This window comes from Paenibacillus sp. J22R67 (assembly GCF_059692175.1).
In genome coordinates this window covers 749729-865071 of record NZ_JCAUAX010000004.1, presented here as the reverse complement: position 1 = coordinate 865071, position 115343 = coordinate 749729, and the positions used below count along the sequence as shown (strand labels likewise).

The 115343-nt window shown below is 46.0% G+C and carries 97 protein-coding genes, 1 pseudogene and 1 riboswitch (2 of these 99 running past the window's edge); of the genes and pseudogenes, 24 read left to right on the top strand and 74 right to left on the bottom strand.

Features of this window, described 5'->3' with window-relative positions:
• The 7 genes from AC58VC_RS19955 to AC58VC_RS19925 form a co-directional block, all read right to left on the bottom strand.
• A protein-coding gene (locus AC58VC_RS19955) for a DUF4430 domain-containing protein (protein WP_497370568.1) crosses the window boundary here: on the bottom strand, positions 1 to 2195 show its 5' end (the start). 3907 nt of this gene lie to the left of the window's left edge; only the first 2195 of its 6102 coding nucleotides appear in the window; it begins with the start codon at positions 2193 to 2195; the stop codon falls past the left edge of the window.
• Between the two features lie 168 nt (positions 2196 to 2363).
• Positions 2364 to 2563, bottom strand: a riboswitch (cobalamin riboswitch).
• A gap of 26 nt (positions 2564 to 2589) precedes the next feature.
• Positions 2590 to 3135: an NUDIX domain-containing protein gene (locus tag AC58VC_RS19950; RefSeq protein ID WP_497370567.1), complete on the bottom strand. Its 546-nt coding sequence runs from the start codon at positions 3133 to 3135 to the stop codon at positions 2590 to 2592.
• A gap of 82 nt (positions 3136 to 3217) precedes the next feature.
• Complete coding sequence (glyA, locus tag AC58VC_RS19945; RefSeq protein WP_497370566.1) at positions 3218 to 4465, bottom strand: serine hydroxymethyltransferase; 1248 nt, start codon at positions 4463 to 4465, stop codon at positions 3218 to 3220.
• Between the two features lie 959 nt (positions 4466 to 5424).
• Positions 5425 to 6636: a GTP-binding protein gene (locus AC58VC_RS19940; protein WP_497370565.1), complete on the bottom strand. Its 1212-nt coding sequence runs from the start codon at positions 6634 to 6636 to the stop codon at positions 5425 to 5427.
• A gap of 9 nt (positions 6637 to 6645) precedes the next feature.
• Entirely contained in the window at positions 6646 to 7605 is a 960-nt protein-coding gene (locus tag AC58VC_RS19935) for a metal ABC transporter substrate-binding protein (protein ID WP_497370564.1), read from the bottom strand.
• Between the two features lie 39 nt (positions 7606 to 7644).
• Positions 7645 to 8532 carry a metal ABC transporter permease gene (locus tag AC58VC_RS19930; protein WP_497370563.1) on the bottom strand — a complete coding sequence of 296 codons (888 nt, stop codon included), beginning with the start codon at positions 8530 to 8532 and terminating at the stop codon, positions 7645 to 7647.
• Positions 8478 to 9185 carry a metal ABC transporter ATP-binding protein gene (locus AC58VC_RS19925; protein ID WP_497370562.1) on the bottom strand — a complete coding sequence of 236 codons (708 nt, stop codon included), beginning with the start codon at positions 9183 to 9185 and terminating at the stop codon, positions 8478 to 8480. The genes AC58VC_RS19930 and AC58VC_RS19925 overlap by 55 nt, the downstream gene beginning before the upstream one ends.
• 283 nt (positions 9186 to 9468) lie before the next feature.
• On the opposite strand from AC58VC_RS19925, the gene AC58VC_RS19920 reads away from it, so the two are divergent.
• Genes AC58VC_RS19920 through AC58VC_RS19910 form a run of 3 tightly spaced genes read left to right on the top strand, consistent with a single transcriptional unit; the run spans position 9469 to position 12500 of the window.
• Complete coding sequence (locus AC58VC_RS19920) at positions 9469 to 10488, top strand: CobW family GTP-binding protein (RefSeq protein ID WP_497370561.1); 1020 nt, start codon at positions 9469 to 9471, stop codon at positions 10486 to 10488.
• A 19-nt stretch (positions 10489 to 10507) separates the two neighbouring features.
• On the top strand, positions 10508 to 11521 hold the full coding sequence (locus AC58VC_RS19915) for a permease (protein ID WP_497370560.1): 1014 nt from the start codon (positions 10508 to 10510) through the stop codon (positions 11519 to 11521).
• Positions 11522 to 11546: 25 nt separating this feature from the next.
• On the top strand, positions 11547 to 12500 hold the full coding sequence (locus AC58VC_RS19910; RefSeq protein ID WP_497370559.1) for a TIGR03943 family putative permease subunit: 954 nt from the start codon (positions 11547 to 11549) through the stop codon (positions 12498 to 12500).
• Between the two features lie 758 nt (positions 12501 to 13258).
• On the opposite strand, the gene AC58VC_RS19905 is transcribed toward AC58VC_RS19910, so the two are convergent.
• The 5 genes from AC58VC_RS19905 to AC58VC_RS19885 all read right to left on the bottom strand — a co-directional run bounded on the left by AC58VC_RS19905 (position 13259) and on the right by AC58VC_RS19885 (position 20485).
• Positions 13259 to 14644: a sulfatase family protein gene (locus AC58VC_RS19905; RefSeq protein WP_497370558.1), complete on the bottom strand. Its 1386-nt coding sequence runs from the start codon at positions 14642 to 14644 to the stop codon at positions 13259 to 13261.
• Between the two features lie 48 nt (positions 14645 to 14692).
• Positions 14693 to 15640 carry an ABC transporter permease gene (locus AC58VC_RS19900; protein WP_497370557.1) on the bottom strand — a complete coding sequence of 316 codons (948 nt, stop codon included), beginning with the start codon at positions 15638 to 15640 and terminating at the stop codon, positions 14693 to 14695.
• Positions 15637 to 17889, bottom strand: a complete 2253-nt coding sequence (locus AC58VC_RS19895) for a helix-turn-helix domain-containing protein (protein ID WP_497370556.1) — start codon at positions 17887 to 17889, stop codon at positions 15637 to 15639. The genes AC58VC_RS19900 and AC58VC_RS19895 overlap by 4 nt, the downstream gene beginning before the upstream one ends.
• A gap of 89 nt (positions 17890 to 17978) precedes the next feature.
• Positions 17979 to 19559: a type 2 periplasmic-binding domain-containing protein gene (locus AC58VC_RS19890; protein ID WP_497370555.1), complete on the bottom strand. Its 1581-nt coding sequence runs from the start codon at positions 19557 to 19559 to the stop codon at positions 17979 to 17981.
• A 68-nt stretch (positions 19560 to 19627) separates the two neighbouring features.
• Complete coding sequence (locus AC58VC_RS19885) at positions 19628 to 20485, bottom strand: carbohydrate ABC transporter permease (protein WP_497370554.1); 858 nt, start codon at positions 20483 to 20485, stop codon at positions 19628 to 19630.
• A gap of 304 nt (positions 20486 to 20789) precedes the next feature.
• Here AC58VC_RS19885 and AC58VC_RS19880 point away from each other — a divergent pair, with 304 nt between their 5' ends.
• A complete protein-coding gene (locus tag AC58VC_RS19880; RefSeq protein WP_497370553.1) occupies positions 20790 to 20948 on the top strand; it encodes a hypothetical protein in 159 nt (52 codons plus the stop codon).
• 180 nt (positions 20949 to 21128) lie between these two features.
• On the opposite strand, the gene AC58VC_RS19875 is transcribed toward AC58VC_RS19880, so the two are convergent.
• The 19 genes from AC58VC_RS19875 to AC58VC_RS19785 form a co-directional block, all read right to left on the bottom strand.
• The gene (locus AC58VC_RS19875) at positions 21129 to 24620 is read right to left on the bottom strand and encodes a glycoside hydrolase family 2 TIM barrel-domain containing protein (RefSeq protein WP_497370552.1); all 3492 of its coding nucleotides are present in this window, start codon (positions 24618 to 24620) and stop codon (positions 21129 to 21131) included.
• A gap of 61 nt (positions 24621 to 24681) precedes the next feature.
• Complete coding sequence (locus AC58VC_RS19870) at positions 24682 to 26760, bottom strand: alpha-glucuronidase family glycosyl hydrolase (protein WP_497370551.1); 2079 nt, start codon at positions 26758 to 26760, stop codon at positions 24682 to 24684.
• Between the two features lie 73 nt (positions 26761 to 26833).
• Complete coding sequence (locus AC58VC_RS19865) at positions 26834 to 27712, bottom strand: carbohydrate ABC transporter permease (protein WP_497370550.1); 879 nt, start codon at positions 27710 to 27712, stop codon at positions 26834 to 26836.
• 13 nt (positions 27713 to 27725) lie between these two features.
• Positions 27726 to 28628, bottom strand: a complete 903-nt coding sequence (locus tag AC58VC_RS19860) for an ABC transporter permease (protein WP_497370549.1) — start codon at positions 28626 to 28628, stop codon at positions 27726 to 27728.
• Between the two features lie 89 nt (positions 28629 to 28717).
• Complete coding sequence (locus AC58VC_RS19855) at positions 28718 to 30307, bottom strand: extracellular solute-binding protein (protein WP_497370548.1); 1590 nt, start codon at positions 30305 to 30307, stop codon at positions 28718 to 28720.
• A 178-nt stretch (positions 30308 to 30485) separates the two neighbouring features.
• Positions 30486 to 32735, bottom strand: a complete 2250-nt coding sequence (locus tag AC58VC_RS19850) for an AraC family transcriptional regulator (protein ID WP_497370547.1) — start codon at positions 32733 to 32735, stop codon at positions 30486 to 30488.
• A gap of 238 nt (positions 32736 to 32973) precedes the next feature.
• Positions 32974 to 35181, bottom strand: a complete 2208-nt coding sequence (locus AC58VC_RS19845; RefSeq protein WP_497370546.1) for a glycoside hydrolase family 88/105 protein — start codon at positions 35179 to 35181, stop codon at positions 32974 to 32976.
• An 11-nt stretch (positions 35182 to 35192) separates the two neighbouring features.
• The gene (locus AC58VC_RS19840) at positions 35193 to 36461 is read right to left on the bottom strand and encodes an FG-GAP-like repeat-containing protein (protein WP_497370545.1); all 1269 of its coding nucleotides are present in this window, start codon (positions 36459 to 36461) and stop codon (positions 35193 to 35195) included.
• 44 nt (positions 36462 to 36505) lie between these two features.
• Positions 36506 to 39091 (bottom strand): exo-rhamnogalacturonan lyase family protein, encoded by a 2586-nt coding sequence (locus tag AC58VC_RS19835; RefSeq protein WP_497370544.1) that lies wholly within the window; start codon positions 39089 to 39091, stop codon positions 36506 to 36508.
• A 133-nt stretch (positions 39092 to 39224) separates the two neighbouring features.
• On the bottom strand, positions 39225 to 41567 hold the full coding sequence (locus tag AC58VC_RS19830; RefSeq protein ID WP_497370543.1) for a helix-turn-helix domain-containing protein: 2343 nt from the start codon (positions 41565 to 41567) through the stop codon (positions 39225 to 39227).
• 334 nt (positions 41568 to 41901) lie between these two features.
• Positions 41902 to 43485, bottom strand: coding sequence for an extracellular solute-binding protein (locus AC58VC_RS19825; protein ID WP_497370542.1), 1584 nt, complete (start codon positions 43483 to 43485; stop codon positions 41902 to 41904).
• A 90-nt stretch (positions 43486 to 43575) separates the two neighbouring features.
• Positions 43576 to 44460, bottom strand: coding sequence for a carbohydrate ABC transporter permease (locus AC58VC_RS19820; protein ID WP_497370541.1), 885 nt, complete (start codon positions 44458 to 44460; stop codon positions 43576 to 43578).
• Positions 44461 to 44479: 19 nt separating this feature from the next.
• A complete protein-coding gene (locus AC58VC_RS19815) occupies positions 44480 to 45454 on the bottom strand; it encodes an ABC transporter permease (protein WP_497370540.1) in 975 nt (324 codons plus the stop codon).
• 123 nt (positions 45455 to 45577) lie between these two features.
• The gene (locus AC58VC_RS19810) at positions 45578 to 45844 is read right to left on the bottom strand and encodes a hypothetical protein (protein WP_497370539.1); all 267 of its coding nucleotides are present in this window, start codon (positions 45842 to 45844) and stop codon (positions 45578 to 45580) included.
• 412 nt (positions 45845 to 46256) lie between these two features.
• Positions 46257 to 46934, bottom strand: coding sequence for a GntR family transcriptional regulator (locus tag AC58VC_RS19805; protein ID WP_497370538.1), 678 nt, complete (start codon positions 46932 to 46934; stop codon positions 46257 to 46259).
• Between the two features lie 37 nt (positions 46935 to 46971).
• The gene (locus tag AC58VC_RS19800; protein ID WP_497370537.1) at positions 46972 to 48591 is read right to left on the bottom strand and encodes a response regulator transcription factor; all 1620 of its coding nucleotides are present in this window, start codon (positions 48589 to 48591) and stop codon (positions 46972 to 46974) included.
• Positions 48592 to 48684: 93 nt separating this feature from the next.
• The gene (locus AC58VC_RS19795) at positions 48685 to 50451 is read right to left on the bottom strand and encodes a cache domain-containing sensor histidine kinase (protein WP_497370536.1); all 1767 of its coding nucleotides are present in this window, start codon (positions 50449 to 50451) and stop codon (positions 48685 to 48687) included.
• A 71-nt stretch (positions 50452 to 50522) separates the two neighbouring features.
• Entirely contained in the window at positions 50523 to 51209 is a 687-nt protein-coding gene (locus tag AC58VC_RS19790) for a GntR family transcriptional regulator (RefSeq protein ID WP_161411158.1), read from the bottom strand.
• Positions 51210 to 51285: 76 nt separating this feature from the next.
• Positions 51286 to 52578, bottom strand: coding sequence for an ABC transporter substrate-binding protein (locus AC58VC_RS19785; RefSeq protein ID WP_497370535.1), 1293 nt, complete (start codon positions 52576 to 52578; stop codon positions 51286 to 51288).
• Positions 52579 to 52764: 186 nt separating this feature from the next.
• Here AC58VC_RS19785 and AC58VC_RS19780 point away from each other — a divergent pair, with 186 nt between their 5' ends.
• Complete coding sequence (locus tag AC58VC_RS19780) at positions 52765 to 54288, top strand: extracellular solute-binding protein (RefSeq protein ID WP_497370534.1); 1524 nt, start codon at positions 52765 to 52767, stop codon at positions 54286 to 54288.
• A gap of 62 nt (positions 54289 to 54350) precedes the next feature.
• On the opposite strand, the gene AC58VC_RS19775 is transcribed toward AC58VC_RS19780, so the two are convergent.
• From AC58VC_RS19775 to AC58VC_RS19740, 8 genes are all read right to left on the bottom strand, one after another.
• Positions 54351 to 55961 carry an extracellular solute-binding protein gene (locus AC58VC_RS19775; protein ID WP_497370533.1) on the bottom strand — a complete coding sequence of 537 codons (1611 nt, stop codon included), beginning with the start codon at positions 55959 to 55961 and terminating at the stop codon, positions 54351 to 54353.
• Positions 55962 to 56048: 87 nt separating this feature from the next.
• The gene (locus AC58VC_RS19770; protein ID WP_497370532.1) at positions 56049 to 56921 is read right to left on the bottom strand and encodes a carbohydrate ABC transporter permease; all 873 of its coding nucleotides are present in this window, start codon (positions 56919 to 56921) and stop codon (positions 56049 to 56051) included.
• Positions 56922 to 56932: 11 nt separating this feature from the next.
• Positions 56933 to 57823 carry an ABC transporter permease gene (locus AC58VC_RS19765; RefSeq protein WP_497370605.1) on the bottom strand — a complete coding sequence of 297 codons (891 nt, stop codon included), beginning with the start codon at positions 57821 to 57823 and terminating at the stop codon, positions 56933 to 56935.
• Between the two features lie 265 nt (positions 57824 to 58088).
• Positions 58089 to 59135, bottom strand: coding sequence for an S-layer homology domain-containing protein (locus AC58VC_RS19760; RefSeq protein ID WP_497370531.1), 1047 nt, complete (start codon positions 59133 to 59135; stop codon positions 58089 to 58091).
• 70 nt (positions 59136 to 59205) lie between these two features.
• The gene (locus tag AC58VC_RS19755) at positions 59206 to 62538 is read right to left on the bottom strand and encodes a glucuronyl esterase domain-containing protein (RefSeq protein WP_497370530.1); all 3333 of its coding nucleotides are present in this window, start codon (positions 62536 to 62538) and stop codon (positions 59206 to 59208) included.
• Between the two features lie 138 nt (positions 62539 to 62676).
• Positions 62677 to 62838 (bottom strand): hypothetical protein, encoded by a 162-nt coding sequence (locus AC58VC_RS19750; protein WP_497370529.1) that lies wholly within the window; start codon positions 62836 to 62838, stop codon positions 62677 to 62679.
• A gap of 241 nt (positions 62839 to 63079) precedes the next feature.
• Positions 63080 to 64750, bottom strand: a complete 1671-nt coding sequence (locus tag AC58VC_RS19745) for a GMC oxidoreductase (RefSeq protein ID WP_497370528.1) — start codon at positions 64748 to 64750, stop codon at positions 63080 to 63082.
• 68 nt (positions 64751 to 64818) lie between these two features.
• A complete protein-coding gene (locus tag AC58VC_RS19740; RefSeq protein WP_497370604.1) occupies positions 64819 to 65538 on the bottom strand; it encodes a ThuA domain-containing protein in 720 nt (239 codons plus the stop codon).
• A gap of 132 nt (positions 65539 to 65670) precedes the next feature.
• Between AC58VC_RS19740 and AC58VC_RS19735 the strand changes: the two genes are divergently transcribed.
• From AC58VC_RS19735 to AC58VC_RS19720, 4 genes are all read left to right on the top strand, one after another.
• Positions 65671 to 67329, top strand: a complete 1659-nt coding sequence (locus AC58VC_RS19735; protein ID WP_497370527.1) for a GMC oxidoreductase — start codon at positions 65671 to 65673, stop codon at positions 67327 to 67329.
• Positions 67330 to 67512: 183 nt separating this feature from the next.
• Positions 67513 to 69066 (top strand): spore germination protein, encoded by a 1554-nt coding sequence (locus AC58VC_RS19730; protein WP_497370526.1) that lies wholly within the window; start codon positions 67513 to 67515, stop codon positions 69064 to 69066.
• Positions 69067 to 69095: 29 nt separating this feature from the next.
• On the top strand, positions 69096 to 70247 hold the full coding sequence (locus AC58VC_RS19725; protein WP_497370525.1) for a Ger(x)C family spore germination protein: 1152 nt from the start codon (positions 69096 to 69098) through the stop codon (positions 70245 to 70247).
• 306 nt (positions 70248 to 70553) lie between these two features.
• Positions 70554 to 71672: a GerAB/ArcD/ProY family transporter gene (locus AC58VC_RS19720; protein ID WP_497370524.1), complete on the top strand. Its 1119-nt coding sequence runs from the start codon at positions 70554 to 70556 to the stop codon at positions 71670 to 71672.
• A gap of 137 nt (positions 71673 to 71809) precedes the next feature.
• On the opposite strand, the gene AC58VC_RS19715 is transcribed toward AC58VC_RS19720, so the two are convergent.
• The 7 genes from AC58VC_RS19715 to AC58VC_RS19685 all read right to left on the bottom strand — a co-directional run bounded on the left by AC58VC_RS19715 (position 71810) and on the right by AC58VC_RS19685 (position 80817).
• Entirely contained in the window at positions 71810 to 73792 is a 1983-nt protein-coding gene (locus AC58VC_RS19715; RefSeq protein ID WP_497370523.1) for a YjhG/YagF family D-xylonate dehydratase, read from the bottom strand.
• 39 nt (positions 73793 to 73831) lie between these two features.
• The gene (gucD, locus tag AC58VC_RS19710) at positions 73832 to 75301 is read right to left on the bottom strand and encodes an alpha-ketoglutaric semialdehyde dehydrogenase GucD (protein WP_497370522.1); all 1470 of its coding nucleotides are present in this window, start codon (positions 75299 to 75301) and stop codon (positions 73832 to 73834) included.
• Positions 75302 to 75342: 41 nt separating this feature from the next.
• Entirely contained in the window at positions 75343 to 76224 is an 882-nt protein-coding gene (locus AC58VC_RS19705; RefSeq protein ID WP_497370521.1) for a fumarylacetoacetate hydrolase family protein, read from the bottom strand.
• Between the two features lie 86 nt (positions 76225 to 76310).
• Positions 76311 to 77075 (bottom strand): IclR family transcriptional regulator, encoded by a 765-nt coding sequence (locus AC58VC_RS19700; protein ID WP_497370520.1) that lies wholly within the window; start codon positions 77073 to 77075, stop codon positions 76311 to 76313.
• An 81-nt stretch (positions 77076 to 77156) separates the two neighbouring features.
• Positions 77157 to 78410, bottom strand: coding sequence for an FAD-binding protein (locus AC58VC_RS19695; protein ID WP_497370519.1), 1254 nt, complete (start codon positions 78408 to 78410; stop codon positions 77157 to 77159).
• Positions 78411 to 78477: 67 nt separating this feature from the next.
• On the bottom strand, positions 78478 to 79107 hold the full coding sequence (locus AC58VC_RS19690) for a LysE family translocator (protein ID WP_497370518.1): 630 nt from the start codon (positions 79105 to 79107) through the stop codon (positions 78478 to 78480).
• A gap of 1131 nt (positions 79108 to 80238) precedes the next feature.
• The gene (locus AC58VC_RS19685; protein ID WP_497370517.1) at positions 80239 to 80817 is read right to left on the bottom strand and encodes a TetR family transcriptional regulator; all 579 of its coding nucleotides are present in this window, start codon (positions 80815 to 80817) and stop codon (positions 80239 to 80241) included.
• 146 nt (positions 80818 to 80963) lie between these two features.
• Between AC58VC_RS19685 and AC58VC_RS19680 the strand changes: the two genes are divergently transcribed.
• On the top strand, positions 80964 to 81734 hold the full coding sequence (locus AC58VC_RS19680) for an SDR family NAD(P)-dependent oxidoreductase (protein WP_497370516.1): 771 nt from the start codon (positions 80964 to 80966) through the stop codon (positions 81732 to 81734).
• Between the two features lie 75 nt (positions 81735 to 81809).
• On the opposite strand, the gene AC58VC_RS19675 is transcribed toward AC58VC_RS19680, so the two are convergent.
• The 4 genes from AC58VC_RS19675 to AC58VC_RS19660 all read right to left on the bottom strand — a co-directional run bounded on the left by AC58VC_RS19675 (position 81810) and on the right by AC58VC_RS19660 (position 84934).
• Positions 81810 to 82322, bottom strand: a complete 513-nt coding sequence (locus tag AC58VC_RS19675; RefSeq protein ID WP_497370515.1) for an SRPBCC family protein — start codon at positions 82320 to 82322, stop codon at positions 81810 to 81812.
• A gap of 56 nt (positions 82323 to 82378) precedes the next feature.
• Positions 82379 to 82702 (bottom strand): ArsR/SmtB family transcription factor, encoded by a 324-nt coding sequence (locus tag AC58VC_RS19670; protein WP_497370603.1) that lies wholly within the window; start codon positions 82700 to 82702, stop codon positions 82379 to 82381.
• Between the two features lie 198 nt (positions 82703 to 82900).
• Positions 82901 to 84067 (bottom strand): benzoate/H(+) symporter BenE family transporter, encoded by a 1167-nt coding sequence (locus tag AC58VC_RS19665; RefSeq protein WP_497370514.1) that lies wholly within the window; start codon positions 84065 to 84067, stop codon positions 82901 to 82903.
• A 63-nt stretch (positions 84068 to 84130) separates the two neighbouring features.
• Entirely contained in the window at positions 84131 to 84934 is an 804-nt protein-coding gene (locus AC58VC_RS19660; protein WP_497370513.1) for a uroporphyrinogen-III synthase, read from the bottom strand.
• A 192-nt stretch (positions 84935 to 85126) separates the two neighbouring features.
• Here AC58VC_RS19660 and AC58VC_RS19655 point away from each other — a divergent pair, with 192 nt between their 5' ends.
• The 4 genes and pseudogenes from AC58VC_RS19655 to AC58VC_RS19640 all read left to right on the top strand — a co-directional run bounded on the left by AC58VC_RS19655 (position 85127) and on the right by AC58VC_RS19640 (position 87675).
• Positions 85127 to 85921 (top strand): spore germination protein, encoded by a 795-nt coding sequence (locus AC58VC_RS19655; protein WP_497370512.1) that lies wholly within the window; start codon positions 85127 to 85129, stop codon positions 85919 to 85921.
• 22 nt (positions 85922 to 85943) lie between these two features.
• Positions 85944 to 86504, top strand: coding sequence for a GerAB/ArcD/ProY family transporter (locus AC58VC_RS19650; protein ID WP_497370511.1), 561 nt, complete (start codon positions 85944 to 85946; stop codon positions 86502 to 86504).
• Positions 86491 to 87138, top strand: coding sequence for a Ger(x)C family spore germination protein (locus tag AC58VC_RS19645; protein ID WP_497370510.1), 648 nt, complete (start codon positions 86491 to 86493; stop codon positions 87136 to 87138). The genes AC58VC_RS19650 and AC58VC_RS19645 overlap by 14 nt, the downstream gene beginning before the upstream one ends.
• A pseudogene (locus AC58VC_RS19640) lies at positions 87059 to 87675 on the top strand (Ger(x)C family spore germination C-terminal domain-containing protein). Before AC58VC_RS19645 ends, AC58VC_RS19640 begins: the two are co-directional and overlap by 80 nt.
• A gap of 16 nt (positions 87676 to 87691) precedes the next feature.
• On the opposite strand, the gene AC58VC_RS19635 reads toward AC58VC_RS19640, so the two are convergent.
• Positions 87692 to 88261 (bottom strand): DJ-1/PfpI family protein, encoded by a 570-nt coding sequence (locus AC58VC_RS19635; RefSeq protein WP_497370509.1) that lies wholly within the window; start codon positions 88259 to 88261, stop codon positions 87692 to 87694.
• Positions 88262 to 88362: 101 nt separating this feature from the next.
• Here AC58VC_RS19635 and AC58VC_RS19630 point away from each other — a divergent pair, with 101 nt between their 5' ends.
• Both AC58VC_RS19630 and AC58VC_RS19625 read left to right on the top strand, forming a co-directional pair.
• A complete protein-coding gene (locus AC58VC_RS19630; RefSeq protein ID WP_497370508.1) occupies positions 88363 to 89163 on the top strand; it encodes a class I SAM-dependent methyltransferase in 801 nt (266 codons plus the stop codon).
• A gap of 182 nt (positions 89164 to 89345) precedes the next feature.
• Positions 89346 to 89966: a cysteine hydrolase family protein gene (locus tag AC58VC_RS19625; RefSeq protein ID WP_497370507.1), complete on the top strand. Its 621-nt coding sequence runs from the start codon at positions 89346 to 89348 to the stop codon at positions 89964 to 89966.
• A 233-nt stretch (positions 89967 to 90199) separates the two neighbouring features.
• Here the strand turns inward: AC58VC_RS19625 and AC58VC_RS19620 are convergent, their stop codons facing one another.
• Entirely contained in the window at positions 90200 to 90373 is a 174-nt protein-coding gene (locus tag AC58VC_RS19620) for a hypothetical protein (RefSeq protein ID WP_497370506.1), read from the bottom strand.
• A gap of 173 nt (positions 90374 to 90546) precedes the next feature.
• Between AC58VC_RS19620 and AC58VC_RS19615 the strand changes: the two genes are divergently transcribed.
• The 3 genes from AC58VC_RS19615 (at position 90547) to AC58VC_RS19605 (ending at position 93337) form a co-directional block, all read left to right on the top strand.
• The gene (locus AC58VC_RS19615) at positions 90547 to 91611 is read left to right on the top strand and encodes an LLM class flavin-dependent oxidoreductase (RefSeq protein WP_497370505.1); all 1065 of its coding nucleotides are present in this window, start codon (positions 90547 to 90549) and stop codon (positions 91609 to 91611) included.
• Positions 91612 to 91800: 189 nt separating this feature from the next.
• Entirely contained in the window at positions 91801 to 92118 is a 318-nt protein-coding gene (locus tag AC58VC_RS19610; RefSeq protein WP_497370602.1) for an ArsR/SmtB family transcription factor, read from the top strand.
• A gap of 106 nt (positions 92119 to 92224) precedes the next feature.
• Positions 92225 to 93337: an NADH:flavin oxidoreductase gene (locus AC58VC_RS19605; protein WP_497370504.1), complete on the top strand. Its 1113-nt coding sequence runs from the start codon at positions 92225 to 92227 to the stop codon at positions 93335 to 93337.
• A gap of 277 nt (positions 93338 to 93614) precedes the next feature.
• On the opposite strand, the gene AC58VC_RS19600 is transcribed toward AC58VC_RS19605, so the two are convergent.
• The 8 genes from AC58VC_RS19600 to AC58VC_RS19565 form a co-directional block, all read right to left on the bottom strand.
• Positions 93615 to 94427, bottom strand: coding sequence for an arylamine N-acetyltransferase family protein (locus AC58VC_RS19600; RefSeq protein ID WP_497370503.1), 813 nt, complete (start codon positions 94425 to 94427; stop codon positions 93615 to 93617).
• A gap of 76 nt (positions 94428 to 94503) precedes the next feature.
• Complete coding sequence (locus AC58VC_RS19595) at positions 94504 to 95322, bottom strand: inositol monophosphatase family protein (protein ID WP_497370502.1); 819 nt, start codon at positions 95320 to 95322, stop codon at positions 94504 to 94506.
• Positions 95323 to 95355: 33 nt separating this feature from the next.
• Positions 95356 to 95799, bottom strand: coding sequence for a DMT family transporter (locus AC58VC_RS19590; RefSeq protein ID WP_497370501.1), 444 nt, complete (start codon positions 95797 to 95799; stop codon positions 95356 to 95358).
• Between the two features lie 18 nt (positions 95800 to 95817).
• The gene (locus AC58VC_RS19585) at positions 95818 to 96759 is read right to left on the bottom strand and encodes a ComEC/Rec2 family competence protein (protein ID WP_497370500.1); all 942 of its coding nucleotides are present in this window, start codon (positions 96757 to 96759) and stop codon (positions 95818 to 95820) included.
• Between the two features lie 19 nt (positions 96760 to 96778).
• On the bottom strand, positions 96779 to 97876 hold the full coding sequence (locus tag AC58VC_RS19580) for an ABC transporter ATP-binding protein (protein WP_497370499.1): 1098 nt from the start codon (positions 97874 to 97876) through the stop codon (positions 96779 to 96781).
• A gap of 12 nt (positions 97877 to 97888) precedes the next feature.
• On the bottom strand, positions 97889 to 99547 hold the full coding sequence (locus tag AC58VC_RS19575) for an ABC transporter permease (protein WP_497370498.1): 1659 nt from the start codon (positions 99545 to 99547) through the stop codon (positions 97889 to 97891).
• Positions 99548 to 99623: 76 nt separating this feature from the next.
• The gene (locus AC58VC_RS19570; protein ID WP_497370497.1) at positions 99624 to 100736 is read right to left on the bottom strand and encodes an ABC transporter substrate-binding protein; all 1113 of its coding nucleotides are present in this window, start codon (positions 100734 to 100736) and stop codon (positions 99624 to 99626) included.
• Positions 100737 to 100802: 66 nt separating this feature from the next.
• Positions 100803 to 102137, bottom strand: coding sequence for a hypothetical protein (locus AC58VC_RS19565; RefSeq protein WP_497370496.1), 1335 nt, complete (start codon positions 102135 to 102137; stop codon positions 100803 to 100805).
• Between the two features lie 327 nt (positions 102138 to 102464).
• Between AC58VC_RS19565 and AC58VC_RS19560 the strand changes: the two genes are divergently transcribed.
• Positions 102465 to 103166: a GntR family transcriptional regulator gene (locus AC58VC_RS19560; RefSeq protein ID WP_497370495.1), complete on the top strand. Its 702-nt coding sequence runs from the start codon at positions 102465 to 102467 to the stop codon at positions 103164 to 103166.
• 57 nt (positions 103167 to 103223) lie between these two features.
• Here the strand turns inward: AC58VC_RS19560 and AC58VC_RS19555 are convergent, their stop codons facing one another.
• Positions 103224 to 103523: an iron-sulfur cluster assembly accessory protein gene (locus AC58VC_RS19555; RefSeq protein WP_497370494.1), complete on the bottom strand. Its 300-nt coding sequence runs from the start codon at positions 103521 to 103523 to the stop codon at positions 103224 to 103226.
• Between the two features lie 142 nt (positions 103524 to 103665).
• Here AC58VC_RS19555 and AC58VC_RS19550 point away from each other — a divergent pair, with 142 nt between their 5' ends.
• From AC58VC_RS19550 to AC58VC_RS19535, 4 genes are all read left to right on the top strand, one after another.
• Positions 103666 to 103890 (top strand): hypothetical protein, encoded by a 225-nt coding sequence (locus tag AC58VC_RS19550; RefSeq protein WP_497370493.1) that lies wholly within the window; start codon positions 103666 to 103668, stop codon positions 103888 to 103890.
• 196 nt (positions 103891 to 104086) lie between these two features.
• The gene (locus tag AC58VC_RS19545) at positions 104087 to 104350 is read left to right on the top strand and encodes a hypothetical protein (RefSeq protein ID WP_497370492.1); all 264 of its coding nucleotides are present in this window, start codon (positions 104087 to 104089) and stop codon (positions 104348 to 104350) included.
• Positions 104351 to 104594: 244 nt separating this feature from the next.
• Entirely contained in the window at positions 104595 to 104786 is a 192-nt protein-coding gene (locus AC58VC_RS19540) for a hypothetical protein (protein WP_497370607.1), read from the top strand.
• Positions 104752 to 104970: a hypothetical protein gene (locus tag AC58VC_RS19535; protein WP_497370601.1), complete on the top strand. Its 219-nt coding sequence runs from the start codon at positions 104752 to 104754 to the stop codon at positions 104968 to 104970. The genes AC58VC_RS19540 and AC58VC_RS19535 overlap by 35 nt, the downstream gene beginning before the upstream one ends.
• Positions 104971 to 105217: 247 nt before the next feature.
• Here the strand turns inward: AC58VC_RS19535 and AC58VC_RS19530 are convergent, their stop codons facing one another.
• From AC58VC_RS19530 to AC58VC_RS19470, 13 genes are all read right to left on the bottom strand, one after another.
• Positions 105218 to 105427, bottom strand: a complete 210-nt coding sequence (locus tag AC58VC_RS19530; protein ID WP_497370491.1) for an alpha/beta-type small acid-soluble spore protein — start codon at positions 105425 to 105427, stop codon at positions 105218 to 105220.
• Positions 105428 to 105482: 55 nt separating this feature from the next.
• Positions 105483 to 106019: a hypothetical protein gene (locus tag AC58VC_RS19525; RefSeq protein WP_497370490.1), complete on the bottom strand. Its 537-nt coding sequence runs from the start codon at positions 106017 to 106019 to the stop codon at positions 105483 to 105485.
• 121 nt (positions 106020 to 106140) lie between these two features.
• Complete coding sequence (locus AC58VC_RS19520; protein ID WP_497370489.1) at positions 106141 to 106299, bottom strand: DUF3934 domain-containing protein; 159 nt, start codon at positions 106297 to 106299, stop codon at positions 106141 to 106143.
• Positions 106300 to 106360: 61 nt separating this feature from the next.
• Positions 106361 to 107278 carry a DMT family transporter gene (locus AC58VC_RS19515; RefSeq protein ID WP_497370488.1) on the bottom strand — a complete coding sequence of 306 codons (918 nt, stop codon included), beginning with the start codon at positions 107276 to 107278 and terminating at the stop codon, positions 106361 to 106363.
• Positions 107275 to 107982, bottom strand: a complete 708-nt coding sequence (locus AC58VC_RS19510; RefSeq protein WP_497370487.1) for an ABC transporter ATP-binding protein — start codon at positions 107980 to 107982, stop codon at positions 107275 to 107277. Before AC58VC_RS19510 ends, AC58VC_RS19515 begins: the two co-directional genes overlap by 4 nt.
• Positions 107982 to 108764, bottom strand: coding sequence for an ABC transporter ATP-binding protein (locus tag AC58VC_RS19505; protein ID WP_497370486.1), 783 nt, complete (start codon positions 108762 to 108764; stop codon positions 107982 to 107984). Before AC58VC_RS19505 ends, AC58VC_RS19510 begins: the two co-directional genes overlap by 1 nt.
• Entirely contained in the window at positions 108761 to 110047 is a 1287-nt protein-coding gene (locus AC58VC_RS19500; protein WP_497370485.1) for a branched-chain amino acid ABC transporter permease, read from the bottom strand. Before AC58VC_RS19500 ends, AC58VC_RS19505 begins: the two co-directional genes overlap by 4 nt.
• Before the next feature lie 10 nt (positions 110048 to 110057).
• Positions 110058 to 111044 carry a branched-chain amino acid ABC transporter permease gene (locus AC58VC_RS19495; RefSeq protein WP_497370484.1) on the bottom strand — a complete coding sequence of 329 codons (987 nt, stop codon included), beginning with the start codon at positions 111042 to 111044 and terminating at the stop codon, positions 110058 to 110060.
• 93 nt (positions 111045 to 111137) lie between these two features.
• Positions 111138 to 112352, bottom strand: coding sequence for a branched-chain amino acid ABC transporter substrate-binding protein (locus AC58VC_RS19490; RefSeq protein ID WP_497370483.1), 1215 nt, complete (start codon positions 112350 to 112352; stop codon positions 111138 to 111140).
• Positions 112353 to 112758: 406 nt separating this feature from the next.
• Positions 112759 to 112926 (bottom strand): hypothetical protein, encoded by a 168-nt coding sequence (locus tag AC58VC_RS19485; protein ID WP_497370482.1) that lies wholly within the window; start codon positions 112924 to 112926, stop codon positions 112759 to 112761.
• A 239-nt stretch (positions 112927 to 113165) separates the two neighbouring features.
• A complete protein-coding gene (locus AC58VC_RS19480) occupies positions 113166 to 114101 on the bottom strand; it encodes a C40 family peptidase (RefSeq protein ID WP_497370481.1) in 936 nt (311 codons plus the stop codon).
• Positions 114102 to 114115: 14 nt separating this feature from the next.
• A complete protein-coding gene (locus tag AC58VC_RS19475; RefSeq protein WP_497370480.1) occupies positions 114116 to 115219 on the bottom strand; it encodes a dipeptide epimerase in 1104 nt (367 codons plus the stop codon).
• A gap of 12 nt (positions 115220 to 115231) precedes the next feature.
• Positions 115232 to 115343, bottom strand: partial view of a S66 peptidase family protein gene (locus AC58VC_RS19470; protein ID WP_497370479.1) — the 3' end only. It continues 821 nt past the right edge of the window; 112 of the gene's 933 nt are visible here — the last part of the coding sequence; its start codon lies off the right edge, out of view; it ends in the stop codon at positions 115232 to 115234.

The window sequence follows — 115343 nt, the reverse complement described above, 5'->3', positions numbered from 1 at the left end:
GCAGCAAGTCCGCCAACGGTTGAGATATACGCGCCGTTTTCATTGATATAGGAAATGCCTGCTTCAGTTAATACCTTTTCAATCACATACGCAGCCGTATGACCTGATTCAATATTTACCGTTGTTTTCGGTAAAGTGACGCTTTTACCAGCAGCAGCACTAATACCGTTCAAGGTTAACGAAACAGCAATCGTCTGTGGATCTACTGTTGTCGTGACTAAGTTTTGAAATGCTGTATTTATTTTTACTAATGCACTATCAGCATGATATTGAATAGCACTGGTATTTGCGGAAACTGCTTTTGCGAGTGTTAAGCTGTTTTGCAGTATTAGCCAGCTTGCATCTGTATAGTTGCCCTGTTGTAACGCATCAAGCTCAGCTATTTTTGCATTCAGTGCCGTTTTATTGGCGGTTGTTGTTATATCTTGGTCATAGTCATCTGTGTAAACAAGTGAAATGACGTCACTGCTTTTTAATTTGTAATCCGCGATGCCAACAAGGGCAAATTGACCATTGACCAAGTACATCCAGCCACTTTTGGAACCGCCATCACCTGTGTCCAAATCGCCTATTTTCGTAATGTAATTCCCTTTTTCATTAACAAACGTGAGCTTTTTTTCATCTAATACTTTCTTAATTGCATATGCAGCTGTTGCTCCCTCTGCAACAACGGTATCTGTTTTAGCTAAGTTAACGATTTTTCCAGCTGTTGCGCTGAAACCATTTACGGTGACTGAAACCGTAATTGTAGGAGGAGCATTATTTTGCAGTCCTTGTACGGCTGCTAGTAAATTAGCTAACGTGACGTCAACCTGATCCTGGATTGCCGTACTGTTGGCAGACACTTCTTTGGCTGCTGCCAAACTATTTTGCAGCGCTTGCCAGCTTGTGTCTGAATAATTACCTTTTGTCATGCTCTCGACATCAGCAATCGAGGCATTCAACGCCGTTTTATTGGCCTCTTTTATAATACTCAAGTAGTAAATCTTAGGGGTGTTTATACCTTCCTGTGCAATAACTCTAACGATTTTAGCCTTATTGGCGCTCAGTGTAATTTCTTTATCAATTAATGTACCTGAGGTACCGCTTTTATTATTGACGAAAATTTGGCTTGCAGTGCCATTAGCCGTAATCTTAATTTTATCCGCATTGATTCGGATATCCTCATAGACATAAACACCAGAAGTAACGGTAACTTGCTTCGTAGCGTCTGCATCAACACCTGACAGTACGATGCTTGAGAGATCTGGAGTTTCATAAACAGCGTCATTAACGGTAACCTTCTGCAATGAAGTAACTTCGGCACCTATTTCCCCAAAGACGCCACCGTCTATTTGAACCGCATTATAAACCTTAACAAAGCTGATATTCGTTAAGTTGACAGGCTTACCAACACTGTCAACAGCCCAGCTAATATCAATAGGATCGCCTTTAACTGGTGATGTTAAATAGGGATTGGCAGGAACATCATAGGGAGCGCTGCCGTTCGCATGCGTATCGGGATAACCGAAGGCGTTATTCCGAACGGCAATTTTCACGCCGCTGTAGGTATACGATTGGTTGTTAAAATCGGATGGGGCATTTGGGTAATTTTCAGGTATCGGATAATAGGCATGTTTATGAGACCCATTTGTTTTTACATTCCCACTGCCTCCCTGATTATCAACCCATGGCACATTAACACCATCAGGGCTCGTAAATGCCGGCTCGGGATTCGTATAGGTAACCCTATAATCCCAAATCGTGCTGTCTTCATAATGCTCTGATCCAGCAATATAAAACCAAGGTCCCGGATTACCTGTCCCGTCATCCTGTGCTACGGCTACACCAGCAGGTTCTTCGTTTCCAGCAAAGGCGTTTCCGAACACGGTGAAGTCCACACCGTACGGATTTTTGGGGCTGTTCTGGATCGGCTCATCGAATTTGTAGACGATGCTTCCTCCAAATGCACCTAGGGACACGCCCGTGGAACCTGGCGTGTTCGTCCATTTCGAGTTAACATCTCCCGTTGCGCCCCAACCAGCTTCGTTGGTGAATTGTCCTGGCGCTGGCAACCATTCGCGGATTGAGCTAGTTCCTGTTGTACTGGCAAGTGCTTGACTGCTCGGTCCTGCCAAAACGCCTAGTGAAGAAAATAAAAGAATAAAAGACATAAAAAGTGCAATAAACGGTTTTGAAGCATAACGATGAATCATCTTTGTCATTCCTCTTTCCTACCAAATTTGGACAACAGCGCAAAAAAGCCACCCTAAAAAACTAGGGTGGCTGTACATCCATAAGCACGCACAATAACATGTGGTAATAGTAAGAATTATGCCGTGGCATAATCTATTGTTGCTAATTCCCACCCCCAAAGAATTAGTAACATACTATAAATAAAGGCAGGTCTCCTGGCTCATGCGTCATCGCTTCTCTTTCGCCTTCCCAATCTCGTGAACAAGTCAGTGGCATATGAAAGAGTTACTCGGCAATTACAGTGGTGGGACCGCGTCGGCTTTTACCGAACTTCCCTTTTAAGCAAACATCCAAATCGTATGCTTGCACCCTTATTTAGCATATTATATTTTGTCATCGCTAATGTTATATCGTTTATTTCGTTTTGTCTACTTCATAATTTATTTCATAACATTCGGGGTAAGCCATGTAACTATCACTAATAAACCGATGATCCTGAATCCATTCAGAAACAATCATATAGACATTGTCTTTCAAGTAGGGACTAAATGTGTCGTCGTTCATAATCTCAATTTGTTGCGGAATAGCATCTACTAACATGATATCATTCGTTTCAAATCCACTCGGGAGCGTGCTAAGAACGCTGACTGTGGAAATATAAATATTTTTCACAAATACGAGATGGTCATTTTCAAAAATTAGATATTGTCCAACTTCCTCGATCGCGTCGAGCTCTCCTCCAGCCTCTTCCCGCATCTCCCTTCGGACCGTTTGAAGAACAGCCTCGCCTTTCTCTCTCTTCCCCCCAGGCAACTCCCACCCCCGGTAGTTATGTCTAACGAGAACCATTTTACCTTGATAGAAAGCAAAAATCAGGACACAATTCGGTTCTTCAATGAGACATTCCCTTGACAATATGATCTTTTGATTCAGCAAAGCACCTGGAAATTCATACTTCACTATGCCCACCAACTTTTTCGTCTAATATAAAAAAAGTATTTGATCCAAAGATCAAATACTTGGCCCAGATGTAAATCTAAATTTAGTAGTTCAACCCTGGATATAATGGGAATTGCGCTGTCAAATCGCTTACCAACCCGCGTACTTTGTTATGCACACCTTCGTCCGTTGGGTTTTTCAAAGTTAACGCCACAATTTTGGCAATTTTTTTCATAGCTTCTTGATCCATGCCACGGGCGGTAACTGCTGGCGTTCCGATCCGAACTCCGCTTGTAATCATCGGCTTAGCTGGATCGAAAGGAATCGCGCTTTTGTTCACCGTTACGCCTACTTCATCCAGTAAATGTTCCGCCTCTTTACCGGTAATATTGAGACTGCGCAAGTCGATCAGCATCAGGTGATTATCTGTTCCTCCAGAAACAAGATTGACACCTTCTGCCAGTAGTTCTTCTGATAACGTTTTGGCGTTAAGAACAACATTTTGAGCATACGTTTTAAAATCCGGTTGGAGTGCTTCGCCAAAAGCAACGGCTTTAGCGGCAATGATATGCATCAAAGGCCCGCCTTGCGTCCCGGGGAACACCGCTTTATCAATCGCTGCAGCCCAAGGCTTGCGGCACAGAATCATACCGCCGCGGGGTCCGCGAAGCGTTTTATGCGTAGTTGTTGTTACAAAGTGGGCGTGTGGAACTGGGCTAGGATGTAACCCTGCCGCAACTAACCCGGCAATATGGGCCATGTCCACAAAGAACAATGCTCCTACATCATTAGCAATCGAACCTAATGCTTCAAAATCAATAATGCGAGGATATGCGCTGGCACCAGCCACGATCATACGAGGCTTATGCTTGAATGCCAATTTGCGAACCTCGTTGTAATCAATAAACCCATCGCTTTCTCTAACTCCATAAGGTATAAAGTTATATAATATTCCGGAAGCATTAACAGGACTGCCGTGAGTTAAGTGACCGCCATGCGCCAAGTTCATACCAAGAACTGTATCTCCAGGTTTCAGAGCAGCTAAATATACCGCCAAATTGGCTTGTGCGCCGGAATGCGGCTGCACGTTGGCATGCTCTGCGCCAAATATTTCTTTTGCACGATCACGCGCGATATCCTCAACGATATCTACATACTCACAGCCGCCGTAGTATCGTTTCCCCGGATAACCTTCTGCGTATTTATTCGTCAAAACCGTTCCCATCGCTTGCAACACAGCTTCGCTGACGAAGTTTTCAGAAGCGATTAACTCAATTTTGTCACGTTGACGGCCAATCTCCAGATTCATAGCCTCAACAATTTTAGGGTCTTGTTTGCGTAATTGTTCCACAGTAAATTGCTCCTTAGCATCATATTCTACAATTTGTTATAAAAAAGATATCATAGAGCTGTGGCTATAGAGTAACTGGATTTAACTATATCTAGATATAGCTAATGGCTATATCTACGGTAGATTTGGGTAAACGCGATAACCAGTCAAACATTAGTTCTAACTCCAGATTTGCGCTTGTGTATTCACTCAAGGGAACTGGAGTCTTCTATTCCGAGGAAAACGAACTGTTTCCTCTCCGAGCGGAACTACAGGCTCTTATTTGTCCTCCACATTGCATATTCAGGAAGAAATTAGAAATATAGCGGAACGTAGTTCCCCATACACGTGGAATTGTGCCTTTTCAGAGAAATAGAGGATTATAGATCCCTCCCAAACACCTGTTTAGAAAAACCTAGCCTGCAGCTAGATCTTTGTCTAAACGCTAGTTCACTTTTCATTATGTCCTGTGTTTTATTTCTCTTACTCACTTTACTTACTACTTCACTTACTACTTCACTTACTACTTCACTTCCCCTTTACCATTACCCTACTTCTACTTCTACTTCTACTTCTACTTCTACTTCTACTTCTACTTCTACTTCTACCCCTACCCCTCCCCCTACCCCTACCCATACTCTACTTCTCTTACTAATTTACTTTTTATTTCTCTTTCCACACTATCCTGCTCTTATATGTCTGCACACTACCATACCTCTCTACTCCCCCCAGCGTCCTTCCAGCTCTCATTGGATGAAATCCAATGAGATCGCCGTGTAGACAAGTTAATTCTTCTTTTCGTTGGATGAAATCCAACAAGGGCGGCTAAAATGGCGCTGAACCCCCACAAAATTCATCTATAGGTTGGATTTTGTCCAATGAGTTTGACATTTAAGCGTCAAAAATCGCCTGTTCGTTGGAATTCATCCAATGAGCTTGACTCTCCTCAGGCGGAGCACCCTCATCTTCCATTCTGCTGCCTAAGCATCCACGAATTCCATCATGGCATTCGGCAGATGATCCTCAAATTGACGCCAATCGAAGAGCATCTCGTCATCTGTCAACAAGCAAGCATCCAGCGAAGCTGTAATGTCTGCCCGATTCATCTCTATCCCAATGAATGCGACCTTATTCATGCGATCCCCGTAAGTGGCATCCCATTGCGGGATCTGGTCATCTTCCTCTTCGAGGATAGCTTCTCTTTCCTCTGCAGGAAGCGCAGCTATCCAATACCCTGCGGGTCCGAACCGTACAGAGGGACCTGATTGGCTCAGATTTTGAGCATGATCGTTCCGGGTAGCCAGCCACATAATTCCCTTGGCTCTCACGATCTCGGCAGGCCAGTCCTCCATCCAGCTCATTAGCCGCGAAGGCTCGAAAGGTCGAACTCTTTGGTACACAAAAGATGAAATACCATATTCTTCGGTTTCGGGTGTATGCTTTTCCTTCGCCAGCTCCTTCATCCAGCCAGCGGATGTGCTAGCTTCATCAAAATCAAAGAGGTGTGTATTCAGAATGTCCGCTGGCGTCACCTGTCCATGAATAGAGCGAATAAACTTGGCTTTTGGCTGCAGCGTACGAAGAACGCCTTCCAGCTCATTCAGCTCCTCTTCCTCCAGCATGTCGCATTTATTCATAATAAGCACATCGCAGAATTCGATTTGATCGATCAGAAGATCCACCACTTCTCTTGTATCGTCATCCCCGACAGCTTGACTTCGTTCAAGCAGAGTTTCACCTGAGGAAAAGTCGGTCCAGAAACGATATGCATCTACAACAGTCACCATGCTATCCAACCGACAAAACTGGGAAAGATCTATGCCCTGCTCCTCATCGATGTAGGTGAAAGTTTGGGCTACTGGCAGGGGTTCGCCGACACCGGTTGACTCGATCAGGATATAGTCGAATGTATTCATTTTGGCAAGCCGCTCCACTTCCCTCAGTAAATCATCCCGCAACGTGCAGCAGATGCAGCCATTGGACATTTCAACCAGACTCTCATTCGTCCGAGACAGCCCGCTGCCCTCACGAATAAGCCCAGCGTCTATATTAACTTCGCTTAAATCATTGACAATAACGGCAACTTTCAAGCCATCCCGATTATGTAAAACGTGGTTTAACAGCGTGGTTTTACCTGCTCCCAAGTACCCGCTCAAAACCGTAACTGGTATTTTATGATCCGACATATTCATTCTCCTTTATTAGTCATTCAAAGCTTTCTTCAGTGCTTCCAAGTTCTTAGTCATGATCGCGATGTAATCCAAATTTTGCTTTTTATCTTCATCCGTCAAACCTTCTAGCGGATTAAGCACATCCGTTTTCGCATTGATTTCTTTGGAAATCGTTTGGGCCACTTTCGGATCAACTAATGTTTCAAAGAATATCGTCTTTACTTGATTTTTTTTAGAAAAATCGATGATATCAGCCATTTTAGCCGGTGAAGGCTCTTCTTCCGGTGAGAGTCCAGCGATTGGCACTTGAGTCAATCCATATTCTTTGGCCAGATAACCGAATGCGGCATGCTGAGTCACGAAATCTTTCTGTTTCACCTTGCTCAGCCCCGTTCGGAAGGACTCATCTAAGGCTTTGAGCTTTGCGATAAAAGCATCGGCATTTTTCCGATAATCCGCTGTGTGTGCAGGATCAGCTTGAGTCAGACCAGCCACAATGGACTCCACTTCTTTTTGAGCGAGAGCAGGACTTAACCAAACATGCGGATCCAGTATTTTACCATCAGCAGCCTCTTTGTGGTCTTCATCTTTATGGTCTTCTTTGTGATCCTCTTCTTCTTCCAGTAATCCTTCCATCAATTCGATGCCTCGGCTAGCTTCAACTACGACACGCTTCTGATTGTCTGCACTCGCAAGCGCTTGTTCAGCCCAGCCTTCCACAATTCCGTTGAAAACAAACACATCCGCATTGCTCACTTTTTTCATATCTTTGGCGCTGGGCTCCCAATCGTGCGGCTCGCTACCCGCGGGTATCAAAGCGATAACGTCTGCATACTCTCCAGCTACTTGCTTGGTGAATTCATACATCGGATAAAAAGTGGTAACTACGTTTAGCTTACCGGTGGTCGAGGACTGAGCTGCGCAGCCTGATAAAATAAGTGTGGATACAGCGGTGAATACGAGTGATTTGGCCATCCATGATTTTTTCATTGTCGATTATTCCTCCAAATAGGTGTGAAATGATAATGATTAAGCAGACTCATGCGATGATGGAAGCAGAGTGCTGAATGCCGTTTGTTCGGCTTGAAGCTCTTTTTGATTACTGGCTTTGCTGAACCTTACGATCAACTTTTTGATGCTTAAACCAGCTATTAAGACGATTAATAAAAGAATCGCAATGGTTCCACCTGGTGGTGTGCTAAACTCATAGGAAGCCGTAAGACCTGAAAAAACACCAACCAAGCCGATTCCCATGGCGATAAAAAGTGACGAAACAAAGCTAGGCGCGATACGGATAGCTAGCGCTGCGGGAAGAATAATTAGCGCGGATACAAGGAGCACGCCAACAATAGGCATTGCAGCGGCTACGATCATGCCCGTTAAAACACTAAAGCCAAGTGAAATCCATCTGACTGGCAGTCCATTCGTTTTCGCTGTATCTTCATCGAACGTAATTTGATACAACGGCCGGCGAAATACGAAGAAGAAGAGGCCGCCTATGAAGGCAACGATGAACATGAACAGCAGCTCTATTTCATTGACGGCAACGACGGATCCGAATAAATAGGCGGAAAAACCTTTGTTGATACTAGGATTAAGGCTCATGATGATGACAGCGGAAGACAAGCCGCCAACCATGATGATTGCAACAGAAATCTCACTATAGGATTTATAGGACCTTCTCACATATTCCACTGCGATTGCCCCCAGAGTTGCCACCACAAATCCGGATAACGTAGGGTTGATGTGCAGATAAGCTCCTCCTGCTACTCCCGCCAAGGAGACATGCGAGAGCATATCCGCCATGAGTGCTTGCCTTCGAAGCATCAGATAAACGCCAAGAACTGATCCTATTATTGCTATCAACCCACCGGCACAAAATGCCCGCTGCATGAAGTCGTAGTGCAGCATTTCCATCCGCCATCCTCCTTTCTTTCCAGTTCAATGATTCGATTGAGGTACGGGGCTGCTTCGTCAAGACTATGCGTCACCATGATAACTGTGCGTCCGTGAACTTTGACTTGGTGGTGCATAAGTTCATAGAACCCGAACCGACTATCGTGATCCATCCCCGTCGTAGGTTCATCCAGCACAAGCATATCCGGCTCTTGCGCGAGCGCTCTGGCGATGCAGATCCGCTGTTTCTGTCCGCCAGAAAGCTCCCCTATTTTGCGCTTCCGCAAATCCCACATGCCTACCTGGCGCAGCGCCATCTCCGTCAAACGGTCATCTTCTTTCAGAAGCTTCCTGAACCAAGAGCCGCTTGCGTATCTGCCTGAACGGACAAATTCAAGGATTGTGCTGGGAAATCCGCTATTGAATGCTGAGATTTGTTGCGATACATAACCGACTCTCAGCCTCCTGCCCTCTTCATTCGCAGAGGATAAGAACACCTTCCCCTTCCATGGCTCAAGCAAACCCAACATGAGCTTAAGCAAGGTTGACTTCGCTGCGCCATTCGGACCTGTAACTGCAACAAATTCACCTGATTGAATCTCAACATTAGCATCTTGTATGCAGGGAATATCGTTATATCCGAACTCCACCTCTTTCAAAGAAGCCACTAACATACGTACAATCCTCCCTACCTGTAAAAATTACGAATAATCATTAATAAAAAAAGCAGAATCTGCTTATACATGTAATAGTGAAGGTCACCCGATCGATAAATCGTAATTATTACTATTACAACGACAAATATAGCTTGTTAAAAAGACGTTGTCAACAACGAAATCAACAGTTGCCTATCTTCTACCCATTCATTTTAAAAGCTTATCTTGCAGCTATCCCTTATTTGTACTACAATCTAATTCGTAAACATTACTTTTAAGAAAAGAGAAAAGGAGCCCTCTTATGAATAAAGTACCCGTGATCATACTGAGTGGATTTCTAGGCAGCGGTAAAACGACTTTGCTCCTGCGCATGCTCCGAGAAGCTGCCGACTTTCGCCTCATGCCAGCCGTACTTATGAATGAATTAGGGAAACAAGATGTCGATGGTCATCTGCTGCTGGATGCTTCTCCAGACCTCCCACTGACCAAACTGCTTGATGGCTGCATCTGCTGCAGCAAAAAAAGTGATATTCAAGATTCGCTTAAACAACTATTAACACGTAAGCCGGATGTTATTCTCATCGAATTGACTGGTGTCGCTAACCCGGAAGAAATTGTAGATGCCTTGACAGAGCCTGCACTGCTGCCCCATGTAAAACTTCACAAAGTGATCACGGTGCTCGACACCGAAAATGTGCTTGAATACAACAGCATTTTTGCATCCGATCGCGAGCTCGTCCATACGCTTAGGAGACAGATCGAGGTTGCCGACCTTCTTCTATTGAATAAAATCGATCTCATCTCAGACAAGCAACTGAAGTCTATCGAGAAAACCGTTCGTAAATTCAATCATCAGGCCTTGTTACTGCCTACAACATTCAGTCAACTGGATTTAGACATCATTTTCGGCAGCCTCCCGTCCAGACAATCACAGCCCCCAACTGCACCTAAATTGAATAAAAGCTTACACATGCGCGCCGTAAAAGCTTTCAAAGAACCGAGTGCGGCTTCTAAACACACCACTTCCTTTTCACGTGTTCAAACATTTACCTTCTCGATTGAACATGATGTTGTGATCACTCAAAGCCTTGTGGAGCATTATTTGGGGAAATGGGGAAAATCGCTTCTTCGCGCCAAAGGATATTTACGAATTGGCACCAAACGTGAAGCTTATCTTCTGCAATTTGCAGGCAAACGCACGAATTGGCAGCCGACCGCTTACCAAGGAGTGTCTTATCTTGTTCTCATAGGGCTTGATTTGGATGTGCAATTGCTTGAGGATGACTGGAATAAGCGGCTGATTGACTCTCCAACCAATTAACATGAAGGAGCCTTTTCTAATGCCGAACACCGTATTTAAAGCGAGCATGCACCTCTTGACTGCCCTTATCTTCGTCCTCCTTGTCCTCATCTTTTGGAACCAGGATGTATCCCTGCCGGATGTCCTGCAAACGGAGCAAATACAAGCATTTAAGACTATTTTTATTAGTATCCTATTAGAAGCGATCCCTTTCATTGTGGTAGGCGTATTGCTCTCATCGCTGCTACAAACGTTTGTTTCTGAACAAACCATCCGCCGTTTTATACCAAAGAACCCTTTCCTCGGCATTTTGTTTGCCTGTTTGCTAGGTACCCTTTTCCCCATGTGCGAATGCGGTATGATTCCTGTCGTACGAAGGCTTATTCTCAAAGGAATGCCTATTTACATAGCCGTTGTTTTCATCTTAACGGGCCCCATTATTAATCCCATTGTTTTTGCAGCCACATTCATGGCATTCCGAAATCACCCTGCTATGGCGTATTCCCGTATAGGACTAGCTTTTGCTGCCGCTGTTATCATCGGACTGTTCCTCTATCGTTTTATCAAAAGCAATCCACTTCGCAATAGCCGCGCTAACTTCTCGAATCAAGTTGACTGGGAGGGGCATCAGCATCAAGGGGGAGGTTTTGTTAGCAAAGTAAACACCTTTTTCGTACATGCTTCTGATGAGTTTTTCGAAATGGGCAAATATCTGGTTTTTGGTTCCCTGCTTACTGCTTTGATTCAAATCTATATGCAGCGCGAAAGCCTGCTTGCGATTGGTCAGGGTCCGATCAGCTCCCATGTGTTTATGATGGGTTTTGCCTACATCCTTTCTCTATGCTCGACCTCGGACGCCTTCGTCGCTTCATCTTTTCAGACTTCGTTTACGCCTGGATCTCTGCTGACCTTCCTGGTCTTTGGTCCCATGCTGGATTTCAAAAGCACGCTCATGCTGCTTTCCGTCTTTAAATCTAAATTTGTACTCCTGCTCGCAATATTGATTGTCATTACGGTTCTCAGCTGCTCGCTGCTCGCCCAACATCTCTTATAAATTTGGCTTTCAAGGAGGAATAAAGTTGACTCAAGCTCGCTTAATCAGTTTCCATTATTTCTTGCGCACCTTGATTTTGTTGGGATTTTCAAGCTATATTGTGGTTCTTTCCAAATCAGACGCCCTTACGTATTACATTGCGCCGCGAATGATGATTTATGTGAAAGCTGCTTCCGTTATTTTATATATCGTTGCCTGCTTTCAAGGGTACATGGCCTTACGCGCCTACTGGGGAAGGCCTGTCACATGTGAATGTGAGCAGCCCGTTTCCCGCTCCGTTTTGCGCAATACTCTGGCCTACGGACTGCTGATTTTGCCGCTATTAATAGGCTTTGCGCTTCCAGATACTGCCTTGAGCAGTACGATGGTTGCTGCCAAAGGGATGAATCTCTCCGCTTCCAAATCGAGTCTTCCAACGACGACAGTGACAATAACACCATCAGCGACGGCTCCAGCCCCCACAATAACTCCAGCCACTTCCAACACAGAGGTGCCAGCTCCCCCAAACACGGATGCGGACTTACAGCAATTATTTCATGCTGATAATGAGTGGGACGAAGATTTTTCCAAAATCGGCATGATCCTTTATAAAAAGGAGACCATCGTCGTTAAACCGGAGATTTACATGGAGATCCTCTCCACGATCGACTTATTCAAAGCTAATTTTATCGGAAAAAAAATCGAGCTCACCGGCTTCGTATATCGTGAAGACAATATGGCTAGCCATCAATTTGTCGTTGGCCGCTTTGCGGTTAGCTGTTGCTCTGCGGATGCGACTCCCTACGGTGTTATGATTGACTTCCCCACTGCCGCGACTTACCCCAAGGACATGTGGGTCAAGGTCACCGGTACTGTTCAAAATGGCAGCTACAATAGCAACGATATTTTCGTCATCAAAGCCACGCAAATTGATAAAATTACTGCGCCGAGCTCACCGTATATTTATCCTAACTTTGAACCGTTGAAGGAGCTTCAATGAAGGATGAGGGATGATGCACGTCTCCCCCACCCGGCAGAAATAAGGAACCACAGCTCCCCAACTAAGACGGATACTTTGATTGAACTGTGCATGTAGGCGGGGCGGGAGATGTTGTGGCAGGTGCCGCGGGATTGGATAGGGGAGTGGCGACTTATGTCTGGCGCCATACAAATCCTGCAAAAGGTGCAGCAAATTTGGAGGAAGTCACAGATTTGGACTCATTTCCTGCATAAAGTGCAGCTAAATGGGTGATTTCTGCTTATGTTGGGTAAAAGGCAATGAATGACATGTACTTTTTACATGTTAATCTCTAGAAACGGCAGAGGTGAGATCATTTTGTTGTACTTTTTGCAGTTTGTGCGGTTGGATGGGACACCTTTGGCGCGAGCGAGACTCTCACGACGGAGTTAAGCTTGTTTTGCGACGTTAACTTCTACCGGGAGCTCATTTCTCACAGTTAGCGGTGAAGAACAACGTTACAGCGGCACTTTGACCGGGTCTTTAGCTCCCATATTGACGTCAAAAAAAGAAGCTGGATCATCGATCCATGCTTCTTTTTTCTTGCGTTTTATGTGAAAGGAGAATTTAACCATGCTGCAGGCAATACTTCATTCAATTTTAAGTTCCAATTTGGATATCATTTTTCTAAGCGAACATTATCCGGTAAACAGGTTCTCTATCTTTTTCGTTTTTCACGCAATAAATAATAGTATGTCCCGAAAAAAAAAATATATACATGTGCCGAATATTTTATTTATTTATAGCGGCACTCTCATTTCCGCAACCGATATGCGCCTCTGCTCAAGCTTTCTAGCTTTTGCAGGACGTATCACCGGCTCCTCTTCACCTGCTTCAATGATGCGAGCAATGAGCCGCTCTCTCAGTTCAGCCGTAATGCTTGCATAACTTTCCACGCCAATTAGATTGCTAAGCTCATGCGGATCCGCATGCAGATCATATAAGAACTGCTCTTCATAGACATCAGAGGCAGCATCCTGCCAAGCATGCTTGCCCGGCGCATGGACGCTATATTTCCATCGATTTGTCCGTATAGCTCGACCTACTTCGGATTCACTAATTTGTATAAAAGCTTCCTTCGGCCAATCTACGCTTTTCTTCTGCGCCAAAGGCAAGATGGATCGCCCCTGCATGCTTTCAGGCACAGAAATGCCAGCTGCATCTAGCAGTGTAGGCGGCAGATCCAATAAGCTAACTAACTCTTGAATTCTACCTCCTGCTTGGAAGCCTGGCCCCATCAAAGCCGTTGGAACCCGAATCGAGCTATCATGGCAAGAACGTTTATATTCGGAATTACGCGTCTTGAAATGACAACCATGATCGGATGTAAATAGCACGATCGTATTGTCTAGCAATTGTAGGCTCCGCAATGCATCAACCAGACGACCCAATGCCTCATCCAACCGCTTAACCATCCCGTAGTAACCCCCTAAGTGCTGATGGGCAGTTCCACCGAGAGCTGCAAGATCTGGCGGCATCCAACGTCCGCTATATTGATCCTCATACCCGATTGGAGCTGGATAATTGTCAAGATGATTTTGGTGATGAGGCTCAATATAAGACAGGAATAGGAAAAACGGATCATCCGACTTCTCCTGACGGTTCCGCTTCTGCTCCTTATGTACAAATTGGATAGCTGCATCCGTTAAAGCATCGGCTCGATAACCTGGCAGGTTAACCGGTTCATTCTCATTATTGTACATGACTGTATCGTACGCGTCCGAGGAAAATTCCAACACATTAGAGGCTAACCAATGCTCGTAGCCACCCCTCTGATCCTCAGGCACAGGCTCTGTATTAGCCAAATGCCATTTGCCAATATACCCTGTTCGGTAGCCAGATTCACGAAAATAGTGGGCTAATGTCTTGCTTTCCGCAGGCAGCGGAATACCGTTGCGATAACATCCCGTAGAGGTTGCGTACCTTCCGGTTTGCAGGCAGGATCGCGCTGGTCCGCACACGGGTTGGCATGTGATTGAATGATACACGTGTGTACCCTCGACCGCCATCCGGTCGAAATTCGGGGTAAGCCCGAGCGGATTGCCATGCACCCCTGTGGTATCCCATCTTTGCTGATCGGTAAAAAATACGATAACATTCGGACGCACTGCTCCCTTTTCTCCCATAAACATCCCATCTCCTTCATCTTATCTATGAATAGAATTCTATACCAACTACCATAATCCTTGATCGCTGAATCGGCGTGCCAGCCAGTTGGTGAACAGGAGCAGCAGTAAACCCGCCAAGGACTGAAACAATCCTGCAGCAGTAGCAATCGAGAATCGTCCCAAACTCAAACCTACCCGATAGACATACGTATCCAAAATATCTGCAACGTGAAGCACGACATCGTTAGATAAAATAAAGACCTGATCGAAACCGGCCGACAATATTTGTCCTGTTCGGAGTATCAGCATAATAACGATGGTCCCCGATATCGCCGGAAGCGTCACGTGCCTGATTAATCGGAACCGATTGGCTCCATCCATACGTGCCGCCTCATACATCTCTGGATTAATGCCTGCGATTGCCGCCAAATAAATGACAGTTCCCCAACCGACTTCCTTCCAAATATGCGACACTACGAGCAGCGAGCGGAACGATTCCGGCTTCATAAGCGGCGAACTGCTGAACCCTAGCCATGCAAGCAAACCCGTTCCCGGTGACAGGATGGCAAACAATATGCCTCCAAGAACAATCCAAGATAAAAAGTGCGGGAAATACAAAATACTTTGAATGATTCTTTTAAACCTGCGATTGATGACCTCATTCAGTAAAATAGCTAGTGCAATTGGTGCAGGAAAACCGAAGATTAGCTTATAAAAGCTTATGAGTAACGTATTGTACAGCGCATTCCAGAAATCCCCTGTTGACCATAGAATCCGAAACCATTTCAGCCCCACCCAAGGGCTGCCTATAACCCCTTGCGTTAGTTTATAGTCCTTAAAGGCAATGATAACGCCGCCCATCGGGATATACTTGAATACGATAAAATAAATAAGACCTGGCAACAGCAGCGCGTAATAATATCTATATTTCAGCAGCTTTCGAATAAAAGAGCTTGATGGCGCTGCTTTGGCGCGTAATACCGAAGGCTTTGAATGGCTGGCTTGGCTGCTCATATGGTACCTCCCTTGTCTAACCGCAGCTTGCGATATTCACCTGGTGTGATTTTTTCCCATTTTTTGAAAAATCGGATGAAGCTCTGCACATCGTGATAGCCGATCTGACCGCATATTTCCTGTAAGGAATATTTGCAATTCCCTTCGAATAACAGCTCCTTGCTTTTATCAATGCGCAGCCGAGTTAAGTAATCAAGCGGTGCTTTCCCTGTCTCCGCACGGAACATTCGGCTTAAGTAGCTGGAGCTGACACCGACATGATCGGCAATATCAGCGATAGATTCGATCCGGTCATAGTAAGTCTGCATATAGACAATGGCTTTACTGATGTAAGCATTGCTCATCTTATTATCCTGAAACTGTTCGAGCAGGTTCATAATATCGGAGATATACCCGTAGAAAAGCTCCTTCACTTGACCAATATGCTGGCATTCACTAACCGATTGGAACCTTAAATGAACTTTATCGAGCGAATAACCATCCTCATACAGCTCTTGCACGATAGCTCCCATCATCAACGTGATGGTGTCTTGAACTTCATCTCGCGAATAGGATTTCCCTAACATATAGCGGTCGAACAATTCGTCGAGGGACAACTTAGCGGACTCTCGGTCTACCGCCTTCAGACGCCGCAGCAGCTCCTTCTGAATGGCCAGCGGATAGCTCCATTTTCTGGCATCTGCCGAATCCTCGAAAAAGACGCAATCTGTTTGGTACGTCCAAGCTGTATTGTGCAGCGCGCGTTTGGCCTCGTGGTACGACTTGTTCAAACCGTTCATAGCCGAATAAATGCCCCCGAAGGCAATTTGCAAGGTGATTCCAAACTCCTCCAATCCGATCCGGTTCACTGTCTGACAGCAGGCATCCAATTCCAGCTTCAGCTGGGTCATGTAAGTAGCCACTGGCACATTCAAAATAAACCCGAACTGATGGTTTTCAAGTATGGTGCCCACAGCAAAAAGTCGCTTCCGCAACTCATTCTCAATAGTGCTGAACAGCATCAATCGAATCTCGTTGTAATCTTCCTGATCCTCCAATGGCTGCATGTCGGCTCGAACAATGAACGCTGCATAATAAGCATGCGGGAAAACGATACCGAGATGCTGAAGCCGATTAGCCATCACCGAAGTTTCGAATACGCGATTGGTTAAAATGTCATAGATCAACCGGAAACGGATGATCGGTTTACTCTGCTCCAGCGTTTGTTTGATGTAGCGGTTTTCTGAAACAAGCTCCCTGATCGCTTCGGCAACCAGCTGGCTTTCATCTTTTTTCACCATATTCCCCGGGTATTGAGCTTGCTGCTCTACATAGTCCCTCACCATGTTCTTCCAGGGCCGAGTGAAGCGAATACTATATAGGCATGCAAGCGCTATACTGATAAGCAGGATGACTGCCGCAACTTGAGTTGCAGCATGCACCTTGCTTTTCCATGCAAGTTGGTAAACCGAATAGGGAATACGTTCGGCAACCAGCCACGGATTTGTGTCAGATCTAGCATAGCTGAGGAAATAAGTCTCATCTTCCCCCTGTATTTTCACCATCCCTGAGGAACCTGATAGTGAATGTCCATCATTCATAGAACGTAAAGCCGTCGTGAATCCTCTACTTCTGGCATTACTTTCTGAAAGAACGACGTAACTATCGCTGTCCATGATCATCATCTTACTGCTATCGACATTCGCATAACGAAACAAGGCATCGAAGAATGCTTGACGCTTCACGTTCAGAATGAGCTCACCTAACGGTTCTTTAGCAGTCAATGGAACTAGTCTATGAAAAGTTAGCAGTTCAACTGGCTCCGAAGGCGACGTATCCTGCAGGCTGCGCACCTGATAACCCTTGCTGCTACTCACTTGAAAGTCTGTAGTAACGATTTGCTTATCAAAGAATTGATCCAACGCATAGAGACCTTCATTCGTAGTCAAAATGCGATTGTTAAGGCGAAAATACAAATAAATAGAATACAACAGATTGTTGGAAGTAACTTCATCTTTCAGCTGATTCTTTAATAGCCCATATTGCAAAATGGAATACGGAAAGGGATTCGTTAATGCTTCATTAACCCCGGGCTTAAGAGAAATTTGCAAGGACAGCTGCTCGATATTCTCAATTAATGATTCCGCATGTTTCATCATCCCCGAAATCTCGCCCTGAGACGATCGTGCAAGCTCGGATTTGATATCGTGAGATACAATCATCAGGTACGACGAACCGACCGCCAAAACGAGGATCACTATGATAGTCATATAAGAGATAAGCATTTTATTAAACATAGACAGTCCCCTCTTTCTTACTCAAGCATGATTCGATTCGTCGTCCTATGGCTATTTGAACCTTATTTGGCTTTCTTCCATTCGGCATTTACCTGCTTCTCGATTTCCTGCCCGCCCTCTTGATAATACCGTTTGACTAGTTCATCCCATTTATCGACGGACCATGCACCGGTGACAATTTTGGCAAAATACTCATCCCAAAGCTTCTTTATATCCGGATAATCGTTCATTGCCTGAACGCTCTTCCAGAACTCGTTGTGAACCAGATTTTGAGGATCGTTGGAAACCGTCATTGCCGCTGTCGCTTCATCTGTTAACCAACGGCGGTCTACGACTTGCAGGAAGCGAATCGGATTCGAATACCCTTTCTTATACAGCTCGGAATAATTAGGGACAAGCAGCTTAATTTTGTTTTTGTCTTTATCGAATTGATAATCCTCATTCTCAATCCCGTAAGTGACGAGGTCAAAGCCTGGTCCTGCCGACCAGTTGATTAACTCGATCAGCTTCTCGGGATTCTTCGCTTTGGCTGATATCGCCCGGATATCGCTATATGCTGGCGAATTCTCAGCAGCTCCCTTTTTCCCGTTGGCACCAGCTGGCGGTGTAAGGAAGGAAAGCTTGGCCGTCGCAACCGTCTTCTTCAAAGCGCTGTAGTTTGCTCCCGTTGGATCTGCATCAAACGCCGTTCCCTCGAAGATGCCAGCTTTGGAATTAATGATCTTTTCGTTCATTTGTTTCGCTTCCATTATGGGGAACTCCGGATCGATGATGCCTTCTTTATACCAGCTCTGTAACAAAGCAAGCGCTTGCTTCGTCTCCGGCAATACCATTCCCTGCTTCAGCTGTCCGTCGCGCTGCTGCCAGAACGTTGGAACGACACCGAAAGCGCCGAATACCGTGCTGAAATAATTACCATTTGCTCCTGCCCCCAGAAGCTTGTTAGTCGTAATGCCAAATGTATCCTTTTTTCCATTCCCATCTGGATCATTGAACGTGAATGCCTTGAGTACATCATGAAGCTCCTCCACGGTAGTCGGAGTTTTCAGCTTGAGAGCATCCAGCCAATCCTGGCGTATCAGCAGCCCGTTCACATTAGGTCCATTGAAGGTCTCTGGACGGTACCCCGGCGGCAAGCCGTACAGTTTACCCTTATATTTCAGAATCTCCAAATCTTCAGGCTTCAGAAACTTCGTGACATTAGGCGCATTCTTTAACAAGTCGTCCAGCGGCAGAATCAAGCCTTCATCCGTCAATCTGTTTAATGTCAGTAGATCAGGCACACTAAAGTAATCCGGCAGGTCCCCGGAAGAAGCAAGCAGGTTAAGCTTGGTCTTATACTCCTCACCAGAGGCCATTGAAATATTGTAATCAATGCCTTTGATTCCTGCTTGATCAAGCGCAGCCAATACCTTTTGCTTCGCTGGCCCGCCATCTGCTGGGTATTCAGGTGCTTGAAAGTTGCGAAAAATCTTAAATGTGACCTTGGCGGAGTCACTGCCGGAAGCCTTATTTGGCTGAGCTCCTGTACTAGGAGCGCTTGATGCACCAGCATTCTCGGACTCGGGGTTACTGCTGCACGCAGCTGTAAGGCTAGCTGCAATCGTCAAGATTAGAATCGATTTATATGTACGAAATGACATGGTATTTATTCCCCCTATTCAATCTTATTCAAGGCTAGTCAACAATAATATCAAGTCCGAAGCAGATCTTACGCTTTCACCGAACCGATCAGAGTCCCCTGTACAAAATACTTCTGTAAAAATGGATAGACAATAAGAATCGGAAGCACCGCCATGATCGTTGTCGCTGCAATCACCGATTCCGTCGATGACCCCGTGCTTTCCCCCGTCATTTGGGCAATTGTCTGTCCGTTGATAATATCCCGAAGGAGCACGGGAAGTACGTACTTGCTTTTGTCATTCAGGTAATAAAGCGCCTGCAAATAGTTGTTCCAGTAACCAACTGCCTCCCACAATGCAATTGTAGCGAGTACTGGTTTAGAGAGCGGAAGAATCACACTGCCAAAAATACGAATGGCATGAGCCCCATCCATGGTCGCCGATTCATCCAATTCTCGGGGAAGCGTTCGAAAAAAGCTCATCATAACGATCACGTTGTACGCCGATATAGCCGTCGGCAGAATCAATGACCATAACGAGTTGATCAGTCCGACACTTTTTACCAGTAAATAGGTAGGAATAATCCCACCACTAAACAGCATCGTGAACAAAATAAGCAGAACGAACACTTTTTTGCCGGGTAAATCTTGTTTAATAAGTGGAAAAGCGGTTGCCGCCGTCAAAAATACGCCGATCAATGTGCCAACCAAGGTAATAAATAAACTGTTTCCGTACGCAAGCCATAAATACCGGGAATGTAAAATGTTGACGTAAGCATCCGTAGTAAAGTCTTTCGGCCACAAAAATAGGCCGCCTTTCATCGCCTCTTCCATGCCGCTGAAGGACACTGCCACTTCCCGCCACATGGGATAAAGAGTGACTAGGGTCAACACGCTCAAAAAAATGATATTGAAAATCGAAAATAGGTTGCCTCCTTTTGGACTCATCTGCTAACTCTCCTTCATCAAGCTCTATTGTCACTCGGTTAATTCCGACTAATTTAATTATGTATAAAACGGGTGTGTGAATATATAATTAGTTTCTGAACTAATGATTAAAATTTGAATTCATCGCTTGGAAAGCTTGTACTATCAAGGGTTTTTCAAAAGTTTAATAATCGAGAAATCCCACAGTGAATGATAAAACAAATACACGATTTCACCTAAAAATAAAATTAATCTTACCATTTAACTCGGAATTGATCAACGGATTTCACCTAATGGCCTGAGCGGAGCTGCAGTTGTAATACGCGTGGGTGAAGTGAGTCAAGCTGGATGCGGGGCGATGCTGATTTTTATGGAAATGGCAAATCCTGCAGAAAGTACAGCAAATTCGTTTGGAATCATCGGTTTTGATACAAACCTTGTAAAAAGTACATCAAAACTAGCGACTTATGCCTACTTCGTGTAAAAAGCACTAAATTACATGTACTTTTTACATGTTTATCTCTAATAGCGGCAAAAACGAGATCATTTGCTGCACTTTTTGCAACTTGTCTGATTGGTGGGCACAAATCTACCAGTTATCCACCAAAAGAAGAAAAAAACACGCCAACGCAGGCGTGTTTTTCGTTTCCTATATTTTGTATACTTAACGCTCAAACCGGAACCAACCAAAATCAAATTGGGAACCCGGAAGGAAGATGAACGTTACTTTGCGAATGCCAGTGACCTTTTCCAATTCATAAACCCGCTCCTCGTACCCCTCAGACAACGTGAAATCCACGAGCCGAGTACTTTCCCCTTTCTGATCTCTGTTCTGATCTACGCTTTGATCACCAATCTGATCCCCACTCTTTTCTCCGTCTTGATCCGCAAACCGGATTTGAATCGTGTTTTTATCAATCGGTGATCGCCCGAACACAACCAGCCTCTTTGCACCATCACTCCCAAAATCCATGTGTTCATATTCCAAGGAAACGTTATTGCCTATCCCCTCTACACCCGCTTCTGTCATTTCAAAGGTATCCCCATAGATGCGGTCGCAGTCAACCGCGAGGTTATTCTCATAAGCTCTGTTACTTTGCTCGAAAGTGAACCCCTTAATGTGTACTTTCTGGCGAAGAACAAAGCAGATCGACGTAATTCCGCGTAGTTTTTTGGACAAACGATAGGTTTCTTCTTGATACGTATTCCATTTGGATGGTTTTTGGTAAATGACATCTGCCAGTAAGGAGCTTCCTTTCTCTTCGGGCATGCCTTCCCAAATTTGCATAGCGTATTCTTCACTGCTCAAGGCGAATATAGGCATAGTGATCGTATCGGAACCGTGGTTGCCAAAGTCAATCTGGTGAAACCCTACTTGCGTTTCGCCATCCCTGCTCGTAGCTACTCCTCGCTCATTCCCGTTGCCTACATCCCCCTTACTATAATCATATAGACCAGCGGATATAAAACCATAAGGGTCCAGATAAGCTGTCCCTAGACCAGCAATTTTAAATTCCAATTGGGATATAATTTTGGTCTTGTCACTGCCATTCTTGCTCGTGCAGCGAAGACGGAACTCGCCATCACCAAGCGCAGTGATCTTCGCTTCTGGACCATTAGCTTCCACCCTCGCGATATTAGATATGATCCCAGCAGCATCCACTACACTCCATTCTACTTCCTGATAAGAAGTATCTGCAGGGTGCAATTTAGCCCTTACTCTCATCTCTTTGTTCGTTTCATTCAACTGTTGTCCATCTTCGCTAATGATTTCTATTTTACGAAGGGGAATTTCCTGGCTGCTTCCCAGGACACACGGCAGCTCTTGATTCCGGGTATTTGCGGAAACGCCAACAACTGTCGCCTTTTCTGCTGGCAAAGACTCAAATTCTATAGATGAAGGACCATCCAAGCCCTCAGATCGTACCTCAACCTGAATCTTTCCAGGCTCTGTTGTTGCTCCAATGATAGCCATCAACTTACCGCTAAACAGCCTTCTACTAAGTCCCTTATAGGGATCATAATCGGTGCTATCTCCGTTATCTAGACCAAGAAGCCGGCCTGCTCCCGTCACTTGAACATGCACGCGATTATTGGCATTTTCTACAGGATGCCCTTCCTCATCTTCCATGCCGATTTCCAGAAAAATGAGATCCGTACCACCCGCTAGAAGCGTTTCTTTATCCGCCGTCAAACGGACTTTTTTCGCATCTCTGAACGATTGGCGACTATCGGTAGCAATGATATTACCCAGTTCATCATAAGCGATCGCCTTCAGTTCCCCTTCTTGATAAGGGAGCTTCCACCAGCCGACGAGCTGTGTACCCTGTTTATGATCAATGTCATAGCTGCCTACTTGAATGCCATTAAACTGCAGTTCAATCCTCGGCGCATTGGAACAGACCCTGACATCAATCACCTGACCCTCATTGAAATCCCAATATGGGGAAATATGAACCATCGGTTTTACTTTATAATCCGTCCATGCTGCCTGATAAATGTAATAGGAATCTTTTTTGAAGGTTGCCGTATCGATTTGCCCGAAATAGGAATTTTTCGTATGATACGGCGTCGGTTCACCGATATAATCAAACCCCGTCCATATAAACTGGCCAAGCGAAAACGGTGCGTCTCTCTCAGCAATGATGCAAGCTTCCGCAGATTTGGCCCCCCAACTTGTCGGACTGTTTCCAAGCGCGGAGCATTGCTCATCATCATCGGCAAGAATGGATCTCTCGAACGGGAAATGATAGATCCCCCGGCTTTGTACGACTGAAGATGTCTCGCTTCCATAGATAATCCAATCCTCGTGCGCCTCATGATGCTTGTGATAATACTTTTCTGCATAATTATATCCTGCGACCTTGACTAGATCGGCACATTTCTGAGCATTCTCCCATGGCATATAGTTAGAGCCAATCGTCACCCTTGCGTTTCCTTTAGGATCAAACTGCTCGACGTAGTCCATCAGTATCTTGGTTATCTCTTGTCCTCGCTCATCCGCATGGGTATCATAGATCTCATTGCCGATACTCCACATCAGCAAGCTCGGATGATTCCGGTCCCTCATCACCCAGCTTCTCACATCAGCGAATGCCCATTCCTTAAAAAATCGGGCATAATCAAACTTGGTTTTGGGTCTTTCCCACATATCGAAAGCTTCCGTAATGACTAGCATGCCCATCTCATCTGCAAGGTCCATGAAGTCTGAAGCCGGCATATTATGGGCGGTCCGAATCGCGTTGACACCCATTTCTTTCAGGATATCCAGCCTTCTCTTCATCGCTGTTTTATGAAATGCGGCCCCTAAAGCCCCTAAATCATGGTGCTCGCAAACCCCATTTAATTTGATCTTATGCCCATTCAAATGAATGCCCTCATTGGCGTCCATAACAATGGTTCGAAATCCTAGATTCTGCGAAATAATCTCGATTTCACGCTTCGAAGAGACCAGCTCTAATCTGGTAATCAGCTTGTAGAGATTCGGAAGATCCGTACTCCATAGCTCAGGATTCTGAACAAATAGTTGCTGCTGATTAAGGATAACTACACTGCCTGCGACAGCCATCTCCGCAGCAGTTACAGAAGCAATTATTTGATCGCCTAACAGGATCGAATGCGAAATCAACACGTCTTCGGTTAGGCTTACTTCTGTATCGACTTCAACCTGCCAGCCTTCATCCGTCTTCTTCGTTGAGACGTAGATACCATTTGTAGCAATATGAGTATGCTCTCTGGTCTTGAGCCACACATTGCGATAAATGCCCGCACCCGAATACCATCTGCTGTTCGGGCTTTGATGGACAACTTTCACAACAATTTCATTCTCCCCTAGGATGACAGCATTTGTAATCTCATGTTCGAAGGAAGAATACCCATACTTCCACTCCCCTACAAACTGCCCATTCACATAGACGCAAGAATCCATATACACACCATCAAAATGAAGTAAAAGCTGCTTATGCTGATCTTCTTCGATCAAATGAAAGGTCTTACAATACCAACCGATACTGTTTTCATACAGATCTAGCGTGTTATAAATAAGCCAGTCATGGGGAAGATCAACAGGCTCGAACGCGAGACCCGTGCAATCTGACATTTCCAAGCTGCTTTTCGCAAATTCCCATCCGTCGTTAAAGAGCGTCTGTCTATTCACGCGCTTAAGCCTCCTCTATAAAAAGGGCTGTCGAAATCAATCGGCAGCCTTCTTGTCCTAGTTAATAAATCTTTCGATGATGTTCATCCTTAATGCCACTTTTTCTATAGAAATACGTGTTGATGGCATCCCGCCATTCTTTGGCATGTTCAGCCTGATCAAGAAGTCGACGGCGCACCCTTTCATGGCGCAAGGTATCAATTTTAGCCGCTAGGGAATCCCACTTGTTAAGAAGATCTCCCGCTTGCTCGGCACCTTCGAAATGGGTGTCATATATATGCTGAATTACTGTTTTACCTGATTTCAGCCTGTGGGTATAAGGAACGTGGTGGAAAAATAAGAGCAGTTCGTCCGGACAGCTATCAAGTGATTCGTAGACATCCGATTGTGGCGAGTGATATTGCGCCGAATAGCCTGTTCCGCTAGATAAAGTGCGATCTACACCTATCCCATTACAATCAGCAAAATGATAAGTCCCCCACTTGGCATATTCATAACCATCCACATTAGGTCCATAGTGATGATTAGGATTCACCATCCAACCTACACCAAGCGGAGCCGTGTAACTTTCGTAGATGTCACGCGAGTCCATCAACATCCTTAATAAGGTAGCTTCCACTTCCGAATCACAGCAGAATGTCATCTGTATCCATTCTCTTGCAATATCTTCCGCCGAGAGGAATGGATTCCACGCCAATCGGCCAAATCCGAACAAATTGGCCTGAGCCAAGTCATGGCCCGTCCAATTGCTATCGTTGCCGATATTCGATACAGCCGCCATTCCGCCAAGCGGTCTTTTGAATAAGCTTCCGCTTGCCGTACTAGCTACCCATGATCCTTCTCCAAGGGCATAAGTGTCATAATCAAGCACCTCTTTCCATTGGGGCACTAGGTAGCATAAATGGCGCTGTTGTCCCGTGTATTCCTGGGTAATTTGCAACTCCAACACTTGGTTCGTTCGTGTTAGACCTCCGAATAGGGGAGACACGGGTTCCCTCACTTGGAAATCCATCGGGCCATTCTTGATCTGGAGAATCACATTATCTTTAAATTCACCATCCAGCGGCATGAAGTGATCATAGGCTGCTTTGGCCCTATCTGTTGAACGATCACGCCAATCTTGCAGGCAGTTGTAGACAAAACACCGCCATATGACGGTCCCGCCATAAGGTCCAATCGCCTCCGCCAGCATATTGGCACCGTCCGCATGATTGCGGCCATATGTAAATGGACCTGGTCTGAATTCCGAGTCCGCCTTCACAAGGAAACCGCCAAAATCAGGGATCTGACTATAAATTTCCTCCGCTCTGGCGCGCCACCATTTGGCAACATCCAGGTCGAGTGGATCTGCTGTCGTTAAACCACCAATCTCAATCGGGCTTGCGAAGTTAATGCTTAAATAAAGACGAATGCCATACGCTCTAAATACTTCCGCCATTCGCTTCACATCCGTCAATCCCTGATTCGTGATCAGCTTGGTCTCCCATTGATGAACATTCACATTGTTTATTGAGATAGCGTTCATACCAACCGAAGCAAGAAGCCTTGCGTAATCCCGAACCCGGGTTACATCTTCGACAATGCGGTTATTTTCGTAAAATATCGATTTCCCCGCATAACCCCGCTCAATCGAGCCGTCCATATTGTCCCACTGATTGATCATGCGCAGCCCATTCCGCGGAATTTCTTGAATGACTAGACCTTCAAGTTCCTTACGGGTCTGCAGCAGCTTCAGAAAGTGAAAAACCGCATAGAGCGCCCCGCGTTCCGTGAACCCAGCTAACGCCAGGTAACGTCCTTGTTCATCGGTGCCTGAAAGGATGGCATAGCCATCACTGTCACTTGCGCCATGATTGCTCCAAGCAAGCGCTTGATCAATAAGCGGTGAACTTCCTGCAACTCCGAGTACAATCCTCCCCAAGTGATTGCTAGTCGAGTCGTGCCAATCACTTGGCTGCACGCCTAACATGGCTTGCAGACCTGTAATAAGTTCTTGCTTCGCTGTTTGCAAACATTCAGATTGACCTGTTACACTTAGCATAGAACACCAGTTCGAGTAGATCTGCTTTACTTTCTCATCTTCTATGGATTCATAGCGCAGCCAACCTGTGTAGCCTTTATCCCGTATGGGTTCGTTCACGCTTGAACCTCCTATCTGTTCTATTTTTACATCAAGCCTCGTGTCACTCCTATACTTGCCGCTCCCTGACCGATCAGCCTTTCAAAGCACCAACCATAACCCCTTTTACAAAATACTTTTGCAAAAAAGGATACAAAACTAAGATAGGAAGCGTCGTAACGATAATCGCTGCATACTTAAGCGTTTCGGAAACACTCTGACTCTGTGTAAGTGTCGTCGTGCCAATCATATTGGCGCTGTCATTCTCTAATAAAATGTTCCTGACCACCAATTGAACCGGGAATAAACTCTGATCACGCAAGAAGATCATGGCATTGAACCAACTGTTCCAGTGCCCTACCCCATAGTACAGAATCATCACGGCCACAACTGGCATGGATAATGGAAGGAAAATGCGAAACAAGATGGTGAAGTGACCAGCTCCGTCCAGGAAGGCCGACTCCTCAAGTTCTTTCGGCAAAGCCTGAAAATACGTTCGCATAATGATTAGATTAAAGGTACTGATAGCTGACGGCAGAATTAACGCCCATAAGGTATTGGTTAGCCCATAAGACTTTACGATCAAATAGAAAGGAATGAGTCCGCCTTGAAAAAACATCGTAAATACAATGAAAAACATGATTGGCTTGCTTAGCTTCACATCATCCCGGGATAGCACATAAGCACCGAGCGAAGTTAAAGTTAGATTAATCGCCAACCCAACGAACAGCACGAAGAACGTATTTTTAAAAGCATGAAGAAAGGTTGTATTACTAAAGACGGCTTTGTAGCCATCGAGCGAGAAGCCTTGCGGCCACAGCAAGATGCCATCGAACGAGATCAGCCTGTTGCCATCACTCAAAGAGGAGAACAAAATATATAGCAATGGGTATAACGTGGCTAAAATTAATACCACCATAATCAAACTATTGACAGCATCAAAGACTCTTTCTCCAAAAGTCGGTCGGTTCATCGTCGTTTCCTCCTTACCACAAGCTGTTCTGACTGACCCTCTTACTGAGATAATTAGCCAGCAGAAGAATGATGAAATTGATAACGGAATTGAATAAGCCTACTGCCGTACTAAAGCCATAGTTAAATTCCAGGATCCCCTTCCGATACACGAAAGTGGATATGACATCCGCGGTATCGTAAATGCTCGCGCTGTACAACAGAATGATCTTCTCAAAACCAACGTTCATTAGATTACCTAACGCAAGAATGAGCATGATCATAACCGTAGGAAGGATACCCGGCAGCGTAATATGCCAGATTTGACGAAACTTCGTAGCGCCGTCGATCTTGGCTGCTTCGTACTGCTGCTGATCGATACCAGATATCGCTGCAAGATAAATGATGGTTCCCCAGCCAATCTGCTGCCAGATTTCACTGATAACATAGATGGGACGAAACGACTCCGGCTGCTGCAGGAAGGCTGCCCGCTCGCCGCCGAAAAAGGCGATCACGTCATTAACTAAACCGTCTGATAGCGTAAAATACCGAATGATGCCCGCAACTACGACCAGCGTAATAAAATGGGGCATGTACGTAATCGTTTGCGTAATGCGGCGAAATATCGGACTCTTTAATTCATTTAAGAGTAAAGCAAGAATAATTGGCGCCGGAAATCCGAAAAGCAGATTGCTCATGCTGAGCAAAATGGTATTTTTGATTACACGAAAAAAATAAATACTGGAAAAGAAATCCTTGAAATTCTTGAAGCCCACCCAATCGCTCCCCAGGATTCCCTTGGCAGGCACAAATTGTTTAAAGGCAATGATTGCGCCATACATCGGCGCATACTGAAAAGCAATGTAATAGATGATGACGGGGAGTATCATGATATAAAGCCACTTATTGCGTATCAAATCTCTTCTTAAGCTGGTCATCGCTCCACCTTCCTTCGTATAACCCCTAATCGGCTTCGAACAAAGGACCGCAGCTGCTTAGCAGCTGCGGTCCCCAGCCTCGGTTTTCCTTATCGCTTCATATATCGTTCATAAGCCGCTTGTTGAATCTTAAGCGCGCGTTCAATTCCCATACTCTTCATTTGTTGAACATACTTGTCATAAGCGTCGATCGGCTCAGCTCCAAGAATAATTTTCAATTCCGCCTCTTTCACTAGCGCATTAATATCGTTCATGATGCTGGACATTTCATCAGCTTCTGCCGCAGTCGGAGTTACCGGTGGCAGCAAATGGCTCGCATGATTCGTATTTTTCCAAATATCAATCGCATCTGTCGTTTGTGTATATTTCGCTGGCAAATTGTTATCCTGCTGGATCATTGGGAAGTTTGTGCCATGTCCATATTGCAGCATAACCTGGTCACTGCCCAGACCTTGCGGATTTTTGACGACCATATCGGTATACACAGGTTTGCCATCCTTCAACTCATAGGTAACTCCTTCAATACCGAAAGTATTCAGCATGCTTCCTTCTTTGGAGTAGGCGTAATCCAACCAACGCATAGCCGCTTCAATGTTCTTGGTTTTGGCTGAAATGGCTGCGGAACTCGTGCCTGCATAGGCATTGTCCAACTGGCCGAATTCAGGCTTAGTCCCTTTCGTTAGCGTCGGGTACGGCGCAGCCACATAGTTCGCCTTAGGATCTGTAGCTTGTACAGTCGAATTGTACTTCTCGATATAGAACTGCCAGCCGAACGTGGCCCCACTCACTTGGGATGTCATCTTCTTATCGACTGTCGCTGCATCGATCGACGCAAAGTCTTTATCAATGAGCCCTTCTTTGTACCATTTACTCATTGTTTTGAGATACTCTTTGTACTCCGGTTCCAAGTAACCGTAGACGACTTTGCCGTCTTTTACATAATAGTTGCCCATGACGCCGTACGCGCCTGCGAAGCCCCCGGTACGCTCACCTAGGAATATCGTACGGAAAGTCACCGGTGCTGTGGCATTCTTTTTCTCCTTAAATGCCTTCAGAGCTGTATACCACTCATCGATTGTTTCAGGAACAGCGAGCCCTAGCTCGTCAAGCCAATCTTTGCGGATAATAGGTCCCCCATACACACGACCAGCCTCCGAACGGATAAATGGGAATGCGTAGTAGGTGCCGTTATCTGTTTTGATCATTTTATCGATCTCTGGATTGTCCTGCAGCGTTTTCTTCAGATTAGGCGCGTATTTGTCGATGTAATCGTTAAGCTTCAATATATAACCTTGCTCTACTGCTTTCTCCGGACCACCCGGATATTGCAGCCATGTATTAAGGAAGATGTCCGGCAGCTCCCCGGATGCAAGCTGCAGACTGAACTTCTGATCCGTCATCGGCGTGCCGCCCAAATGCTTAATGGCGATACCCGTTCGCTTCTGATATTCATCATCAATCGGCATTTTCTCAGGAATGCCGCCGAGCGTTTCCGTCATGAACGTAAGCTGTGTACTCCCCGGCATCGGGTAAGAGAAGTTTGCATTGCTGCTTGTATTCGCTGCTGTCGAAGGCGCAGCCTCATTGCTCTGGCCTCCCGTACAACCCGCCACGAGCAGCGCGGACCCTACTATAAGAGCTACGGAACTGCGCAGCTTGCCTTTGCTTATTGATTTCATTAACAATATCCCCCTCATCAAATGGAAAGTAAAAGTAACTTGATCTGCCGCTTTCCCAATGTAATCGACCTGCCCTTCACCGACAATGTTCAATTTCGCAACTCGATTGACAGTATGAAAAAAAGACGATCGTCAATTTGACTACAATCGTCTTTTTGGTTATTCACAGCTAAATGTGCTAGGGCAAACTTTTGTATCGTCCTGGCGTGATGCCTTCATATTTTTTGAACACCCGAATAAACGCGCTGCTACTGGTGAACCCGACCTTCAGCGCTGTCTCATCAATAGAAGCTCCCTCGTCCAAGAGAAGCTTGGCCTCTCCAATCCTAATCTGGCTAATATAGTCATGGAGACCTTGTCCTGCATGCGTCTTGAATACTTTGGACACATATTGAGGCGTGATGCCAAAGTGCGCCCCAATCATGGAGACACTTAAATTATCATCCGTAAAATTGGATTTTACGTATTCTTCAACCTGATTGCCAATACCCATATTGCTCACAAGAGAGATCCTAGTCTGAACACGTTCGCAGACGAGAGTAACAATCTCTAGCAGCTCTCGCCGGAATTCAGCGCGAGTGGAACAGCTCAGCAATCGTTTGACTGGGCGCCGCTCTTCCCAAATAGCCGATTTACTCGTTTCTAAAGGGATGGTCTTCATCATCGTACTCGCCAGATCAATCATCGCACACTTAATCATTTCAATGGAGGATTGCCTGCTGAAAATACCTTCGATCAGCTCATCGAGCAGTTCGGTAGCCTTAGGCAAGTCTCCGACCTTGATCACATTAATCAAAATCAGCTCATCATTCATGGAATAATAATAATCCGTTTCCTCTTGTTTAACATTCCCATACCAAATAAATCCATTCTCATTGAGCAGCAGGCTGTATTCTCTAGCTTCAAGGGCTTGCAAGAAACCTTGGTGAATTCCTTTGAGGCCATCCTGCCGTTCACTTCCTGCCACAGCAAAGATCAACCCGTAACGCTGCTCGATAAATTCCAACGCTTCCGAGAGCGCTTGCTCAACGTCCTCTTTCCAAGAGTTTGCATGCAGCGGATTAATGTTCACGATTGCCCCCAGCATACCGTCCAAGTCAGTAAAATGAATCAGATGCCGGCGACGAATCAAATCCATCACGATATTAGAAACAATAAAATGTGATAACTCAAGCGAAGTTTTTCTGCTATCTTGGGCTAACTCCATATGGAACAACAGTACCGTGAACTGCTCTGATGTCCATTGTAGCCGATAGATTTCCGCCGCTTCTTCTACAGATAATGACTCCTCCATATGTCCCTTTAACAACCGTGACAAGTAGTAACCCTGGAGAACTCGAAATTGCTGGTGCTGCTGATTATTCATATCGTCCCGCTCTCGCAAAGTCGCAAGTACGCTCTCCCGGATGAAGGCATATTCATCTTTGTCGCCTTCACTTTCCTTTTTGAAGCGAGAAAATACATGGACCAGTTCACGGACGGGACCGTAATTTTTTCGGGCAAAATACGAGATCACACCAGCTCCGATCAGACAGCAAATCAACAGTCCTATCAAGTTCAAATTGCGAATCTCTCTTGCTCGTTCCCAGAATACTTCAGAAGGAAATACACTCACATATCGCCATGCCGTGGTATCTGATTCAACAATTGTCGTCATGCTGTCGGAGCCTTGTAAGGATTGAAAGTACGATTTCGGTACGGTTTCTCCATTGCGATTTTGAAAAAGAATCTCATCATGCTGATCGACAATAAAAATTCGGCCCCTATTCACCCAATCAACGTTTTCCAGCAAATGCTGGATGTTGTTTCTGTTAATTGGCATCATTAACATCCCGGATTGTGTTCTCTCAACCTTGTTCGTTAAGGATTCCATAAAGACAACCGTTTCTCCCGGCCTGTCCGACTCCGTGATCGGCATCCATTGATATTTCTTCTGGTTTTGTTCCCGCACGCTTGCCAACCACGTGTCATAGGTCATTTGAGGAGACTGATGCGTCATTTCATAGAACAATTTGGAATCTGCATACGTTTCATTGGTTAATACTTTATCCAGTTTGGACGAGTAAATATAAATGCCACTAATAAAATCGTTAATAGACTTGTATTTGCTGAGTTCCTGTCCCGTTTGGTAGATATGGAAAGCATTCTCCGATTCTGTAGCCTCATCAAGCTGCAAATATTTCTTGATATCCGGTTGAATGGTGAGTTGAGCAGCCAGTTTCTCCGTTTGTTTCAACTCATTATCAACAATGAATTTAACTTGATTCAGCATGGCATTACTGGCACGACGAATTTCATATTCAATAATTTGTGTTGTTTGCAAATAGACGATCGCACTTACAATCAAAGGAATAATCATAATTACGGCATAGGAGATGATCCACTTAAACGCTACACTATTGCTAAATTTCATAAAGTTTCGTACCATATCCGACGCTCCTCATATGAACACTTCCTGTCCTCTTGCTGTCTTTCATTATATAGGATCATTCGGTCAATTCAATCAAACCATTCTAGAATTGGATCTACAATTTCGCAACTATCGGAATCTACAATATGAATCTGATCAGCAATTTGTAATCTTGCGGGTTCTAACGGGCATTTGCCACGGTATACAAATAGAGGCTGTCCCACGGTCATTGGATGACTTTTGGGACAGCCTTATCTTAGTTGCTGCAATCCGATAGATGCTTTCTTAGCTTCATCGTTTCAATACCCGCTAACAACACAATACCGATTCCATGCGTATCGTTCAGCTGCCAAGACAGCTGATCCTTATAATACAGCTTGTTGAATGAATACCCCGAGCCTCGGCATACGCCGTATACATTTCCGTTTTTGTCGATCGCATATCGCGTTAAGCCATCCCAACCATGCAGCACAGCCTCCACATAAGGAGCTGTCTCCTCCAGCCAGCCGAAACGGACGCCTCTGGCGAAAGCGTAGATGAACATCGATGTGCAAGATGCCTCCGCATACGATTCCGGATCTGTCAGCACTTGATGCCATAAGCCCTGCATCCCCTGTAAGCGCCTGTACCCTTGGCACAACTCACGGAAAAATGCCAATAACTCCGGGCGTTCAGGATGCTCGTTAGGCATGATGGCCAGCAGTTCGGTTAACGAAAACAGCACCCAGCCATTGCCTCGGCCCCAAGGCACGCCATTTCCTTTGCTGAATTTAAAATCGAATACATGATGCATGATGCCTTGCTCGGGAATAAACATCAGCTTTTTATACCGCAGAAACTGTTTCGCTGCATCATCCAGATACGCAGTATCACCTGTAAGCTCGTAGTACTTACTGAGAAACGGCGTGCTCATATATAAATCATCGCACCAGACTGTATCCTTCATGAAATCGGTCGTCCCCCGCGTTCGGTACAACGTCCCATCCTCAAGTCGGCTTTGTTCCTGCGTAATGTAATGGGCTATGTGTTCGGCTGCCGCCTCTGCGCCATCCAGCGCTCGAAGTTTGCCTGCCTCTAGCATCGCTGCACCGAAGGAGCCGCAATCATCCAAGCTGTCGATCAGCGTTAATTGATGATTCACGCCCGGCGAGCCGTATTGCGCCTGATCCCAACGGCTGTAAACGAACAAGGAGGTGCATTGTTCGATGTGATCTGCGGCGTAATTCGTGTAATGCGGATCCCCTAACTCCTGACCTGTTCGCAAGATGCCATAGAGTGTCACCCCAAGCGGATAGTTCCATTTTCCGTAAATGGCATTCTCCAGATAAGGCCGTACCCAAGCTCCAGGCAAATCGGCGCGCCAGAATGTGCGCTCATCTTCTGAGCCAAGCGGTGCATCCATGCGAGTAATTGTGGCTGGGTTAGGAGCATTATCAACCGAGAAAGGTCCTGCGTACAACCATCCATCGGGTAGTCCTTCAACAGGAAAAGGCGGGATTCGCTTCACAGGAGTGGCTTCTTCAGCACTCTCGCGTTCGATTTCTAGGTTAACACCCCAAATCGGAGCCTCGCAAGTAGAACGGACAACGAGATCGTGGACACCAAACGGAATCGAAAGTGTCATCTCAAGCGGACCATCCGCCCGCTGCTCAAGCCTCTCAAACACGGGAGTGCCGTTTAAGTACACAGTCAGCCGCCCCTGATAGTCACCTGTAAACCTGACCCTTTGCACGCTCGGGTTTCTGTTCTCCAGCTTCGTCCACGCACAGGCGATCAGCCCTGGCTTTGCGCCGTAGATGCGGCTGAAGCATCCGCTGCTCAATTCCTGTGGTGTCCACGCCGTTCGTGGATACCACTTATCTACAGCCGAGCTTTCCCAATCCTCCCCTGCACCAGGCATGACTTCCCATGCGGCCGATTGTGGGCTGCTGTAAACCCAACCCTCTTGACCGTCCCGGTCAGCTAAGGGGGCAAGCATATGCATCGGGAAACCTTTGATGCTTCCAGTTCCGAACTTGCCGCCACAGCCCGTTACCGCTGCCACGAATTCCAGAACGATGTGATTCCAGCCTTTGCTCAGTTTGGCACGGAAATAGCTGCTTCGCTCCGGAAACACATCGTCATTCAGGTTCGACGCGAATTGCTGCGTCCCGTTCACCATAATGCGTACAGGACAATAGCAGCTTACGCTGAACGGATGCTCGATCTCCCCATCGCTCCAAAGCTTCCCCCAGACGTAGACAAATTGTCCATCCTCCAGTTCAGGCCATCTCTGCGCAAGATCCATTTCGTAGCGGTAATCCGCTCCGCGACGGAAGCCTTCCGCCGAGTAGATCCGATAAACCGGCGGATGCTTAGGGTTAGCGCCGATGAATCTTCCAGCGATTGTCGCTAGTATATGTTCGTCAGACTTGGCTTTTCCAGCGATTGATTCGGTTGGTTGAAAATAGGGGCTCATCTTCATGTCTTCCTCCATTAGATTGGGATCTCGCCACCGGGGTACAATGTGGAGCTGGACAACCGTTTCGGCTGAGGCAGCGGTACTCCGGAAGGCTTCTCGGTCACATCATGAGGCTGACTCGCATAAATCGCAATCGTCTCGTTATTAAAGATAATGACCTGCTCGCTCCCGCTGCCGAACAAATCGGCATGCACCACATAGCCTTCAAGTGGAAAAGAAACAACCGCGCTCATATGGCCGTCATATAAGGTTGGGAAAACACCACCACCACGGCGATAAGCGAGAATGTAATCCGCTGCGCCCTTCTCCCAACCGCGGAGAGGTTCAATGATGGTCAGCCAGCCGTCTGTTTGGCGGTCTTCCTTCCAGATCTCTCGCCCCTCACTATCCAAAAGGAAAAGCGCGTCTTTGCCTTTCAAACCCTTGCCATCATCCTCGCGCACGAGACGATCGAGGCCTGCGATCTGAAGTCCCGGCAAGTCGCTGCGGAATCGACCGAGCGCGATATGCTGGGACTCGATCGAGCCTTCGTAACGCCAGAGCTCCTGGCCATGGCGATCATACATGACCGTGACACTGCCGCCGATCACAAGCTCCGGCTCCCCATCTCCGTTCACATCGCCAACCCAAATACAGTCTGCGTGATCGTCCAAATCCCGGCAGCTCCAGAGCAGCTGGCCATCATGGTCAAGCAGGTCATAACCAGCCATGACTTCATCAAGCCCGTCACCGTCGAAATCGTAAACCCAAGGAAAATGCCCTGGATTGCCTTCATGTTTCCAAAGGAGATTAAACGCGCGATCGAGCGCCCACAGGGTGTGATAGCGATCTTTCAGGATGATATCTCCCGCTGCACAGCCGCCCGTCAAATTCGCTACGATAATACAATCATGAGCGTGCTCGCTAGGTAACTCATGAGAAGCTTTTACCTGCCCATTTTGCCCATCCAAAATCAAGAATCGATTGTCCATCACGCATAGAACCTCTAAACGTCCATCACCGTCAATATCTGCAATTTGCGCAGGATAATCCGACCCTTGGCTTCCCGCTCCGGAATCCGGCTTGCCAGTCTGCCAAAGTAGATTGCCCTCCAAATCGAATGCAGTCAAGCACTGTACTTGATGGGGAATGTATCTGACATCCTGACGGTTGTCAGGGTGCACCAAGAGCACCTCCATCCTGCCGTCTCCATTCAGATCGCCGAGCAGCATTTTGCAGCGGGGACCCGCCGCCTGAATATCTATTTTCGCAATGAGATGCGGTTCCTTCAACGTTTGTTGCATCCAATATCCCTCCATATGTAAACTCTTTATCAAGGCGCCAAGACCTACATATTCGCGTATTCCGGAATGAACTCCAAAGCGATAATGGTGTTGAGTGACCATTGCGCCGCCTCATTCGTATTCATCCAATCGATCTCCTTGAGGTCGTTCACGTGTGTGACATGCGAAGCATCTTTTTGCAAATCGACACGGGCGAATGGGTTGCTCAATAGAATGGACCAGCATGCGCGCGCTGTTTCTTGATCTTGCTTATAGTAGGCGCCAAAAGCCACGATCGCTGCACTCAGAACAGGGTGTTCGAAGTGCTTGGTGCTGATCTCCCCATTCGTCAGGAGGTCCTTCTCTTCTTGCGATTTGTTATAGTAAACACCAAAATCGGCTAGCATTTCTTCCCACTTCGGATCCTTCAGCATGCCGGCGAGCTCGAACCATACTTGTGGGCCACCCATACAAATGGCCAAATGACGGTCCCAGTTATCATCGCCAAGCGGCGTTAGCACACCTGTTTTCGGATCATACCCATAAGTAGGCCCGGAGATCAGTCCGTAGTTTGCTTCTTTGATGCAATCGATCCCTACGATTATTTTGTCCCTGTAAAATGTATCCTCATAACGTTCCCAACGGGTCATCCAGTTGGAGCTGAAGGCCGCCCAATCCGGTCCTACACGGACATGAGTCGGGTGCTCATCCTTCGGAAAGTAGGCTCGCATTGGGTCCAAATTCACAGTCGTGAAATCCGAATCCTTCACTTCATCCATCATATCTCCGATCCGCTCGTCAACCGTCAAATAATAGTAGTAACGATGAAGGCCTGCCATGGCAATGCGAGCTTCCTTGCAGCCACAGCCCCAATGCACGACATTATGCCTTGAACCAAGACCCGCATATTCCCCGAAATGGTACACATCGACTTCGCTCGTGTGCCGAGTCATCGCCTCCGCCATGCGGAAGATATCCCCCCGGCCTGAGCGTAAAAACATGATCCACAGCCACATATTTGGCGCTAACTCCGTATTTTGCCAAGCACATCCGCCTAGATCGTAGTTCCATACATGTCTAACGGGGTCATAACTATGCATGTAATCGCCATAGTCCCAGAACCCGTACCATTTGCGCTGCTCCACCTCGTCCTGGTAAAACGCAATAATGCCGTCCAGCCGCTGCTCCAGCGATTCTTTCACCAAGCTGCTCCGATCAGGGAGGCTCCAATAACCAAAAGCGCGCACCGCATGATAATACTCTGGTTCGCAAACAAGCAAAGACGGATCTTGCGTCTCCGCAAGCAGGCTATCCAGCAGCTCAGATCCTGGTGTCGCTGCCAAACACCATAACGTCATCTCGCTCGTATTAGCGATGCCATACGGCGTGGCGCGAAGCTCGTCCGCACCTTCATAGGACGACTCCACATGTGTTTCCGTATCGTAATGGCGAAGATCCATTGGCGTGCTGTCCGGCGACCACAGCCACACCGTCAAAGCAGCTTCCGCCTCTGCCATGCCTTGCACATCAAAACCTGACGGGTGTTTTTCCCAGAAACGGCGCAACCCAGCAGCCAGTCCACCGCCTTCCCCGCCAACATAGCTAAGCCCGCCTGCCCGTTGTCCATCCGTCACTTTCACCCAGCTGCATACTGTCTTCGTTTGCTTCCAAATACGGTAGTGATCGGATGAATCCTGGACAAGCTTAAAGCTGTCCCACGTTGCGGAATCGTCCAATAGGCTTAAAAAATAAGCATCTTCCTGCGGGTCGAAATCAACGGTCTCGCCTAACGTCTGGCGTTCAAATAGCTCCCGGTATTTCCCCTTCGTACGCCGTGTGTGCAGTGTTTTCGGCGATTCACTAAAATACCCGTTATCCCCGGCAAATCGAACATGCCGATTATAGTGGGCACCTCGCATTGGCACCGCAAAACGGATGCCAAGTCCTTTGATAAAGTCCTCGTTCGGATTGCCATCATAATGGAAGGTATGTACAAGCCGAATCGACTCCAAGCCCGCATAGACATACAGCCGCATTGTAAAAGGCAGCCATTCCCGCGAGCCATGAACCGCACGATGCCTGCCGCTGAGCTTCACCACCGCGCGGACAGGCCCGTTCTGCTCCACAACCGCCTGTTGAATGCGGCTCTCGAACCGCTCTTCCTTCACCGTCCGTGTCCCGGACACCTCGGAGCGAGATTCCTTCAAGCCGATCAAATGGCCTCCACTGCACACTTCTGCCCCTTGGCGGACGATGCTCCTGAGCCAATGAGCGCCCTGCTTGCCCAGCGTACAAACCATCACACCTGTATCCAGCGTAATCGTATCGTCCGTCTCTCGAACAATGACTTGTTTGTCAGGGACAGGCCCGCTTCCTTTTTTAATGATATAACTGTCCGCTACCTGGTGTGGAACTGCTGCCGCATGTGCAGACCACTTCACACTGCCATCCGGCCAATAAGCCGTCGGCCAGCTTTGCAGTGGAATTGTCCCCTCGCCGTTTGCTTGCGCTAGAAGCAAGGACTCCTCCTTAAGCAGTTCGCCTTCCCTCCACGGTATTCCCCAAGTCATACCAACAGGCATAGACGTTACTTTATCTTTGGCTTTATCTTTGGTTAACCAGCTCAGCTTTACTTTCGTTTCCGTTGCCAAATACACGCATCTCCCTTCCCCTCATAGCTTCATTGTAAAAACGAGAACTCTTACTTACAATGAGACATTATTGACAGGGTTGCTGGGGCGATTTGCACTTTTTTATGCCATTAAAACATTATTGTTCACGCGTTTATGTGCTTCGGCTGAGCTCCCGATAACGGGTCGGCGTCATGCCTTCCAGCTTTTTGAAAATACGGTTAAAATAACTGTGCTGATAGCCGACCTGATCGGCAACATCGCAAATCTTAATTTCTGACTCGCGCAGCAATTCTTTGGCTTTCTCCATACGCAGTTCTGTTAAATAATCGATAAAATTTTTCCCGGTCACCTGTTTGAACGTCTTGCTGAGGAAAAACGGATTGGTGCCGGTATGATCCGCACAATTATCGAGCGATATATCATTCCTATAATTTTGCTGCAAATAAATCATCGCTTGTTCGATCATACGCTTGACCTGTGCATCAGAGCGACCTGACAGCTCCTGCTGAAATGGGGCGAGAACCTTGTCCTTGAACCACTCCAGGATTCTCCGCGGCTCCCTGATTTGGGAAAGCTGCTCGTACAAATTCGCCCCTTTGAACAGCCGGTTCGGGTTAATGCCGGAAACCATAATCGCGTGCTGAACATTGCCGAGCAAATGCAGCATGCCTTGCTGCACGTCGATCTCCTTTGCTCCTTTGCCGGATAATGCATCAAGGAATGATGCCAGCATGTCATGCGCCTCCTCTTCCCGGCCAGTACGAAGTGCCTGAATCAGCTCCCGCTCCAGCGCAAATGGATATTGAGGCTCCGAAGCGTCATCTCCAACCAGATGATCCTTCTCCATATCGATAATTTGATTGACATTTTCAAAATTACGGTAGCTGACTGCCTGTTTCGTTCTGTCAAAAGCAAGCGGAACATCGGAAATATGCGACACTGGACGGCTAATCGCGATCGTGACGTGCATTTTCAAAATGCGATTAATGTACTGGGTCAACTCTTCACTAAAAATCTCAAAATCATCCACGACGGATCGATTCTCCGGTGTAATAAGCAGTAGGCCTGCCGTTAGGTCATGGAAATTAAGCGTATCGCATTGCTCGAAATGTTGGGCGGCCAGCTCCTTGATCATATTAACAGCCGCAAAAGTCACAAGCCCTTCATCACCATGGCGGAACGTCCCATCCAAATTCGTCATACCGACTAACTGGACATAGAGCACAGTAAAATGACGATGCCTCACATCCCACTTAAACCGTTCCATACGGCGAAGTAAATCTTCCTCTGAGTACTCGTTCAGATAACCCTGCAGCAATTGGTGCAGAAAGCTGTCTTTCACATGCGGCAGCTGCTCCTTGAGCTTGGTATTCAGCTCAAGACTCTCCGTGTGCAGGTCTCGCCACTGCTTTTCGATTACAGTGAATTCGTCTACTCGACCGGCCCAATTCGCATGACTGCCTAATAGCGTGACGAGTCGTTTGACGGGCAAATAGATGCTCCGCGAAGCCAGCCAAGAAAGCAAAGCTGCGAGCAGCAAAGCGATCAAACTTACCGTGATGATCAGCTTGGAAATAAACACCACAGGCGAGATGATGCTTGTGATTGGAGAAGCAGATACGTAAGTCCAATCGTCGGCAATTCGGGATAAGCTGCCATACGAAACCGTATAGGTTTTCCCTTTGTAATCTAGGAAGAAAGAGCCTTTGGGGGAGCCCAAGGATGTGATTTTCTCCCGCAAAGCCGTGACGAAAGGTGAATTGGAAGCGCTTCCGGTTGATGAGACATAAAGCTCACCCGCATTTTGCAACACGAAAGTTTCTCCTTCATCGTACGGCGTCATCGTTTTCAACATGTTCCTGATTTTATCATTGTCAAACCTAAAGACTAAGACGCCAAAAGGATGCAAGCTCCCACCTGGAATATGGTGAATTAGCGTTAGATCCTTCGTATCAGGGTGACTCGTATCAAAGGACCACTGTGTCCAATAGGTAACATTTTTGCCATGAATCAGCTTATCGTACATGCCAGATGTCGTTTTGTTATCCAGCACGGTATATTCAGGATTAAAAAGAACAGTGCTCGAACCACCGACATACAGTTCCGCCTTCTTCACAAGTGCATTGGAGCCTTGCATAGCAATAAGCGTTCTCGTAATGTCCTGCGTTCTTTCGAAGTTTCTCACGAAATCAAAACCATTCAAGCTGTAGTCGAATTTATTGTCAAATGCCCAGTGTGAAAGAAGCAGCTCAAGATTGCTCAATTGATCGTCAATGTTCTGGGAACGCTGCTCGATCTGCCCATAGTGAAGCTGCAGCAGCTCGCTCTCTACTCGCCCGCCGGCTATCCAGTACACCAGCGCACCCATAATGAGTCCCGGGATGCCGGAGACGATAAAAATCATGATCAAGCTTTTTCTAAAAAAGCGGCCTTTGCCGCCGTCCGTCCGGCCCTGCCTGTTACCGAATCTTGCTTTAACGGTGCTTAAGCGCATGTTTTCACCAACCCATTCTTAAGTTTAGCTTCAAGCGATTAACACTATAACCTTGAGCATATTACGGAAAGTTGGAGATGGGAAGTTAATTATCAGTGTATTTTCCCTACTTTTCCGACTTTTTGGAGAAGGTGTAACCGGAGAAGAGCAGTTCTACGTCTTCTTTGTACCAGCGGCTAGCCCGTGTGCATGGAAAGTGGTCCTCTCGGAGTCGGGTTTGGAATGCATAATGCCCCGCCATACATGGGGAACTACAGGTTCTTAATTTGAGGCAACAAGCACAAAAAGCACCCATGATCCGCTTCGGATCCTGAGTGCCTAAGCTATTCAGCCATTACTTCTTCACAGCTGCATAAAGGTCATTCATTTCTTTGACCAAATCATCGCCACCTGATTTTTTCCAAGTTTCAAACGCGGTTTTCAAGCCAGCTTCGTCTGTTTGACCAACGATGAACTTAATACGCGCATCATTGATAACATTGTCGAGCTGCTGACCTTTCTGCGAGTAGACTTGGGAGATGAACGGCTCGGCAGGGTTTGCCACGATGAACTGCTCTGCTTCTTTTTGAATCTTTGCCGTTTGCAGACGAAGCGGTGTTTGTTTCACTTTCAAGCCTCTGTCCTCTGGAATGAACGGCAGCATTTGATTCAAGCCTTCAACTTCGGATTCCAGAAGCGCGGAATCCTTGCTAGGCACTACGGCGTCGCCCTCTTTGGTGTAGTGCTTGCCTTCCAAGCCATAACCTGCCATTGTCGTTAGCTCCGGCGAGTTCATTTGATCCAGGAATTTTAGCACGCGTTTCACATCGTCTTCCGTTTTCACAGACGATTTCGGAATGGCGAGCAATCCTGCGAAACCGGACGTTGGCAGCGCTTTGAGACCCGATTTGCCTGTAACGCCAATCATGTTATCAATATAGTGAATATCGGGCTTATCTTTGCCTTCCTTCGCAAGCGTCTGGTGGATTTTATCGTCCAAACGAGCCGCATTATCCGTAACGTCAATGATGACGCCGGCTTGGTTATTGACGACGGGGTCGTTCCATTTGGCCGAATCAAATACAGCAAAGTCTTGGTTGATCAGCTTTTCATCATACAGCTTTTTCATGAATTTCAACGCTTCCAGATACTCCGGTGTTTGATGCTCAGGCACCAATTTTCCATCAACAACACCCCATTTGTTCGGGGCGCCGAACCAAAGCTTCATAATATCAAAGCTGCTTGCCCATTGACCGGTCCATTTCACCATAACCATACCGTAAGTGTCATTTTTACCGTTTTTATCCGGATCCTTCTCTTTAAACGCTTTCAACATATTGTAGAAGTCGTCAATCGTTTTTGGCGGCTGCATGCCCACGGCTTCCAACCAGTCTTTCCGGTAGTTAATACCGTTTCTGCCAAGCGCGCGTCCACGGTAAACACCGTAGTTTTTGCCATCAATAGAAGAGTTGTTCATGATGATGGAATTCGCCTGACTTAGCGTCGGGAAATCCTTCAAATACTTGCCCACTTCCCAGAACGCACCGGACTTCGCAGCATTCACAAAGCTCGGATTTTTCACGTCAGGTACATAGATGATACTAGGAAGCTTGCCGGAAGCGAGCGTGATGTTGAATTTATCCGTATAGGATGCGTTAGGTACCCATTCCAAATGGATGTTCGTGTTAGTCTTTTTCTCGATTTCTGTCACAACCGGACCGTCGTCCTTCGGAAAGTTCGTTTTGAAAATCGGCAGCATGACGTTAAGGTCCAGCGGAGCTTGCTGCTGGGCAGGCGTAGCTGCACCTGGTGCAGCTGATGCTGAAGATGAAGGAGTGGTTGCGGCATCCTTACCTCCGCTGCTGCAGCCAACTATGGTTGTCATAGCCACCGTACTGACTGCTGCGACGGAAATCCATTTTTTCGAGTTCTTTTTCATATGATCGCTCCTCCTTTACAATGGGCAGTCTCTGGGCATGGCCTAAGCTGAATTACCAAGAAACTGTAAAGATTAACTATCGTAATCCGTTTACCCCTTGACCGATCCAATAAGGACCCCCTTGGCAAAATGTTTTTGCAGGAACGGATAGACGAGCAAAATAGGGATGGTGCCGACGACGATGACCGCCATTTTGATGGATTGCTCCTGCTGCTTCACGAATTGCGGATCGACTGTGCTCATATCGCCTGCCGCCATTTGCGAGAGCAGGACAATTTGTCTCAGCATGACCTGAAGCGGCCATTTGGCAGGATCGTTGAGATACAACAAGGCGGAGAAAAAGTTGTTCCAGTGGCCAACCGCATAAAACAAAGTGAATGTAGCCAGAACGGGCATCGATAAAGGAAGAACAATGCGCCAGAGTAGGCCTAGTTCTGTGCAGCCGTCAATTTTGGCTGCTTCCTCCAGCTCTTGCGGGAGTTCTTGGAAGAAGTTTTTGACGATGATCAGGTTAAAGGCGCTGATAGCTCCTGGAATCATGAGAGCCCAATAAGTATCAATCATATGCAGCTCGCGAATAACGATATAAGTCGGAATTAAACCGCCACCGAAGAGCATAGAGAAAACAATCATGTTTAAGACCGTATTTCGTCCCATAAGTCCTCTTTTGGACAGGGCATACGCCATCGTTACGGTAAAAAATAGATTGACCATCGTACCCAGAATGGTTACATATAGCGAAACCCAAATACTTTTTAAAATCGTATCCGTTGAAAAAATAAATTGGTAAGCCGATAAGGTGAACGTTTTCGGGATCAGGAAGACCGCTCTTTGCGTCAGCTCCGTATCCGAGGCGAAAGAACCAGCCACCACATAGATGAAGGGCAGAACGGCCACGATACCGATAATACTAAGCAGGATATAATTGCTTACGTCGAACAGGGTCCCTGATAAGCTTCTGTATTTTGTATTCAATGTGCCTCTCCTCCTTCACCTAATAAATGCCGGATTGGCCGAACCGCTTCGCCAGCCAGTTGGCTCCGAGAACAAGAATGACGCCGATGATCGCTTTGAACAAGCCAACTGCTGTACTATAACTGAAAGCGCCTTGCGTAATCCCCATCATATACACGTAAGTATCGAAAACTTCCGCTGTTTCCCTGTTCAAAGGGTTCAGCATCAAGAAAATTTGCTCGAAACCATTGTCCAGAACATCCCCCATCCGAAGAATAAGGAGTATGATGATCGTACTGCGAATGGAAGGCAGTGTAATATGCCATACCTGTCTGAAGCGGTTGGCACCGTCCATAATGGCTGCTTCATACTGTTCAACATCCACACCTGCCAATGCGGCAAGGAAGATGATCGTGCCAAATCCGCATTCCTTCCAAATAGTTTGAAGGATGATCATCGGACGGAACCACTCTGGACTAGCCAGGAAATCGATTTTGGCGCCTGTATACTTCTCTACCATCTCATTCACAATTCCGCCTTGCGTTGTCAGGAACACATACGTTAAGCTCGCCACGATAACTAATGAAATAAAATGAGGCACATAAATTAGCGTTTGAATCGTTCTTTTGAAGAAAGCCAAGCGAACTTCATTTAAGAGCAGCGCCAGAATGATCGGAGCCGGAAAGAAAAACAGCAAATTATAAAACGAGAGCAACAGCGTGTTACGAAGCAGCATGAAAAACTCAGGGTTCGTGAAAAATACGCGGAAATGCTCCATGCCAACCCAATCGCTTTTCCAAAAGCCAAGAAATGGCTGATAGTTTTTAAAAGCAAGCAGCACGCCCCACATCGGAACATATTTGAAAATGATGAAATATAGCAATCCCGGAGCTAATAGCAAGTACAGCCATTTGTCTTTCAGCAATCGTCCCGTTATGCTTGCACGGCGTTTCGCATGCTCACGGGTACCCGGTTGCGCAATTTCTATTGAATTAGGTGCAGTCACCCGTTTCATCCTCTTCACCTCCAAGAAAGTTGATCGCCCTCGCGAGCGGTGTAGATTCAGTATGCAGCGACATCCATTTTCCGCCTATCGGACATTTTTGTAAGCCCTTCCAACGTGATGTTTTGGCCGAAATCAAGAAAATGCAAACGCGATAAAACAGTGGAAATCCCGCTTATTTCCTGGTGCAAACGGCTCAAAAATGTCCGATAAGGAAAAAGAGGCTGCCCCAAAGTCATCATAAATGACTGAGGGGTCGCCTCTTTTTCCACGGAGCCGATGAATGCCAAAATACGAGAACATCGCTGCTTTATGCGCAGCATGTGTCTGCGGGGCACAGGCTGATACACCTTCGCCGAACCATAGACGCGGGAGGCACATGCCACACAAAGTTGATTCCATATTAACGGGAATTCCTCCCGTTAATTCAGCATAACTATTTGGAAGAGGCTGCCCCCAAGTCAAGATAAATGACTGAAGGGGAGGCTCTTTGTTGGATACACGCCGAGCTGTTGCTTTGCTAACGGACACATTCGCGCTTATTCAGCCAAAATGTGGCCTATACAAAAGCTAACGGACTCCAGCGCAGCTATTCACGTTATCCATGTGCGATTAGCATGTCTATGGGCCTATTAACGGCTCTGGAGTCCGTTAAGCATGAAATAAGGGGCAATTTCGGCAAATATCGGCAACGGTGTCCGTTAGAGCTAAATAGACACGCCCTCCGCCGGAACATGGAACGTGTACATGCAATCATCTCGGAAGATGTGGGGCATTGGATATCCACATATCCACGATCCCACTCAAGCTCACTCTACTTAAAATAAATCGAATACTTATGTAATAAAGCAAGTTTATCAAAATCCTGCAGTGTGAAATGTTTTCTCAATACAGCCACACCCTGCTCGGGGTCTTTGCTCTGAATAGCGCGCAAAATCACCCTATGCTCATTGATCATCGTCCGCCAGTAATCTAACGTCGGCTCCATCAAGTAACGGACCCGCTTACTATTCATCGACTTTTGCTGCAAGACAGCCCATGTGCGCTCCATGTTGCATCCGATGAAAATCCGTTCATGAAACTGATCATCGAGTTCGATGCATGTTTTGAATTGCTGCTCTTCAAGAGCAAGCTCCTGCTGATCAAGCAAATCCTGAAGCACGGTAATATGCTCCGCCGTCATCCTCATACAGGCCAAGCGAATCACTTCTGCTTCCAGCCGCTCTCGTATGAAACCGATTTCATCTACATGTGCTAAATCGATTTTCGTAATATAACAGCCCTTCTGAGGAATAATTTCAACGAACTTGATCTTCGCCAACCTCGCAAAAGCTTCGCGAATGACTCTACGGCTAACGAGCATCATTTCCGCAGCCATTGATTCCGAGATCAGCGTCCCTGGCTTCCAGCTCATCTCAATCATGTTATCCTTCAACGCCTCATACACTTGGTCACGAACGGAACCACTCACATCATGAAGTTGCAAAGACAATGGATTCACCCCTATGGAAAGATAGATTTTCTTCACTTCATTTCACTAGGTCGGTTGGATTCATGCCGGTATATTTTTTAAACAGGTTGCTAAAATAAGGAACGTTTTTATACCCAACTCTTTTGGCCACTTCATAAACCAACATATTGCGATCTAAGAGCAGCTCCTTTGCCTTTTCGATTCGTACACGTGTCAGATAGTTGTTAAAGGTTTCTCCTGTAGCGCTTTTAAATATGATAGCCAGATAATTTCTTGAGACGTAAACTTTGCTTGTAAAATCACTGAGATTAATATCTTCCATATAGTGTTCATGGATATACTGTGTCATGAAGTCGGCAACTTGCTGATGTTTACTGTTTCCCTTGAATTCTCTGCTTGTGCAAATCACCGATATTTTCTCTTTTAACCATTTGGCCAAATGCTCAGACTTCGTAATACCAGCCATTTCCATGACCACTTGCTCATTGGAAAACAGATCATCCAGCACCATCCCAACCTCATACAGGCAATAGGCAAAAATACCCCAAAGCTCACCCGCCAGCATCTGCAGGTAATCAGGTGTACTCGACAACATATTCCGCTCGATCGCTTCTACATGCATGTCGATAATCTCGTAGGCCCTAGCCTCGTGAGATATTTTGATCGCCCCAGCCAGCTCCGAATAAAATTTCACTGGCCGCATTCTAGCCGTTTCCTTTTCCCCTTTGAACATGCTGCTATACATGAATACATCATAGATGGTGTTTACGCGCTGCTCCTTGAGGTCCATAGCACGGAAGGCTTCTTCCGTTGAATCGGGAATATCGGTCCAATGCGATTTGATGGCTCCAATACCAACACGAACCGTCAACTTCAAATGAAGTCTAATGCATTCTATGATTCGGATTGAGAGCTTAGTTAATTTCTCTAAGGAATCCGTGTAGGCTTCCTCTGTATCTAGATGTAACAACAACGCTGAGCGTGTGCTGTGCAGATTGGTGTATTCATAATCTTCAAATTGCTCCCTGACGATCTCTGAAACGATATTATGAACAGCAAATCGGAATAAGTTCCAATCCGACAGTAAGACTTCACTGGCGCGCAAGTCACGAACAATTTCGATTCCCAAGACAATATGTGTTTTGTTTTGCCAATAATGAAACTGAGGCGGCAGCATAGACTCATGCCAGTTACTTCCGAGTGTACCCGCAACGGCGGATTGAACCCATTCTCTCTGGACAAAAGGCTCGTACATCGATAGCTTCTGCTCAAGATCAACCTGCTTCATTCGCTGTTCTTCCTCATCCGTTAGTTCCTCAATCACTTTGGAAAGAACAGAGTTAAGCGTTTGCAAGGAAATCGGCTTTGACACATAATCACTTACCTGAAACCGTAAGGCTTGCCTTGCGAATTCAAAATCGGAATAGCCGCTTAGAATGATGATTTTCCCTTGAAATTCCTCTTCTCGTAACCGCTCAATCATATCAATACCATTCATGACAGGCATATAAATGTCCGTAATCACGATATCCGGCTGAGCTTCCAATACCATTTGTAAACCATCTTCACCGGTCATGGCTTCCCCGACGTATTCGGCATTCAGTGCCTCCCAAGGGATGGCCAACTTCATGCCCTGAAGCACTTGGCGATCGTCGTCAATGATTGCGATTCTCCACATAGTTTGGAAACCTCCTAAAAGAAATGATAGCATGATCTCTTAAGCGCTTAAATGCGACTAATGCACAAATTATTATAAAATCCATTCAATTAATCAGGGTCTGTTCCCCCATAGGGTTGAATCCGGACGTGATGTTAAGGCTGGCAGCGTGATGTGTACGCTCGTCCCGCCTTCTTCGCGCGACTTCAAGACAGCTCCGTAATGATCCCCGAAATAGCCTTTAATCCGTTCCTTCACATTGCGAACACCATAACCTCCTGTATGCCGTTGCTGTTGTTTATCCGGCTTCATCTGTAAGCCAACCCCATCATCCTCAATGACAATATGCAGGGTATCATTACTTACTCCAATGTTTAGTTGAATGCATCCCGTACTACGAACTGCAAAGCCATGAATGATGCAATTTTCTACAAAAGGTTGAAGAATCAGCTTGGGCAGGAATAACTGCTTAATGTCTTTACTTACTGTGATGGCATACTCAAGTCCAGTTTTCCAGCGCAATTGTTGGATCTCCAAATAGCTTTCCACATGCATGACTTCCTCCGCCAATGTCACGAAGCTTTCTCCATTGGAAAGTCCTATGCGGAACATTCGCCCCATTAATTCTATGATTCTGCTGATCTCATGCTGCCCGCGTGTTATGGCCATCCAGTTCAATTGGTCAAGCGTATTATATAAAAAATGAGGATTGATATTCGCCTGCAAGGCTTCAATCTCCGCTTTGCGCTGCTGTTCATGACGGATCTGCAGAGAACGATACAATTCCTCAATCCGTTCATTCTGTTTGGAATACCCTAAGAACAAGTAGCCAAATTCATTCTCATAGTCCTTAGGTACATTGATTTTCTTTCCTCCTAACGAATAAGCCGACATCATGCTGATCAAATATTTAATCGGCTTGGTAAATTGCTTGCTGAGCCATAAAGCAAGCAGCAATGTTAAGAGAATGGCTACTACACCTATGATTCCTACTGCTTCCGCAAGCTTAAATCCACCAGCCGTTATTTGTTCCCAGGGCGTTACTTCTACTAGAATCCAATGTGAACTAGGCGACTTGGAATACACTAATAAGTTATCATCTAATCCAGCTTCTCCCCGAATCCGTGTATATCCGGAATCGTCCAATTTATGCTCAAGCCACTGTGATAACTGGACGTGATTCGAGATGTTCCCCGTGTGTAATAATAATTTACCTGTATCGTCGAGTATCAAACGGTTTACTTCCGATGATTGTCCCGCCAATGCAGCTCGAATACTTTCGGCCTTGATATGGATAACAAGAATACCCAAATACTTATTGTCATACATAATTTTTCTAGCGTAACTCAAAACAGGTACTGTTCCTTGGAAGCTTGGAATCACGTGTTCACTAGACAAGGTTGAATCGTTATCTTGCAAGGCGCTGTACCATATTTGGCTCGAGGCCGCGGACCTCTCAATATATTGAATATAACTCTTGGAATCACCGAATACCGGCTCATCCATATAAAGATCAATTCCTTGAATCATGGGAATGGAGTACGTGACGTTAGCCAAAGTTTGGGCTACATTCCTTGATTCTTGATAACGTTGATACTCATCCTTCTGTACTCTAAGGTAAGAAATGAGCTGCTCCTCACGAGATAAGGAGAGAGAGATCTGTTCAATGGATTGAAGCCGAGTAGAAATTTCCTTATTTAACTCCACAAGAAGCTTATGCTGATAAAGTGAAGTCGTTTGGGCCAGTTCGTTCGATGACATACGAAAGCTGATCAAGACCGTTAAAGTGAGCACAAACACAATTAACGTGGCAAAGCTGTAGAAGAATAACCGATCAATGCGATACTTTTTAAACGGATTGAATACTTTCAGACCAACCATCCTCTCCACAAGTAGCACTTCAGACTAATTGAAGACCTGCCGAGTATCGACAGGTCTTCGAGGTTAACATCCTATTTAAAATAAGTTGGATATTTATTCTTTAATTCTTCTTTTTCAAATCGTACTCTGCTTAAATGTTCACCCATAATCTTCTCCGCACGGTCCGGGTCTTTATCGCGAATAGCCTGAATAATCCCTTGATGCTGCTCTAGAATAAGTCTCCAGTCTTCGTCATCCGCAAGGCGCAGAATGCGAACCCTGTTGTAATGGACATTCATCTGCTCCAGCATGCTCCATGTATGCGTTTTACCACAGCCCACAATGATCGTTCTATGAAACTCTTCATCTAACTCAAAAAAGCGTTCATAGTTCTTCTCTTCCACACATAACTCCTGAAGAGAGTGGAGATGCTGCAGCTGCATAATCTGCTCCGTCTTCAGATCTTGGCAAGCTCTGCGCACAATCTCCCTTTCCATCGTTTCTCGAACAAATCTAGCTTCTTCCACAAGCCCGAGATCAATCAGTGAAATATAAGTTCCCTTCTGTGGAACGGTCTCAATTAAATCCTCTTGAGCGAGTAGCACTAAGGCTTCTCGAATAGGGGTTTTACTTACTTGAAGCATCTCGATAACTTCCTTCTCCGAAATGAGACGGCCAGGCTCAAGCTTTAACTCCATGATATTGTTTTTTAGCGTATTGTACACGTGATCCCGAATCAGTAGACCCTTGGTATCACGTGAAGAAACGGGAAGCTTCATGTCCACCGTATAACACTCCTCCTGATACATCTAATATGATTAGTATACCAGATAAGCAAAACAGTTTAAAGCGCAACTAGTTTTCATATTTTTGCGCAGCCACTTTAAGCTGTTCCAGCGCTTCCTCTGGTGTAATTCGGCCAAAACTCAGTTGATCTCTGACGAGTGGCCAATCCCTATCCACATAATTGATCCAACCGTTCGGGCCTGGACTGTAGGCTTGACCGTTTTTTAAAGTCGCATAAAACATACTTAATCCGTCCTTGTCAATATCACTCATGTACTTTTCAATGGAAGCCGCAATCTCGCTATTAACAGGTAGTCCGCGAACAGTCTTTAAGATAGCTCCTGCTTCCGGATCATGGATGAACCAATCGATGAATGCCTTCGCCTCTTCCGGGTAATGGCTGTTTGCTGAAACTCCGAAAAACATCGAGGGCTTCAACCACCCGCCAGCTTGCTCCGACCGGGGCATCGTGACAAGTGCATATGCGCCTTTCTTCAAGCTGTCCCAGCCTCCTAGATTGTTGGAGAAAGACATTCTCATAATAATTTTACCAGCTACTATCAAATCAAGATTAGGATCAAACTCTTTATCTGAGAGATTGATGTCTGCCGGAGGAACGATGCCGTCCAGGCGCATTTGCTCGAAGGTATGTGCCCATTCTAGGAAGGTATTCTTATCGATATTAAACTTCCCGTCGTCCGTCATCACCTTTTCCTTGCCTCTGCTGTATTGAAAGGCTGAATAGGCAAAGTAATCGCCAGCAAAATCCTTTGTAAAATAGACCCCTTTCGGCAGCTTAGACTTGGATTCCCTTGCCATTTGGAAAAAGTCATCCCATGTCCATCCATTCCTCGGTGCTTCTATTCCCAGCTTCTCTAGGGCTGACCGGTCATAAATCATTCCGAAAGCAACGGAGCCTAATGGCACGGCATAAGACATCCCTTTGTACTGCCCGGAGGCCAAAAGTTTCTGGTCCACCTTGGATAGATTCACGCCAGGTTCTAACGGAATCAATTCCTGACGACTTGCCCAATCCGAGATCCAGCCTGCGTCGAGCTGGACAATGTCAGGCGGATTTTTCGCTAAAGCCTGGGTATTGATCTTATCTAAGTACCCTTCCAAACCGGAATACTCCGGCTCGAAGGTAACATTGGGAAATTTCTGTGTATATAAGTGTAGAACAGACATGGTAGCTTCATGACGCTCTTGAGAGCCCCACCACGCTATTCTCAATTTCACTTTTCCTCCCTCATCTGGAAACGGACCTTTCGGTTGTTCTTTTGTTGGATAACACGAAGTAAGCAAAGTGCCAAGAAAGATACCTGTTAACAAAAACAATTGAAATCGCTTCCATCTGACCATATGTATCTCCCCTAGACGGTTAATAACTCGAAGCTTTGGTGCCTTTCTAATATACCATTTTTTTCTTGCTTAAAGATGAGGTATGATTTAAAATATGAAGCAATAAACAGCCTAGTAATATCAGTATTATCAGATAAGAAATTTACAGAAATTTGAGTTACTTGTCATTTTATTGGAGGTAGTTTTATGAAAGGACATGATTTGAAGGTCATCATGGTAGGCTTAATCGCTCTCCCTACTCTGGTAGGATGTTCCACAGAAAATAAGGCTCAGTTTCCGAGCATAACGAATGGTATAACAGATGAGCAACCTTTCCAGATCAGCATGTCTCTTGACTTTGCCGGTAAAGAAATCCCGCAAGCCAGCAATGAGGTGCAGCAAACCATAGAGCTGTACACGAACACGAAGCTGCAGATCACATATAACCAAGCTAGCGATTATAACAGTAAACTACCTGCTATGATTTCTACTGGACAATTACCGATGGTCATTGCTGGTGACCCTAGACAGTCCTATATTCTCAGTGCGATACAAGAAGGCGATTTTTGGAACTTAACCTCATATATCGACGACTACAAGAACCTCTCCACCTTAAACCCCTTGATTTATGATAATGTCAAAGTGGATGGAAAGTTATATGGATTGCCTCGAACGCGACCGATCTCCAGAAACACTGTGTTTTATCGAAAAGACTGGATAGAAGCGCTCGGTTTAAATCCACCTACGACGATGGATGACTACTACCAGATGCTTAAAGCTTTTACGGAGAAGGATCCGGATAAAAACGGCAAAGATGACACCTACGGAGTCTCGTATATGATGACTGCTGGACAATTCATCCCGGATTTCGGCGTTACTTTTGGCTCACCAAATAACTGGCAGTTAGAAGATGGAACGTTCACCCGGATGGAGGAAACCCCCGAGTATATGGAGGGTTTGAATTTCACTAAAAAGCTGTATGACGAGAACTTAATGAATCATGACTTCGCTTCCGTCGAACGTGCCAAATTCGAAGGCGACTTCGAGAATGGCACAGCAGGAGCCGTAGGAAATACTACGAATACAGCATTAGCCTATCAGTCGCGTGTTCAAAGCCATAGCCCCATGTCAACGATGGATATGACTGGCCCCTTTGCAGGTCCAGAAGGCCTACGTGTTGCTGCCGATCGTGGATCTAACGGAATGATCATGTTCCCTAAGTCAACTGTCAAAACGGAAGATGATCTCAAAAAGCTGCTGACTTTCTTCGATAAACTCGCTGACAACGAAATGGCTGATCTTCTCGAATGGGGCATTCAAGGCAAACATTATGAACTGAAAGACGGCAAACCGCTGCGCACCAATCAAGATCAATATGAAAACCAAGTGGCTTTTCCCTATAAGTGGGTCATGCGAGTTGTCCCAACCGATGATCTGAAAACACCGGGCGATATAGAGCCGATAACTAAACGCCAATTAGAGGTTGAGGACATGAATGGAACCTATGCGATTCCAGACCCCACATTAACGCTATTCTCTAAAACTTGGACGGAACAAGGAAACGAACTTCTTCAAATCCTCAATGATGCAAAAGTGAAATATGTCATGGGTAAAATAGATGAAAACGGCTTTAAATCGGCCATTGATAAAGCGAAAAAGCATGGCTTAGATCAAGCAGCCAGCGAGTATGCAGAGGCCTTTGCTAGCATTCAGAATAAGGACAACGAATAAAAGTGGCTGTACAGAAATCATTCTGTACAACCACTTTTTTTGATTATGTTATTTAAATAAGATTACTTTTGGTTTTTGTAAAACTCTTCATAAGCTTTTTTCTTTTCTTCTTTAACAGCGGTACCGCCCATTTCCATATACGCTTTCACTTGGTCGTCGTACACTTTACTGAAATCAGCCGTTTTGGCTGTGGCGATTTTGGTCAACATTTCTTTTTCTTTATCCTTCAAAATGGTTGCATACTTCACTTCAGCCTGAATCGGTGTATCGACACGCGGAATTGTATAGGCATCATTAGCTCCGGCTTGAATACTCTTCACTGTAAAATCTTTAAAGTTCGGATCTGTGGCGTTAGCCTCGATATTTTTTTGCGGCTCATCTGGACTCACATATTTACCATTTAAGATGATCGCATAATCATAGTAGTTATACAGAATTTGCTTTGCTTCGGCCGTATCAAGGTTAAGAGGTACACCGTTACTATCTAGTTTATAGGAGATGCTTTCCTTACCATTTTGAAGCGCTAGGATATTTTTAGGCTCAGACATCCAGTTCAAATATTTCACAGCCGCCTCCACATTCGGGCTTGCTTTTGGAATCATTAGATACGCACCGTATGCAGGATATTTAGGCTTAGGATGCTTCCCGTCTTTCGTTGAGAACGGATCGATTGCCACCAGCTCTGCTGCGGGGTTGTTCTTCTTCAAGTTCGAATAATAGCCATTATAAACCGGTTCATTCGTGTTCGGCGTACCCGCTCCTGCGATGCCATTCACCATTTGCTGCGCGAATGCTTGGCTAAAGTCAGAGGCAAGAGCAAAATCCTTATCAATTAAACCTTCATTGTACATTTGATTCAAGAACTTCAGGCCGTCTTTATTGCCGGGTTGCTCCCAGTTTGGCGTTGCATACAGATCCGCCGGGGTGATTTTGCTCCAATCCCAGAAGGATTGAATCAACGGCTGCATGTGGAATATATCGATATAGGAATAAGGGATGACTTTTCCGCCCGTATTTCCTGGGTCTTTTTCTTTAAAAGCCCTCATCGTTTGCAGAAATTGGTCCGTCGTCGTCGGCACTGGCATATTCAACTTATCCAGCCAATCCTTGCGAACAAACGTTGTTGTTTGAGATTGAATAACGCGAAGTGCAGGAATCGCATACTGTTTACCGTTGAACATGCCATCTGGTAAGGAAGGTGCAAGCACTTTTTTCAGCTGAGGACCCACTTTATCAATCACTGGCCCCAAATCCGCTAACCCTCCGCTTTGCGCATAGTTCTGAACCGTCGGCTTATCATAGGTGAAGACAATATCCGGCGCAGAATTAGAAGCCATCAAAACATTGAGTTTTTTAACTTCTTCAGAACGAGGTACTGTTACGAATTTGACTGTGATATTGTTTGGTTTGCCGAAATTTTCTTGAATGTATTGCGTCATGAAGTTGTCTGTGATTGGTGGAGCACCTGCAGGGGTATTAGCCCTATCAAAAAGCTCTACTGTAAGCGTAATAGGCTTTGAGCTTGGTGCCGTAGTTCCGCTGCCGGCCGCAGGTGAACTGCTGCTTTCGTTGGTACCATTTGATGAAGTACTGCTGCAAGCAGTTAATACTAAGCAGGATGCCATCGCTACTGTCAATGTCGTATTTACTGATTTATGAAGCATTTTTCGCATTGTGTTGCCTCCCTTTAATCTCAACTAATTTTGTAATATAGAACCTTCGGTCATAGGATGCTTGCCTTGTCCACCGAAGAAGAACTATTAACCTTTAACGGCACCGACAAGCATACCGGAAATGAAATAACGCTGCAGCCAAGGATATACGAGCAGGATCGGCACGGTCGAGAACATGATGCTGGCAGCCTGCAAGCTTTGGGGAATCGGCGTCGAGGAGTTGAAGCCCTCCTGAGCGGATGCATCGTTGGCTTGACTATTAATGACCATTTCGTAGAGCTTTAATTGAATCGGGTAAAGATGCTGATCGTTCACATAAAATAAAGCATCCTGGAACATATTCCAGCGATCCACCGCAGAATAAAGACCAATCGTTGCTAATATCGGAAGCGAAAGCGGAAGCACGATTTTGAGCAAAAATCGGAAGTGTCCACACCCATCCATCCATGCGGAGTCTTCCAACTCGGCCGGAAGCTGTGAAAAATTGGTTTTTAGAATAATCAGGAGAAAAGCGTTGATCAAGATCGGTACTACCAAGGAGAAAACCGTATTTAACATGCCAAGCTGTTTGATCAGTAAATAATGTGGAATAATTCCCGGATTGAAGAACATCGTGATGATAATGAGCAAGAAGAAGATATGTTTTCCTTTAAAATCCCGTCTGCTCAGTGGATACGCAGCCATCACGGTTACGGCCATCGTTACCAATGTATATCCAGCAACCAACAGAATTGTAAAGAGCAGCGAGCGAAGCATAGCGAAATCTCCAAGCACCGATTTGTACGCTCCCCAGGTCCATTCAATCGGCCAAAGGGTTACTTCACCAGACATAATCGGTCTGTTTCCGCTTAACGATAAAGCGAACATATGAATCATTGGCACAACACAGAACAAACAGAAAACTCCAATTACAACAATAATAGCAGCGTCTACAATTCTATTTGTAGGATTTTGATACATCGTTTCACCCCTTAGAAAATCCCCTGGTTATTAACTCTTCTAGATATAAATTCAGCCGTCAAGAGTAAAATGAGCCCTACCACCGATTGAAACAATCCTACTGCTGTAGCAAGAGCGAATCTCGCTGACTGAATGCCAACCGTGTATACGTAAGTACTAATAACCTCGGAAACATCTTTCACATATCCATTTTGCAAAACATACGGTTGTTCAAAGCTAATGTTCGCCATGTTACCGATCTGTAGAATGAACAAAACGATAATCGTAGGTTTGATGCCTGGCAACGTAATATGCCAAATCTTTCGCATACGGGTCGCTCCGTCCACTTCCGCAGCTTCATATAATTCCTTATTGATTCCTGTAAGCGCAGCCAAATACAAAATCGTTCCCCAGCCCGCATGGTGCCATAAGCCAGTTCCTACGTAAGTGGAAATCCAATACATCGGTTTTTCTAGAAACGGAATCGGTTGGCCGCCAATCGCCTTAATCATTTCGTTAATCGTCCCATTGTTGGTGGAAAGAAGTTCAATGGCCATCCCGCCAACAATTACCCAGGAAATAAAATGCGGCAAGTACATTAACGTTTGACTCACTCGCTTGAACCAGCTAATGCGGATCTCATTGAGCATGACCGCCAAAATAATGGGGACTGGGAACGTAACTAAACCCAAAATGTTTAAGACCAGCGTGTTGCGGAACGCTCTATAGAATTGGGGCAGAGTAAAGACTTCTTTAAACACGTCTAGTCCCACCCAATCACTGCCCCAGACACCTTTGAACAGGTTATAGTCCTTAAATGCAACCGCAACCCCCGCCATCGGAATGTACTTAAAAATAACAAAGTAGGCCATAGGGACAATCATTAGGACATACAACTGCCATTGGCGTCTAAAAAAAGACATTCGACTTTGTTTAATCGCCACTGAGGATGTAGTCTGGCTAATTTCAATCTGCATAAAGCGTTCATCCTTTTTAATAAAATTTTTACTAACAAATTGATCTCAATAAATAATACCAGTCTAATTAGTCTTACTAGTATTACTAGTCATCCAACTGAGTTCATTATAATTCACTCTTGTAACCGATTGCAATACCTTTTTTTCAAATAATCCCAGAAAATGAAGACAGCCCTCCATCCTTTCGAATGTTAGGGCTGTCTCGTATTATTTATCTATTTGCAATGTTGTCATACAGTGCCAAAATCAAAGTAACCGCTTCTGCACGGGAAGCGTTGGCATACGGCACGAACTCATGATGCTCTCTTCCTTGTACAAATCCCTTTTTCACTGCTTGCGCAATAGAAGCTTGAGCCCATGTGGGTATCTCATCGGCATCTGCGAAGTCAGTGGTGCTTTGCAGATCTATGTCCTCGCCTAGAGCTCTCATGATCATTACGGTCATCTCCGCGCGGGAAATAGGATTGGCAGCACGGAATGTATGATCAGCATAGCCGTCTATTACTCCTGCCGACACAGCCTTGAAGACAGCGGGTTGCGCCCAAGATGGAATGTCTAGCAGATCAGCGAAATCAGGCGACTGTTCACCCGATTCCAATAAGGCTACAGCTCGATCTAGCATGACGGTAAACTCCGCTCTTGTAATCATCGCTTGTGGTCGGAAGGTTCCGTCTGGGTATCCATCAATGAAGTCAAGCGTTGACGCTCTATTAATACTCTCCCTAGCCCAGTGACCGGCAATGTCGGTAAATACGATCGGCTGTTTGACCTTCGTCCCACTCACATCCAGAGCAATTTGGGCATTCGGCTTAAGTGTGGATACGACAACCGCACTGTTAACGAGCTTCACTTGATTGATTGCGACACTCCCCTTGCCCTCAGCTATGCTTTCGAAGGTAAGCTCAGCCATCTCGATCGTTCCGTTATCCCCTGGCGTCGTTGCCCCTACTTTGGTGTGCCCGAACCTAATTTGACTACCATTGACCTGTGCAGGCACAGATAATCCGGGTATGTTGCTTGTGGCATTTTTAAAATGCAGCCTATTCGTATCATAATTCAAATTTATTTCAAATCCATAGAGATCCAGCAGGTTCTCTCCCACAACGACCACATGGACCTCATGCCCGATTCCTATGCTCGATTCCGAAGTTCTTAAAGAAAAAGCAGGCGTTGTATCCGCTTCAGCTACGGCCATATTCGATCCCAAAACCAGTAGGCAGAGCCATATTATTGCGACGATGCGTGACGTATTTTTCAAGCGAGTTCCCTTCCTTCCTTCCAAATAAAAGCAGAGAAAGACAGATTCCTGTCTTCCTCTGAGTACCTTTTTACCAATTAATAATCAACTTGGCCATTTGCACTAAATCTGCGATATCGATGACGCCGTCTTGGATGAGATCTAAGCTCATTACGGAGTTCCAATCTGGATCTTTCGATGTCTTGCCGTAAGCTTTGACCATTCTCGACAAGTCCCCGACACTTACTTTATTATCATTGTTGGTATCGCCAGGTATCGAAACAATGACCAAGCTTCGGAACAATTGCAGTGCCTCGTTCAGAGAAGTTTTGGCTTGATCTACAGCACTTTGCGTAGCTGACGAATCATTTGCAATTTGCAGAGCTGCGCTGATCGCTGTATTCAGTGCTGCTTTCGATCCGACAGGGTATTGCCCCACAAGCCTACCTTCGGTTGCATTCGCATATGTGCTTTGTGCTTCTGCAATCAACTCAGATAAATCCTGCTTCTCAATCGTAGTAATATGAATGCTATGCGATGTTCCTGCGATTTCATTTTCAACATCATCCTTGCCAACTACGATGACATTGGAAACCGTAACATCGGCATCCCCGGATGCATCCGGCTTAGCTTTGAACTGCAGCTTTAACAGAGCTCCATTCGGATCTGCTTGCAAATTACCGAAAAACACATTAAGCAAGCGGATCTTGCCAGGTTCTATGACTTTATAATCCACCACTTTAAAATCGTCATTAAGCGAAGCAGGTGCAATAAAGTCCAGCTTATACGTATTGAAGGTTACCGTCATATCTTGAGCCAGTGCATCTTGGCTGTATCCGTTTAACCCAAAGCTCAAATCAAACACATCGCCAGTAGATACATTCTCTGGTCCTGTCAGACTGGTTGCATTAACGCCTTGAAGATCAAAGACATAAGGCTGAACATTAGCATTACCCGCCGAGTCTTTCAGCTGAGCAAGAATAAGTTTGCCACCTGATGCAACTGGCTTATCGAAGCCAATGGTAGCAATGGTATTGTTTTCGCTCCAAGTTACGGTGTAATCATTGGCGAAATTGGTGCCGAAACCGAAATTCTGTGGGTCCATCGCATTCTCAAAACCAATGGAAACACTGGTGGTATCTGGTGTAATCACAGCGTTGTTCGGATTAAAGGTGACAGCACCCAAATTGGTTGTTGGCCACGGAAGTGATTCGGGTCTTGCCCCTGTATCCGTGTTTTTGTTCGGATATTGCGGCCAGTCGGCACTCGGGCCAATCTTCACATTCGTGGACGGCCATGACGGCGGCATGATTGATTTATTTTTGTTCAAATCATAAGAAAATTGAAAGTTATAGCTTGGCAGTGATTCAAGCTTCACATCTTCGAGACGGACAACCCTATTCGTCCCTGCGGTATAACTAACCGGGAAACCCGGGACTTCTTCTTGAAAGAAGGAGATCTTGTTGGTGTTATCAGCGTCAGCGCTCGAATAGCCGGTGTTAATAGAAGCGCCATAAGGAAGTATCCACCCCGGCTCCAGTCCTTCATTCACACTTGATGGAACTGGTACGTTGTTGGCGAAGATCTTGATGGCATTCTTATCGACTTTACTTGTAAAACCGAAAACCCATCGTTGATCGCCCGTGTCATCACCCGTGATGCTGGTGCGAAGAATCCCCTTAAGGTCATAACTCTGAAGGTAGACCGATTTATTATCCTTGCTGCTTCCAATGGTCGAAAGCGTATAGCGACCTGCTTTGACCTTATCAGCGCTCAGCGTGAAAGTAGCAACACCGTCAACAACATCTGCGGTATAGGTGCCTGCGCCTGTGTCCAGTTTGACCTGCGGAGCGTCAGTATAAGCTTTGATCGTTGCGGGATAGTCCGCAGTCAACATCTCGTTCGTGGTATAAATCGAGTACTTGCCCGGCTGCGACCAACGGATAAATGAACTGTCTACCTCATACGGATAGACGGACATATTCCACACGCTGCTGTAGGTGGCAGCAGGATGAAGTGGCGGGTTCACGTTAACGCCTAACGTGTCGGGTCCTTCAACCTTGAGCGGATCGCCATATTTTCCTCCGTGAAATTCACGGTCCATGATCGCCAGCATGTAGGCATGGTCACGATCTTGAAAGGCATGCGCGCCGTCATGGACGCGGACGGCGATGTTATCGCCCACACCAAGAAGCTCATAGACTTCTTTGGCTGCGACTGTAGCTAGCACAGTTCCTGGGGAGCTCAGCCAGTCAAAACCTTCTCCCGTATAGGTGATAAGCGGTCGGGGAGCAACCAGCGCAGCAAGTGCATGCGAGTCAAAAGGGAGATTGTCGAGCTCATACCGGAAATCCTCGGCTTTGACGTCCAGCCAATGAGCTTCGCCGGTAGTGAGCAGGTTGGTCGGCTTTTCATTTCGGAAGAAGCTGCGGTTCATATTGGAGTTGCTGTAGGAGGCATTGGGAGCACCAGTGCTGCTATTAGGCACGTTATAGTTGTAGATGCGGCCTTCGGAGCTATAACGCATTGAGGCTATGCCGCCCTGCCCGGGATCGACAGGAACGACGATGCTGATACGCTCGTCGAATGCTCCGGCGAGAGCTGCGCCCTTACCATTGCGAGAAACACCGGTGACAACCGAGCGAGTCGGGTCGATGAGGCCTTGATATGCGCCATTCTCGAGCGCGTCGATGGTGCGGGAAATCCCCCAAGCCCAGCCCATCAATGCGCCGGAATTGCCCTCGTATGTATCTTTATTAAAAGGATACAGTGTGGTATACAAGCCGCTTCGGCTCGCATTGTCGCTATAGATCGTGCCCGTAGGATTGTTCATCACAGCGTAACCGCGACGCAGGAACGCGTTGCGCATGTTAGCGGAAACGCCGCCGCCAACGCCGATAACAAACGGATAAGGAGGCGCGATGTTGGTTTCGCCGGCTTTCAGATCGGCATCCGCTACTCCTTGTTTGTAAGTCGGGATGTAAATGCCGGTTACATTGTAGCTGCCGGACTTGTCATTATCGGGATTTTTGACGGTAACCGTAACCGTAAGCGTTGCGTTACTCGTGCCCAGGTTGCCTGAATAGGTAACATTCTCTTTAGCGGTCTTCATTTCATAGCCGTAGTAGTAATACTGCAGCAAGTCAGAGAGCTCTGAACGCCGCTGTGTCCATTCTTCCTTCTTGGTCACAGATCCATTCGTTCCCTTCGTGGGGTCAAGCAGTTTAAACAGATCAGGCAGGCCTTCCGAACTTGGCAGTTTACTTATATCGGCAGGGAAATACTCGCGTCCTGCTGGCGGTTGGGCTTGAGAAGGACCTTGATTGGACGGATAGTAATTGTTAGTCGCGAAGGCAGCGGGCACCATTGAGAAAAGTAGTGATATACCCAGGACGGTACTTAAGATTTTTTTCTTGGCATTCATGCAGCTTCCTCCAATTTGTGTGAGTGTGCATATCCGAGCTAGTGTGAGCATTACCCCATATTGAAATCGCTTCCATTTTAAAAGAAAAGTTGGCGTTTATTTGATATCCCCCGTATTTATTGCAATCATTTGGAGAGCCTAGACGCCATTAAAACCCGAGAAAATGACAGGAGGTACACACAGGATGGTCCGGGATCTCTTCTTGAACCACTCCAAGCGTAGCTCGAGGCGGGCCAGAATAATCGGAATAGAAATACTGATCAGCAAATTCAAGGTGATTCCATATTGTCCTTGACCCAAGAAATGATGACCTCCTTCCCTCCATAATCGTTAACCATTTCCGTGAATTTATATAACTAGTATTACTAGTCACACAAGTTTGATTATAGATCAAAACGAAAGCGATTTCAATCATCTAATTCATTTATCCAATTCATGACCCTTGTTGTATTCAGAAAAGGCCTGCTCCCAAAATATACTTGAATCACAAGAAAGCCCTTGGGATGAATCCCCGGGCTCTTAGGTCTATGCAGTATCTCTTTCATTTCGTTTTAACCTGCACGCCTCCTTGTCTAACAATATGATCAGCTGTACGAATCGCAAGCGCGACCGTCGTCAATGTTTGATTCTCAGCTCCGATGTAAGGCAAAACGCTATTATCGGCCACATAGAGCCCAGAGACTCCATGGATTTGACCGTATGGATTCGCTACGGAGGTATTGGGATCATCTCCGATTCGGCATGTGCCTGAGTCATGATGCAAATCACCGAGCGGAGTCAGGCAAATTGGCGGTCTCCCGTTCTTGGTAACCAAACGTACGCCCGTGTCTTTGGCAATGCGCTTTATCCCTTCCGTCATTTGACCGACGATACTCCAATCTGCCTCGCTCAAGGAAAAATGAACCTTTATTTCAGGGACACCGTACTCGTCAATTTTGTCCGGATTCAGCGTAATCCAATTGTCGAATCTCGGTTCGACTTTGCCATATCCATAGAAGTTGACCGTGGTTTCACCTGATAAGGGTCTTTCAACGCTAATCGGATACCAGTAGAAGGCTTCTGGCCCGGTCATTAATACGGAATAAGGAGTATCCGGTTTCTGCGGTATCATAATATTCAACGGACCCCAAGGAATAGGAAAATCAGCTGTTGATATCGATCCTGTTGCTTGCACGAAAGTTTGATTCGTCAGAAAGTGTCCGAGTGCCCGGTGCTGAAATCCTGAATGCAAGAGCAGTCGCGGCGTCTCGAACGTACTCGCGCTCAGAACAACGGTTTTGGCTTTTAGGGTATAAGCGGTTTTATCCGGTGAAACAACCGTAACCCCTGTGACTTTTCCATTATCTTGAAGAATCTTTGTGGCGCGTGCGTTGATCGCCAAATCAAATGGCCTCTGATTTAGCGCTCTGGCAAGTAAGGAAATGGAACTCGTAAACATATCGGTATGGATTTGCCCGAGAGACTGAGGTACAATATCAGCCGCAATCGGAAGAGGAGCCGCTTTCGAATAACCGCGCAACCATAACCTCTCCAGTAGAATTTCCGTGAACGATGCTCCTTCGGCGAAGGCATCTGTGACATTCATGACTTGCTCAGCAATGCCGTAATAGCTTTCCATCTCATGGACAGGTATGGGCCACTTCGCCAGGTCCCATTCATGTAGCCGGGGAGTAAACGCATACCAGAATAACGTTCTGCCACCCAATGCGAAAAGCTGTCTGGCTCCCGGATATTCAGGTAAAGCGCCGGGCAGCGGCTTAGATAAATAACTAAAATAAGCCGCGAGGCGATCTTGGTTTAACGTGGACAGGTTTCGGGCATGCGTCGGGATGACCTGATCGCCCCGTTCAATGATGCCAATTCGCTTCTTTTCCTTCTTCCATTGTTCGCAAAGTCTCCAGAGCACAGATCCTCCACCGGCACCCGTGCCGATGATGAGAACATCATATTCCTGCTGAGCCATCTCGGAGAGCGGCGTGAGGGGAATCCAGTTGTTCAGCATTTCTGCTGGTTCAACTGGACAAGTCGGTAAGGAACCAACCATTGAAGCTCTCGATGCTGTTTCGGAAGGAAGATAGACCGAAACGCCGGTAATATCGAGATCTGGATGTGGAATATGCGGATTGAGCACCATGAGCTCTTCAGAGGATATAGCGTTTTTCACCGCAATAGCTCTAAGTGTTTCCTGCTTGTTCGAGACCCATATTTTCAAAGGCTCTCACTCTCCATCCGGGCTAATCATGTAACTTAACGTTTCAAAGTTATCCGCTATCCTTGTTATCAAAACGTTACGTATGGCACTGTGTTGCCGAAAGTCGGCGCCGTTCCATGAGCGGATGCCGCCCAACGCACGCTGTTAGCGATTACCCGCAAAATTTGTTTATGATAATAAGTTGGATAAGCCTCATGTCCAGGTCTGAAATAAAATATTTTTCCAAGACCGCGCGTATAGGCACACCCGCTTCGAAACACTTCACCACCTTCGAACCAGCTTATAAATACAAGCTCTTCCGGCGCCGGAATGTCAAAAAATTCCCCGTACATTTCCTCCGGTTTGAGATCGATATACTCACCGATGCCTTGTGTAATCGGATGGGCAGGATTGACAACCCACAGAAACTCCCTTTTCGCATCTTCCCGCCATTTTAAGTCACAGCTGGTCCCCATTAATCTCTGAAATATTTTGGAGCGATGTCCGGAGTGAAGTACGATCAAACCCATTCCTTGCAATACCCTTCTTTGAATGCGTGTGACGACTTCATCAGACACCTGATCGTGCGCTAGATGACCCCACCAAATTAGCACGTCAGTTGCCTTAAGTACCTCTTCGGTCAAACCATGCTCTGGCTGTTCCAGGGTAGCAGTTCGAATCTGAAACCCATACTCCCCAATGCCCTGTGCAATTGTATGATGAATACCATGAGGGTAAACAGAAGCGATCTTAGGGTCCGTTCTCTCATGAATATATTCATTCCAAATCGTTACGCGGACCGGTCCCATTCCATACATCCATCCGTTTCCAATCGATGTTCTCACCAAGAGTCCCTCCCAGCTTAAATCCCCAACATGCGACATAAACATTTCAGCGCCAATCATATATTGAATTGAATGTTAGTGAAGGATGTGACCTAATTGAAAGTTTATGTAGCTGACCACGGTGATACTTTAAATAAATTGTCCAGCCATTTTAAAATTGCACTGGAACATTTGCTCGCGAGCAATCCACACATAACCAATCCCTTTATGGATCTTGCCGGGGTACATATAAACCTATTTTCCACAAGAGAACGGAACCATGTCAATCGAATCGATGCCGCATTCTGCCCTCCTGTTCACGAGCAATTCTTTATGCCACATTGGATTCCGCTTACGCCCATCGAACATATGGCTGCAACTGAATACGATGTTCTTGTTGTTGGATCTGGCGCCGGAGGAGGAGCGGCACTCTGGCGCTTAAGCCAACAGTTGGAACATGCGGGAAAGCGGATTGGGATCATTGAAAAAGGAGATCTCTTCCTGCCCACCCATGCGGCAAATATAGCCACGATTACCGGAGATAATTTCAGATTGTATGCGCCACCTCAAATAACGGATCCGATCGGGAACAGACTTCCACAATTTCCTGGCATGAAGCTCGTTTATGCGCTTGGCGGCAGAACCTTGTTGTGGGGAGCGATCTCTCCTCGCATGGCCGCAATGGAATTGGCAAACTGGCCTGTTCCCCTTGAAGAAATGGAGATTTATTACAATATTGCCGAAGAGGTTATGAACGTAACAACCTCCTATACGAAAGGTTCATCCATCACACAAATCCTTCTCCAGCGGCTGCGGGATAACGGATTCCACACGGCTGACGATATTCCTATCGCTGCTGATCTTGACGAAACGCGGTACGGGAAGCTGCATGCTAATGTGTTTTTCAGCTCCATCGTTTTTTTGGCCAAAGCATTAAGCCATCGCTCCTTTGACTTGGCCGTCAATAGCTATGTGACGGAAGTTGTGACGGATGGCGGAAGAACCATTGGCGTTCGAGTGATGACCCCGGATATGCGCTCTTATTTCATAAAAGCAAATCATGTTATTTTATCAGCCAGTGCCCTGCAGACGCCGCGCATTCTGCTTAACTCTAAAATACCTGGGAAGGCAATCGGACATTATTTAATTAATCATTCGTACTTGATTGCCACAGCCAATGTAAGCACATTGGGTTTCTATGAACCTCTAGGGGCTTTGGGCATTATCATTCCTGAATCCCCTGGTCATCCGTATCAGCTTCAGCTCCAAGGACCTGAACAATTTTTTAACTACCAATACGAGAAAAAACCAGTCAAAGATGATTGGCATATCAGCTTTTTCGGTGCTTCCGGCAGGGTTGAAGCCCGGTATGAGAACAAGGTCTATATCGACCCGAGCCGGCAGGATCGTTACGGTGTTCCGGACATACAGATCGATTTCTCATACAGCACGCAAGATGATGCAATTATGCGTCAAATGTACAGCGCTATGGAAAGGGCTTCCACAGCCATGCAGCTTCGTCTAGCCACGTTGAAAGGCTCATTAGCAATATGCTTAATGCCGCCTGGCGGGGATAACCACGAAGCAGGAACATGCCGAATGGGTGATGATCCCTCTACCTCAGCCACAAATCAATATGGTCAAATTCATGGCATTTCAGGTTTATACATCGCTGATAACAGTGTTCTTCCTTCTATGGGCGCAGTGAATCCAACATTGACGACAGTAGCTTTGGCGATCCGAACTGCTGATTATATCTGCAAGATGATCCTCTGAGCTTAGACCCGAGCAATTCGGTTTTTTTGTCCTTTCCTTTACCCCCAGTGTATGCCTAAACAAAAAAAGCAATGACTGCCCCAGCCTTTAATCCCTATAGGCACTAACTCTACAAATCACATAATTTTCCTGCATCTTGGCATACTAAGTAACCATATACCCAGTTTAGAAGGAAACCGACCTATGGATCTACGAAAATTATTCAAAAAAAGTAAACCGCCGGTATCCGACAACCAAGTCTTACCGTCCAATTCTGACGCAGCTCCCCTCTTCCTTCAATTGGCAGAGAATCAAGCATGGTTAGAGCAACGACTTGCCGATTGTTCCGATGTTATTTACCTTTCCAGAAATTTCGGACCTGATTTAGAGAATGCGGCTCTTATTGTTTATTGTGATTCACTCATTAATGACAAAGAATTAATTCATTTTAAAGATGTGCTCGAAGATCTTGACTTTCATGATATCGAAGTTGAAACCGCTAATGTGCTCGAGGATGCGTTTTCCTTTTTTGAACACCATGGCGTCACTTCAAAGAATATGATGTTGATTACTCAGTTGACGAACGTAGAAGAATACATCTTAAATGGCCATGTCGTGATTTTTTTCGACCAATGGGATAAAGCACTTAGCTTTAACGCGCTTTCTATCGATGCAAGGCAAATAGGCGAACCTTTGAATGAACCCGTAGTTCGAGGACCCCAAGAAGCCACGATTGAGAATCTGAAGGTAAACTTGGGCATGCTGCGGAACAGATTAAAAAGCTCCAAATTCAAAATCCAAAAGTTCATCGCGAGTGGCGAAACACATACGGAGATTGCCGTTGGCTATTTGGATGGCGCCGTAAATCCGGAAACCTTAACCTTATTCCAAACCAGATTTGATAAAGCGATTCAGGAAGAGATTTTGGAAGTCGCTTATATTGAGGAATTAATCGAGGACTCCACGTATTCCCCTTTTCCGCAATATCGGCATACGGAACGCACGGATACGGCTGTTGCAGCACTTCTGGATGGCAAGATCATTGTTCTTACTTCAGGTTCTCCCTCCATCATGATCTGCCCAGGCCTCTTTGTTGAATTCTTCAGTTCGAGTGAAGATTACTATATTCGTTCTCTCTATACATCACTCATCCGTCTTCTCAGACTTTCTGCTTTTATTATGGCACTTACGTTGCCGAGTCTATATATTGCTATTTCAACGTTTCATTCCGAACTGATTCCAACTGTGCTTCTGTTAGCCATTATCGATACACGTGAAGGGATTCCCTTTCCCGCTTTTATCGAAGCGTTATTGATGGAATTCTTCTTTGAAATCATGCGTGAAGCTGGCATACGACTGCCAAGACCTGTAGGTTCTGCCGTCAGTATTGTCGGAGCGCTTGTCATCGGACAAGCTGCGATTGAGGCCAAAATTGCTTCACCCATCATGGTTATTATCGTTGCACTGACAGGAATCGCATCATTTTCCTTACCCAATTATAATATGGCCATCTCATTGCGAATCTTGCGATTTCCCTTAATGCTTCTGGCGGCTACTCTAGGCGGGTTTGGGTTCATGATTGGTTTCCTGTTTATTTTTCTGCATTTAGTGAGTTTACGTTCCTTGGGTCAGCCTTATCTGGCTCCATGGGCTCCTTTGCGGGTGGAACAATTAAAAGACGGATTCTTACGTTTCCCTTTGAAAATTCTGCTCCGCTCTCCGCGAAACCGGCACATGCATAAATCGCATAGAAAGTAACCGTTGCCATAGAAAGAAGGAAATAAACAATGAGAAAGCTAATTGTACTCACATTATCTGGATTGTTTTTATTTTCTTTAACGGGGTGCTGGAACAAAGCAGAATTGATCGAATACTCCTTTGTACAAGCTGTGGCCATTGATCTATCAAACAAAGGACGTGTTGAGCTAACCACACTTTTCTATAAGCCAAGCGGAGCCGGCGGAATGATGAAGCCAAATATGCCCAAATCCTCTTTCACCATTAAAACGGAAGGCGTGAATGTATTTGATGCCATTCGAGATATTACGCTCCACCTCGGACGTAAGGCCAAGTGGGATCACATGCGTGTCATACTAGTCAGCGATGAGGTTGTAAGAAAGATGAATTTAGGTGATGTCCTTGACTTATTTAGACGTGATCATGAACCAAGACCTACTAATGCTCTTCTTATAACGAAAGGAAAAGCCGATAAATTCTTGCATCTCAAGCCTTTTATAGAATATACGATTGGTCAGCAGCTACACTCAGCTGATGAAGGTTCCTATACGTTCACAGGTAAGACATTAAAAGCGACAATGTTGGAAACACATATCCAAATGAAAAGTGAAACCGGCATAGCCAAAGTTCCCTATTTGACATTAGATAAAGTCCATGGGAATGTTCCAAGCGTTGCCGGGGTCGCATTAATCGAGAAAGGAAAGCTGGTCGAGATCCTTCCGCCCAAAGAAATTAAAGCATTTCTTATGCTTAACCGGAAATTCAAAGGCAGCATTATCACTTCCGCATGCGAAGGGAACGCCAATGCCATGAACGAATCGTTCGAAGTCTTTCAAGAAAACACCAACCTCCAGACATCACTCAAGAATAGTGAAGTAACCGTAAATGTCACGACCAAACTGAAAGGAGCTGTGGGGGAATTAAGCTGCTCCACACTCAGTACGGAAGAAGAGGAACAAGCCTTTAAGGAACGAATCATCCAGCAAGTAAAGAAAGAATTGCTTATTGTCATTCATCATCTGCAGGCAAGTAAACTAGATGCCATTGGCATAGGTGATAAAGTTTTTGCGAAAAATCCCCGTTTATGGCTCGGATGGAAAGAAGATTGGGGGGATCGTTTCGCTGATATTCATTTTAATATCCATGTCGAAGTGACGGTTACGAACACGGGAATGAGCGGCAGCAAGCCTCTAGCTAAATAAGGCACACATTCGAAAGGACAATACAATAATGCTAATAAAACTTATTGTAGTAATAATCGTATACGTCCCTATCCTGCTATTTGAATGGCCTCGAATAGTAAAAAGGCCGCCCGCCGAGATCAAGATTTATTTCTTCCTGATCTTAGTTTCGTTCTATATTGGAGCCAATTTTATTTTCGATTTAAAATGGTTGTTTCTGTACGATGCGGCTGAATTCGTATTTGGAGGTCAATCCCAACGAATCGTTGACTTCTTGAATGTAGCCCCTCATTAGTGAACCTCTATCAGATGAAAGGCGGGTACGTAATGAAATTGCAAGAACAGATTAGTGCGGGCCAATTGTCTGTGGTATTTTTCATCTTCTTGACAGGGTCTTCCATTATTAATATTCCTCAGCCCTTAATCATGTTTGCACGCAACGGATCCTGGATATCCCTTCTAATCTCGTGCTCCATTAGCCTTTTGTGCTTAAGTTGTATCTTATATATGCATAATAAATTTCCGGATCTGACTTTTATCGAATACAGCCGAGAAACGGTAGGCAATTGGATGACCTACCTGCTGGCTATCCCATTTATCTCCTTCCAGTTTCATATGACTTCCGGCATTGTATTAGATATAGGGATTTTTATGACCACCACCATGATGCGGGAGACACCCATCTATGCGTTTAATACCCTCATTTTTCTGGTGATTTATGCGACGGTACGAATGGGGATTGAAGTGATAGCCCGCATGTTTGTTTTCCTTACTGCGATGGTTATGGTGTATGTGTTCAGCATTTTAATACTTGCGAGTTTACATTACGTACCCTCGTATCTAGTACCTGTAATGCCTTATGGGATTAAACCTGTATTACTTGGCGCCTATTTTTCATTTGGCTTCCCTTATGTTGAAATCTTCCTTTTTAGCATGCTGCTTCCTTTTGTAGCCAAGAAACAAAATAAGAAGTTGACGAGCGGATTATTTATTGCCCTTGTCATGAACGTCCTATGCTTGGTTACAGTCACTCTATGTACGTTGATGACGTATGGCCCAATAGCCGCGGATCGGCGATTTTCGATGTTTCAATTAGCTCGAACCATTGAGCTTTACGATATCATTCAGAGGATTGAGTCACTTATTGGCATTTCATTAATTGTAGCTTCCTACATGAAAGGAACCATCGTTTTATTTGTCTTAAACCTCACATTCACCCATTTATTCAAACTGCAAAATGACCGTTTGTTGATTTTTCCATTGTGTGCAATTTGTTGTTTTCTATCGTTTAATACCTACGCAAGAGGAGAAGCCTACTGGGCTAAAATCATATCTGCTATCCATCCTTTATGGGGGATCTTCGGATATTTGCTGCCTGTTTTACTTGTTATGATCGTCTATCTGGTTAAGAGCAAATGGAAGAAAGCTTCAACAGCGAATAGATAGTTTTCCTTATTCAAACCTGTTCGTCACCCAACAAACGACTTCCCTTCCCCAAAAACCAGCAAAAAAGCAGTCCTGTCGAATTCATCAACAGAACTGCCTTAACAAATCTATAATGGCTATGAAGCTGTCATAATCGCCTAAACATTCTGCTCAGCCAAAGCTTTCTTACCCGCTTCCAAAACAGCGATAATCCGCTCCACATCATAAACGCTTCCTGCCCAGGTGCCACCGCTGACAGACTGCAAAGCTGCCCATAACCGCGTATCGTCAGGAAGTCTTGGATCTGCGGCGAGATCGGGGTGAGGTTCGCGAGCAGCAAGCATAAGCGCTCCTTCATCGGGAGTAAGCACTACGTCACCATCACCTAGGAAGTGTATCGTGCCTTCCAAACTGTTGCGATCCACGACGATGTCGATGGTATCACCATCCCGCAGCTTACCAATCGGCCCGCCAGCTAGCGCCTCAGGTCCAACGTGGCCGATACAGGCACCTGTCGATACACCCGAAAACCGCGCATCGGTAATTAGCGACACGTATTTACCGAACGGCAAATGTTTCAGCGCCGAGGTTAATTGATAGGTCTCCTCCATCCCCGTACCCGATGGCCCTCGCCCGATTAACGCCATCACATCTCCGGCCCCAATACCGCCGTTCTTGATTGCCGTGATAGCCGCTTTCTCCGAGGTAAACACCTTAGCCTTGCCTCGATGGCGATAGACGCCGTCTTCCCCAACGGTTGTCGGATCAATCGCGGTTGATTTAATGACCGATCCTTCCGGAGCCAAGTTCCCCATCGGAAAAGTTACCGTTGAGGTCAAGCCTCTTTCTTTGGCACGCTCCGGACTCATAATGACCTGATCGGGATCTATGCCGTCCATTTCCATAAGCAGGCTCCGCATTTTGCTCCGACGTTCGCTCGTTTCCCACCAATCCAGCACAGTCCCCAGCGTTTCACCCGTTACGGTCAACGCATTTTCTTTCAGCACGCCCAAACGGCGAAGATGCAGCATCACTTCTGGCACTCCGCCAGCCAAAAACACCCTCACAGTCGGATGATACTCCGGACCGTTAGGCAAAACGCTAACTAACCTTGGTACTTTTTTATTCACACGTATCCAATCTTGAACGGTCGGAACCGGCAGCCCTGCCGCGTGGGCGAAAGCAGGAATATGCAGCAGCAAGTTTGTCGAACCTCCAAAAGCTGCATGAACAACCATCGCATTGTGGATAGACTCTTCCGTCAGTATGTCCTTCATCCGAAGGCCCTTTTCCTCCAACGTCATCATAGCACGTGCTGATTGCCTAGCCATCTCTTCCCAAACGGCCTGGCCGGATGGGGCTAGCGCAGCGTGAGGCACCGTCATGCCCATTGCCTCTGCAACCACCTGCGAAGTAGCTGCCGTTCCAAGAAATTGACAGCCTCCGCCCGGTGTAGCGCAAGCTCGGCAGCCTAGATCAGCAGCATCCTCAAGGCTGATTTCACCACTTGCATATCTGGCGCCAATGGTTTGGATTTTCCCAGCGTCCTCGCCTTCCGTTGGGGGCAATGTCACTCCCCCAGGCACGATTACACATGGGAGCTCATGCATACCAGCCAGTGCTATCATCATCGCAGGCAGTCCTTTATCGCAGGTTGCCACACCGAGGACACCTTTGCGTGTCGGCAACGAGCGGATGAGACGACGGAATACGATCGCTGCATCATTGCGATACGGAAGAGAATCAAACATACCTTCCGTCCCCTGAGACCTGCCGTCGCAAGGGTCGCTCACATAACCAGCGAAAGGAACTCCGCCGCTTTCAGTGATCACCTCGGCAGCAGCCTGCGTCAACAAGCCGACCTCCCAGTGGCCGGTATGATAGCCAAGAGCAACGGGACTGCCGTCCTCCTTACGAATGCCCCCTTGCGTGCTCAGCAGAAGGTACTGCTTCCCCTTCAGGCGAGATGGTTTCCACCCCATCCCCACATTTTGGGTAAGTCCGAACAACTCTCCGCTCGGAGCATGTAATAGCATTTCTTTTGTTAATGGCAATGAGCCTTTCGGGCCTTGTGCATGCGTATGGATCGTATACAAATCGTTATTTTCATTGACCATAATCGATTTTAATTGCTCTGTCATCAACCTTCACCCTTTCGAATCAGGCATCCTAGCAAAGAGTTACGCTTTGAGAAATACGGTTTTTATCGAGGTGAAAAATTCTATAGCCGCCTGTCCTTGCTCACGCGAATGAGAACTGGACTGCTTCATACCGCCGAACGGAGCCTGCAGCTCCACGCCGGCTGTCTCGGAATTAATTCTTACCAAACCGGCATCCATATCTTGGATAAACGATAGAATATTGCCTATGTTTTGCGTATAAATGGAGGCGCTCAAGCCAAAGTCCGAATCATTAGCCACCTGAATGGCTTGTTCCATGGATTCTACCTGAATAAGCGCGAGAACAGGTCCGAAGATTTCTTCACGGGCTATCGCCATTTCCGGTGTTACTTTATCAAAGACGGTCGGCTGAATATAAAAGCCTTCGGCGAGATCCGGATGGTCTGGAGATGAACCGCCGAACAACAGCTCAGCGCCTTCCTCTATCCCTTTTTGAATGTAGGATTGCACGGTTCTGAGCTGATTTTCGTTTGCGCATGGGCCTAGCCATGTCCCGGCATCCAGACCGTGACCTACGGTCAACCCTTTTAATTTGCTCAGTAGCTTTTCTTTAAAAGATTCATAGACCTCGCTCATTACAATAACACGGCTTGTCGCCGTACATTTCTGACCTGTCGAGCGGATTCCTCCGCTGATCGTCGCGTCAACGGCCAAATCAAGATCGGCATCCGCAGCGATAAGGATCGGATTTTTCCCGCCCATCTCGAGCTGGTATTTCGCTCCTCTAGCTAGTGCTGCTTGGCCGACCCGTTTGCCAACCTGATTAGAGCCGGTAAATGTAATTCCGTTCACATCCGGGTGCTCGGCAAGACCTTGCCCGATAACGGCTCCGCTGCCGGTTACCAAATTTAATACACCCGCTGGAAGTCCCGCTTCTGCGAAGCATTCCACGATTTTGGCAGCCGTCACTGCCGTCTCCTGAGCAGGCTTCAGCACAACGGCGTTGCCGTAGATTAAGGCTGGCGCCATTTTCCATATCGGAATAGCTACGGGGAAATTCCAAGGCGAGATAACGCCGACAACGCCAAGCGGCACACGTGTCGTGAACATCAGCGCTTCGCTATCTGTCGAGGGAATCACATCGCCGATTTTCCGCATCCCTTCGCCAGCGTAGTAGCGCAGGATCGCTACGCCTCTTGCTGTTTCTCCTTTTCCTTCAGGCAGCGTTTTACCCATTTCGCGCGTCATGCTCTCCGCGATTTCATCGATGCGACTCTCAAGCAGATTGGCTGCTTTAAAGAGATAGTCGCCTCTTGCCGCTCCTGACAGCTTTCTCCAACCTTGCTGCGCCGATTTGGCAGATGCCACCGCTTGGTTCAAATCCTCCAACGACGACGACTGCACGTAGCCCACAACTTCGCTTTTTTTAGCCGGGTTTATGCTCGGCACGGTTTGCCCAGTGCCAGCTGGCTGCCATTCACCATTTATATAATTCAAATAAGTTTGTCCGCCAACGAATTTGGATGTCATTTTTATTCCTCCTGGAAGATATGTTTTTTTATAAGACGAAATTAGCTACCAGCGCTTACAACATGATTAACAAGCGTTCCAATACCCGTGATCTCAATTTCAATTCTGTCACCGTGAGCGAGTGTAAACTCGTTAGGGGGTACAATACACGTTCCTGTCAGCAATACGGTACCTTCAAACAACTCATTATCCCGCATCAAATATTCCGTCAGTTCCTCAAGCTTTCGTTTTAGTTGATTCGTATTGGCCGTTCCTTCAACTGCTTTCTCCCCATCACGATAGATATGACTTGTAATCTGGAAGTTATAAGGATTATCTACCGTTTCGGCTAAGCGAATTGCGGGTCCTATGGAACAAGAACGCTTCCAAACCTTGGCTTGAGGCAGATAGAGCGGATTCTCGCCTTCAATATCCCGGCAGCTCATATCATTGCCAATGGTGTATCCGATGATTTTCCCTTTGGCGCTTAGAACAAGCCCTAACTCCGGTTCTGGCACCTGCCACACGGAATCGCTTCGCAGTTGCACTTCGCCGCCAGGACCTACCGTTCGTCCCGCTGTTGACTTAAAAAAGATTTCCGGACGTACAGCATCATAAACTTTATCGTAAAAAGTAGAAGCATCCAGTCTGCCTTCTGTAGCCTCATAGTTGCGCGCATCGCGGCTTCGCTCATAGGTAACCCCTGCAGCCCATACTTCCGGAGCCTCGATGGGAACCAGAAGTTGAAGCTGATCAACCTGATCATGTAACGCTTCACTGCTTTCAATTGCTTTGGAAACCAATTCCAGCGGTGTCATCTCCAATGTTTCAGCTTCATGAATCAGTGCTAAAAAATCGCTTTGCGGCAGTGCGTAAATTTGATCCTGGTCATTAACGGCAGCTAGCTGTGTTTTCCCTTCCTTTTCAAAACGGATAATTCTCATTTCTTGCTCACTCCCTTAAATTTGTTTTATATTATAAAACACTGTTCTATAATGCAGTTAAAAAAAATGCCTGGACTCGACATGCTTTACAAAACGTGCCGAAACCCCAGGGTTAGCGAAATGGCTTCTGCCTCCTTTTGAAGAAGAGCAATATACGCCTTAAACAATGAATCATCTACTGCTGAGACTAATGTTGAAATACTGATTGCTGCTGCAATCGAGCCATTATGCTCGAAAATAGGAGCTGCTGCACACCTTACGCCAGGTTCATTCTCTTGGTTGTCAATAGAATAGCCCTGATCTTTCACCAGACTCAGCTCGTTAACGAAAGCCTCTTTCCCCGTAATCGTCACGTCTGTAATCTTGGAGAATTGGTAATTCCGAAGGAGCGTATCCATCTCATCCTTCGTTCTAAAAGCTGCCAGGACCTTGCCTACCGCACTGCTATGAAGTGAAATTCTGCGCCCTATTCGGGAATAACGAATCGCAGCTTTTTCCCCTTCGACTTTATCCAAATACACGCCTTCTTTCCCATCAAGAATAACGAGATGGGTTGTTTGCCCTGTTTGTTCCGACAGAGCAACCAAGTGTTTTCGGGCGGCTGTACGGATGTCCAAGCTTTGGAGCATCAGCTGTCCCTTTTCCAAGAGCTTAAGTCCTAGCTTGTACCTTCCAGTCTCTACGTCCTGATTGATGTAACCGTGCATCTGAAGCGTTTTCAACAAGGAGTGTACTGTACTTTTGTGAAGCTCCATTCTGGCGCTGATTTCTGTAATTTTAAGTTCTGTCGTATACTCGTCGAATAAATCCAAAATTTTTAATGCTCTGTCCAGCGCTTGAATAATAGGCATGGTCTCACCTCTATCTACAGATCCATAATAATCCTAAACGCTCATTCAAGCAAGATGAACTTATGATCGTTAATCTTTATTTTAATAAATATAGGTGTTCAAAAAGTCATTTCGGAACTTCCCTTGCGGATCACAACGAAGGAGCGTTTCTTGGAAATCCGGCAGTTTCTCGTACAAAGACTTCAGCGCCGCTGGCTGCATAGTAAACAGTTTTGCCCAATGCGGACGGGCCTGGAGCGGCGCAAGCTGCTTTTCGATAACCGGCAGAACTTGCTTGACCGCTTCCCAATTCGGCTTCCATGTGAAATGAATAGCAACCGAATCCTGATGATAATTAGGACTCATCCACAAATCATCTTGTGCAATCGTGCGAACTTCAGAAATATATAGAAGTGGTGAAATTTGCTCTCTTATCTCATTAATCGCACACAACGCCTGATAAGCAGCATGGCGCGGCACGAAATACTCACTTTGCAGCTCTTCTCCAGCACTCGGGGTGAAATCCATGCGGAAGTGAGCCAATCTCTCATGTGATGGTCCCGGAATCCCCATTTGTTCGCTGCAATTCTCAGCCGTATGCCCTGGCACCGGATGTCGTGGCGAGTTCGCTAATTTGGCACCATAAAATTCAGGGGCTGCTTGACTCGAGATTTGATCTGTCAGTTTCTGCTTTAGCCAGACTTGATTGATATTCGCGCCAGTCCAATCGGTAAACAAGCTAACACTATAGGCATGGGAAAAAATATCGTCAAAGTGCTCTTCCAGTTGCTCGAAAGGAAGATTGTCATAAACATGCTGACTAATTTGAAAAGTTGGGATTACATCCAGCGTCATTCTAGTGACGACTCCCAGTCCCCCTAATCCAACGACAGCTCCTTGGATATTTTGTTGTTCACGAGAGAATACGGCCAAATCTCCGTTCGCCTGAACCATCTCTAGCGAATCAACAATGGTAGCAAGATTGCCATTCCGATCGCCAGATCCGTGCGAAGCGGTAGCGCATGCCCCGGCAACGGTGATATGCGGCAGAGATGCCAAATTGTGAATGGCATATCCATGATTATAAAGGTACTCGCATAACTCGCCGTACCGGATTCCCGCTTCAACCGTTACCTTATTTCTAACGGTGTCTAATGCCACCACGCGATTCAGATTTTGAAGCGAAAGCAACCCTTCGGTGCAGTCGGCAATGCTATTAAACGAATGCCTTGTGCCAAGCACTTTCATTTGTTTACTTCTAGCTACTAATTCTTGCACGTCTTCTACTTTTTCGGGAGTATGCAGTTCTGTCGCGCTATACCTGTAGTTTCCAGCCCAGTTCAAATTATTAATCATATGATCACGCTCCTTCAAATTAAAAATTCGCCATAGGACTCATGAATTCCTTGCTGAAATGATCGCCTTACCGACGCTGAATGGCCAGCTTAACAGCAAGTCCCGCCAATACTCCGGACATGATCCATCGCTGTGCTTTAAGCCATGTCGGCCGCTTGCCGAACCAACCGGCAATTTTACTTGCTGTAAGAACAATTAGTAGATTCACTGAGAAGCTGATTACGATTTGCGTTAGACCTAGAATCGCGCTTTGTGTGAGCAACGAGCCTTGACTTGGATCCTGAAATTGGGGGAGAAGCGAGATGTACAACACGGCGATTTTGGGGTTAAGTAAATTGGTTATGAAGCCCATCAGGAACAATTTGCCCGGCTTCTCAATCGGGAGCACGATGGGCTCAAGTATAGAAGCGGAGCCAGGTTTAATTGCCTTCCATGCCAGCCAAAGCAGATAAACCGCACCTGCCCACTTCATTGCCGTGTAGATGATCGGCACGGTATTGAATATAGCGATCAGCCCCACCATAGATGCAATCAGATAAACGAGGAAACCGAGCACAACGCCCATTAACGAAATAATGCCGGCTTTGCGACCTTGCGATATCGATCGCGAGATCAGGTAAATCATATTGGGTCCCGGAGAGCATACCATTCCAAGCGATACAACTCCGAAAGCAATTAACGTACCTAGACTAATCAATGGACGTGCCCCCTTAGTAAAGTCGGATAAATTCAGAATATAGTATCACAATTCAACTTTGATGTATATGATCCAATCTATGAAAACCCAAACCTAGCGAGAAAGCCGTCATGAAATTTCTTCCAGGGGAACTAGAGTCCACTATTTAGATCAAAAGGAGCTGTTTCTTCTCTGAGCGGAACTACAAGGTCTTATTTGTGCTCACATGGCGCTTTCTTGGAGAAATCTGGCGAAATAGCGTACCATAGTTCCCTATGTCTGTGGAAATCGTCGCTTCTATGAGAAATAGCGAACCATAGTTCCACAAAAGACGTACGGAGCACTTCCGCCGCCAAATATAAGAAAAGCCTAGCCTGCGGCTAGCTCCTCGTCTAAACCCATACGTTCGATCATGGGGAGGGAACTGGATATGGGTCTCCAACTGGTTCTTGAAATCGTGTTTCCTTTGAATTGATTGTATATGGATGGAACTCGATTTCAACTACGGGCGCTACGCTTTTCCACCCCATATCCATTCCCTTTTGGTTCTACTTAGCGTTGATTGCTGCTGGTTGCTAGCTCACTTTTCACTATGAATTACTTACGTCACTTACTACTTCACTTACTACTCTTACTCTTACTCTTACTCTTACTCTTACCCTTCCCCCTACCCCTACCCCTACACTACCTCTACTCCTCTTACTAATTTACTCTTTATTTCTCTTTCCACACTATCCTGCTCTTATATGTCTCCACTCACCTTACCTCTCTACTGTACCCCACCTTTTCTGATTACTTAAACACGCTAGAAATTAGCGTACTTCCAGCTCTCATTGGACGAATTCCAATGAGAGCGCCGTGCAGAAGTGATCATTCTTCTTTTCGTTGGATGAAATCCAACAAGCGCGACTAAAATATCGCTGAACCTCTATAAAATTCATCTCTTTGTTGGATTTCGTCCAATGAGATTGGCATTTAAGCGTCAAAAATCGCATGTTCGTTGGAATTCATCCAATGAGCTTGACTCTCCTCAGGCGCCGCCCCCATCGACCCCACCTGAAACAAAAACAAGGGTGGAAAAATACTCTCCAACCCTGAAATTTTATAAATAATGTTAATAAGGGGTAAGCTTCGCTTACCCAAACCCCATCATTACTGAGACAGTTGATCGCCTTGAGCAATCAATCTAACAGCTCTGGCGATTGCATCCTTTAGCTCATTAGGATTGTTCGCAGCCTCTGGATGAAGCGAAAGCCCAAAGGGGTTCGTCGCTGTCCAAGCTGTGGCTAACGTCATGATCGCTGTCAGAAGAAAACCCGGCGAGAAGCTCGCTCCCACCTTGCCATCGTTTTGTGCCTTCTGCAGAGACTGAACCTTCTTGCCGTGAACCTCATTGCGTTCGGCCGGGCTTTCTGCTCGTTGTTCGAGGCTTGACCAAGTCATGAGCCGCATCAAATCCGGGTTCGACATCGTAAAGTCGAATACACGCTCCGCATAACCTGAGAGATCCTCAGGCGTGAAGACTAATTCCTCATAGACACGCATGAGGTGTTTCTGCAGCGTGGTGGTGAACAGCTTCTCTTTGCTTTCGAAGTAGATGTAGATCAAGTTTTTGTTGCATCCGGCTGTCTTGGCAATACGATCGACCCGCGCGCCTGCGATGCCATAGGCAGAGAACTCCGCCAAAGCCGCCTCCAATATCCGTTCCCGCGTTGCTTCGGCGTTGCGCATGGCGGTTCCTCCTTGTACCCTCATTTTAGCTACAATATATCATGGGCATTATGAAGTTGACAAACTCCTAGATCGCTTTTATATTATAACTAAACAGTTAGTTAATTGTTTGCGAACTTACAAATCCACGAAAGAAGGAATAGAGAATGAACCAAACTACAGCAGCTACAAAGATCGCCATCGTCACAGGAGGAAGCCGCGGCCTTGGCCGTAACACTGTGCTGAACCTTGCCAAGCGTGGTGTCGACGTGATCTTCACTTACCATACGAATCAAGCTGAAGCTGAAATCGTCGTTGGTCTCGTGCGCGAGATGGGCCGCGTGGCTATTGCTTTGCAGCTCGACGCCAGCAATGTCAGCTCATTCGATCCATTCGTGCAGAGTGTGCATCAGGCACTTAATGAACTTGGCTCTGAAAGCTTTAACTTCCTTGTCAACAACGCAGGGACATCGCATCACCAAAGCTTCGATCAAACGACGGAAGATGAGCTGGACAAGCTCTACAACGTCCATTTCAAGGGGGTATTTTTCCTCACTCAGAAGCTCTTGCCACTCATCAGTGATGGCGGCCGGATCGTGAACATCTCCACAGGCCTTACTCGTATCATATCTCCAGGGAGTTCAGCTTATGCATCCATGAAGGGTGCTATTGAGACTCTAACCCGCTACCAGGCAAAGGAACTAGGAGCACGCGGAATTGCCGTCAATACCGTTGCACCGGGAGCCATCGCAACTGATTTCTCAGGAGGCATGGTGCGAGACAATCCCGAGTTGAACAAACGTATCGCGGAGATGACTGCTCTTGGCCGCGCCGGTGAACCTGACGATATTGGCCCGATGATCGCTTCACTGCTTTCCGAAGAGAATCGCTGGGTCAACGCCCAACGCATTGAGGTCTCGGGAGGCATGTCGATCTAAACGGTGCCTGTAACTATAAAGAGGGTGTCGCCCGTCAATAAAATGACGGAGCGACACCCTCTTTATATCTACTAATTACGCCTGAATCGACTCCAAATGCTGGGCCAGTCTGTTCCATGTTTCTGTGATTCCTTGCAGCATGCCCATGTCCATCACTTGCTGTAAGGCTTCAGCCGACACATATTCCCCGCGGTTAATGACCTTCGTCCCGTTCTCCGTCTCAATGAATTCCAGTGTCACGTGGGTTTGCGGCATATTTTCCGCCACGTTGCCTTCTGCATCGGAGAAGCAATCCACATACACAATCTTCTCAGGCACGACGATTTCACGGTACACAGCTTTGCCCCACGATTCCATACCATAGAAGTCGCCCTGGTTCTTATCTTCGCATTTCATGCAATAATGCCAAACCCCGCCTACCCGGAAATCAACATGGCATACCGGAACCGTCCAGCCTTCTGGCCCCCACCAATGTTTCAGATGCTCCGCTTGCGTGAAAGCCTGAAATACCAGTTCGCGAGGGGCCTTGAATTCGCGCTCCAGAATTAGTACCTTCTCCTCTACCTTGGATACCATTTGATTCGTCATTTTAACTTCCTCCTTGTTTTCTTATATTGGTCAAAATCGCTCTGTTGCTGCGTTCACTACTTGGTGTCCTTACCTTGCAGCTTCTGCAAATAGTCATCCAGGCGGTCGAAGCGCTGCTCCCAGATGACGCGGTAACTCTCCAGCCATTTGTCGAGTTCTCGAAAAGGATCTGGCCGAAGCCTGTAGATTCGGCGATTCGCATCCACCTCGGCTTCCACAATGCCAGCCTCGCTGAGAACACGCAAATGCTTGGAAGCTTGCGGCTGCCGCAGCTGCAGCCGTTCGGCGATTTCCCCTACGGTGAGTGGGCATTCGCGCAAAAGCTCAACAATTTGCATGCGGGTTGGTTCTGCCAAGGCACTCATGACGTTAATATCCATTGTCATCATCCGTTCTCTTGCTGTAAGTTTACGGGGCCTTCGGTTCGTGTAGGTCATTTGTAATTCCCTTGCTAAACCAAATATACCACATTAGGAATATTCCTGTAAAGGAATATTCGTGAATAACCCCTTTAAAATTTATAATTTAAAATTCATTATGAAACCCTTCTATCATTCTATCTTACGAATATCTCTTACTCAACCCATACCAGGGACACGGCTAGCTTCTTTTTCACCAAAGAGCTTTGCCGTAACCACACCTAGCAGCAATGCCCAAACAGGCGTTGATATACCAAAAAATGCACTATTTGAAATGGCAATAATAAACGTAAACAACGTTGAGAACCGGAAATTTTTATCTGAAAAAGCAGATTGCAGACTATTCATCAGCACGCCGACTAGAGAATAGCCAGTAATAATGGTGATAAAAGGAGATGGAAGCAGCTCTATGACATCAATGATTTTCCAAGCAAATAGCCCGAAAAGCGTAACGAATATCCCCGAAACGATTGCCGCCCACACTCTGCGGTCCTTACTTCCAGCGTCATCTCCACTGCAAAGCGCACTCATCATCCCACCTATATTGGCAGCATGGCCAGCGAAAAGCCCAGCAAGGGATGAAAATAAACCTGATACAACAATCGTTTTATTGACGGGAGGATCAAATCCGTTGCTTTTCAAAGCAGTCAAAGCCACAGCTATATCATTGCTGATTACTAAGATGGAGATGGGAATAGCAAGCGATACTACAGCCTCTATCGTGAAAGATGGTAGGACTGGAAGAGGGAGAATGAAGCTTGTATGCTGCATAGTTGGAAAAGTGTAACTACAGAGTAATCCAACTAACCCCATAACAAGTACGCCCATAAATGGAGGGATTCTTTTGGAAATGACACGCGTTATAAAAAATCCAAATATAGCTAGCAATCCGACGATAGGCATGGACATTACTGCTGGTACAATTTTCACAACATAATTGAGAATAAGACCCGCAAGCAGGGCATCAATCAACGGTTTTGGAATATAGTAGAGTACCTTTTTAAATAGACCCGTGAAGCCAAACAAAGTGATGATCAGGCCCGACATGATAAAACCGCCGGCCAATTCACCAAGTGTGAAATGAGCGGCTACTGAAGCCAAGAAGGCGATTGCCGTGATGGAATGAGCCCCGCCATAAGGAATTTTATATTTGAACGTCATGACCAGGTTAAGGAGTCCGCCAAGAAAATAAACAGCAAACATCCAAGTAACGATTTCACTTCGACTGAGCCCTGCACTTTCTGCTACTTGCATAACTAATAAGGCACCGCCGCTGCAGGCTAACAGCGCAGACATAATTCCAGTCATGACATTTTGAGTGTTCATAGAATGAATTGCGCCTCCATTAGACTATCGTAAAATATTTAGTCTCATTTCTCAGAGTTGATCTCACTTGCTGTAATCCTTCACTAATTCAATAATCATTGCCCCCATTCGCTCCGTTTCAGGCACGATCACTTGATTCAGACCTTCATCTTTTAACGCCTCAGCCGTTACTTTACCAACAGCAACTGCCTTGACATCGCTGGAGAATGCTTGTCTAACGGTATCATTAATCCCTTGACGTCTCGTATATTCGAACAAATATCTCACTTGCACGGCAGTAGTGAAACACACAGCATCAATCGAACCCGTTGTAAGTTCCTGGCACAGCGTTTCAAGTACGGATGACTCCGGTTCAATATGCTGATATGGCAAAAGTTGAACCACCGTTGCTCCCCGCTCCTCCAAGAATTGTATCAGCTCCGGTTGTGGTTCTCCATGCAGCTGGACAACCACCGTTTGATCCACAAAGTCGTAAGCATCCAAGCGATTAATTAACCCTTGTATAGTCCCATCCTCATCGATGACGACAGGTTTTATATCTAGCTTCTTAAGCCAGTTAATCGTCTTATATCCGCGCGCGGCAACTTTAGCATCCTTCATCTTTTGCAGCAGCGTGGAAGATAGATCTAATTTTTCGGCCGCGTTCAGCATCGTATCTGCGCCAACACCAGTTGTGAATACAAACCAGTCCACTTTGTTATTTACACAAAACAGTAATTCTTTCTCCACAGCTGACTCGTCCAAATAAATGAAGCCTTGCAGAGGACGGACTACTGGGATTCCTCCCTGTTTCTCAATTAACAAGCTCATTTCCTCTGTTTTTCTGGAACCCGCAATCACGATTTTCTTGCCTTTTAATTTCTCCATTTCTCTCTGATGCCCCCTATCATAATAAGAAAAGTATATAGAAGTTAGTCGCTAAATTCATCAACCAATTCTAGATGATATGAACCATCCACTTGCCGGACTTCTGGTCTACCCCCACTCTAGCCTATACTTCCTCTAATCCATACATGAAAATTCTGTTAAATAAACATAATACATACGGGGGTGTTGTCAATGTGGCGAACGATAGCGGAAGCTCTTCCGGGTTGGAATCTGCTCATGTGGGCATCGCTCACTTTTCTTATTCCTTATGGTAACTCTAGATTATTTGGTTGGTTTTATCAAAAAGAACGGATCAATCGCGGTTGGAACGCAGAAAACAAGCCTATGGTTCCTAACAACTCCCTCTGGACCACAAGTAACTCGCCATCAAAACCTTGGACAGATTGGCCGTCCACCGATAAGCTGAATAGTCATTTAGAAGAGAATTTAAACCTGTTATCCGAGCGTCTAGGCAACAACTCGGATTATTCTGTGCGCGAATTCAATATCGGAGGTAGCACGATTCGCGCGGCTATCGTCAGTATGAACAAAATATCCGACTCAACGTTGATTCAAGAGTTTGTTCTCAAACCGTTAATGGTGGAGCTTCGGAAAACAAATGTGACCGAATTGTATGCCAGCACTGATTTCAAAGCTTTCATTAAAAAACATATTTTACCACTATCCAAAATAACCGAGACTGAGCATGTTTATCAGGTTATTGAAACCGTGTTAACTGGGTCAACTGCTTTGCTCATTGATGGCATTCCCGGCGGTTTGATCCTCGGAACGGGTTCCACTGTGCCGCAAAATTTCGAAGAGCCGTCTTCGGAATCACTTGTACGCGGGCCCAAGATCGGCTTTGTCAACTCGCTCGAAGAGAATATCTCTCTGCTTCGCTCAAGAGCATCCGATCCTGATTTGCAAATGCTGGGCATCCAAGTTGGAGAGAGAAACAAGAAAAACTTGGTCCTCTCCGAATCTTGAAAATTTGCGGCCTGTGCTAGGTATGGGGATTGGTCCTATATTCAAAGGACTTCCTGAAACATGGAGAGCCTTTGCAGGCATAGAAACGATGTTATTCGTTACTGCTTATATGAGCAGACCTGAAAAAGCTGGCAAAGCACTTCTAGCTGGCGTTGGTATTTCCGTATTCATTTATCTGGTCACCCTCATCGTCGTCCTTGGGAGCATACCGTTCGAACAAGTCGCCACTTTGACATGGCCTGCCATATCCATCGTCCGGTCCTATGAAATTACCGACTTTTTTCTTGAACGGTATGAATCATTGCTCATCGTTGTTCGCTTAATCCAAGTATTTGCCGGATTTGTTATGTATCATTTCATTGTTGCTCTAGGGCTCTCACATACGTTTAAGAAAAACTACAACCTCTATATTTACATCGTTCTTCCGGTGATTTTCATCATAGCTATGTATCCCAAAAGCATAAATCAAGTCAAAGCACTTGGAGACGTGATCGGTAGCAGCTTTTTTGGAATCATTGGTCTCCTAGCGCCAATCCTTCTTATCATTACTTTGTTAAGGAAGAACTCCTATGTTCAAAATTAAAGTCATCGCTGCCCATTTGCTCTTGCTGCCGCTACTATTTATGACTGGTTGCTGGGATAGTAAAAACATTACGGAAATGTCCATTGTGGTAGGCGAAGCTATTGATCAAGGGAATGAAGCGCCGATAGAGAAAAAATTAAACGAAAAAGGCGGCGGCTACCAGAAACAAGACTTAATCACCATAACTTGGCAAATTGTTATTCCCAAGATTGCTGCGTCAAGGAATGCCTCTGGCGACCAGAAGCCATATAAAAATCACTCCCTTTCTGGGGACATGATTCACCAATTCGCACGAGAAGTTTCACTCGAGTCCAAACCGCTTTTCAACCAACATCAAAAAATGTTCGTCTTCGGGGAGAAGCTGGTGCGCAGCATAGATTTACAGACGCTGATCGATCAGCATTTTCGCGATAATGAGGTTAGAGAAAGCGGTCTTGTTCGTGGCCAGAGGACTGGCGAAAGATACGCTAGAGTCACAAGGCCCGGAAATTCCCGTGGATCGCCTCGTTCGAATTTCAAAAAATCAATACAGAACCACGAGGATTTTACCGCCAATGACGATTCAAAATGTTATGGAAAAGATCGCTACCCATTCCAGTTTCCTGATACAGAGCGTAGTTGCCTCGCAGGGTGAAGTGAAATTTGCTGGAGCTGCCGTATTCAAGCAAGAGGAAAACAAACTAATCGGCTTTCTGAGTGAGGAGGAATTGGAAGGCTTGACCTGGTTAACAGGAAAGAGTAAAGGAGGCGTGGTGAAAACACTGGATGAGGGAAATCGTCCGTTTATCATCTATGAGGTGGAATCGTTAAAGAGCCATATTAAGCCGAAAGTATCAGGCCACAAGATTTCCTTTCACGTGGAAATTGACTCCATTGGCCGCCTGACGGAAGACTGGCGTGATAAAGTCGATTATTTCGATAACAGCTACCTTCAATCAGCGGAAAAAGCGGCAGAAAAAGAAGTCGCTCGCCATATTGACATGATTCTCAAGGCATGCAAAGCAAGTATCTTGTTGAGATTGCCGGCTTTGGTACGCAATTAAGAATCCATTACCCGAAAGTTTGGCAAAAGGTGAAACAAAACTGGGATCAAGAATTCAGCAAGATCCCTGTTACGTACACCGTGAAACTGAAAATAAACGATTATGGATTGAGACGCGAAAAAAAATAATACAGACGTGAGCCTGTTATCTATCCATAATATCTCTAAACAGTTCTCTCTGCTCTTCCCTATTTGAATAAATGCCAAGATAATCAAATATTTCGAAAGAAAAATCCACGAAAGCGCGACCTTTGGCTGTAAGGACATGTCCTTCTCTAACGACGCGCTTGTCCACATAATTTTCCCGCGGAAACGGATCTTCTACATTTAGATGATTAATACTCTCTATTGAACATGATGTGGTAAATCTACGCTTATGCAGGATACCGGCTCTTCCTAAATATTGCGGCCCGTTGCAAATTGCAGCAAGCATCTTGCCCTCTTGATCAAGTTTGATAATGAAATCAGTTAACTCTTGCTGCTGATTTCGAATCGGGCCACCAGGGATAATAAGTCCTTCAATATCGCTTAGCTCCATCGCTTCATGGAATAACAAATTAGGCTTATAGGTCAAACCAGATTCGCTAACGATAGTTTCATTGTTATAGGCCACTGACAAAACTTCTTTCTTTCCCACATTTTTAATTTTATGAAGAGCCAGCGTAATCTCAAAATCCGCAAAATCATCCGATATAAAACAAATTATTTTCTCCATCGTTGATACCACCTTCGCATTTATTATGATAAAATAAGAAAGAGTTCCGCAATGTGACACTGGGTTTCATCTAGTGAAATTTAATTTCGGAGGTGTTTCTTTTGGTAAATGAAAATGAAAAATCCATCAAACAGCATGTACAGCAGCAATTCGGCAAACATGCTAACAAGTATGTGACAAGTGAGAGGCATGCAAAAGGTGACGATCTCGCACTGCTGCTAGGCTGGCTGCCTGTAGAAAATACTTGGAACGTACTGGATATTGCAACCGGTGGCGGTCACGTTGCCAAACAGTTGTCTCCGCATGTCCATCAGGTTGTCGCTACAGACCTAACCCGTCCTATGCTGGTCGCTGCCGCTGATCACTTGATACAGGCGCAGTGCCATAATGTCCTTTTTGTTGTCGCTGATGCCGAACAATTGCCTTTTCTCGACAGTTCGTTTGATGCCGTTACCTGCCGCATAGCTGCTCATCATTTTCCTAATCCTCACTTATTCCTTCATGAAGCGTCGCGTGTACTGAAACCAGGCGGCAAATTAGTTCTCATCGATAACGTTGCTCCCTCTGACGCAGCACTTAATCAATTTATGAACACATTTGAAGCTATGCGTGACACCAGCCATGTTCGGTGTTTAACCGTTCTGGAATGGCAAGGACTTGCGGACAAAGCGGGACTGCAAGTCGAGCAATCCGTAATGAATCGCAAACCACACAAGTTCCCTGCTTGGGTCTTGCGTACCGCCGAGAACAACGAACAAGCGAAGGCTGTTGAGCATTTTATAAGGGATGCTGATCCGACTACTCGAGAATATTTTTCCGTGCATATTGAAAATGATAAAGTTCAATCCCTTGAAATAGATGAGTGGCGAGCTATGCTCAGTAAACCTGCGCTTGCCACATAAATAGGGATGAAATGGCAGCCGATCTTCTTACATCGGCTGCCTATTCTTTTTCAACAGCGTCGCTCCATATTTTACCACAGAATCTAGCGGAATATGACCAAGCTCCCCTTCATATATTCATGAGGAACAGTAGGCGAACAGTGCGTGAAACCTCATATTCTGATGAGATTTGGAGGAAACAAATGTTTACACCTCATCCCGCTAATACAGCAGTTGTCATTACGGACCCGCAGAACGACTTTCTTTCACCTGGTGGCAAGGGCTACCATTTAACGAAAAATAATATTGAGCATAACAACACACTAGCTAACCTGGAAATTCTGATGCACACCGCCATGAGCAAAGGGTACCAACTTTTCATATCTCCCCATTATATCTATCCGCATGACTATAGTTGGCAATTTACTGGAGCTGAACAAGAAATGTTATTAAAGCTGCGTGTGTTTCAAAAACAACATGACTACACTTCTGTAGGAGCCGACTGGGTTCCATCGCTTAAACCCTACATATTATCTAGTCGGACAGTCATTGCAACAGCTCATAAGATAGCTAGTCCACAGAGTAATGATCTAGTCTACCAACTACGTCAGCAACGTAAAGAAAAGATCATTTTGGCAGGTGTTCTATCGAATATTTGTGTGGAATCGCATATGCGAGATTTAATCGAAAATGGTTTTGAAACAGCGGTTGTTTATGATGCCACAGCCACTGTAAGTGAGCAAGCTTTTCAGGCCGCTGTAACTAACTATCAGGCATTCAGCAGTGCTACTTGGTCAACTCAACAGGCAATCTCTCACATGTAATCAAAATAGGTAAGCTTCCACCCGTTAATCCTGCTGGGACAAGCATACTGCTGACACGTAGAACCAATCCTCACTACCCTCTAAAAGAGCAAAAAAGAGACCCACAGCAACGGGCTGCGGGTCTAAAGTTTTATATTTTAAAGGGGGGTCGACTTTTATTATAGGCTTGTTTCATTAAAACCAGATGAATATAAGATTTCATTTCTGTTACATTTAAATACAATTCAAAATCATTAATTTTGATTAATTTTCGGCGAAATCCACGATACTAAAATAGTAACAACAAACCACGAAGCTCCTCCAACGAAGCTGACACTGATGTGTTTATCTAAAAAGTAGTTAACTGCTGCCCAACTGATCCCGCCTGCTAAGACCAGAAGGATAGCTTTACGCATTCTCTTTTGCATAACATTCCACCTTTCAACAACCCATATTTTACTCTAAAAAAGTTACTTATGGTACTGATAAAATATTCTTGTTGCATCCGCGTTACTTGGCAATCGTTGATATTTACTTACTTTTGTTGAGTTACATTAAAATATAAAGTATAATATTCCTATACAGAAGGGAGAGAATTACTATGACTAATCTTACGACTTCTTCACTCGAAATAGGAATAAGCACTTTTCTCGAGGCTGCTCCGAGAGCAGGTGGCGTCACACATGCCGAGCGGCTCCGACAAGCCGTCCAGGAGATTAATCTTGCCGATCAAGTCGGCCTTGACGTCTATGCGATCGGTGAACATCATCGCGCAGATTACGCGAGTTCAGCTCCAGCCGTTATCCTAGCAGCTGCCGCTACTACAACCAAACGAATCCGGCTCTCAAGTGCCGTGACTGTATTATCTTCGGACGACCCGGTTCGCGTGTACCAAGCTTTCTCCACATTGGACGGCCTATCCAATGGACGGGCAGAGATTATGGCGGGCCGCGGCTCGTTTATCGAATCTTTTCCACTGTTCGGATACGACTTGAACCATTACGACGAACTATTCGAGGAAAAGCTTGAACTTTTGCTCGCGATCCGCGAAACGGAGAAAGTACAATGGCGTGGCGGCCATCGCCCTGCCATCAACAACCTTGGCGTCTATCCGCGATCCGTACAGGAGCCGCTGCCCGTATGGATCGGAACCGGCGGCAATCCGGAGTCTGCGATTCGCGCTGGTGTCCTTGGACTGCCAGTCGTTTTCGCGATCATCGGCGGTATGCCGGAGAGATTCGCTCCTCTAGTCAAGCTCTATAAAGAAGCTGCTACGAAAGCCGGACACGATGTAAGCAAGCTGCAAATCGCGACGCATTCACACGGATTCATCTCCGATACAACAGAGAAAGCCGCCGACTTGTTTTACCCATCTACGGCTGCCCAGATGAATACCATTGGCCGCGAGCGCGGCTGGGCGCCATACACCCGCGAATCGTTCGACGATGCTCGCAGCCTTCGCGGAGCGCTTTACGTCGGCGATCCCGAGTACGTCGCCGAGAAAATTGTTCTGCTGCACAAGAACCTGGGGCTAACGCGCTTCCTCTTGCACGTAGACGTCAGCACGCTGCCGCATAACGAATTGCTGCGCACCATTGAACTGCTCGGCACGAAGGTGGCGCCAATCGTTCGCAAAGAGCTTGCTCGCGAGACAGCTCAAGGCTGATTTTGGCAATACCATCCAACACAAAGCAATAGGTCCGAACCAAGGTGCATGACCTTGGCTCGGTTTTTTTTATCCCAAAAATCATTTGTCGACCGTTGCAGACAGACCTCTATTTCTCAAGAGCCTTTCTTTTGGTATACTGGGAACAAATTAACCAGAAATGGGTGTCGAGTAGTGAAACATGAAGAAATGCTTGCAGTGCTGAAGGCTCTGTCCAATGAGACTCGTCTCAACATCCTTTGCTGGCTGCGGGAGCCGGATAAGTTGAACGAGAAACTGCCGAGCTTAATCAAAGAAGAGTTCCCCGGAGGGGTTTGTGTGGGAAGCATCCAGGAAAAATCCGGTCTGGCGCAGTCGGTCATCTCCTCTTACCTGTCTTCCATGCAGAAAGCTGGACTGCTGGAGTCTCGCCGTTATGGCCAGTGGACCTATTACAGACGTAATGAAGAAGCCATCGCTGACTTTTTGGCGAACTTTGCTGCAGGGCTGCAAGCCGTGAAGAAGTAGTTTCAATCGTTTTCTCCGAAGAACTTGCATCTTAATCGATTAATCTATATATTTGTATTTATAGATTAATAAATAAACCTTTTTACATGCAGGAGGAGAGAATAAGATGACTACATCCAAAACAACAGCTGCTCTGTTTCAACCTTTTGAAATTGGTAACCTGAAGCTTGATAATCGTATTGTCATGGCACCGATGACCCGTACTTTTTCACCAGAAGGCATCCCAGGTCCTAACGTAGCAGGCTATTACCGCCGGAGAGCGGAGAACGCCGTTGGCCTCATCATCACGGAAGGAACCGTCATTAACCATCCGGCTGCAGCTGCCGATCACGGTGTACCGCATTTTTACGGGGAGGAAGCTCTGGAAGGATGGGCGCGTGTCGTCCGCGAAGTGCATGAAGCTGGCGGCAAAATCGCTCCGCAAATCTGGCATACCGGAACTGCCCGTGATAAGAACAGATTCCCCGATTCGAATATCGACTCGATCGGCCCATCCGGCCTCAACCTGAAGGGTGAGCAAGTATCGGAGCCACTTTCAGTCGATGAGATTCAAGGTCTCGTTCAAGCTTATGCCCAGGCTGCAGCTGACGCGAAGCGTCTAGGCTTTGATGCGGTAGAGATTCACGGTGCCCATGGTTATCTCATTGACCAGTTCTTCTGGGACGTCACCAACAAACGCACGGATGAGTATGGCGGTGATCTAGTTGAACGTACTCGATTCGCGGTAGAAGTTATCGAGGCCGTACGTGCCGCGGTTGGCCCCGACTTCCCGATTATCTTCCGCTTCTCCCAATGGAAGCCGGTTAATTACGATGGCAAGCTGGCAGCGAATCCTGAGGAGCTGGAGCGCTTCCTTGCACCACTATCCGCGGCTGGCGTTGATATCTTCCACGCCTCCACACGCCGCTTCTGGGAGCCAGAGTTCGAGGGTTCCGATCTCAACCTGGCGGGCTGGACGCGCAAAATCACTGGGAAACCTGCTATTACCGTCGGTTCCGTCGGTCTGGATTCCACTTTCACCAGCTTATTTGAAGAAGGCAAAGGAGGCGAGTCTGCCGGCCTCGATAACCTGATCGAGCGTCTAGATAACGAAGAATTCGACCTCGTCGCTGTCGGTCGCGCGCTATTGACTGACCCAGCTTGGGCAGCCAAGATCCGTGATAACCGCACCGATGAATTACAGCCGTTCACGCGTGAGGCACTTGCTTCGCTGAGCTAATTCCTTTCTGCGTACCTCCTCACGGCAGGATCGCATAGTGAATTTCTGTGTAACGGACATCATTGTCGTTATTCACAATAAATAGCCCTTATTTCATTCATAACGGTTTATAATCACCTTAATTCCTTCGAATAAGCACTAAGGTGTCCGTTAGCGTAGCAAATAGCTGCGGATCATCACAAAACCAGCTGTCCCAAAGGTTCAAAAAAGAGGCGCTCCCTCGGTCATTAAATGACTAGGGATAGCCTCTTTTTTATGGAGCCGAATCGAATAGCATTTATATGACAATACCAAAATAGGCCACCAAAGCTTCTTTAAACGCTTCATCTGTCTCCGGGGTGAAGGTCCGTACACCCTCAGAATTGAAAACGCGGAACTCACGATCAACGACTGTATGCCGTCCCTCCGGCGTCCGGATTGCAACAATCGGGAATTTGGTGAAAATTGAATCAGGCGCATTTTCACACCAGAAACTCGCAAACAGATAGTCTTTCGGCAACTGCGGCTCCTCCGTGAAAGAGTAAATGCGGGTCCAACCCCCATGCTTCTGTTCACATAACACCCAGCCATGTTCAGGATCTTTGTCCAGACGGTAGTACTCCTCGCCTTGCTGCTGGACGAGTCCCTCGACGATGGCAATCGGTCTGATGGGTACGACCCCGCCGACACCGACATCACACAGATAGCTGGCACCCTCGGCTTCTACCTTCAGGACGTGATGGCGCCTCTTGGGCGGAAGCTCCGTCTCATCGCGCCAAAACCTGGCAACAAGGTCAGTAACCTTGTATCCAAGTTCTCGCAGCAGCCAGCCGAATAAGGCATTTAACTCAAAACAGTATCCGCCCCGTTTGTGCTCAACAATCTTGTGATACAGCTCCTGTGGATCTAGCGACAGCGCTCTACGTTCCAGAATGTCCAAATTCTCGTAGGGAACCGAGTACAAATGTCGTTCTTGCAGGGCAGCCAGCGTCTTAGCACTGCGATCAAGCGAACCTTGAAAACCAATACGATCTAAGTAGCTTTGAATTTGATTGTTCAATCTTAAGACACCGTCCTTATGAGAGTTACTTGCCAGTAAGATAACAGTCATTTGATAAAATCATACCATGAGGTTCAAGGTGATGACAAAATATCTTTTGAAGCAAGCTCCTCCCCTGTCCGTTATCTCATTTCAATAGTGACATCAATTCCCGGTGAATGATCCCATTGGAAGCAACCAAGCTATCATCGCTTAAGACAAATGTTTTCCCCGAAGCATCGGTTAGTACGCCACCCGCTTCTTGCAGAATAACCATTCCGGCAGCAACATCCCAAGGATATAGTCCATCATGCCAAAATCCAGTCAATCTCCCTGATGCCACTAGGCATAAATCAAGACTGGCTGCTCCCATAATGCGGACACTGCGAGCTTTACCTGTCATTCTTCCGATTTGTTCCACAACCACGGAGTTCGGTTTCCAGTCCAAAGCGCGGAATCCCGTTGCCAGCAAGGCTTGACTAATATCCTGCTCCTGCCCAACCTGAAGCCGGTGGCCATTCAGGAAAGCCCCGCCCTGCTTTTGACCCGAGTACAGCTCATTGGTAACAGGATTATAAACGACTCCGCCAATCGGTACGCCATCTTTCACAATACCGACCGAGATCGCAAAATGTGCGATGTTGTGAATGAAGTTAATAGTGCCATCCACGGGGTCGATAATCCATCCGTACCCGGCTGGAGGTTGCTTTAACATATGATGGGAATCTTCCCTGCCACCATCTGTTTCCTCCGATAATATCCAATGATCCGGATAGTCACGGTTAATTCGACTGCGCAGCAATTGTTCGCTTTGCATATCGACTTCTGTCACAAGATCAGCTTGATTCTTCTTTTCTTGAATTTGCAGCGGCATCTTCATGAGCTCCCTAATCAAAATACCCGCTTCTTTCACATACCGTATTGCATCCTGCATAATGGCCTTATCATACGCTAGTTGCTCGTTCATACGCTCTCCTTCTCCTCAAGCTTTCTGTTTGATTTACCTAGATGATTTTATGAAACAAAGTATACCTGTCATAATAAGTAAGATACTTCCGAATTTCGCTAAAGTAACCGGATTTTTTGGCAAACCCATAAGTCCGAAATGATCGATAACCGATGAAGCAACCATTTGCCCGGCAATGATCAGAATAAATACGGGGAGAGTGCCAATTTTCCCTGTGGCATAGGACGTACTGAACATAATTCCTACGCCCAAAACACCAGCAACCAGTATCCATGGGATAACATGAAGCTGTAGCGGAGAATGAGCTTTCATGCGCCACAATAAAAAAGAAGCAAAGACGATTTGGATCGCAGAAACACCAATAATCATCCCATATTGTCCCTGAACTTTCCCGATGTACGCATTCATCATTCCTTGTGTAACACCTAATAGTCCTGCAGAAAAAGCAAGTATAAAGCTAATCTTGTTGCCTAGCATTTGTCTATCTCCTTTAAATTAAAAGCCAATTTCAATTGGCATAGATCCGTTAACAATCCGGCATGTCTTGCCTCTGGCAAAACTCCCCGTTAAATAAAAGTCAGCATCCGTCTTCGAACGAAGCTCTTCCCATTCTCCCTTCAGAGCATGAGAGCGCCCGATGCTGACGGGAATAATGCAATGTTTAGGCTGAATCCATGATAGAATGCGGGCATTAAAGCCGTCATCCATCCCATGATGAGAAACTTTCCAAATGCTGCACGTTAAATCTGTCCGCTGAGCCAGACGTTCCCATCCTGGCTCTAATTGATCCGCTCCGAGCAACACAGTCGACTGGGGTTCTTCCACGCTGCTGAGTCGATATACGGAGCTATCATGGTTAGATAGTTCAAAGAATCGCGGTAAATCTTCCCGTAAGCCATTGTCCTCTGCATCATCTGATAGAGCTTTCATGAGCATCTCGTAGGCCGGAAGCGGATCGCCTTCCCAAGGATACAGCTGGGTTAAGGTGAACCCTTCCTCAGACCAAATCCTGGATTGCTCGCATGATCCATACTCGCTGCGCCACTTGATCTCCGTCCCCTGTTCGATTAAGACCTGAACTAACTCCAGATAAGTAGCTAACATGCGGTATACTCTACAAGTAAAATCGTCCCTTAGCTCTTGAACCAGCTCTTCCGGAGGCAGTTCAAAGGGCTCATACGGCAGAACGGCTCGGATGACCAATTTAGCTCTTGCGACATCCAGAAGTCCGTTGACATGATCTTCATGAATATGCGTAAGGAGCATCCAATCCAGTCGATCAACCCTATTCCGGTTCATCCAAGACAAGGGATGGTCTTGATCTTCGGAGAACGTACCGTCACCTCCGTCAATTAAGCAAACAGCGCCGGACGGCAAAGTAATCAGGTGAGCATCTCCCCACCCTACATTCAGGAATTGAACTTTGGTATTCAGCATAGGAATATCCCCTTTATCGTTAGTATGTCGTTGTTTCCTTCTCGGACGGCAGCAAATGAATGTTATGCTTATCCAGCGCTAGATGCACCTTGCCTTGCAGATATCCCCGCATACTTGGACTTGCGTCATCGACAATCCATTGTAGCGGAGCATCATTGATCCAATAACGGATCATGCGCCCCAGGAAGCTGCTTCTCTGAATGACACCGGTCCAAACATTGTGACCTTCCGCCAGCTTATCGGTAATGGAGATGCATTCCGGTCTGATGACAACCGTCACCCGGTCACCAGTCCGGAAGGCGTAGTCGCTTCGATGAACGCGAAATACGACAGTTCCGCATTTTACAATCAAATCTTGGCCCTCTTCCGCTACTACTTCACCCTCTATAAAATTAGCTGTGCCAACAAAGTCGGCAACAAACTTACTTTCCGGTTTAAAGTAAATATCCCAAGGTGTCCCCACTTGTCCGATACGCCCCTTGTTGAACACAGCAATTCGATCCGAGATCGACAAAGCTTCATCTTGATCATGCGTAACAAAAATGGCTGTAATGCCTAATCGTTGCTGCAGCTCTCTAAGCTCATCTCTTACTTCAACTCGCATTTTGGCGTCCAAATTGCTGAGTGGTTCATCCATCAGAAGTACCTTCTGCCCCATAACGAGCGCCCTTGCAAAGGCAACGCGCTGTTGTTGTCCTCCGCTTAACTCTCTGGGAAGCCTGCCTTGCAGCCCTTGAAGCCCGAACATACTGAGCATGGCATCGACTTTGTCCTTCACTTCTTGCCGGGTTGGCCTCTGCAGCTTTAATCCATAAGAGATATTCTCGTATACCGTCATATGAGGGAACAAGGCGTATTCCTGAAAAACAAGCGGCGTATTCCGCTTATAGACAGGCAGCTCATTCATATTTCTACCTTCTATAGAAATATGACCGGCATCCGGCTCGTAGAATCCGGCAATGAGCCGCATCAGCGTCGTTTTGCCGCAACCGCTTGGCCCGAGAAGTGTGGTGAAGCTGCCTGCGGGAATGTCGAGAGACACTTGACGGATGGCGTCAAAGTCTCCAAAGCTTTTTGAAACATTAGAAATTTGGATCATCGGTTTCTCCGTGTTCATGGTTTCCTCCACTTATAGTTCTATCGATCTGCCCTGCTTCTTCAAGAATAACTGTGCCAACAGCAGCACAACGAATGCGATGGAAATCAGCACAATCGTAAAGGCCGATGCGCTTCCCCAAGCGCCGTTCTGCACTAATCCAAGAATGGACACCGTACCTACGGAAGTTTTCGCCGAGTAAATGAAAATAATAACGCTTAAACAGGTAACAGACCGTAGAAAAGACACGACAATTCCCGAGATAAAAGGTCCTTTCAACAAAGGAAGTACAATTCTCCTGAATGTAGCGAAGTTGTTTGCACCGAGATTGAGCGAAGCTTCTTCCAGCGCTCCGCTGATCTGCTGAAGACCAGCCAGACTGGCGCTATAGCACGTCGGTAAATTCCAGAACATAAGGGCAAGAACCATAATGAGCGAAGTACCTGAGAGAAGCAGCGGTTTCTCGTTAAAGGCCATGGCAAAGCCAAGTCCTAAGAATACTCCCGGTACAGCCCCCGGCAATATCGCTAAGAAATCAAGCAATCGGTTGATGCCTACACGCTTCCTTTGAACAATATAAGCGAGTGGCAGGGCAAAGAATCCAGCCGCTAACGATGCAAGCAAAGCGAATTTCAAGCTGTTAAAGATTTCTCGTCCCTTGGCCTCCACATAAAGTAAATTTTGCAGCGTGAACGACCAATCAAATCCCCATGTTTTGGTGAAAGCTCCATAAAACAACACACCATAAACCGAAAGAACGATGAGCGTGACGAGCATACAGCAAGCAAATAACCCCCATTTAACCGCAAAGGGCAGTGGAAAATGCTCCAGGGAAGTTTCTTTACCGGTAACGGTGATGTAGGAACGCTTTCCTACCCAAGCCCTGTTCCATACAAATAGACCAAGTGCAGGAACTAGCAGCGCGGTTGAGAGCACAGCAGCCGAATTTAAATCGAACATCCCTGACATTTGCATATATGCTTCTGTTGGAAGAACAGTGAAGTTCCCCGCTATGATCATGGGATTTCCAAAGTCAGCTAAGACGTTCATTGCTGTAATTAATGCTCCGCCTGCAATACCCGGCCTGCACAGGGGAAGAAAAACTTGTTTAAATACTTGCCAATGGGAGGCACCGAGATTATAAGCCGCATACTCCAAATTGGTGGAGGTTGATTTCAATACACCATGAATGACTGCATAAGCATAAGGAAAAAAGGTCATCGTTTGAACTAACCAAAGCCCATGCCAACCGTAGACATCTATATTAACGTGCAGCACATATTTTGAAATGATTCCCTGTCTGCCGAAAAGCAGGATGTAGGACAGAGCGACAATAAAAGGAGGTGAAACAATCGGCAATATCGTTATAAATTTAAAAAGCCCTTTGAAGGGAACTTTCAATCTTGTAATCGTATAGGCAAAAATAAAGGCAATGACCGTGCATGAAATGGTTGAGATAGCTGTCATGAATAAACTATTCAAAGCTGCATGATACCATCTGGAAAATGTAAAAAGTTTAAGATAATCCTCCGGCCGAGTGAAGCTAAGCACCTTCAGAATCGGCCAAATGACAAAAAAACAGGTGATCAGAATGATCGCTGCCACACCCAAAGCTAGGGCAGGTTCCTTCCGCAACCTCTTTATTTCCGACCAGGTATCTTTGACAGTAGATGAAATCAAATCTTTCCACACCTTTCGGTTATAAGCATGCACCTCCCCCTGCCATTTGGCCGCAGGAGGAGGTGTACAAGCTTTTCCTTTACATCACTTATTTGCTTGTCAGTTCTGTAAATTTCTTCACAACATCTGCTTTCATAGAAGCAGCTTTATCTCTGTCATAGTTAACTAGCTTTACATCCTCAATCTTAATCATACCTTCTGGTGGTGCTACATCTTTTCTAACGGAGTAGCGATTAGACAGCTTCGTGTTCATTTCCCCAACTGGTTTGGTTAACAACCAGTCCACGAATTTCTTCGCATTCTCTGTATTCGCTCCACCTTTAACTACACCAACACCGCCGATTTCAAAAGCCGTTTGCTCAGGCACGATAACCTTAATTGGGTAACCCTTTTGCGCGGATTTAACGATATCATGCGCCCAAGACATGGCAGCTACGAATTCGCCCGTCGCAGTAAGCGTAATTCCGTCCCCAGCAGCTGGTGTATAATGATGCACATTGGCGCTAAGCTTTTTCAAATAGTCCCAACCTTTTTCTTCTCCCAATCGGAACAACTGGTCAGCAACGAAGATATAACCGCCGCCCGCTGTCGCAGGATTGGACGTAAGGAATAGGCCTTTATAGTTAGGGTCAAGTAAATCGTCCCATGTCGCTGGCTCTTTTACGCCTTTTGGAGCAAGCTCCTTTTGGAATCTATCTTTGTTCAGAACGATACCGAGAACGCCCATGTACCAACCTTGCCAGTATCCCTTCGGATCATTGAAACGGGACTCAATTTCCTTGGCATTAGGGGACGTGTACTTTTCAAGCAAACCTTGCTGAGCAAGCGGCTCATAGAACTCAACGGAGCCCCCTACGAAGATATCCGCTTTAGGTGTAGCCTTTTCAGCTTGAATGCGCGTACTTGCTTCACCAGCACCGCTTAAACGCAAGTATTCAATCTCAATGCCCGTATCTTCTTTGAACTTCTTTTGAATTTGTACGATATCATCTTCGTTTAATGCTGCGTAAACAACTAGTTTCTTCGACTCTGGTGCTTTCGTGGCTTTCGCAGGTTCACTGCTCGTCGTGCTGGCTGGCGTTGTTGTTGGTGCACTAGCTGTCTTACTTCCGCCAGCTCCACACCCCGTTAATACCGTGGTTAACATGAATGAAGCTGCCAATAACAAACTTACCGTACGTGCCTTCGGTTTCAAAAACATTACCCATCCTCCTAGATGTGTTCTCTTTCGAATATTTGGCCCAACCGACTTGCTCCTACAATAACCCTATTGCGCAGTTACGGTAGCTGAAACCTTTGACTGCCCATTACTTGTCAGCGCATCTGTCCAAGATTGGGTGCTTCCAGGCGCTATAACCGCTGAGATATATCCCATATCGTCATCGCCAGAAGTTCCATCTGAATCATAGACATGGATTTCAACATTGCTATTGGATGGTTTCGCTAGATAGACGGTATTGTAGTTTTCTGAGAAGTTAGGACCGAATTCAGCATCATTAGCACCAAAAGCTATATTGTAAACTTGATTTTTAGGAGCATCATTTTTCTTCCAGAACCTAGCATCCGTCTGCCCTTGTCCGTTCACATAGGCTTTGATGAACATATCGCTTTTACCTCCGAACGGGTCACGATCTTCCAGACTCTGTGCATTCTGGAGAACTATTTTATGAGAGTAGTAAGGATTGAACACATAGGTATGCGAAAAATTACCGAGACCATTCAAGTGCACATCTACTTGGTGAGCCGGATCAGACCAGTTCATCCCCTGTAGCGTAAGGTCGTCATCACTATCGTCCCAGCCCCACGGCGCATTCGCCGAGTTAGCTGTATGGTTGTCGCCTGCAATCGTCCCCCAAGAAGCGAAAATGTTAGGGTCGTTCCGGCGGTTCCAAAGATCTCCCCACTCAACTAATGCGTAGCTGTAATGGTTCGTATAGCTGCCTGATGTATTGGTTGGGAACTGTGCTGCACCCGAGTAATCGTAGACGATGCCATCTCCGCCCGGAGCGTTTGATCCGTCATAGGCTTTGACGCCATGCCCACCGCTGGGACTTTGTCCATTCGCCTGACAAAACACCATGGGATGACTCCCGTTGAAGAGAACGCCACCATCAACACCATCGGAACCAGAGGTAATGTTAGGATCATTCGTGTAATCGTACCATTGGTTATGCGCCATTGTTTCCATTAGCTGGAACGATCCATAGTTGGAACCATCCTTCTTGATCACAAGGAATAGGCCTTCAAGGTCATTCTCATGGGCATCAAGCGGTCTGGTGTAAGCATCGTCTCTTGCATGGAATAAGTCATACTCAATAAAGTAATGTGTTGTCGTTTCAGACACTTTATAGTAGACATATCCATTTTCATTGTAATTGGAGAGATTATCCCAGTTATTGCGAGCCAAATAATCGCCGTCATAGTTGAAATTGGTAATAAAATCTGCCCTTACATCAAGATCAGCATTCACATCCTGGTAAACCTGAGGTGCCCAGTAGGCAGCCAGCTCTGAATAACTTGCAGCATGAGTGGTGCTCGCACTAGTGAAGAAAGGAACCGCCAAAGTTAATATCGTCATTAGACTTAACACTTTTTTCCTCATTTAATATGCCCCTCCGTGAAATCAAATGATATGCAATTCATAATCATGCCGTGCTCCTTTTAGCAAGTCCTCCTTCCTTCTCCGCTGCATTTCATGCTGTCTGACATCTAAAATTATAGGTAAGACATCTCACTTGTGTCAATCAATCCAATGTTAAATAATTGTGTAGATAAACAGCTTGATTTTGCTAATAATATGGCTTATCTAGTCTTTCATATTTCAAAAAATGTGGTACACTATTGTTGTCAGACAGCTCGGATTTTAGTAACTATTGAACTTAACCATCATCAACCTATGGAGAGGAATCGCTGAAATTTGGAGAAAAAGTTGCTTTATCTCAGAGTCAAAGAAGAGATCGAAAGAAGCATTAACGAAGGCGAACTTAAGCCGGGAGACAAGCTTCCGTCTGAGCCCGAACTCGCCAAGAAATTCGAGGTAAGCCGCCCTACACTCCGTGAAGCGCTCAAGATGCTTCAGCGGGAGAAGGTGCTCATTAGTAAAAACGGCGTCGGGACCTATGTCAACAATCGTCCGGATTTCATTATCAATCCACTAAGCAAGCTGCAAAGTGTGGGGCAAATGATTAAAAATCAGGGTTATATCGAAAGCGAATTAGACATTAAGATCTATACAAGAGAGCCTGAGGAAGATTGGAGAAAGCAATTACAAATCGATGATGATGAAAAGGTTGTCATTTTGGAGCGTTCGCGAACAGCAAACGGCAAGAAAGTGGCATTTTACTATAATATTTTCCCGCAGAGTCTGGTGGCAGGTCATTTTGAAGGGGAATTTTCAGGAGCGATCTTTGATTTCTTAAAGAGCAAGATGGGAATCAACATCGCCTACGCCATTACTGAAATTTGCGCGTTAAGCAGCTCCGAAGAAATGGATCAGAATGCCGTGAAAGTGCTTGGCAATGAAATCCTCTTATTAAAACAACTTCATTTCGATGAAGAAGATAGTCCTGTTTTCTATTCGCTGGACTATTTGAAAAATAGTGTCTTTAAATTCTTTATCAAACGTGAATAGAAATGAAAATGACGTATGTTCCTGTCCCTACTTGCGACAAGAATATACGTCATTACCTTACTTCTCAAGAAATCCTGTAGAAGGATTTGTAATGAAAAAACCTTCTTCCGGGACATGAAAATACTGAATCCAAACGCCATCCAACAGATTCTCTCGCTTATCAAGTAAGACATTGATCCCTTTATCTGTTTCTACGATTTCATCATTCTCAGTGGCATTATCCAAGATGACGTCATAATGACCGTGATCACCATGATTCTGAGTAATAATGACTCGGACCATCTTACCCTCCGCGCCTTCCTGACTCAACATATCCTTCAAAACCTTAGCTGCGTTTCGGTTTATTTTGCATTTCATATCCGTATTTCTCCTCTATTCCATCTTATTTTTGACTATTATTACGGCCTTCCTAACTTCACCCAATCGCCCATAAAATATTCCATGTAAAATGAAAAAAGGCGGGATTCGCCTCTTTGCTCACAACATGTAAGTCAGATAAATGCAAAGAAAGTCTACAAAGTCCAAACTGCGCTTACACCGCTTGGGGTTGGGTCGGCGGTCGGCGCTAACGCATTGGTTCATTGGATTTCGTCTGATGGAATCCAATGAACACAGTGATTTGAAGCCGCGACTAGCGATCTTATTGGATGAAATCTGGAATCACTCCAATGAAATGCGCAATCTAACCGTCAAATTGGGCTTGTTATTGGATCTCATCCAATAACAGCCGCCAACAACGGCCATGGCCTACTCTATGTTGCACTTTGTGCAATATTATGGCCTCCTTTCAGCCACTGTCTCCTTCTACGTTGTACTATGTACAACGTTTCGGACAGATCAGCGCTGTTTTCGCGCCATTTGGCGCAAATGATTGCACTTTGTGCAATAAAGTGCGGGATGACAGGGTGTAAAGCTCTTTTATGTTGTACAAAGTGCAACATAGGCAAGGCGGAGAGGAGGAGCGAACGGTCAATCGGACCGGAATGGCTACTTGGAGCGAGGCCATCAATCGGCGCGGAATGCGTTACTTGGAGCGCGGCCATCAATTGGTGCGGAATGCGTTACTTGGAGCGCGGCCATCAATTGGTGCGGAATGCGTTACTTGGAGCGAGGCCATCAATTGGCGCGGAATGGCTACTTGGAGCGAGGCGATCAATTGGCGCAGAATGCGTTACTTAGAGTGAGCCCATCAATTAGCGCGGAATGTCTACTTATTGGATTTCATCCAATAACAGCTGCCAACAACGGCCATGGCCTACTCTATGTTGCACTTTGTGCAATATTATAGCCTCCATTCAACCACTGTCTCCTTCTACGTTGTACTTTGAACAACGTTTCGGACAGATCAGCGCTGTTTTCACGCCATTTGGCGCAAATGATTGCACTTTGTGCAATCATTTGGGATATGGCAGGGTGTAAAGCTCTTTTATGTTGTACAAAGTGCAACATAGGCAAGGCGGAGAGGAGGAGCGAACGGTCAATCGGACCGGAATGGTTACTTGGAGCGAGGCCATCAATCGGCGCGGAATGCGTTATCGTTCTCAGAGATGGGCGTACGCAAGTCCCATTACGTTTTATCACGGAATTGCTAGGCTGGGATGTGAAATGGAACGAAGCTGATTGGTCAATTACCTTAACCAAGGCGATGGAAATGGGGTATGGATGTGGGAACTCACACGCACGAATAAGGCAAAGAGGCTGTCCCGCGGTCATGGATGACTTGGGACAGCCTCATTTTTTGGGTTTTTCAGCGATTAGCGGGAAAAATGCCCGTTATTTCAAGCAATTTCGGCTTAGCAAATGAAATAACTGGAAATTATACCGTTAATTTCTCCAACTCCCCTACTTCCTAGCTCAATCGTCCCCATTAACAGGAGAAATGCCATTTATTCACCCGGTAGCTGTCTTACTCAATTAAACAGCGGTAGTATTTCCCGTTAATCTGGGACACCCTCTTTATTTGAATGGCCTATCTCAAAATAAAAAAGACTGCATTCACCCAAGGAGGAAGAGTGATTGTAGTCTTTTTAGTTCTTGCTTTTACAAAGTGATTAGCGTCTAAATCCTTGCAATTGTTGTTCCGCTATTTGTACCAACCGTTTGGTGATAGTACCACCAATCGAGCCAGCCTCGCGTGTAGCCAGATGGCCGTTGTAACCATTAGGTTGCAAGGCAATCCCTAACTCTTGAGCAACCTCAAATTTCAATTGATTTAGAGCAGCTTTTGCTTCTGGAACAACTAGCGTGTTACTGTTTGCCATGTATAAATCACTCCTTCTCGTGGTGTAATCTTATCATGTGGAGTGTAAGGAAGACTTATACATTCAAATTTAAAGAAGTTAAATTTCTTGCTCTGTTCATAATTTTGAGGAAAGTTTGAAGATCCTCCGTTGCCACATCTTCATTACTTTTAACCACATTGACGCTTTCCTTCTGACTTCTTAATTCATTAATTTCAAGTTTGAGCTTTGAGTTTTCATGAATTAATTGTTCAAACTTTATCGCCTGATCCTTCGCGATCTTAATGATTTGTCTAAAAGCATCCTCATATTTTGGCATCATCGGTTCATCTTCCAGTGTCGGCATGCCAGAAATCGTTGCATGAATATCTCTTTTTTGTTGCTTGCGTTTCATCCTAAACAATTTGGCGTCATTGATTTCGGTTTCGTATTGATGGCGCAGTTCTTTATTCCATCGAAATCCACATGCGGCAGCCGTACGATTCAATCTACTTGCTGAATCTTCGAATGCTGCAAGTTGCGTACTTCCATTTTTAATATGACTAATTACAGTTTGAGCTAACGTTACATCATGATTATCGGTCCAAGCATCTTCTCGTCTTTTATCTTTCATTCTAGTTCACCTTCTTTAATATGTTATTAGAGATTGTTACCTGTAATATTAATTTTATTCAATGTGCATGCATAAAAGACCCACATATCGTATATGTGGGCCTCTTTTAACTAGAAATGCACTATCCTTTGTTGCTGGTGCTTACTTTATCATCGCTATCTTTCTTAAGACCTTTGCTTTTATAGGGTTTCGGGGCGCTCTTTGCTTTATTAGCACTAGCTTGCCATCTATTCCAGCCTTTTTTGTCCGTTCCTCTGCCAGTTCCCTTGCCTTTACTCATGTGATCACTCCGTTCCATTAATCGGATAGAAAGCTATTGTATCACGAAAATGGAATTAATCTTAATTTATTCGTCTATTTTTCGGTAGTAAACTATGGATGATCATGCCGAAAATCACACAAAACATCCCCGTCCAAGATAAAACCGTTGGAAATGCCGCACCAAGAAATAACATTTCACCGAGAATTGTAAAAATGATTTCACCGGCTTGCGTTGCTTCTACGGCAGCTAGTTGATGAGATGAGCTTTTCACCCGTTCTGTTGCTGTGAAAAAAAGAACCGTAGCAATCACGCCTGAGCAAACGGCCACTAGAGCGGATTGACCGATTTGCCCTGCGGTGGGCGCACCTGCATGAACAACCGCGTAGAGTGAGAGTACGATCCATAGCGGGAGACTAGCTATTGTCATACCTAGAACTCGCTGATAGGTATCTAAGCGATCTTTGCAAACCTCCATCATCTTCCGATTGCCTAGCGGATAAGCAAAAGCTGCTAGCAAAACTGGCAACGTACCTAGAAGCAACTCTTTCACGGACAGTTGATCCCCATGATCCACCTGTATGACGATTACGCCAAATAGGATAAGGAGAGAAATAAGCAAACCCTGTATAGGGAGTTTTTCCTTGAAGAATGGAGCAAGCAAAGAACCCGCAATAATCGTTATCTGCCAGGTGGCTGCAAGCAGCCATCCAGGTCCATAGGCGGCGGAGAAGCAAAGCGGTACATAAAATAGTCCAAATCCGACAATGCTCCAACCCATCCACACCCCTATCTGCTTTCTCATTTCATAGAGTAGGACCCGGAGGTTCCCCCTGATCCCTACAATCAACAAGAGCAGAGGAAACATGAACAGATAACGAAGCGAAGCACTCCATACCCAATATCCTCCAGACAGCTCCATGGACCGGTTCATGATGAAGGAAAAAGAGAAAAAAAATGATGCCATGATGCCATAAAACATCGGCAGAAATGAATTCATCCCGCCAGGTAAGCTTCTTTTACTTGATCGTTGACAAGCAACGTCTTGGCGTCATCCTCCAAAATAATTTCTCCGGTCTGTATGACATAACCCCGATTCGCAATTTGCAGAGCTTGATAGGCATTCTGCTCCACAAGCAGAATCGTCATCCCTGTTCGGTTCATTTCCCCAATAATTTCAAAGATCTGATCTACGATAACGGGAGCCAGACCCATCGATGGTTCGTCGAGCAGCAGCAGCTTAGGTTTCATCATGAGCGCGCGGGCGATTGCGAGCATTTGTTGTTCTCCACCACTCATGGTGCCTCCAGTTTGGTTCAAACGTTCGCGCAACCGCGGAAAATATGCGAAGGACTGCTCCATACGCTCTTTTACCACTTTTTTATCTTTAACGGAAAATGCGCCCATCTCCAAATTCTCTTTGACCGTAAGCTTGGGGAATATACGCCTGCCCTCCGGGACATGTGCGATTCCTTCCATCGCCGCTTGGTGCGGCTGCCAACTCGATATGTCTAGATTTTTAAACAAAATGGAGCCTTTGGTCTTCACCTGACCGCAAATAGACTTCAGTGTCGTGGACTTCCCCGCTCCGTTACAGCCGATCAACGTAACAATTTCCCCCTCATTGACATGAAGTGAGATTCCCTTTAAGGCTTGAATTCCTCCATAGTAAGCCTGGACCTCTTGAAGCTGTAATAAGCTCATTATTTCACCTCTTCTGCTAAGGCACTTTTACCTAAATAGGCCTCAATTACACGCGGGTTCGATCGAATCTCATGCGGAGATCCTTCTGCTATCTTTTCACCGTGATCTAGCACTAGAATGTGGTCGGATAATTCCATAACAAGTTTCATATCGTGTTCAATGAGTATGATGGAAATGTCCATTTCCCGTTGAATACGCCTGATAAGCTCTGTCAAATCTTTGGTTTCACTCGGATTCATTCCCGCTGCGGGTTCATCCAGCAACAGCACTTTAGGCCTTGCCGCGAGCGCTCTCGCGATCTCAAGCCGCCTTTGCGCTCCGTAAGAAAGGCTGTTCGCATTCTCATTGAGATAGGAGGCGAGACCTACATATTGCAATAACCGATAGGCTTGATCCATCGCCTGTTGTTCCTCAAGCCGTGTCTTGGCAAACCCCAGTAAAGTGCTTATTATTCCGCCTCTCAAATGGATATGCATGCCGACCATCACATTTTCAATAACCGTCATATGGCCAAACAATCGTATATTTTGAAAGGTACGGGCGATGCCTTTTTCCGTAATTCGATCAGGCTTAACGTTCACAATTGACTTGCCTTCCAATTCGATTTCACCTTCATCAGGCGTATAAATACCGGTAATCATATTAAAAAAGGTCGTTTTCCCGGCACCATTCGGACCGATAACCGCGGATATTTTCCCTTTTTGGAAATCAAATTGAACACCATTAACAGCAATCAGTCCGCCGAAACGTTTCACTAAATGTTTCACTCTCAGAACGGTCATTGAGCGATCCCTCCGCTTTGAGGGGTTATTGGTTTCACGGTCGTTGATGAGATTCGTTCCTGAATCATCTTTTCGTTGACCCTGCGATTTTTCACGGAAATCAAGCCATTTGGCCTAAAGACGGCAAAGAGAATGAGAATAGCCCCAAATATTAAGCGCTGCATCTTGGCCGGGGATAGGGCAAAAGGAATGTGGACGACACCCTGCAGCGTCAATTGATTCAGCCAATTCGCAAATTCCGTAAGCACCTGCAAGTTAAGAATCGTAATAAGTGCAGCTCCAAGTATGACGCCTGGAACACTTCCCATTCCGCCTAATACCACCATGACTAATATCGTAATGGATTCAAGCAAGGTAAAGCTGGAAGGGTCAATAAACGTCTGTTTGGCCGCAAAAACGACCCCCATCATGCCGGAGAACGAGGCTCCTACAGCAAACGCTGTCAACTTCGTGCGAATTAACGGAACTCCCATGGATTGAGCGGCAATTTCGTTTTCTCGAACCGCTTTCCATGAACGTCCCATGCGAGAATGTTCGAATCTTTTTACCCCGAAAATCACAAACGCCAAGATCGCAATCACAATGAAATAAAATTCATGAGGATGCGTGAATTCAAGTCCGAACAGATCCGGCGGCTTAATCGACGATATCCCCTTCGCGCCGTTCGTAATATTAATCGGCTTCTCGAGATTATTGAAGATGATCCGAACAATTTCACCGAAGCCCAGAGTCACGATCGCAAGGTAATCTCCTTTCACTCTAAGAACGGGTAGACCGAGAAGGATGCCAAACAGAGCAGCCATAAATCCGCCAATAAAAATGAACAGCCAAAACGTTGAACCTGAAAGTGGGAAAAAATCACCTGATAGGAACTTGTTCGCTTGAGCGGTAGAGAAGATGCCATATGTGTAAGCTCCAATTGCGAAAAAAGCAACAAAACCCAGATCTAGCAGGCCTGCAAAACCAACGACAATATTCAGTCCGAGCGCCATTGCGATATAAATCCCGCTTTGCGTAGCAACCTCCATATAAGATTCGTAGGCAGGGCCTCCAGAGGAAGCAAATGGAATAATGAGAATAACCAGGATACCGCCTAGCATCCATTTGACCTTAGTCGTGAAGGAAGTGTAGTGCAGCAGCAGCAAGGATGCCAGCAATAATAAAAAGGCGATGACCGATTTAGCCATCATATATACACTTAGCGCTGATACCAAGACGAGAAGGACGAGGATCAGGGCTTGCATTTTCGAGTTCTGCGCTAATGCCTGTTTTATTTTATCCATAATGAGTCACCTACACTTTCTCCTTGACGGCTTTGCCAAACAGACCTTCCGGCTTAAATATCAATACGATGATTAGAATCATGAAAGCAAACACATCTTTATACTCTGAACCGAAGCTGCCGCCTGTCAGCAAACCCAGATTAGAAGAAGCAAACATCTCCAGAACTCCAATGACCAGTCCGCCAAACATGGCCCCCCGAATGTTGCCTATGCCTCCAAGAACAGCTGCCGTGAACGCTTTCAATCCTAGTATATAGCCGATAAATGGATCGATTGTCCCATATTGCTGTGCAAATAAAACCCCTGTAGCACCACCCAAAGCTGATCCGATGAAAAAAGTCAGGATAATGATTTTATTCACGTTTATCGACATTAACGAAGCCGTTTCACGGTCTTGCGCGACCGCTCGCATGGCCACTCCCCATTTGGTTCGATTCACAAAAAAATCAAGACTGATCATTAGGAGGACAGCCACTACGATGATGATGACCGTATTGGTTTTCAATGAAGCGTCACCGAGCCATGATCCGAGAGATGACGTGCCGATGGTCATATTTTTATCGAATAACGTAATACTGCTAATGATGTAGTTGCCTGTTCGCAATTCGGAAATAAACCGAACGAGATCTTGAACTACAAAGGATACGCCAATCGCAGAGATTAGCGAGATCAGCTTGGGCGCTTTGCGGAGAGGCTTATAAGCAATTCGCTCTATCCCCACCCCGAGCAATCCCGTAACCAGCATGGCGATAGCGAGAATTAAAACATAGGCCACCCATCCCGGCATTCCACCAAGCCATCCTGTCGATTGAAAAAGGAATAAAACCCCTGTTCCAACGAATGCACCCGTCATAAAAATTTCACCGTGCGCAAAATTGATCAGTTCAAGAATTCCGTACACCATGGTATAGCCTAAGGCAACGACCGCATAAATAGCTCCTAAAGCAAGCCCGTCGATCAATACTTGGGGGAGTGAATGCAGGATGTTAAGGATCATTGAGCTTCTCCTTTCGCTGATAAATAAAACGTAAAGAGGTATATCTATTAAGCACATACCTCTTTACTTAAAGTTAAAATGGCGTTGAATGTCTTACTTGCCTACTTCGGAAATCATCGTGCCTGGATATTTTGGACCCTCAAATTTGTAGATAAATACTTTTGCATATGTATTGTCACCTTTGCCATCGAAGGAAACCTTCGTTGCGACACCTTGGAAGTCTTTGGTGGCGCGTACGGCATCGCGAACTTTATCACGGGCAGGCACTTTCCCACCGTCTGCCGTGCTCGCGGCTTTAATGCTGTTAAGAATGATTGTCATACAGTCATAGGCGTATGCGGAGTATCCGTCTGGGGCTTTGCCGAACTTGGTTTTGTATTGATCCGCCCATTTCAAACCATCTGGCGATTTGGTAATATCCGTTGAGATGGAAGCGTACAAGGCATCTTTTACTTTGTCACCAGCAACATCAACCAGACCTTGCGTATCCCAGCCATCAGCCCCCATGAAAGGCGCTGTAATTCCTTTATCGCGTGCTTGCTTGATCAGCAAACCGCCCTCAGCATATAGGCCTCCGAAGAATACGAAGTCAGGTTTCTTGCTAAGCGCAATGTTCAGCACCCCATTGAAATCCTTCTCACCTACGGTAATCCCCTCATAGCCGACTATATTTGCCCCTTGCTTGGTCGCCGCGTCTTTGAACGCTTCTGCTAAGCCTTGGCCGTAAGCTGTTTTGTCTTGGATGACGAAAATATTTTTGGCTTTCACTGTTTTAAAAGCATAATCAGCTGCTGCAGGACCTTGGAAATCATCCCTTGCAACAATTCGGTTCACGACCTTCAGATTACGATCGGTTACCTCCGTTGCCGTATTCGATGGTGAAACCATCACGATATTATTCTTTTCGTAAACGACTGAGGAGGGGATCGCTACGCCTGAGTTCATATGTCCAACAATTCCGAGAATTGCTGGGTCAGCACTAATGATCTCGGCATTGGCAACACCTTTTTTGGGATCTCCCTGGTCGTCATAGGGGATCAATTGGAGTTCAAAGCCCAGCTTGGCAAACTCCTCTTTGTGGTCATCCAAGGACATCTGAGCACCAAGCTTAATAGCTTCACCTTGAACGGCGCTGCCTCCCGACAATGGGGACTGAGTAGCAATTTTGATGACGCTCTTCGTGACTGTGCTGCTGGGTGTCGTTGTTCCTGTAGCAGTGCTTGAAGTTGTTTCATTCCCGCATCCTGCCAACATACTAATGGCAAGCGCCGATACTGAGATCAATAGAGCCGTCTTTTTCAAAATCATGAAACATCCTCCTCAGATAGTTTGATACGCAAAAATGCCGATTAAGCAGTATTCAGAACTTCGATTTAAGCTACGAAATTCATACAAAAACTACTCCATCGGCACTTTCAACACATGAACCTTCCCTATTTATATTATTAAAATTCATAGATTATGTCAATTAAACTAACATAAATATGCTAGAATATAAAGAAAATGAGCCTTGTTTGTTATAATTAATGACATTAACAGTTATTTGTTTTCTATTTACTGGAAAACAAACACTCTCAGAATCTAGTATTATCGTCCTGGACTCCCTTATCGGAACCAGAGGGGGTTTATACCCTAGTAAGGGAACTAGAGGGTCTTACTTCAGGGGAAGTCGGCTTACCTCGGGGTCCAGGGGTACTACAGGAGCTTATTTCACCTAAATCGTCCGATCATCCGATCGGAACGACGAAATCACGGACCACAGTTCCTCTCTCACGCCAAATAGGCTTTTTCCGGTGAAATAGCGGGCCACAGTTCCCTCCGAAAGAGCTACAGCATGAGACATGCCCCATTCGTCAGCAGAAAAAAAAATCTGACGAGTCAACCTTCGTCAGACCTTGATGTTAGCTACTTTACCCCCCCTTCACCTTCCACACACGCAAATCACCATACAACCAATTTCCACCTCACCCACCAATAACAAATCACAAAAAACCTTAGCGAGAATTCGCTATGGCTTCATACAGGGAACTGAAGCCCTCGCTGCAGTTCACTCCAGCTTTAAAAAAACAAAGAGGCTATCCCAAGTCATCCAATGACCGCGGGACAGCCCCTCTTGCCGCACTACTTCCAATACCGCCTAGACGCGCAATGCTCTTGAGCCAACTTAAACGTTCTCATATCCACCAATTCGATAGACTTGGTAGTTTCAGGGGAATGAATCATCTGATTATCCCCTGCATAAATCCCTACATGGTGAATAGATCCCTTTCCTTCCTCATGGGCGAAAAAGACCAAGTCCCCCGCTTCCAGTTGTTCCTTCTCAACAGGAGTTCCCTGTTTGGCTTGGTCCGAGGCATCTCTAGGAATCAAATTCCCAAAATATCTATGCATGGTATACGCAAAGCCAGAGCAGTCAAAGCCGTAGGAGGATGCTCCTCCCCATAAATAAGGCAGATCGAGGAACCTCTTCGCCTGTTCCACGATTCCTTGCCCAATGTCAGCCACTCCTGCCTGAGGAGCTAAAGGACCATCAATCAAGCGAATATCATCCGCTTTCAGGTACCCCGTCCCCTCTGGCGTCTGCACTTTCACCAGCTTCCCCATCTCCTCCAGCACTGGCAGAGAGGTCAGATAGCTTAGCTCAATTAGCTGTTGGGACGGACTTTTATACAACCACGCTTTATCGGAAATCACTTCGGCTCTCTTCGAGCCGAGAGGAGCATCCGACGCTTCAACCAAGTGGCAGCTTGGCACCCAGCCAGGATAACCCAATGCCTCCTTGCGCGTCCCTTGCTGAGGGATAAACACCTTACTCCAGCCATCGCTTTCCTCCGCGACAAGGACGGATGAACCATACAGAATTTGCGTCTGAACTCTGTTCGCCAGACACAAATCCAACCTTTCTCTAAGCGTCATCTGACCCAGCCACTCTCTTATCTCGGCCGGATACCTTATCGCAGGCTCATCCACGGGACGCGGCGAATCCGGCTTGGTCCATACGGTTGCTACAGAAACAGCGACCATCATCCGTTTCGGCATACTCGTACTCATATCCATACTCACATCCCTCCTCATGACCCCACTGGCGTTTGGCTGTGGACCACATCCAGGATACCAAGCCCAGATGCTTTCGGGAAGGTCATTACCCTTCCATCATACTGCACACCGCCAACCACAATATCCTGAAGCATCATTAACGGCGCATCGAAATCACAGCGGGTAATATTCTTCTTGCTAGCAGCAAGATGAGCGGCAGCCGTTACAGCCACACGGGATTCGATCATGCTGCCAACCATGCACTCGACACCGAACTCTTCCGCAATATGATTAATAATTTGCGCTTTGTATATACCGCCAGATTTCATCAATTTAATATTAATTAAGTCCGCCGCACGACTTTTCAGCACCTCGAAGGCTTGAACGGGTGAAAACACGCTCTCATCCGCCATAATGGGAGTTTCAACGTGATCCGTCACCATCTTCAACCCTTCGATGTCTCCCGCTTTCACTGGCTGCTCGACCAGTTCGATGTCGAGTCCCAAATCCTCCATGCGCCGAATCGTCCGAATAGCATCCTTCACCTGCCAGCCTTGATTCGCATCAATGCGTATTTTCACGTCGCTACCTATACATCTGCGGATTTCCTTGATCCTTTCGATATCCTCCAAGAGGTCGTCCTTACCCACTTTAATCTTCAATACATTGAAGCCATCTTGCACATAACGAACCGCATCTTCTCCCATTTCCTTCGGGGAATTAACACTAACCGTGAAATCCGTTTCAATCTGATCCTTATAACCGCCAAGGAATTGATACAACGGCAGACCACAGTTTTGCGCAACTAGATCGTAAATCGCCATATCCACAGCTGCTTTAGCACTGCTGCTTCCGATCATCGATTGATGAAGCTCCTGCAGAATGCGTTCATAAGCTAGTAGACTTTTGCCCACCAACAACGGAGTGAATGTATTTACGATAGCCGAGTGGATGCTATCCAAGCTGTCACCTGTTATGACAATGGTCGCTGGAGCCTCCCCCCAACCAACTCTGCCGTCGTTACTCTTAATTCGGACAATGATAGACTCCGTACTGTATACGGTACGCAGCGCTGTTTTAAATGGCTTCTTAAGCGGAGTTGACTGCCGCATGACTTCAACACTTTGAATAATGCTCATGTTATTGCCTCCTTATGCCTCTACACCGGGTTCCGTACATGCAAGCAACTTCTCGTAAGTACTCATCCTCGCTCTCACACCTATGGGGATCGCAATATTCGGCGAGCAGTGACCAATTCTAAAA

Bases quoted from the DNA above. Each gene is read 5' to 3' on its own strand.
- AC58VC_RS19940 (WP_497370565.1), bottom strand. From the start codon at position 6,636: ATGAATATGTCGGATCATAAAATACCAGTTACGGTTTTGAGCGGGTAC.
- AC58VC_RS19935 (WP_497370564.1), bottom strand. From the start codon at position 7,605: ATGAAAAAATCATGGATGGCCAAATCACTCGTATTCACCGCTGTATCC.
- AC58VC_RS19930 (WP_497370563.1), bottom strand. From the start codon at position 8,532: ATGGAAATGCTGCACTACGACTTCATGCAGCGGGCATTTTGTGCCGGT.
- AC58VC_RS19925 (WP_497370562.1), bottom strand. From the start codon at position 9,185: ATGTTAGTGGCTTCTTTGAAAGAGGTGGAGTTCGGATATAACGATATT.
- AC58VC_RS19920 (WP_497370561.1), top strand. From the start codon at position 9,469: ATGAATAAAGTACCCGTGATCATACTGAGTGGATTTCTAGGCAGCGGT.
- AC58VC_RS19915 (WP_497370560.1), top strand. From the start codon at position 10,508: ATGCCGAACACCGTATTTAAAGCGAGCATGCACCTCTTGACTGCCCTT.
- AC58VC_RS19905 (WP_497370558.1), bottom strand. From the start codon at position 14,644: ATGGGAGAAAAGGGAGCAGTGCGTCCGAATGTTATCGTATTTTTTACC.
- AC58VC_RS19900 (WP_497370557.1), bottom strand. From the start codon at position 15,640: ATGAGCAGCCAAGCCAGCCATTCAAAGCCTTCGGTATTACGCGCCAAA.
- AC58VC_RS19895 (WP_497370556.1), bottom strand. From the start codon at position 17,889: ATGACTATCATAGTGATCCTCGTTTTGGCGGTCGGTTCGTCGTACCTG.
- AC58VC_RS19890 (WP_497370555.1), bottom strand. From the start codon at position 19,559: ATGTCATTTCGTACATATAAATCGATTCTAATCTTGACGATTGCAGCT.
- AC58VC_RS19885 (WP_497370554.1), bottom strand. From the start codon at position 20,485: ATGAGTCCAAAAGGAGGCAACCTATTTTCGATTTTCAATATCATTTTT.
- AC58VC_RS19865 (WP_497370550.1), bottom strand. From the start codon at position 27,712: ATGAACCGACCGACTTTTGGAGAAAGAGTCTTTGATGCTGTCAATAGT.
- AC58VC_RS19860 (WP_497370549.1), bottom strand. From the start codon at position 28,628: ATGACCAGCTTAAGAAGAGATTTGATACGCAATAAGTGGCTTTATATC.
- AC58VC_RS19855 (WP_497370548.1), bottom strand. From the start codon at position 30,307: ATGAAATCAATAAGCAAAGGCAAGCTGCGCAGTTCCGTAGCTCTTATA.
- AC58VC_RS19850 (WP_497370547.1), bottom strand. From the start codon at position 32,735: ATGGTACGAAACTTTATGAAATTTAGCAATAGTGTAGCGTTTAAGTGG.
- AC58VC_RS19845 (WP_497370546.1), bottom strand. From the start codon at position 35,181: ATGAAGATGAGCCCCTATTTTCAACCAACCGAATCAATCGCTGGAAAA.
- AC58VC_RS19840 (WP_497370545.1), bottom strand. From the start codon at position 36,461: ATGCAACAAACGTTGAAGGAACCGCATCTCATTGCGAAAATAGATATT.
- AC58VC_RS19830 (WP_497370543.1), bottom strand. From the start codon at position 41,567: ATGCGCTTAAGCACCGTTAAAGCAAGATTCGGTAACAGGCAGGGCCGG.
- AC58VC_RS19825 (WP_497370542.1), bottom strand. From the start codon at position 43,485: ATGAAAAAGAACTCGAAAAAATGGATTTCCGTCGCAGCAGTCAGTACG.
- AC58VC_RS19815 (WP_497370540.1), bottom strand. From the start codon at position 45,454: ATGAAACGGGTGACTGCACCTAATTCAATAGAAATTGCGCAACCGGGT.
- AC58VC_RS19810 (WP_497370539.1), bottom strand. From the start codon at position 45,844: ATGGAATCAACTTTGTGTGGCATGTGCCTCCCGCGTCTATGGTTCGGC.
- AC58VC_RS19800 (WP_497370537.1), bottom strand. From the start codon at position 48,591: ATGTGGAGAATCGCAATCATTGACGACGATCGCCAAGTGCTTCAGGGC.
- AC58VC_RS19795 (WP_497370536.1), bottom strand. From the start codon at position 50,451: ATGGTTGGTCTGAAAGTATTCAATCCGTTTAAAAAGTATCGCATTGAT.
- AC58VC_RS19790 (WP_161411158.1), bottom strand. From the start codon at position 51,209: ATGAAGCTTCCCGTTTCTTCACGTGATACCAAGGGTCTACTGATTCGG.
- AC58VC_RS19785 (WP_497370535.1), bottom strand. From the start codon at position 52,578: ATGGTCAGATGGAAGCGATTTCAATTGTTTTTGTTAACAGGTATCTTT.
- AC58VC_RS19780 (WP_497370534.1), top strand. From the start codon at position 52,765: ATGAAAGGACATGATTTGAAGGTCATCATGGTAGGCTTAATCGCTCTC.
- AC58VC_RS19775 (WP_497370533.1), bottom strand. From the start codon at position 55,961: ATGCGAAAAATGCTTCATAAATCAGTAAATACGACATTGACAGTAGCG.
- AC58VC_RS19770 (WP_497370532.1), bottom strand. From the start codon at position 56,921: ATGTATCAAAATCCTACAAATAGAATTGTAGACGCTGCTATTATTGTT.
- AC58VC_RS19765 (WP_497370605.1), bottom strand. From the start codon at position 57,823: ATGTCTTTTTTTAGACGCCAATGGCAGTTGTATGTCCTAATGATTGTC.
- AC58VC_RS19755 (WP_497370530.1), bottom strand. From the start codon at position 62,538: ATGAATGCCAAGAAAAAAATCTTAAGTACCGTCCTGGGTATATCACTA.
- AC58VC_RS19740 (WP_497370604.1), bottom strand. From the start codon at position 65,538: ATGGGACCGGTCCGCGTAACGATTTGGAATGAATATATTCATGAGAGA.
- AC58VC_RS19730 (WP_497370526.1), top strand. From the start codon at position 67,513: ATGGATCTACGAAAATTATTCAAAAAAAGTAAACCGCCGGTATCCGAC.
- AC58VC_RS19725 (WP_497370525.1), top strand. From the start codon at position 69,096: ATGAGAAAGCTAATTGTACTCACATTATCTGGATTGTTTTTATTTTCT.
- AC58VC_RS19720 (WP_497370524.1), top strand. From the start codon at position 70,554: ATGAAATTGCAAGAACAGATTAGTGCGGGCCAATTGTCTGTGGTATTT.
- AC58VC_RS19715 (WP_497370523.1), bottom strand. From the start codon at position 73,792: ATGACAGAGCAATTAAAATCGATTATGGTCAATGAAAATAACGATTTG.
- gucD (WP_497370522.1), bottom strand. From the start codon at position 75,301: ATGACATCCAAATTCGTTGGCGGACAAACTTATTTGAATTATATAAAT.
- AC58VC_RS19705 (WP_497370521.1), bottom strand. From the start codon at position 76,224: ATGAGAATTATCCGTTTTGAAAAGGAAGGGAAAACACAGCTAGCTGCC.
- AC58VC_RS19700 (WP_497370520.1), bottom strand. From the start codon at position 77,075: ATGCCTATTATTCAAGCGCTGGACAGAGCATTAAAAATTTTGGATTTA.
- AC58VC_RS19695 (WP_497370519.1), bottom strand. From the start codon at position 78,410: ATGATTAATAATTTGAACTGGGCTGGAAACTACAGGTATAGCGCGACA.
- AC58VC_RS19685 (WP_497370517.1), bottom strand. From the start codon at position 80,817: ATGCGCAACGCCGAAGCAACGCGGGAACGGATATTGGAGGCGGCTTTG.
- AC58VC_RS19680 (WP_497370516.1), top strand. From the start codon at position 80,964: ATGAACCAAACTACAGCAGCTACAAAGATCGCCATCGTCACAGGAGGA.
- AC58VC_RS19675 (WP_497370515.1), bottom strand. From the start codon at position 82,322: ATGACGAATCAAATGGTATCCAAGGTAGAGGAGAAGGTACTAATTCTG.
- AC58VC_RS19670 (WP_497370603.1), bottom strand. From the start codon at position 82,702: ATGGATATTAACGTCATGAGTGCCTTGGCAGAACCAACCCGCATGCAA.
- AC58VC_RS19665 (WP_497370514.1), bottom strand. From the start codon at position 84,067: ATGAACACTCAAAATGTCATGACTGGAATTATGTCTGCGCTGTTAGCC.
- AC58VC_RS19660 (WP_497370513.1), bottom strand. From the start codon at position 84,934: ATGGAGAAATTAAAAGGCAAGAAAATCGTGATTGCGGGTTCCAGAAAA.
- AC58VC_RS19655 (WP_497370512.1), top strand. From the start codon at position 85,127: ATGTGGCGAACGATAGCGGAAGCTCTTCCGGGTTGGAATCTGCTCATG.
- AC58VC_RS19650 (WP_497370511.1), top strand. From the start codon at position 85,944: ATGGGGATTGGTCCTATATTCAAAGGACTTCCTGAAACATGGAGAGCC.
- AC58VC_RS19645 (WP_497370510.1), top strand. From the start codon at position 86,491: ATGTTCAAAATTAAAGTCATCGCTGCCCATTTGCTCTTGCTGCCGCTA.
- AC58VC_RS19635 (WP_497370509.1), bottom strand. From the start codon at position 88,261: ATGGAGAAAATAATTTGTTTTATATCGGATGATTTTGCGGATTTTGAG.
- AC58VC_RS19625 (WP_497370507.1), top strand. From the start codon at position 89,346: ATGTTTACACCTCATCCCGCTAATACAGCAGTTGTCATTACGGACCCG.
- AC58VC_RS19620 (WP_497370506.1), bottom strand. From the start codon at position 90,373: ATGCAAAAGAGAATGCGTAAAGCTATCCTTCTGGTCTTAGCAGGCGGG.
- AC58VC_RS19615 (WP_497370505.1), top strand. From the start codon at position 90,547: ATGACTAATCTTACGACTTCTTCACTCGAAATAGGAATAAGCACTTTT.
- AC58VC_RS19610 (WP_497370602.1), top strand. From the start codon at position 91,801: ATGCTTGCAGTGCTGAAGGCTCTGTCCAATGAGACTCGTCTCAACATC.
- AC58VC_RS19605 (WP_497370504.1), top strand. From the start codon at position 92,225: ATGACTACATCCAAAACAACAGCTGCTCTGTTTCAACCTTTTGAAATT.
- AC58VC_RS19600 (WP_497370503.1), bottom strand. From the start codon at position 94,427: ATGACTGTTATCTTACTGGCAAGTAACTCTCATAAGGACGGTGTCTTA.
- AC58VC_RS19595 (WP_497370502.1), bottom strand. From the start codon at position 95,322: ATGAACGAGCAACTAGCGTATGATAAGGCCATTATGCAGGATGCAATA.
- AC58VC_RS19590 (WP_497370501.1), bottom strand. From the start codon at position 95,799: ATGCTAGGCAACAAGATTAGCTTTATACTTGCTTTTTCTGCAGGACTA.
- AC58VC_RS19585 (WP_497370500.1), bottom strand. From the start codon at position 96,759: ATGCTGAATACCAAAGTTCAATTCCTGAATGTAGGGTGGGGAGATGCT.
- AC58VC_RS19580 (WP_497370499.1), bottom strand. From the start codon at position 97,876: ATGAACACGGAGAAACCGATGATCCAAATTTCTAATGTTTCAAAAAGC.
- AC58VC_RS19570 (WP_497370497.1), bottom strand. From the start codon at position 100,736: ATGTTTTTGAAACCGAAGGCACGTACGGTAAGTTTGTTATTGGCAGCT.
- AC58VC_RS19565 (WP_497370496.1), bottom strand. From the start codon at position 102,137: ATGAGGAAAAAAGTGTTAAGTCTAATGACGATATTAACTTTGGCGGTT.
- AC58VC_RS19555 (WP_497370494.1), bottom strand. From the start codon at position 103,523: ATGAAATGCAAAATAAACCGAAACGCAGCTAAGGTTTTGAAGGATATG.
- AC58VC_RS19550 (WP_497370493.1), top strand. From the start codon at position 103,666: ATGCAAAGAAAGTCTACAAAGTCCAAACTGCGCTTACACCGCTTGGGG.
- AC58VC_RS19545 (WP_497370492.1), top strand. From the start codon at position 104,087: ATGTTGTACAAAGTGCAACATAGGCAAGGCGGAGAGGAGGAGCGAACG.
- AC58VC_RS19540 (WP_497370607.1), top strand. From the start codon at position 104,595: ATGTTGTACAAAGTGCAACATAGGCAAGGCGGAGAGGAGGAGCGAACG.
- AC58VC_RS19530 (WP_497370491.1), bottom strand. From the start codon at position 105,427: ATGGCAAACAGTAACACGCTAGTTGTTCCAGAAGCAAAAGCTGCTCTA.
- AC58VC_RS19525 (WP_497370490.1), bottom strand. From the start codon at position 106,019: ATGAAAGATAAAAGACGAGAAGATGCTTGGACCGATAATCATGATGTA.
- AC58VC_RS19520 (WP_497370489.1), bottom strand. From the start codon at position 106,299: ATGAGTAAAGGCAAGGGAACTGGCAGAGGAACGGACAAAAAAGGCTGG.
- AC58VC_RS19515 (WP_497370488.1), bottom strand. From the start codon at position 107,278: ATGAATTCATTTCTGCCGATGTTTTATGGCATCATGGCATCATTTTTT.
- AC58VC_RS19510 (WP_497370487.1), bottom strand. From the start codon at position 107,982: ATGAGCTTATTACAGCTTCAAGAGGTCCAGGCTTACTATGGAGGAATT.
- AC58VC_RS19505 (WP_497370486.1), bottom strand. From the start codon at position 108,764: ATGACCGTTCTGAGAGTGAAACATTTAGTGAAACGTTTCGGCGGACTG.
- AC58VC_RS19500 (WP_497370485.1), bottom strand. From the start codon at position 110,047: ATGGATAAAATAAAACAGGCATTAGCGCAGAACTCGAAAATGCAAGCC.
- AC58VC_RS19495 (WP_497370484.1), bottom strand. From the start codon at position 111,044: ATGATCCTTAACATCCTGCATTCACTCCCCCAAGTATTGATCGACGGG.
- AC58VC_RS19490 (WP_497370483.1), bottom strand. From the start codon at position 112,352: ATGATTTTGAAAAAGACGGCTCTATTGATCTCAGTATCGGCGCTTGCC.
- AC58VC_RS19480 (WP_497370481.1), bottom strand. From the start codon at position 114,101: ATGGATATGAGTACGAGTATGCCGAAACGGATGATGGTCGCTGTTTCT.
- AC58VC_RS19475 (WP_497370480.1), bottom strand. From the start codon at position 115,219: ATGAGCATTATTCAAAGTGTTGAAGTCATGCGGCAGTCAACTCCGCTT.